Origin of the sequence: Cupriavidus sp. BIS7 (genome assembly GCF_000292345.1) — a bacterium.
Classification (GTDB): domain Bacteria; phylum Pseudomonadota; class Gammaproteobacteria; order Burkholderiales; family Burkholderiaceae; genus Cupriavidus.
Map to the genome: position 1 here is coordinate 1 of NZ_ALOU01000009.1, position 115,343 is coordinate 115,343.

Consider the following 115,343-nt stretch of genomic DNA (forward strand, 5'->3'; position numbering starts at 1 on the left):
TCCTGCCCGCCAGCACATCGCGCAACGCCGTCTCGCCGTACATGGCGGCGATGGCGCCGTCGAGCTTCGGATTGCTGCGCAGTTCGTTGCCGCCGTCCACGGCAAAGCTCTGCCCGGTCACCCAGCCTGACTCCGGTCCGGCCAGATAACGTACGGCAGCGGCAATATCGTCGGGCTCGCCAGCGCGGCCCAACGGCATTTGCGCCACGAACAGGTCAAGCACGGCAGGGTTGTCGAACATCGGGTCCGTGGCGCCCGAACGCGTGAGCCCCGGGCGCACCGCGTTGACGCGGATATTGGCTTCGGCCAGTTCCTCGGCAGCGCCGCGCACGAAAGCCTCCAGCCCGGCCTTGGCAGCGCAGTAGGCCGCCAGCCAGCGGAAATTCACGCGCGCCGCGGCAGACGAGATGCAGACAATGCTGCCGCCATGCGGCGCCATCAGCGGTGCGGCGTGACGTACCGCCAGAAATGCGCTGGCGATGTTCAGTTCGATTTCCGCCATGAACGACGCAGCGTCGTGCATCAGCATTGGCCGGAAGCCGCCGCCGCCCACCGTCGGTACAACGATATCGAGCCGTTCGCGCAGGCCCCATGCCTGCTGCAGCGCAGCCCGCACGTCTTCGTCGCGGCACGCGTCACCAACGCAGATTTCGATCGTGGCGCCCGGCACAGCTTCTCGCAGCGATTTCCGTGCTGCTTCCAGCGCATCGCGCCGGCGGCCCATCAATGCCACCGCCGCGCCGTCGCGTGCGAGCGCCAGCGCGCTGGCCGCGCCAATGCCGCCGGCGCCGCCGGTCACCAGCGCGGTCTTGCCTTCCAGTGCTTTCGTCATGTCGTGTCTCATCCTTTCAGTGGGAGATCCTGGGTCCAGTCCACCACCAGCGTGCGCGCTGCGATGCGCCACTGGCCGTCGTGGCGCACGTAGCGGTCCTGGTAGCGCACGCCCCAGTCCAGCTTGCGCGGCACACCGGCCTCGTCCGCGTAGACGTGGTTGGCAATGCAGTACGTCTCGCCGCTCGCGCTGTCGCCATCAACGTCGACGAGCTGGTGATGCACGTGGTGTTGCGTGGCGCTGTAGCGGCCTAGCGCGGACATGCCCTCTGCAATGGCCGCTGCGCCGTCCAGGCTGAAGCCGGGGCCGGTCAGTAGCGCGTCGGGCGTGAACAATGACAACAGGCGCGCAAACTCGCGCCGGTCTACCGCCTGCGCGTAACGGCAGGCGAGTGCATGGATAGCGTCCTTCGCTTCGATGTCCGTCATGGACTGTCTCCTTTGTGTTTATGAAAGCGTGGCGCGTCTATCGTGGCCGTCCGCGGGGCCGTGGCCATCGTCCGGCTGGAGTAGCCCGCCGGCGCAGCGGATAGTCCGAACGAGTGATGTCACGCCCCGGCCCACGCCGCAACCTAGGGAGTGCCTTGTCCTATCCAACATCCAAAGGAGGAAACATGGAAACATCGCAACACGCGCGCGTCGCGGTAGTCACCGGCGCGTCGCGCGGCGCCGGCAGGGGAATTGCGCTGGCGCTCGGCGCAACCGGCGCCACGGTGTATGTCACCGGACGGACCGAGCGGGAAGGCAGCGCGGCACTGCCCGGCACGATCCACGCCACGGCGCGCGAGATCGACGCGCTCGGCGGGCGCGGCATCGCCGTGGCCTGCGATCATGCCGATGATGCGCAAGTCGCGGCCTTGTTCCAGCGCGTGCAAGCGGAAGCGGGACGGCTCGACATCCTGGTCAACAACGCCACCCATCTGCATGACGAACTGATCGTGCCGGGGCCGTTCTGGAAAAAGCCGCTGGAGATGACCGGCATCCTCGACGTGGGCCTGCGCTCTGGCTACGTGGCAAGCTGGCATGCCGCGCCCATCATGGCCGCGCAAGGCAACGGGCTGATCGTGTTCACGTCGTCGTTTGGCGCCAACTGCTATATGCACGGCCCGGCCTACGGCGCGCAGAAGGCGGGCGTCGACAAGTTCGCGCATGACATGGCGGTGGACCTGCGCTCGTTTGGCGTAGCGGCGGCCTCGCTGTGGATGGGCCCGCTTCGCACTGCACGCACGATGCGTGTATGGGAGAAACACCCCGACAAATACGCCTCGTTCGCACCGGTGGCCGAGACCCCGGAGTTCACCGGGCGCATCATCGACGCGCTGTATCGCGATCCGGCGTTGCTGGAAAAGTCCGGCCAGGTGCTGGTCTGCGCGGAAGCGGCGCTGGAATATGGCATCGTCGATGCCGAAGGTGTGCAGCCGCCGTCTTACCGCGAAGCGCTTGGCGGACCGCCGGCGTTTCATCCGGCGATTGTGGAATAACAGCGTGTATTGAACGGCGTGTATTGACTGCGGGGCCGTGCCGATAAGGCCACGGCCCTGCCAGGCCTTACGTCCCCGTAGAAAGCAGCCCGGTTGTAAACACCGTGGCGCGAATCAGCCACGCGCCATCGATCTGCACATACTCGTCGGCGTACCGCCCGGTCAGGAACGTGCGCGCGCCGCTCGCATCGTCCAGCGCCAGATAGGCCAGATCCCAGCCTCCGCGCGCGGTGCCGTCATCGCCAACTTCGATATCGCCCTGCCCAGCGAAATGCATCTCGCGCAGCGTTGGGCGGCACGCGAGTTCCGAATAGCACTGCACCAGCGCATCACGCCCGGCAAAGCTGCCAATGCGGTCGTAGTGGATATGCGCGCCTTCCGCCACAAAGCACGCACGCATTGCCTCGGGGTTCTTGTCATCGCAGGCGCGCAGGTAGCGCTGCTTGAGCGCGCGGATGGCATCGGCCGCTTCCAGCCGCTCCAGTCGCCGCGCAAGCGCGGCGATCTCGTTGGTCTCACTCATTGGTTCTCTCCGGGGTCACGATGCCCGCAACTGGTACTTCAATACCTTGCCGGCCGCGCTGACAGGCAGCGTCGGCACGAACACAACTTCGCGCGGCACCTTGTAGTTGGCCATCTGCCGGCGTGCCCAGCCGATCAGTGCGTCGGCATCCAGTCGCGCGCCATGGCGCAGCACCACGTAGGCGCGGCCAACCTCGCCCAGGCGGTCATGCGGCATGCCCACCACCGCCACCTGCGCAACGGCTGGATGGGCCACCAGCAACTTCTCCACCTCGGCCGGATAGCAGTTGAAGCCGCCGACGATAAACATGTCCTTGATGCGGTCGGTGATACGCAGGTAGCCGCGCGCATCGAGCGTGCCCACGTCACCGGTGTGCAGCCAGCCATCGGCGTCAATCGTTTCGGCGGTCGCCTCGGGCAAGTCGAAATAGCCTTGCATCACGTTGTAGCCGCGCACCAGCACCTCGCCGGGCTCACCGGTTGGCACCGGCTGCCCCTGCGCGTCAACGCAGCGGATCTCGATGCCAGGCATCGCCCGGCCCGAGGTACCGGCAACGGTGTCGGCATCGTCCTCGGCACGCGTCAGCGTGGCAAAGCCGCACGATTCGGTCAGGCCGTAGCCGGTGATGACCGTATCGAAGCCCAGTTCGTCACGCATGCGCTCGATCAGCGTGGGCGCAATGGCAGAGGCACCGGTCACGGCAATGCGCAGCGATGACAGATCGAACTCGCGCAGGCGCGGTGCGTTCAGCAGCGTCTGGTAGAGCGTGGGCGGCCCGGGCAGCACGGATATGCGCTCGTTCTCGACGCGGGTCATGACGGCCTCGGCATCGAACACCAGGTGCGGCAGCACCGTGGCCCCGCGCGAAAGCGCCGCCAGCCAGCCGGCCTTGTAGCCAAACGTATGGAAGAACGGATTGACGATCAGGTAGCGGTCACCCGCGCGCACGCCGGTGATCGCGGCCCAGCCGTCGATGGCGCGCAGGTTCTGCGCGTGCGCGGTCATCACGCCCTTGGGCCGGCCGGTGGTGCCGGAGGTGAACATGATGTCCATCGGCATATCGCCGTGCACGCCAGCCTCGCGCTGCGCGAACGCGCCCATCTCCGTGCGCGGCGCCAGCGCCAGGAAGGACTCCCAGCTCAGTTCGTCCGTGTCCATTGCACGGCCGTGCCCCGCGCGCAGGATCACCAGCCGTTCGAGCGTGGCGGGACGGTGTGGCGCCAGCATGCGCGGATAGCTCTCGCCGAGGAAGTCGTCGACGCAGAACAGCAGGCGTGCGCCGCTATCGGCCAGCACCGCGCCCGCCTCTGCGCCCTTCATGCGCGTATTGAGCGGCACCAGTGCCGCGCCCACGCTATGCGTGGCCAGCGCCGCGAGAATCCACTCGGAGAAATTGGGTGCCCACACGGCAATGCGGTCGCCAGGCTGCACGCCAAGCGCCATCAGTGCGCGTGCGGCCTCGATCCGGGCGGCGTCCAGCGCGGCGTAGGACAGGCGCAGGCCGTCCTCCTGGATCGCAACACGCTCGCCGTGGCGCTGCGCCGCGCGCCGCACAAGCTCGGGAATCGTGGCGGCGATGTCCTCGCACGCTGCCGGCAAGGCGCCGATCGTATCGATGGCGTCGACGTCGTCGATGGTGTCAGATGGAGTCATGTCAGTCCGGAAACTTCAGGTGAATGTCGCCGCTTGCCGGACGCGCCTGGCAAGCCAGGGTCCAGCCGTCTTCCAGGTCAGCCTGGTCAAGCACATGGTTCTCGCCGAGCGTCACTTCGCCCTGCGTCACCTGGCACATGCAGGCGCCGCACAGGCCGCCACGGCACGAGTTGGGCGCCGCCACGCCTGCGCGCAGCAACGCGTCGAGCACGGTTTCGTCAGGCGCCACGCCAAGCTGGTGGGTCTGGCCGTCGAGTGCCACCGTCAGCGATGCACCGTGGACGGTGGCGGCCGGTGAGGCGGTTGACGCCGCTACGGTCTGCGCGGGCGCGGCATCGGGCAGCGACACAAAGCGCTCCACATGCAGCTTCCCGCGTGGCACGCCCAGTGCCTGCAGTGCGGCCTGCGCGCTGTCCATAAACGGGCCCGGCCCGCAGATAAAGCATTCGGACAGGCTCCAGGGCCGGACCAGTTCCTCGATCTGGCGCTGGCCCGGTGGGCCCTGCACGCTGTCCAGCCAGTGAATCACGCGCAGCCGGCCCGGATGGCGCTGTGCCAGATCGGCAAGCGCCTCGCGGAATATCACGGAGCGCTCGTCGCGGTTGGCATAGACCAGCGTCACCGCGCCGCGCCCGTGGCGCAGCGCGGCCTTGGCAATCGACAGCACCGGCGTGATGCCGCTGCCGCCAGCCAGCAGCAGGAAATCGCCATGCAGCGTCGGCGGCGTGAACACGCCCGCCGGCGGCATGACCTCCACGGTGTCGCCCGCGCCAAGGTGATCGCAGACCCAGTTGGACACCCGGCCGCCCTGCACGCGCTTGATCGTCACGCGCAGCGCGCTGTCCACGTCCGGCGCGCTGGAAAGCGAATAGCAGCGCTGCTGCGGCACGCCGTTGACGGGCACGCGCAACGTCAGGAACTGGCCCGGCCGATAGGCAAAGGTATCGCGCAGGCTGTCCGGCAGCGTGAACACCAGCGAATGCGCCTGGTCCGTTTCCGCCACGACCTCGGCGATCTGCAGCCGATGAAATTGCGCTTGTACCATGATCGATTGCGTCAGGCGACGCCCATGATGGTCTGCGCGTTGTCGACGCGCAGTTCCGCGCCATTGATAAAGCGCGATTCGTCGGATGCGAGGAACAGGACCAGGTTGGCCACGTCACGCGGATGGCACATGCGCTGCATCGGGTCCATGCCCTCGACATCGGGCATGGCCGTGACGCCGCCCGGCAGGAAGGCCGCCGTCATCGGCGTCAGGATGCCGTCCGGATGGATCGAGTTGCAGCGGACCTTGTAGCCGCTCTGCTTGCAGTGCACCGCCACGCTGCGCGTGAGCGCCGCCACGGCACCCTTGCTGGCGCTGTAGGCACAGAACGCGCCCATGCCGCCAAGCGCCGCCACCGACGACATGTTGACGATGCTGCCGCCGCCGGCCCGCATCGCCGCCACGCCGTACTTGCAGCCAAGGAAGTAGCCCTCCGCGTTGATGCGCATCACGCGCTGCCATTGCTCCAGCGACGTATCCTCGATCGTGCCGAGCAGCAGGATGGCGGCATTGTTGACGAGCACGTTCGGCGCGCCAAAGCGCTGTTCGGTACGTGCGATCACCTGCTGCCAGCCCACTTCACTGGCGATGTCGTGCTGCACGAACAGCGCGGCGTCGCCAATCTCGCGCGCCAGCGCGTGGCCGGCTTCCTCGTTCAGATCGGTCAGCACCACGCGCGCGCCTTCGCGCGCCAGCAGCAGTGCATCCTCCTTGCCGACTCCGCTTGCGGCGCCGGTGACGATGGCGATCTTTCCTTCAGTACGTCGGCTCATGACTAGTCTCCTGATTGGTATCCGCCTGCCGTTGCTCGGCAAGCTGGTGAACAAGATGGTGGCCCGCATTGCGGCCCGACCAGATGCAATCGGCCAGCGACAGGCCGCTGATGTAGTGGTTGGAGGGAATGCCCACGGCGGTCCGGCCCACCGCATACAGGCCCGCGATGGACGTGGTGCCGCTGGCCGTCAGCACGCGCGCGCTGGACTCTTCCACGCGCAGGCCGCCGAGGGTGATGGCCGGACACGGGAAGAGGCGGCTATCCGCCGAGATATCGATGGCAACCCACGGTCCGGTTTCCAGCGAGGCGCACATCGCCGCCGACTTGCCCGCAGGATCGGGGGCATCGCCGCGACCGGCCGCGTTGTAGGCATCGAGCGTCGCCTGCAGCGTCGCGGGCGGCATGCCGAGCCGGTTGGCCAGCGCCTCGACACTGCGCGCCCGCCGGGAGCCGGCCAGCATCAGCATCGCGGCCGGCAGGGCCTGAAACGACCAGAGTCGGCCCGAGAACGCTTCGCGCATTGCCGCGCGCGCCAGTTGGCGGTTCAGTATCAGCCACGCACGGCCACCGTGCCGCTCGCAGATAGCGTGGCCCAGCGTGGCACCGTAGGTTTCCTCGTTGCCGATGCGCTTGCCCTGCGCGTCAACCACGCAGCCGCGTGCCCAATCAAACGGCGGATTGATAAAGCGCCATGCGGACACACGCTCCAGGTGCCGCGTGGCCCCGCCAGCCGATTCGCCGAGCCGGATGCCGCTGCCGTCGCAACCGGTGGCACCAAGCCGCCAGTTCGGCAGGTATCGGGGCGCGTGACGCGACACCATCGCATGATTGAAGATGAAGCCGCCGGTGGCCAGCACCACGGCCCCGGTGCGCACCGGCACTGGCCGTGCATAACGCAACTCAAGCTCCAGCACCTTCGCGCGCAGCGAATCGGCGACCCCCGGCATGGCGTTGTGCACCCGCTCAGCCAGCCGTGCCAGGCGCGCATGGCGCTTCTGATGGCTGGCTGGCACCTGCCAAAGCTCCACGCCGATGACCGCCCCCGAGCGGTCGACGATCAGCCTGCGCGCGGCGGTCTGGCGCATCACCGTCACCTCGGGCCGCGCCTGTACCGCGCCACGCAGGGCGCTATAGAGCGTACGGCCGGACTGGCCCTGGCCCTTGACGCGATGCCCGCGCGGCGCCGGCTCGGCATGGCGCGCGTAGGCCGGCACCGATTCATTGCCCGAGTAGTACAGGAAGTAAGGCTGCGCGGGATAGGAAGTCTTGCGCGGCGGCATCGCACCATTGAACTGCACGCCAATCTCTTCGAGCCAGTCGATCATCTCCCGGCTGCGCTCGCAGAAGCGCTGCAGCGTCGGCTCGCTGATGACGTCGCCGGTTTCCTGGCGCAGGTAGCCAGCCATCTCGCGCGGTGTGTCGGCATAGCCCGCCGCCTGCTGGTACGGCGTACCGCCCCCGGCATAGACCACCCCGCCGCTCTTGATGCTGGCACCGCCGCCCTCGAAGCGCTCGGCAACGATCACGCTGGCGCCGCCGCGCGCGGCTTCCAGCGCGGCGCAGGCACCTGCGGCGCCGAAGCCGACCACCACGGCGTCGCAGGTGGCCTGCCAGGGATAGGCCTCGGGGTCATCGAGCCGCAGTGGAGCGTAGACCGGCGTGGCGCTGTCGGGTGGAGCTTTCATGGTGAACCTTGCTGGCAGTTATCAGGTGTTGGCAGGTGTTGGCGGGTAGTCAGGCGGCGCAAAGTGCGGTCAGCGGCGCCGAGGTGGTATAGGCCCCATCGACATAGACCAGCGGCGACACTTCCCCCGCCAGCCGTACTTCGCGCAGGCGGCCGATAAAGACCGCATGCGTGCCGTAATCGAAGCGGCCGTCCTGCTGGCAGATCAGGTTGGCCTGGGCATTGCGCAGGCACGGCACGCCGAGCAGATCGTCGTCCCACTGCCCGCTGGTAAAGCGTTCCTCGCCCTTGAGGCGCCCGCTGCAATCGACCGCGATGTCGCGATGGTCGGCGGCCAGCAGGTTGATGCAGAAATCGACGCCCGCGTCGAGCGGCGGATAGAGCGACGAACTGCGGTTAATGCAGATCAGCAGCGAAGGCGGATCGGCGGACAGCGAATCAACCGCCGTCACCGACATCGAATAGCGCCGCTCGCCGTGGCGGCAGCTGATAACGGCCACCGAGCGCGCCATGCGGCGCATCGCCTGCAGCATGTCGTCGCGCAGCGTGGCGCTGGATTCGGGATTGGCGCTCATAGGGCCTCCTTGACGATTTCAGTGGTTTGGTCGGGGTGGGCGGGTTGACTGGATGGCGCCCCGGCCGCGTGCCGGGCTTGCTGCGCCAGCAGGTCGGCGGCGATAAAGCCGAACGTCATGGCCGGACCCAGCGTCGATCCCGCGCCGGGGTAGCTCGTGCCCATCACCGCGGCGCTGGTATTGCCGATGGCGAACAGGCCGTCGATGACCGAACCGTCCTCACGCAGCACGCGCGCACTGGCATCGGTCGCCAGCCCGCCCTTGGTGCCGATGTCGCCCGCGTCGACGCGCACGGCGTAGAACGGCGCACGGCCAATCGGCGCAAGGCACGGGTTCGGCTGCACGGACGGGTCGCTGTAGTAGGTATCGAACAGGTTGTCGCCCTTGCCGAACTCCTCGTCCACACCGGTTTGCGCGTAGCGGTTCATGCGCGCCACGCTGTCGGCAAGGCCAGCTGCGTCGACGCCGATCTGCCGCGCCAGTGCGTCCAGCGAGTCGGCCTTGACCAGAATGCCTTGCAGCGCTGCCGGAATGCTGCGGTCCGGCATGACGGAACCGGGCAGGATCGGCCCGCACGGGTACTTGTGGCGGAACGTGGCATCGAACACCATCCACGCCGGCACGCTGCAGCCGGTCTTCTCGTGGTCGCGATACATCGCAGGCACGAACTCGGAGTACGGCGCCGCCTCGTTGACAAAGCGCCGGCCCAGACCATTCACGATCAGGCAGCCGGGCATCGCACGCTCGATAAACAGCGCGCGCTGCTTTTCCTCGCCCTGCACGCACACGGTGGGAGCGCCCCAGACATGGGACATCAGCGCCACCGCGGCGCCCGCGTCCTGGCCCGCGCGGATGGCGTCGCCAGTGTTGTGCGGCGGTGTTGCGCTCCACTTCGCCTGAGTTGGCCGTGGCAGGTACTGCTCGCGCATCGCCTGGTTGCGTTCGAAACCGCCCGCAGCCAGGATCACGCCGCGCCTGGCGCGGATCTCCAGCCGGCGTCCGTCCTGCACCGCGCGTACGCCGCGCACAACGCCGTCTTCGACGATCAGTCCGTGCAGCGCGGTATCGAGCCACAGCGGGATTGCGCGGTCCATCATCGCGCGGCGCAGGCCGCCGATCAGGCTGGCGCCAAGTGTCAGCCGACGATCGCGCCGGGTCTTGCGGCGCCAGCCCAGGTCCAGCCAGTAGCGGGCGAACTGGCCCATCGCCAGGCGCAGCCAGCCGGGTGACCGGCACAGCAGCGTATGGGCTTCCGCCGAGGTCACCGCGATGCGGCCCGCCACCAGCGTGCCCGGCGACGACGGACGCAGCCGCTCGAATTCCTCGCCGAGCCGCGCACCATCGAACGGCATCGGGTCGAGTGAGCGATAGCCCGGCATCGCGCCCGGCTGCTTCTGGAAATAGTCGGCATAGCGCGGCAGCGCGTAGTAGTGCACGCCAGTGCGCTGTTCCAGGTACTGCAGCATGCGCGGCGCGTGGTCCAGGTACGCGCGCAGCCGCTGCGGATCGCCATGCTCTCCGGTGCAGGCAAGCAGGTACTCCAGCGCGGTGGCGTAGTCGTCCTTCCCGCCCGCTGGCGCGATATGGTGGTTGAGCGGAATCCATATGCCGCCGCCGGACACCGCCGACGTGCCGCCGTACATCCCGCTCTTTTCCAGCACCACCACGGACAGGCCATGGTCGGCCGCGCGGCACGCGGCCAGCATGGCGCCGGCGCCGGACCCGACCACGATCACGTCGAACTCGTCTGGCTGCGCGCGCGTTGTGCTCTGGCTCATGATGACTCCCATTGCAGGCACGCTGCTCAGATGAAGAAGTCCGTATTGGCGCGGCCCATCGTCACGCCGCCAAGGTTCTGGCCGAAGCGGTCCAGGTTGTTGGCGTAGTGGGCACGTGCCGAATGAAGGTCGAGAAAGCGGCGCACCATCGGGTTGCTGCGATAGATGCCATTGCCGCCCGCGTAGCGCAGCAGCGAATTGGCAAGCTGCGCGCAGCGTTCTGCCACCTGCGAGGACTGGTAGCGGAAATGCAGGCGGCGTTGCGTGTCCAGCTGCTTGCCCGCGCGTGCGAGCGCCAGCATCTCTTCGAAATTGCGTTCGAGCACCGTGCGCATCTCGTCGATCGCGACCTGCGCGTTGGCAACAGCCATCTGGGCGCCGCCATCCTCTGCGGTCTTGCTGCCGCCGTTGCTGCTGACGCGGCCATCGGCATAGGCGACGAAGTCGTCCAGCGTGCCTTCCAGCGCGCCAATGCAGGCGGTGCAGACGGCGCGCACGAAGATCTGCGCGAACGGCAGGCGGTACAGCGGTACGTCGTTGACGGCCAGGCCGGGGCTGGTGCCCAGCGAACCGTCCACGGCGCGGTGCGTGCGGTAGTCGGGGACGAAGACGTCGTCCACAACGATATCGTGGCTGCCGGTAGCGCGCAGGCCCAGCACGTCCCAGTTGCGCACAATCCGGTAATCCGAACGCGGCAGCAGGAATGTGCGGTAGTCATAGGCACCACCGGGCTCGGCCGGGGGCACCAGGCCGCCGAGGAAGATCCAGTCGCAAACCTCGCTGCCGCTGGAGAACTTCCAGTGGCCGGAGAAGCGGTAGCCGCCCTCCACCGGCGTGACCTTGCCAACCGGCATGTAGGTCGATGCGATCAGCGTGCTGGCGTCGTTACCCCAGACTTCCTGCTGCGCGCGCTCGTCGAACAGCGCCAGTTGCCAGTTGTGCACGCCAACCACGCCATACACCCACGCGGTGGACATGCAGCCCTTCGCCAGCGCCATCTGGATGCGGAAGAACGTCTGCGGGTCCAGTTCATAGCCGCCATAACGCCGTGGCTGCAGCACCTTGAAGAAACCGGCGGCCTGCATATCGGCAACCGTCTCGGCGGGGATGCGTCCGTCTGCCTCGGCCTGCGCGGCACGCTGGGCCAGCACGGGAATCATCTGCTCGGCGCGCTCGATCAGGCGGGCGGCCAGTTCCTGGGGATTATTGTCGCGATGCACCGCTGTCTCCTTGTTGCTTTATGTCTTGTCGCTGCGGGAGGTTTGCCTCGTAAGCGGCAAACCCCCGGAAGCGCGGGCGTGGCGTTCAGGCCAGCGCGCGCAGCTTGCGGCCCTGCTTGCGGAAATGCGGGATCACGTACTCGCCGATATTGCGGATGGTCTCCATCTGCGCCCATTGCGGCACCGTGCCCATCTGGCAGATGAACAGGATTTCATCGGCGCCGGCATCGATCAGACGCTGCACGTAGCCGATGCAGTCCTCCACCGTGCCGTAGGCATGGTTCGGGTTGAGCATCATCATCGTGGGGTCGCTGAAGTCCACCGAGACCTTTTCCGAGGCAAACTTCGTGTTGACCACGGCCTTGCCCTGTGCGTCGGTGGCGGTGATGTGCTCGTCGTCCCACTTCGACGGATCGGGGCGCTCGCCGCCCGCGTACCAGTACGACAGCGATTCCATGAAGTAGCGCTGGCCCTTGATGCCGATCTTGCGGGCGGCCATGCCGTCCTTCAGCACGATGGTCGGGCACAGTGCGGCCAGGTGCTGGTTCGGACGGAAGCCCACCTGGTCCTCGGGCTTGCGGGTTTCCCACGCCGTGCGGTAGATGTCGTTCTTCTTGGCCACGTCCTCGGGGCCACCGAAGCCAAGCACCAGCGCGCCCATGCCGCGCGCACCGGCGCGCTGCAGCGTATCGGCGTTGGTGCAGGCCAGGTACATCAGCGGGTGCGGGTCCTGGCGCGGCTTCGGGTGGATCGGGCGGCGCGGGATCTTGATGAACTCGCCGTCGTGCTCGATCTCGTCCTGCGTGAGGATCTTCGGAATCAGGTACATCGATTCGTCGATCATCGGGTGCAGCGTGTTGAGGTCATAGCCGAAGGTGCCGGCCTCCTGCTGCGTGCCGCCCTTGCCCACGCCGAAGTGGACGCGCCCGCCCGAGAGAATGTCCAGCGTGGCGATACGCTCCGCCACCTTGACCGGATGGTTCATTGCCGGCGGCAGGCACACCACGCCGTGGCCAATGCCAATGCGCTGCGTGCGGCCGGCCACGAAGGCCAGGAACGTCTCGGGCGCGCTCATGTGCGCATAGTTGGTCAGCGCGGTGTGCTCCACGGCCCAGACCACGTCAAAGCCCATTTCCTCGGCCAGCACCACCTGTTCCATGATTTCGTCGAAGACCTTGTGGTCGCCGGCGCGCGAGGCATCGACGGTCTGGGCTTCATAGATCAGCGAAAAACGCATTGCAGTCCCCTATCGGTTTGTCGATCCAGGAATCGCATCCGGGGCACTGCAAGGTGCTGCGCCAATGGCCGGAAGCGGCCTGTGTGAAACGCAGTGTGGTCGGCGCAAGGCGTTGCAACATCGTCTGATTGGATTATGAACAGCACATTGCCTCTCCCTATCATTGGCTGCGTGGCATCCCGGGCATCCCGCCCGTCATTTTTTTCATCGAAAGGATCAGGACACCATGCAAACCAGGCTGCTGCTTTACCCGGTTGCGGACATCGACACCGCGCTGCCGTTCTTCACGGAAGGACTGGGACTGCCGATCAAGTTTCGCGACGGCAACCGCTACTGCGCGCTCGATGCGGGCGCGTTGACGCTGGCGCTGGTGGCCGGCGAGGAAAGACTGGTGGACCAGCCTGCGCTGGCGTTCCGGGTGGACGACGGGGACGACATTGCCGCGGCAATTGCGCGGCTGGTGGACGCGGGCGCCACCGTGGCGCTGCCCGCGGAACAGGGCCCGCACGAGACACGTGCGGTATTGCGTACGCCAGAGGGCTTTGCGCTGACGGTCAGCGCAAAGCCCTCCCCGGCCAACTAGCCGAGCGAGATCACGCTGGATAGCAGCATGCGCACCAGCGTGGCCTGCCGGGTCACGCCGGTCTTCGAGAAGATTGCGCGCAGGTGCGCGCGGGCGGTGTTCTTGCTGATGCCCAGCTCGTCGGCCGCTTCGTCCAGCGTGAGGCCGTTGGCAAGCTGCAGCGCTAGCTGTGTCTCCGCCGGTGTCAGATCGAACAGCTGGCGCACGACATCGTGCGAGGCCTGCGAGCGGCGTTCCGGGTCGCGGATAAACACCACGCAGGCCGGGCGCTTGCGGTTGTCCTCGGACCATTCGCTGAGCGGGATCGTGCGCACCAGCACGCCGAGCCTGGCGCTGCCGGAAGGCCGCGTGATCGACATTGCCTCCGTGACCGGCGGCGCGGTGCCCACGTGGCCCATCATCGCCTGGCGCAGCACGCGCTGGAACTTGCGGTTCTCCTGGCCGTACTCGACATCGAGCCCACCCTTGGAAATGCGGATGCCATCCCTGGCGCCGAGTATCTCGTCGGCGGCGGCGTTGGTCTTGATGATGGTGCCGGACTCGTCAAGAATCACCATGCCCACCAGCATGCGGTCGATCGCGCTGGCATAGACGGTACGCTCCGACTCCACCACGTCGATACGCGAATGCAGGTCCACCGCGCGCTTCAGGTGCGGCAGCAGCGCCGTGCACAACGCCTTGTCCGCTGCCGTGAAGTCGGGGCTGTCATGGTTGCGGCACACGCGGAAGCGGCATTCCACGCCGTCCTCGGTGCGCAGGTCCGCGCCCAGGATATAGCGGATGCCGATGTCCTTGAGGAACTGCTGGTACAACTCGCTCATGCACCAGACGCCCGCCCCAAGGTGCTCGTCGATGGTGACCACGCGGTCGGACGGCAGTCCAATGAATGGATCGAGCGAATAGTAGTAGCTGTTGTAGGACACCTCGCCCGGCAGCGTGGAGCCATGCTCGGACGCGTTCACCATCAGCCCGGGCCGGTCGGTGGCCGGCGAGCGCAGGATCAGGGTGGCGTAGTTGGCATCAAGCTGCCGGCGAATCTGTTCCAGCGCGCGGCCCCATGGCACCTGCTCCATCGGCCCCTGGTAGATGTTGCCCAGCAGCGTGCTGAAAGCAGACAACGACACCGTCTGCTCGACAAACAGGTGTGGGGCGGCCTGGTTCTGACTTACCTCCATCAGCATTTTCCTTGTCTCCGTATTGGCGTGAGCGCAGCGCGCCGGTCTTGCCTTGCGCGCTGCCTCCTGAGCTTTGCTTCCCGGGCTCTGCGTCCCTTTGTGATGTCCTGGATTCTTGCTGCCCCGAAGTCTTCAGGGTTTCCCCCAAGGCAGGGTCCGGCGGCGGAACGCGCCGGACTAGTCCCGCAGGACAAGGCAATGCTCACGCGCCCGGCACCGCGCCACATACCCCATTTGGACTAAGGTCAGACCCGTGCCGCTCCACTACCCAAACAGACGATGCCGCCCCGCCGCGTGGCCGTTAAAAAGCAGCCATGCGCGGCGATTCCCGCCGCCTCCCCTTCTACGGAGAACGACCACCATGGCGGCAGACTCGCAGCACAAGACCGCAGTGATTACCGGCGCGGCCGGCGGCATCGGCCTGGCACTCGCACGGCTGCTGGCCGCGCAGGGCCATGCGCTGGTACTGGCCGATATCGATGCTGGCGCGCTGGAAGCGGCGCGCGCGTCGCTGGCCGCGCTTGCCACACATGGGGCGCCGGTCATCGCAATCCCCACCGACGTGTCGGATGCGGCGCAAATCGAGCGACTGTGCGAAGAGAGCTTTGCGCGGCTCGGGCGTGTGGACCTGCTGGTGAACAACGCCGGCATCCTGGCCACGGGCCGCTGCTGGGAACTGGCGCCGGACGTGTTCGACCGCGTGCTGCGCGTCAACCTGTGGAGCGTGATTCACGCGCTGCGCTGCTTCGTGCCGCGCATGGCCGCGCAGGGCGCGGGGCATATCGTCAACGTGGCATCGATGGCGGGGCTTGCGGTGGGGCCGTGGCTGGCGCCGTACACGCTGTCCAAGCAAAGCGTGGTGGCGCTGACCGAAGGACTGGCGCTGGAGTTGCAGGCGGCCGGCATGCCGATTGGCGTATCGGTAGTCTGCCCCGGGCCGGTGGCTACCGGCATTGCCACGGACCTGGATGGCACGGCGCCGCAGGACGTGACACGGATGAACGAGGCGCTGCGCACCGGCATTGCCGCCGGCATGACGCCGGAGGCGGTGGCACGCCGCATTCTCGACGGCGTGGCGGCGCGGGAATTCTGGATCCTGCCGCACGAACTGGCAGCGCAGGCAGCGGTTGCGCGCGCGCAAGGCATCGCCGCTGGCACTGCGCCGGCGTTCGCGCTCTGAATCCCAAGCCAATCCCCACGCCAATCCCCACCACAAAGCAGGAGACACCATGCCGCTCGATCCCCAGGCACGCGCGATGCTCGATGCCATGGCCGCCATGCCGGCCCCCGACTACACCACGCTGGTTGCCGCCGACCGACGCGCCGCGCTGGCCGCCATGCCCGGTTTCGCACCCGGCGATGCGGTTGCCGAGCAACGCGACCTGACCATCGACGGTGCCGCAGGCCCGCTGCAGGCCCGCCTGTACCGCCCCGACGACAGCACCGGCCTGCCGCTGGTGGTCTATTTCCACGGCGGCGGCTTTGTGCTCTGCGGCCTCGATTCGCATGACAACATCTGCCGCAGCCTGGCGCGCCGCGCCGGTGCGGTGGTCCTGTCGGTCGATTACCGGCTGGCGCCGGAAGCGCGCTTCCCCGCCGCAGCGGACGATGCGGTAGCGGCCGTACGCTGGGCCGCCGCGCACGCGGCGCAACTGGGCGCCGATCCGCATCGGCTTGCCGTGGCCGGTGACAGCGCCGGCGGCAACCTGGCCGCCGTGGTCTGCCAGCAGTTGCGTGGCAGCGGCATCGCACTGCGGCACCAACTGCTGCTCTACCCATATCTCGACTGCACGGACGCCGCCACGGGCAGCACCAGCTATCAGGAATGCGCCGAAGGCTACTTCCTCAGCGCGCAGGAACTGGACTGGTATCGCGCGCAGTACCTGGCTAGCCCCGCCGACGCCGCCGACGTGCGCGCCAGCCCGCTGCGCCAGCGCACGCTGCATGACCTGCCGCCGGCCACCATCGTCACCGCCGAGTTCGATCCGCTGCGCGATCAGGGCGAAGCCTACGGCGAGGCGCTGCAGCGCGCGGGGAACCTCGCCACGGTACGGCGCTGGCCCGGCCAGTTCCACGGCTTTATCAGCATGCAGGGCGTGATCGACGCCGCCGGTCATGCGCTCGATGCCGCAGCGGCGGCGCTGCGCCTGGCCTTCGCCAACAACGGCGCCAACGTCACCAACGTCACCAACGCCACCAACGCCACGCAGGGGGCAGCATGAGCCCCGCCACTGTACTCCCGCCGATTGCACAGGCAATTGCGGCGCTGGGAATCGGGCAGCGTGTGGTGGTGATTGACGACGAGACTGACGAAGCCACGGGCTGCGTGCTGGTTGCCGCCGAGCGCGTCAGCGAGGCCGACGTCAACTTCATGGCCGCCGAGGCGCGCGGGCTCGTGTGCGTGGCCATCACCGAAACGCGCCGCGAGCGGCTGCAACTGCCGCCGATGGCCGCCAGTCACCGCGATCGCGAGCGCTACACGGTCTCGATCGAGGCTGCCAGCGGCGTAAGCACGGGCATTTCCGCCGCCGACCGCGCGCTGACGCTGCGGGTGGCCGCCGCCCCGCGCGCGCAGGCGGCGGATCTGGTCCAGCCCGGCCACATCTTCCCCGTGGTGGCGCAACCCGACGGCGTGCTGCGCCGCGCGGGCTTTGCCGAGGCCTGCTCCGACCTGCCGGCGCTGGCCGGGCGCGTTGCGGCCGGTGCGTACGCCATGCTGCTGGACGACGACGGCGAACTGATGCGCGGCAGTGCCCTGCTCGCTTTCGCGCAGCGCCATGGCCTGCCGGTGGTATCGATCAGCGGTCTTATCCACCACCGGCTGCTGACCGAAGGCGCGTTGCGCCGCACCCACACCAGCGAACTGGACACGCCGTACGGCCGCTTCACCGTACACGCCTACCACGACGCCCCCGTCGACGCACTGCATCTGGCGCTGGTGCTGGGGAAACCCGACCCGGCGGTGCCGGTGCTCACGCGCGTGCAGGCCGTGGAGATGCAGCGCGACGTGCTGCGCTTTGGCACGGCAGCGGCGGGCGACGCCAGCGCCGCCAGCCCTGGCTGGAACCTGGAACGCTCGCTGGCGCGCATCGGCGCAGAAGGCAGTGGCGTGCTGGTGCTGCTGGACGAGCGCGAAACTCCACGGCAGCGGCTGGAGCGCCTGGCCACGCCGGGGCACGCCTTGCCCGCCACCCCGGCGTTCGAACAACGGACACTGGGCGTGGGGGCGCAGATCCTGCGTGACGTGGGTGCCCGCAAATTGCGCCTGCTAAGTCATCCGGTGCCCTATCGCACGATCACCGGTTTCGAACTGGAAGTGACCGAATTCGTGCCGCCGAACGAGGCATTGCTGCACTGCACGCAGAAATAGTCATCGCAGTAGTGCTACCGTAGACGCGGGCTGCGCGCGTGCAGCCTCCGCCGCAGCGCCGCAACGGCTGCCTGCGGCGGCCACCGCTCCACCGTTCCACGTTGCCGGAGGACACGCATGACACTCGCCAGACGTCTTTCCGCGCCGATCGCCGGCGCGCTGCTTCTGCTAGGCCACGCTCCCGCCAACGCCGCGGGCATGCAGGTTTCGTCCACGGCGTTTGCCGACGCAGGGACCATCCCCGCCCTGTACGGGCATGACGGCACCGGCGGCGATGGTTCAAGCTGCGGCGGCAAGGGCGTTTCACCCCAGATATCCTGGTCCAGCCTGCCGGCCGGCACCAAGTCGCTGGCCATCATGATGTGGGACCCGGACGCCGCGGGCGGCATGGGCGTCTCGCATTGGGTGGTTTACAACGTGGCGCCGGAACGCGGGCAACTGAAGGAAGGCGAAGGGAAAGTCGACGGCCATGGCGTCACGCTAGGCAAGAACGTGGGCGGCGAAGCCACGTATCACGGCCCGTGTCCGACCGTCGGGGACGTACCCCATCACTACACCATCACCGTGTACGCGACCAAGCTTGAACCGGGCACGCTGAAGCCCGGGTTGACCCGGGACGAACTGTTCGCGGCGCTCAAGGGCAACACGCTCGGCGCAATGAGCATCGTGGGCCGGTACGGGCGTTAAGCCGACGCCCGGGCGTGTTCACGGGCCTGTTGCGCGCACTATTGCGTGCACTTTTCCTGATAAACCTTCTGCAACTGCTTGCGCGTCCGGTCGCGCTCGACCGTGGCAACCGTGTTGCCCTGGCTGTTCTCGACCGGCATATCCGAAGGCTGGTAGATGCGCTGCGGCGTCTGGCCGATCTGCCTGGCCAACTGGTCGCACTGCTCATCGCGCGAAGGCGGTTGCGACGGGATCGGCTGGAACCGCTGCGTGCCTTCCCGCACCGCGTCAGAGATCGCGTCGTTGATCGCGGCGTCGCCCGGGGACGGCTGCGGGGTCTGCGCGTGTCCGTGAAACAGCGGCGTCAGACTGGCAAGCAATGCGAGTTGGCACACACGGCGGCGCAGCAGCATGAATGTCTCCGGGGATGGTCGGCGTTGTCATGGTAGCCCTGATGCCGCGTGGTCGTCCACGTGGCATTCGCACGACGCGCACGTCGCCATTGCACGCCAACGTGGCTATCATTCGTGTCAGCACAAAGCGGTGGCGACATAAACAAATGGGGGCCATGCGATGGAAAAAGCCGAACCCGTTGGTCAGGTGGGCGTGGAGGCAGGCGCAGCGGTAGGCGCAAAACCGAATAACCATACAAGGCGCGGCTGGCATCGTTGCGCGATGGCCATGCTCCTCGCGATGGCAGCCGGTCCGATACACGCGGCAACGCCCGATCCGGATGCCTGGCAGTTTGCCATCGCCCCCTATCTCTGGTTTCCGAACGTCAGCGGCGCGTTTCGTTTCTCCGGAGACTCGTCGACCGGAGGGGGCAACCTGGACATCGGCACAGGCCCGGACAGCTATCTCCAGAACCTGAAGTTCCTCTTCATGCTGCAAGCCGAGGCCAGCAAGGGCAAATGGACGATCTTCGCGGACGCGATCTACCTGGACTTCAGCCAGCAGCAAACCAACCTCAAGTCCGTTGGCAGCGGAAGCGGCGGCAAGGTATTCGTGCCGCGCGACCTGACCACCGATTCAAGCAGCGGCATGAGCGGGGCAATGTTCCAGCTCGCGGCGGCCTACAAGGCGGTCAATGCGCCCCGGGGCACAGTTGAGCCATTCGGCGGACTCCGATACCTGAACATCAGTGCCCATGCCAACTGGACGCTGTCCGCCACGTTCACGGACCAGGGTGCGACGCTGGCAAGGCAAGGCAGCATCTCGCAGACGGCGAATATCGTGGACGCCATCATCGGTGTGCGCGGGCGCATCAACGTCGGCAACAGTGACAAGTGGTACCTGCCCTATTACGCCGATATCGGCACCGGCGCTTCGAAGTACACGGCACAAGCCTCCGGGGGCGTGGCGTACGCGGCCAAGTGGGGAGACGTCCAGTTGTCCTATCGATACCTGACTTACGAGATGGATGGCGGCAACCTGTTACAACGGCTCACATTCAAGGGGCCGATGGTCAGCGCCGTGTTCCGCTTCTGAATTGAGGCGGGCGCCGACACCATGAAAAGGCCGGTCGCGTAGTCCGTGCAGACCGGCCTTTTTGTCCCGCACATACCCCTTAGCAGTTGCCCTTCTTGGCTTGGCCCGGCGGACAGAATCCATTTCCCGGACCACCCTGCGGCGCCGCGGCCGGCCCGGGCGGGGGCGCGTAGTAGGCGCAGCCGCCAAGCAACGAGGTGCCAAGCGAGATGCCAATCGAGAGGATGACGATTATTTTTTTCATGGCATTGACGGTGGCCCCTTGGGCCCCTCTTCCCTTTCCGTAGTTAGAAGCTGAAGTTGACACCGGCTTGGTTACCCGCCGCAACATTGACCGGACTACTCTGCGTGACGCCGGCTGCCGAGGTTGCCTGTACCGAGTACTGTCCCGCCGCGGCAGGAACGCCCGTCAGGATGATCGGCAGCGTGGTGCTGAAGGTGCCCACCTGCGGGGCCGCCGCAGGCAGTGCCAGCGAGTAGGCGCCGGTGTCCAGGTTCGCGTTTGCCGACGTGATCTCATAGGACGCAGAGTTGACCGTCTGCAGCGCGCGCAGCGAGGCCTGGGCGGATGCGGTGACCGTGCCCGATGCAGTGTTGGTGGCAGAAGCCGGCAGCGTAAATGGTGCTCCCGTCGTGGAGATCGTCGTGGTCTGCGTGGCCGTCACAGGTACCGAGCGAATGATGCCGGTAGCATGGCCATTCGGCTGCGTGTTATCGACGATGACGATGTCATAGGTGCCGTTGGTCGAGCTCTGAATCAGCGGCGACAGCACGAACTGGCCGTTGGCATCGGCAACCGTGCCGCGAATGACCTGGCCGTTCTGCTCGGCAAAGACCTGGGAGCCGGCTTGTGCCGCAGGCACGCTCCCCGCAATTGCACCGCTGACGATCAGGGGAATGGCGGTGACCACCGGCTTCAGGCTGAACGACCCATTGCCGCGCTGCACGATCGATTTGCACGCGTTGAAGTCAAGAATCAGGTCCACTAGCGTGTTCGGCTGCACGGTGAATGGCTGGATGATCTTGAAACCGCTTTGCGTCGCGCTCGGCGTGTCCAGCGGCTGCTCCGCATTCGTTCCCGTTTTGACTACGGAATTGGCCAGCGTATTGCCTTGGTTGGCGTTCAGGACCAGGCGCACCTGTTGATATTGCCCAGCGGGCAGCGGCGCGCGGCCCAGGTCGAACAGCACGCCATTGGTCAGCGAGAGCAGGTCAATCTTCTGCGGCGTGGCCAGCGCGATGTCGGTCCAGCCCCCGTCGGTGTCTGCGGCGGTGCTGCTGGCGTTGACGCGCACCTTGTTGACCGTGATAAACACATGATCGAAGCCACAGGACGGTGCATCGGTCATCGCCACATGGAGCGTACCGGTGGCGGCTGGTGAAGAAGTATTGTTGCCACTGTCGCCGCCGCCCCCGCAAGCGGCAACGAAGACAGATATCGGCAGCACAAGCAAAATCGAGCGCAGGTTGAAGTGGCTCCCGGTTTTCATCACGTCCCTCCAGAATGGCTGTGACCTGACCGAAGCATAATTTCTGCGCTCTCAACAATGCATGTGAGATTGCAACCATTCGTAACGAAGATGAAACCATTCGCGCGAATGGCGGGTGTCGAGATTCTCTTAAGTCTGAACTTTGATCGCTCAACGCTGAACTTGGCCAGTCAGCGATCCGGAGGATGGGCCACTCGCCGTCAGAGGGAGGACGCCAATGCTGAAGCTCGTGTGGTTGTCGAGCGGCTCAGATCGGCCAGGAACGGCCCTTCGCAGTCGCATGAGAGAACGTCTGTTGATGAGCGACGACTCGCCATTCGCCGAAGGGACTCAACAAATGACAATTCCTCGGAAAAGCCAGTTTCATCTTCAAGCGCTGTGTGTGCGGCCGAGATTCCAATGGCCATTCCGGCTGACGACGCCGTCCGCTCGAACAGTCCATTTCTGTGCTTCTCGCCATGCCATTGCTTCCGCAACGACGAAACCGCTTCCCAAGGTGGGTTCGCCGTACCCCGGGGAGCCTCAAAGGACCCTCCGAGGCCCAGAAATCTCAGCCGTAAATTTATCTGCACACACCGACGACGTCGCACAACGGTGTAACGATTAGGCAAATCGTTGCGCTGGGTATCGGCGGCCTGCTCCACGAGGAAATCGCGCAGTTTCAACTCGTCGTCATCAGATAGTTTCAGGGCCAGCAGTTCGTACACCCCGAAAAATGCTTCGTCGGACGCATGCTGGCGTTGTCGCTCCGCATGATCGTCAAGTCAAGGAAAGCCGGAAGCAGGCAAAACTCCATAAATTTGTCATGGCGAAACCACCAGCGACTTTCGTCCCTGATTGCGTCCGGACTGCGTACCGCCACGGTTCGCGCAATCATGAGCTTGTGCTCGACCAGCATGGTCACTTCGGCATCAAAGCCCTCTGGATCAAAGTACGGCTTGCCTGACACTCTCCATGTGTAGACCTGCTCTGCGAACCTCGAGTACGGAAACGGCCGGCTTTCACGTTCGCAAAACTCCTTCTCCATCGTCACGAAGCGTTGCTCGACCAAGCGTAGCAAATCGGGGCGCTCGCCACGAGACAGCAGCTCGGCAACCAGGCTTGCTTCCATCGGGTTGCTGAGCACCTTGAGCCAGGACTCAGCTTCGTCCTCTCCAGCGATCTCCACCACATACGCCTTCACGACCTGGCCGTACGTTACTTCGTCCATTCGAGCATCCCCTCGTACTGCTGGCCACTGCCTGACGAGGAAGTCCTCGATCTGATCGGGCCGCAATGCCTGTAGCCTGAGAACGCGGGCGGTGCGCGGACGAACCCAGTCCATAGGTTGTGTGGTAAGAATGAAGTTGCCGCGGAAGGATTCTTCCACGAATTGCACGATGCGCGACCGTGTGTCGGGTGTCGCTTCGTTCAAGCCATCTATTAGCACATCGATGGCCCCTACATGGATGAGCGAGCGCAGGTACTGCTCGTCCCCGACTGGATCAACCAGTCGGCCGGCTGGCCAAGTTCCTGGGCGCGCGCCATCAACTCGGCAATATCACCCTCGCGGTCCGTGACATACACCAGCCGTGTCTGGGGCAGCAGCGCAGCTTGCTCCGCAACCCGTTCGTACCCCTCGATCCAGCGTACGCTTTCCTTGATCCCGCTGCGGTTACCGTCGGCGTCCTTTGGCTCCCGAGCCCACATCCAGGCATCGATCACCCCCAGCGGTTCACGGTCAGGCGTCACCGCGTAGGTCGGATGCAGAAACATGCCCCGCTGGGCTTCATAGCTCAGCGGACCCAGCCCGTCCACTTCCTGCCCATTGAAGTTCAACTCGGTCGTGTCAGCGATGCACAGCACCACCGGAAACTGCGCGACTCTGTCCGCCGTGCGATCCCAATGCGGCTGCATCACATCCCGCCAATCGATCTGCTCATTGCCTAGAAACCGATAGGCCGCAATGGTTTGCGACCAGTCATCGCATGCGCCGGGAATACTCGCCGTAGGCAGCGCCGCAAACCGCTTGAGCAATTCCTTGGCCCGCCGATCCCGCCGCGGATCACCAAGATCCAGACTCTCAAATTCCTCGTCCACCCATGCCCCCGACTCGTTGCACATTGCTGCCCGAAAATCCGAGAGTAAATGCAAGTTTGTCGATGTTTACAACCCCTTGCTTCGGAATTTACGCAGCCTCAGGCATCAGGCCTCGCCAAGAAGATGGTTGTAGTTCTGTATAACGAGATGCCTTGAAGCAGCGGTTATGAAGGTGATGTCTGATCCGTCTATCGCGCCTGCGCTTATTGAAAAGGGCTACGTTACAAAGCCAGGCAGTGCTGCCGAACTCGCAAAGCTCACCGCTGAGGAATACCGTAGGTGGGGCGCTGCCATCACCTCTGCCAAGATTGAGGTTAACTGACGGATAGCGTATTCGCCTGAGATTTTAGAAAATGGGTGAGCAAGCTCGTCCATTTTCTACAAGGGCACGTTCATTCCAGTTTTAATGCGGTCCATCACCACCAGCGTTTTGAAATATTTGACATTGTTATTGGCGTGAAATAGTTCGCGCGTCAATTCCACGTATTGATCCATATCCTGCACGAGAAAAATCAGTACGAAGTCGCATTCGCCAGTCACGTAATAGCACTGCTGGATCTGGCGGCAGGCATTGAAGCCTTGCCGCATTTCGCCAAGAAGGTCTGCTCGCTCACTTTCCGCCTTGACCTCAACAACGATGGTCAACCCGTAGCCGACGGCTTTGGGATTGATGCTGGCCGTGTACCGCTCGATGACCCCGTCGGCGGAGAGTTGCTTAAGTCTACGGTTCACTGCGGCCGTAGACAGGTTGGTGCGCTCCCCCAGTTCGCTCTGGGGTACCCGTGCATCGTCTTGGACCGCTGCCAGCAGCAGGCGGTCGTAGCTGTCAAGTTTCGAGGTCATCTGAAATGTCGGTACAAAACCGCCCCTAAATAGAGAAAAAATTCCATTTTGACAGTGAAGTTTAATACAACCCCGCATGAGATAGAAATATTATTTCATAACTTGGCGACGAACCCATTGGAGACTACATGCCTACTTCTGCTATCGAACCTCGCGTCCCGAACGGCAACGCCGCCACAGGGACGCACAGCCCCTCGCTGTTCGCTAACCCGCAGGCCACCCGCGCGTCATATCCCGCGGAATTGCGCGCCATCATGTGCATTGAGCGCGCGGAAGAAAGTCGGCGCTGGCTTGCGGCCTGGTCGGGCATCGCCCGTCAAGCCACGCCTTTGTATGACCTGCCAGGTCTTGCGCAAAAGCTGAGGGTGGCACGCTTCAGCGTCAAGGACGAATCGGTGCGCTCGCCGCTCGGCAGCTTCAAGGCACTGGGTGCCCCTATCGCCCTGGTGCGCCAAATCCTGCGCTTGCATCCCGAGTTCGAGCCTGCATCCATTCTGACGGGCAGCTATGCCAAGCAGCTGAAGGACTACACGGTCATCAGCGCAACAGATGGCAACCACGGCCGGGGCCTGGCTGCCGCCGCGCGCGATGCGGGCTGCCGTTGCGTCATCGTGTTGCATGCCAATGTGAGTGTGGAGCGCGAAGAGGCGATTGCCGAGTTTGGTGCCGAGATCGTACGCATCAAGGGCAACTACGACGAGTCGGTCGAGGAGGCTGCACGCCTGTCTGCAGCGCATGGCTGGCAGGTGGTATCCGATACCTCATATGAAGGCTATGAGGACATTCCGCGCGACGTGATGCAGGGCTACGGCACCATCGCAGCCGAGATCGTGGAACAGACCGACGCGCGTGCGAACGAGGCCGGCGCTTTCACTCATGTCTTCCTACAAGGCGGCGTCGGCGGCATGGCTGCCGGCTTGTTCAGCTACCTGTGGGAATTCCAAGGCGAGCACCGCCCCCATTTCATCGTGGTTGAACCGGATCAGGCGGACTGCCTGCTTCAGAGCGCGATCCAGGGCCGTGCTGCAAAAGCCACGGGTTCAATTGATTCAGTGATGGCCGGCCTGGCTTGCGGTGAAACCTCGCCTTTGGCTTGGAAGTTTCTGCAAACCAGTGCCGACCACTTCATGACCATCGAAGACGGTCTGGCCGTAGAGGCAATGAAGACCCTAGCGAATGGCAGCGAGAAGGATATTCCTATCGTGGCGGGTGAATCGGGTACCGCTGGCCTCGCGGCGCTTGAAGTGCTGCGTGCGAATGACGCGCTCTCGGCACAGGTGAAGCTCGATGCCAACTCTCGTGTGCTGATCATCAATACCGAGGGAGCTACTGCGCCGCTGGTTTACAAGCAACTCGTCGGCTGCTCTGCAGAAGAAATTGCAGCCAAGCAGGCTGCATGGCGTACTGCTTAGAAGGCACTTTTATTCGGACAGGTTGTCCTTCCATTTTGAAACTAATAGCTCAGCCGTGATGCCAGCGGCAGAGCCTATTAAAACTGAAATCCTCTTTTCCTTTTGATTTCTATAAATCCGCCGCCCAGCGTAGGCAGCGGATAGGCATCACGCCAAACGTTGATCAATTAACAATTTCCTTGGAGACATACCATGCAGCGCCCGACGTTCAGAATATTGCTGGTCAGAGGTATACCCTATTTTTACCAGACTCCCCGGGGTAATGCCCATGATTCAATTTCTATTGATTGCGGGGGAGCGAAATGAAAGCCAATACAGTAGCTGTCAATATTTCCCCGAGCAGCCTGCGCTGGAGCCGACATGACACTATGTGGGTTCTTGGAATATACGGCACATCCGTGAGTGGCGGGAGTCTTTTTCTCCCCGTAAGTCTCGGCCTCTCTGGCTTTTGGCCGATGGTCATTTTGTCCTTATTGGCATTCCCTATTACCTTCATTCCATACCTTGGCTTGGCTCGATATGTGTTGGCCGGTTCGACGGAAGGTGGCAGGGATGGAAATATTCTGGACACCACGAATGAGCATTTGGGCTCAAAGTGGGGAAAGGTTCTGATTGCGTTGTATTTTGCAACAGTCTTTCCATCGATGACCATATACACGATCACTCTGACCAACACAATCCTTGATTTTGTGCGAACCCAATTGGGGATGGGTGATCTTTCTCGATGGATTGTCGCTCCGGCGGCGGTGCTCGCATTAATGATGCTGGTGAGACACGGAACTACTACGATCGTCAAGATCATGGGGGGCATTGTTTTTCCGTTCATTGTCTCGATTGTGATTTTCGGCATTGCGGCCATACCTCATTGGAATCCGTCAATGCTGGAAACGGCGGTGAACTTTGGCGGTGCAGAAAAACTGGTGATCGATGTTTGGAAGGGAATACCAATGTTGGTGTTTGCCTTTAGTTTCACGTCAATCACTTCAAGCTTTGTTGTCGCTCAAAAGCGTCACTACGGCGTTGAAGCCACCCGCAAGGTCACTCAGGTCATGGGGATCGCAGTCATGCTGATCGCGACGACCGTCCTGTTCTTCTCGTGGAGTAGTATTTTTGCGCTATCACCTGAAGAATTGGCCCAGGCTAAGGCGAGCAATTTGACTATCGTGTCGTTCCTTGCTCGGAAGTTTGATACACCCGCTATGGCGATTGCCTCTCAAGCCATCGTGTTCGCGGCAGTGATCAAGTCCTTTCTTGCTCACTATCTTGCGACAGAGGAAAGTGCGAAAAGCTTTGGTCGAATTGTTCTCGGCTTGCCCGAGCAGTATCTGACTAGCAAAGCATTCTCTAGGGTACTGGCTATTTTTATTTTCGCTGTCACGACGGCCTTCGCAATTGCCAACTTCGACGTGCTGAATTTGATCAAGGTTGCACTTGTTCCGGTGAGCGTGTTCGTCGTCTATTTCCTGCCCTTGTACGCATTCCGTAAGGTGCCGCTGTTGCAAAAATACAAGGGGCGGCTGACGAATGTGTTGGTTGCTCTGATCGGTGTGATTTGTTTGATCAGCGGCGTTCTCGCGATCATCGCTAAATTCAGCCTCTAATGTGAGAAGGGGAAGTTGCCATGCGCAAATTTGAATTTCCGGGCCGTCCCGTATCCGTCGGCTCCAAGGGAATGGTCGCTACCTCGAACCCTGCAGCAGCGCTGGCGGGTCTCGATGTGCTCCATTCGGGAGGCAATGCCGTCGACGCGGCTGTAGCTGTGGCAGCCATGCTGGCGGTGGTCGAGCCCACACAGACGGGCATTGGTGGCGACTGCTTCGTGCTGCTCAAAAAGCGTGGCCAGCCGCCTGTTGCCCTCAATGGTGCTGGCTGGGCTCCGCGGTGCACCAGCGCAGCTCAGCTGCGCCAATCGGGCTTGACGGCGATCTCGGCCGATAACGTCCACGCGGTGACAGTTCCCGGCTCAGTGCGCGCTTGGGAACTGCTGCTGAAGGATCATGGGACAAAGTCTTTCGAGGAATTGTTCGGGCCTGCCATCAACGCAGCGGAGCAAGGCTACCTCGTCACCGAACGGCTCGCTCGCGACTGGGCGCGTAGCGCAGAGAAGGTATCGGCCACACCAGAAGCCAAAGAGATCTTCATGCCGGCGGGACAGTCCCCGGCAGTGGGTGACAGGCGCTTCAATGCAAAGCTCGGGAGCGCATTGCGCTCCATTGCGCGCGACGGTGCAGACGCCTTTTACGAAGGCTGGATTGCTGAAGACATCGTGGCCTCGCTGAAGCACCGCGGGGGTGTGATGGAACTGGAGGACTTGGCGGAATACCGGCCTGAGTATGTCCAGCCCATCTCTGCGGAATATCGCGGCTATCGGCTTTGGGAGTGCCCACCAAGCGGTCAGGGCATTGTGGCGCTGCAGATCGCTTCCATGCTCAACAGCTTCGATCTGTCCAAGTACAGCGCCTTGGGTACGGAGCGTTTTCACTTGCAGGGTGAGATTTCGCGGATCGCCTATGCGGAGCGAGATGCCTTCTTGTGCGATCCGACGCATCATCCACTCGATGTAGAGCAATGGCTGTCAGCGCAACGCATTGCCCAGTTGGTGGCGCGCATCAACTGGGACAGGCGGATTGAAGACTTCAGACCTGCTGCTGGGCCGGAGCACAAGGACACGGTGTTTATTTCAGTGGCTGACGCTGATGGTACCGTCGTCGCGTTCATCAATTCGCTGTTCGACGATTTCGGCAGTGGTCTCGTAGCAAGCGATTCCGGCATCCTTTTGCACAACCGCGGTTGCGGTTTCAGCCTGGAGGCAGGGCATCCCAATGAGATCGCTGGCCGCAAGCGCCCCATGCATACGATCATTCCTGCGTTGCTCACCAAGGGCGGCGAAGCGGTGATGTCATTCGGCGTCACTGGCGGCCACTACCAGCCAGCGGGCCAATTACAGGTACTGTCCAACATCGTTGACTACGGCATGTCCATTCAGCAGGCCATCGAGCATCCGCGAATGCTGGCGCGTGGCGACTCATTCGAACTGGAGAGCACAGTCCCCGAGTCGATATGGGACGGACTGCGCGCAAAGGGTCACTTGCCAATCGCTGCCGTCAATCCTCTTGGAACCTGTCATGCGATCTGGGTCGATCAGGCCCGTGGCGTTTTCCTAGGCGGCTCCGATGGCCGGCGTGATGGCATGGCCATCGGTTTCTGAGCACAGCCTAAAAATCTCGAAACAATGGACGCGTTATGCTGGATATTTCACCCGTGCTATTGCTTGAACTTGCGCTTCTTGGCATAGGAAGCGGATTCTTGGCGGGGCTGCTGGGTATTGGTGGCGGGATGGTGATGGTCCCCGTCCTGACCTTCATTCTGTCGGGACTTGGTACCGCACCCGAACTGGCAGTGAAGATGGCGATCGCTACCTCGATGTCGGCCATTCTTTTCACATCCATCTCAAGTGTGATCGCACACCAGAAGCGTGGTGCCGTGCGTTGGGACATCGTCAAGCATCTTGCACCTGGCATCGTGTTTGGTAGTTTGGTTAGTAGTGCGGGTGCCTTTGCGCTGCTCAAGGGAAGTTGGCTCGCGCTCTTTTTCTCGTTGTTCGTCACGTTCTCGGCGACACAGATGTTTCTGGACAAGAAGCCCGCAGCATCTCGAACTATGCCCGGCGCCGTCGGCAAGTTCTCTGCGGGGAGCGTGATTGGATTTCTGTCCGGGCTGGTGGGCGCTGGTGGGGGCTTCATCAGCGTGCCCTTCATGACCTGGTGCAATATCGCCATCCACGACGCAGTGGCGACTTCTGCGGCGCTGGGTTTTCCCATTGCCCTCGCGAATGTGGCTGGCTACGTCTTCAGTGGTCAGGGCATCGCAGAGCGGCCTCCCAACTCCGTCGGCTATGTCTGGATTCTCGGATTGGTTGTCGTCGCTGCTTTCAGCGTCATGACTGCCCCTCTCGGAGCAAAGGCTGCCCACGCACTGCCCGTCAAGAAGCTCAAGCGTACCTTTGCGTGCATCTTGTATCTGGTGGCGGCGTATATGTTTTACACAGGTGTCAAAAGCCTCTTGGGATAGGCGTTCGAGCACCGTACTTCAACAGCCGCATTTTCGAGAATGCGTCGGCGTTTTGAACGAGGGCCGACGCGAGCACCTTTCATCCTGTGACTCACAGACGATCGGTGCCGCGCAGTTTTTGACAAAACGCCATGATGTCGGCGAAACAAACAACACACGCCTAGAGGTGCTGATGGACCCGCACTGCGATGTCCACAACGGCATCATATTTCGTGAACATGGACGGGAAGGACCGTTGATCGGCTCCAGCCGAGGCCGCCCCGCGTTGAGCGAGCCGGAACGGCCGCTTTTCAACGGCGTAGAGACGTTTGCAAAAACTCGCCGAACGGCCGAAACGGGTCGATCAGTGACCCTCACGGACCCCCGTGCCGGCGGCCCAGACCGAGGCGAGTAGGCCGCACCGCAAAGCCGCAAGGTTCAAAGCTAAGTGAACCGAGCACCGGATAATTCAAGCTTAGATGAACCGCGGGTTCAACGTCCGTTGAACGGGCTGGTGGCAGACTCAGATTGTTCGTGTCCGCAGTGCAGCGTTATGTGAACAGCGACAGCGGGACCAGCCCGGCCGGCAGTTCACCAGCCGTGCGCCAAAAATGGACGCACGGCGCCCCGCTCACTTGTGATGCGCTGCGCCAAGTGTGTCGCGCTTGATCTTCTTGGCCAGCGACCATTTGTGGACTTCGGTCGGACCGTCGTAGATGCGGAATCCGCGAATCTCGCGGAAGATCTGTTCGACAACGGTGTCGCGTGACACGCCCATTCCGCCAAGGATCTGCACGCAGCGGTCTGCCACCCGGAACAAGGCCTCGGACACGGCCACCTTGGCCATCGAGCTTTCCGCCGTGCCCAGGGAGCCCTCATCCAGCACGCCGGCGCACCAGTCGATCATCAACGCAGCCTGCTGCAGATCGATCAGGTTCTCGGCCAGCATGAACCCCACGCCCTCGTGGTCGATGAGCAGCTTGCCGAACGCCTTGCGCGTGGTGGCGTAGCCGCGTGCAATCTCGTCGGCCCGCGTGGCGCAGCCAAACCAGCGCATGCAGTGGGAGAGCCGGGCCGGCGACAGCCGCACCTGCGCATAGCGGAAGCCTTCGTTCACTTCGCCAAGCACCTGGGCCTGCGGCACGCGCAGGTTGTCGATCACGACCAGTGCATGGCCGCCCGGCATGGAACTGTCGATGGTGTCGATCAGGCGTTCGATGCGGATGGCAGGGTGCGGCAGGTCGACCAGGAACATCGTGGCCTGTACACGATCGCCATCGCCGGTGCGCGCCATGACAATGCCCACGCTAGCACCCTCGGCGCCAGTGATGAACTTCTTGCGCCCGTTTATTACCCAATCGTCGCCGCCCCTGACCGCCGTTGTCTGCAGCATGGACGGATCGGAACCTGCGCCGCCGTCCTCCGCGGGTTCCGTCATGAAGAACGCCGAGCGGGCCTTGCCGGCCACAAGCGGCGCCAGGAAGCGGGCCTTCTGCGCGGCCGTGGCCACCGCACCGAGCAGGAACATGTTGCCTTCGTCCGGCGCCATGGTATTGACAGCTACCGGCCCCAGCGGCGACAAGCCGCTGCGCTTGAGCACCGCCGCAGTCTCACGCTGGTTCAGGTGAGAGCCGTCAGGCAGGATATGGGGGGTCATCAGGCCGGCGGCACGCGCCTTGTCGCGCAATTCGGCAACAAGATCCTCGGACGGACCGTGACTTTCGCAGCGCGGATCGCGCTCGTAGGGAATGACGACGTCACGCACGAATCGCTCGACGCGGTCGGCGATCAGTCGGCTTCTCTCGGTTGGGCATTCGGTGAACATGCTGACAAGCTTCCTTAGCAGTTGTTGATGGATGACCGCGGATGGCTACTCGCGGTGCAGGCCGGCCTGTTTGACCAGGACGGGCCATTTTTTCTGCTCCGCCTGTATCAGGTCGGCAAATTCTTGCGGTGTACTGCTGACTGGATCGAAGCCACGGCTGGCCAGGCGCTGCTGGACTTCGGGGCTCCGGACGGCCTTGGTAATCTCATTGCCGAGTCTGGCCACGATGGCGTCTGGCGTGCCGATCGGCGTCACCACACCATACCACTCCACGGATTCAATGCCGGGCACGCCTGCTTCGGCCAGGGTCGGGACATTGGGCAAGCCCGCCAGCCGGTGCTTGCCCACCACGGCAAGCGCCTTGAGCTGCCCGGACTTCACCAGCGGCTCCACCACGGGGTATCCGGGGAACATCATCGAGATGTGCCCCCCGATCATGTCCGCCAGCGCCGGCGGCGCACCCTTGTACGGCACGTGGACAATGTCGACCCCCGCCTGCTTCCTGAATGCTTCGCCAATCAGATGGAGTTGCGTACCCGGACCCGACGACGCATAGGTGATCTGACCCGGTTGCAGCTTGGCCTTATGCACCAGCTCCTGTACCGAGCTGGCCACGGACGGATTTGCCACCAGCACGTAGTTCAGCGTGACGAGCTCACCGACCGGCCTGAAGTCGCGGGACAGGTCATACGGCAGCTTGTCGTCGAGACTGCGGTTGATGATCATCGGCGTGGTCGCCACCAGCAGCGTGTACCCGTCCGGCGCGGACTTTGCCGCCGCCAGCGCGCCGATATTTCCGGCGGCACCCGGTTTGTTCTCCACGATGACGGGTTGCCCCAGGTCGATGGATAGCCGTTCCGTGACGATGCGCGTGGCGATATCCACGCTGCCCCCCGCAGGCCATGGAACGATCATACGTATCGGCCGATTCGGGTACACCCCCTCAGCCATCGCGCTGGCCGCACTGGCCGCCAGCGCCATCGCGCCAATCACACAACCGATGTGTTTTCGTATCGAATGCATTGTTGTTCCGTGGTCTTATCCGAGCCGCTTCCCCAACGTCTCCGGCACCATGCGCAGGCCCAGCAGCGAAATCAGCCCGCATCCGATCAGGTACAGCGCCGGCGCGTTGGGGCTCGACGTCAGGTGGATGAGCAGCGTCGAGAAGAGCTGCGCAAAGCCGCCGAAGACGGCAATGGCAAGGTAGTACGTCACCGACATGCCGGTGGCGCGCAGCCGTTGCGGCAGGACCTCGCTTACCAGCACCAGCGTGGACGGCGAGGTCATCGCCATCGGCACCGCCAGCACAGCAACCACCACCAGCAGGCAAGTCAGCGACGGGGCGGCGTTGAGGATCATGAACGCCGGATACGGCAGCACCAGCAGCGCAATGCGCGTCCACCACACCATCGTGCGGCGGCCCAGCCGGTCGCTCATCCAGCCGGCAATCGGGCCGAACACGACCATCATGGCGGCGGCGACAAACCCTGCCCAGACGGCATCACCACGTTTGATGCCAAGCTGGAACGCAGCGTAGTTCGGCAGGTAGTACGCGATCAGGTGCACGGCGGCGGCCAGCCCGATCATCAGCAGGATGCTGGCGACAAGTTCACGCCAGTGCTGGCGCATCATCGTCAGGCTGCCTTCGACCTTCGCACCCTTCTTGCGCGGCACGGGGGTCAGCGTTTCCTCCAGCCGGCGGCGGATGATCTGACCGATGGGGATCACCAGGATGCCGATCAGGAACGCCACGCGCCAGCCCCACGACTCCAGCGATGCCGGCGAGAGCGAGTTGCTCAGCGCCAGCGCCACCAGCGCGGCGAACACGGCGGCAACGCCCTGGCTGGCGGTCTGCCAGCTCGTGTAGAAGCCCCGTGAGCGCTCGTCGGCATACTCCATCAGCATCGCCGTGGCCGATCCCATCTCGCCGCCGATGGCAAAGCCCTGCACCAGGCGGGCCACGATCATCAGCACCGGCGCCATCACCCCCATCTGCGCATAGGGCGGCGTGACAACCAGGATCAGCGCACTGAGCGCCATCAGCCACATCGACATCAGCACGGCCGGCTTGCGGCCGCGGCGGTCCGCGTAGGCGCCGATGACAAGGCCGCCGAGCGGCCGCATCAGGTAACCCGCGCCAAACGTGCCGAACGACAGCAGAAGCTGGCCCAGCGGATTGCCAACCGGGAAGTACAGCGGAATGATCAGCGTGGCAAAGAAGTTGTAGACCCCCGAGTCGTACAGTTCCAGCGCGCCGCCAATGGTGATGGCCGTGATCGCCGAAGCCTTCGACATGGTTTTCCGCGCTGGCGCCGCCTGCGCGCCTTGCGGCGCGTGGGCGGGAGGCACCGTGGTGGTTGGATCGATGGGCATGCTTGTCTCCAGGTGCGGCAGTGTCAATCGTGTGCCTGCCGCTGATATTGATGTGTTACTTGTTTTGCGTCGTCTTCCGTCGCCGTGTCCAGGCGACGGAACCGGTGCCTCAGGCCGCCACGTGCGCCGGCGCCTGCTTCGCACCCTGCCCGCCGTCACGCCACTGCGCCATCAGCCGCGCCCACTTCTGGCGCGTGGCGGCGAGGTTGCGCGCCTTGACGTGACCGAAGCCACGGATCTCCTGCGGCAGGCGGGCGATCTCCAGCGCCAGTTCCAGGTTGTCGCGGTTCACCGAGCGCAGGACGGCCTCGATGCTTTCGCGATACTCGGCGATCAGCGCGCGCTCCTCGCGGCGCTCGGCGGTGTAGCCGAACGGGTCAAGCGCCGTGCCACGCAGGCCCTTGAACTTCGCCAGCACCTGGAACGCGCCGCGCATCCACGGACCGTACGCCGTCTTCACGGGCTCGCCCTGCGCGTTCTTCTTTGCGAACAGCGGCGGCGCCAGGTGGTGCACGATGCGCACGTCGCCTTCGAACATCCCCTCGATCTGCTTGCGGAACGATTCGTCGGTATGCAGGCGCGCCACTTCGTACTCGTCCTTGTAGGCCATCAGCTTGAACAGCGAACGCGCCACGGCTTCGGCCAGCCGGCTGCCGCCAACCGCGCCTTCCGCCGACTGCACCTTGCCGACGAACGTCTCGTACTGCGTAGCGTAGGCCGCGTTCTGGTAGGCCGTAAGGAACGCCTTATGCTTGCCGATCAGTTCCGGCACCGATGCCTTGCGGGTGAACTGGATCACCTGCGCTGCCGGCGTGCGCAGCGGCACCTTCGACATGTCGTGTGCGCACAGGCGGCCCCATTCGAAGGCAGCCTTGTTGCTTTCCACCTGCACGCCGTTCAGTTCGATGGCGCGCATCAGTGCCTCCAGCGACACCGGCACGCGGCCCTTCTGCCAGGCGTAGCCGAGCATCAGCAGGTTGGCGTAGATCGTCTGGCCGAGCAGTTGCGTGGCCACCTGCTCGGCGTCGAGCGTGGCAACGCGATCGGCACCCACCGCCTGCGTGATGCGGGCCATGGCGTCGTCGCCCGGCGGGGCCCAGTCGGGGTTCTGCACGAATGCTGCCGTGGGCGTCACATGGCTGTTCAGCACGACGAACGAGCGCTCGGGCGACAGCGTGGCGACGGTCGCCTTGCTGGCGCCGACCACGGCGTCGCAGGCAATGACGAGGTCGGCCATGGCCAGGTCGACCCGGCTGGCGTGCAGTGCCTCGGGCGAGGCGGCGATCTGGATATGGCTCCACGTGGCGCCACCCATCTGCGCCATGCCGGTGGCATCCTGCGTGATCACGCCCTTGCCTTCGAGGTGCGCGGCCATGCCCAGCACCGCGCCGATCGTGACGATACCCGTGCCGCCGATGCCGGCAACCAGGATGCGTTGCGGACGGCTGGCGTCCGGCAGCGCGGGGTACGGCAGCGCGCCGAACTGGGCGGGCTGGGTCTTGCCGGCTGCGGGCTTGCGCAGTTTGCCGCCCTCCACCGTGACGAAGCTCGGGCAGAAGCCCTTCACGCACGAGAAGTCCTTGTTGCAGGTGTCCTGGTTGACCTTGCGCTTGCGGCCGAAGTCCGTTTCCACCGGTTGCACGGCAAGGCAGTTGCTCTGCACCGAGCAGTCGCCGCAGCCTTCGCACACCAGTTCGTTGATGACCACGCGCTTGTCCGGATCGGGCATCGTGCCGCGCTTGCGCTCGCGGCGCTTCTTGGTGGCGCAGGCCTGGTCGTAGATGATGGTGGTCACGCCCGCCACTTCGCGCAGCTCGCGCTGCACGGCGTCAAGGTCATCGCGGTGGCGGATGGTCACGCCCGGCGCGAGGTTGGTCACGCCCGTGTACTTCGCCGGCTCGTCAGTCACCACCACGATCTGGCGGATGCCTTCGGCATGCAGTTCGCGCGACATCGCGGGCACGTCCAGCTGGCCGGCGTCGACCGGCTGGCCGCCGGTCATGGCCACGGCGCTGTTGAAGAGGATCTTGTAGGTCAGGTTGACGCCGGCATTGATCGACTGGCGCACCGCGAGCAGGCCGGAGTGGTTGTACGTACCATCACCCAGGTTGGCAAACATGTGCTTGCGCGTGGTGAAGTCCGACTGTCCCATCCAGTGCACGCCTTCGCCGCCCATCTGCGACCACGACGTGGTGGAGCGGTCCATCCACGTCACCATGCCATGACAGCCGATGCCGGCCATGGCGGTGGAGCCCTCCGGCACCTTGGTGCTGGTGTTGTGCGGGCAGCCCGGGCAGAACCACGGCAGGCGGTCGCTGGCGCGGTTGTCGCCCTGCGCGGTGGCGCGTTCCTTGGCCTCGATCTCGCGCAGGCGAATATCCATGCGTGCCTGCACATCGGCCGGCACGCCGAGCGCGGCCAGCCGCTGCGCGATGGCCTTCGCCACCTGCGCGGGCGACAGGTCGGCCTTGGCGCGCAGCAGCCAGTCCTCGGCCGGCTTGCGGTGGCTCCACTCGCCGCCATCGCCATGGGCGAACTTGCCGAACACGGCGGGACGGCGCTCCGGGCTCTGGTGATACAGCTCGTCCTTCAGTTGCTGCTCGATGATCGGGCGCTTCTCCTCGACCACCAGGATCTCGCGCAGGCCCTGCGCGAAGTCGCGCACGCTCTCCGGCTCCAGCGGCCACACCACGCTGACCTTGTGCACGCGGATGCCCAGCGTGCGGCATGCGTTATCGTCCAGGCCCAGGTCCAGCAGCGCCTGGCGCGTATCGCTGTACGCCTTGCCGCTGGCAATGATGCCGAGGCGGTCTTGCGGGCCTTCGACCACGTTGTGGTTAAGGCGGTTGGCGCGGATGTAGGCCAGCGCCGCCGGCCACTTGTACTCCATCATGCGCGCCTCTGCGCCAAGCGGATCGTCCGGCCAGCGGATATGCAGGCCGCCCTGCGGCGGCAGGAAGTCTTCCGGCAGCACGATCTTGACGCGGTCGGCGTCGGTCACCACCGAGGCGCCCGATTCCACGACCTCCTGCACCACCTTCATGCCAGACCACAAACTGCTGAAGCGGCTCATGGCGAAGGCATGCACGCCAAGGTCAAGGATGTCCTGGACACTGGAGGGAGAAAACACCGGCAGCCCGCACGCCATGAACGTATGGTCGCTCTGGTGCGCCAGCGTGCTGCTCTTGGAAACATGGTCATCGCCCGCCAGCGCGATCACGCCGCCCAGCGGCGCGGTGCCGGCCAGGTTGGCGTGCTTGAGCGCGTCGCCCGAACGGTCCACCCCCGGACCCTTGCCGTACCAGATGCCGAAGACGCCGTCGTACTTCTTGCTGGCGGCATCGAATTCGAGCTGCTGCGAGCCCCACACGGCGGTCACGCCCAGTTCCTCGTTCACGCCCGGCTTGAAGACCACGTGGTTCTCGGCCATCAGCTTCTTCGCCTGCCACAACGCCTGGTCGTAGGTGCCGAGCGGCGATCCCCGGTAGCCGGAGATGAACGCGGCGGTGTTCTTGCCAGCCATGGCGTCACGGCTGCGTTGCAGCAGCGGCAGGCGGACCAGCGCCTGCACACCGGTCATGAAGGCACGGCCCGAGGCAAGCGTGTACTTGTCGTCGATGGTGACGGCTTCCATGGCCTTGCGGGCGGCTTCGGGTGGGATCGGGGCGTTCATCGTTATCAGCCTGTTCAGGGTTCGTGGGTGTGGGTATGGGTGTAGGTCGAGGCGGCCGGCATCCTCCGGCGGCTCCGGATATCTGGTTTTCGGTTCGTCAAAAATGCCGCTATACGGCGATCAGGCGATCAGGCGATCAGGCGATCAATCCGGGAACGGAATGTCCACATGGCGGCCAAGGGCGCGCAACTCCTGCGCAATCGACTCGGGCAGTGCAATGCCCTGCTCTTGTCCTTCCCGCTCCATGGCATCGCCACGCGCGCCCGGCAGCCGTGCCTCCTCGCCGCCGGCAGCGCGGTACGTATCCGTCCATTGCGTCATGTAGTCGGCGAACAGTGCCTGGCCGACGAAGGCGTCCGGCTTCACCAGCCAGACGAAACCGCCCTGCCGGCCCACGGCGCCACTGCTCTTGAGGTCGTTACGCGCCGGGTCCAGCGACCCCGCCGTGGCCGCCATCGCGCCGGCCAGGCATTCCACCATCATGGCGATGCCGATACCCTTGTGGCCGCCCATCGGCAACAGCGCGCCGCCCAGCGCCGCCTCGGCGTTGGTGGTGGGCACACCTTCGGCATCGACCGCCCAGCCCTCGGGAATCGGGCGGCCTTCGCGGGCGGCCAGCAGGATGTGGCCACGTGCCGCCACGCTGCACGCCACGTCGAACACCAGCGGTGCTGCGCCGGGAACCGGGCAGCCAAAAGCAATCGGGTTGTGGCCGATGCCAGCCCGGGTAAAGCCTTCCAGCGCCAGCAGCGGCGGCGTGCGCTGGCCCACCATGCAGAACGCGCCCGCCTCGGCTGCCAGCAGTGCGTGGATGCCCAGCGCGCCAAGGTGGCCGCACGACTGCACCGCGATCAACACCGACGCGCTAGTCTCCAGCGCTTCCAGGCCAAGCCGCACGGCCAGCGGCCCGGCCACCTGCCCCATCGCGCCGTCGGCGTCCAGCACGATGCCGCCCGGAAACGCCCGGTGCGACATGGCCGGACGCGGGTTGAAGTCGCCCGCACGCAGGCGGTCGACATATGACGGCACGCGGGTCATGCCGTGCGTCTTGTAGCCGCGCAGTTCGGTGCGGACCAGCATGCCGGCCGCTTCGGCGGCGTGTTCCGCGGGCATGCCGGCGGTCTCGAATACGGCGGCCGTCCAGCGCTCCAGCGCGGCGGGGCTCCAACGGGTCGTCATGATTTCTCTCGCACGATCATCAGCCGCTCCGCGAACGGACCCGCGTAGAGCGACTGGTAATAGAGGGGCTGGTCGCGCAGCGTGTAGCCGCGCAGTTCCATGATGAAGGCCGGTGCTTCGGGCTCCAGGCCCAGCTCGCGCGCCACGGTGGCGGGCGGCTGGCCGAAGCGGATCCACTGGTCAACGCGCAGCGTCGGCAGCGACAGCCGCTGGCCGATCAGCTCGCGCAGGTTCTTTTCCAGCGCCTCGCGGTCCAGCCCGCCCAGTTGCGCGAAGTCCTCCTCGCGCAGCCAGAACTCGCTGTACAGGTCGAACCGGCCGCCCACGTTGATCACGCGTTCAATGCGCACGTAGCCATCGCCTTCCAGGAAGTCGGCCCAGGGGCCCTTCTTCTTGATGCGCTTGACCGAACGCGCGTGAACGTAGGACGCCAGTTCGTTGCCCGCCTCGTCCCGGAAGCGCAGGTAGCGCACGTCCGCCGGCGCCACGCGCGCCCCCGAAACGAAGGTACCGCGTCCCTGTTCGCGAGTGATCAGTCCCGAGTGCGTCAGCCGCGTGAGCGCCTTTTGAATGGTGCCCACGCTCACGCCGTGCAGCGTCGCCAGCTCGCCCTCGGACGGCAGGCGGTCGCCTTCGCGGAGTGCGCCGGATTCGATGGAACGGATGATCGCGTCGGAGACGCTGTTCAGCTTGGTCATGTTCGTCAGAGGCTCAATGCAAAGCGACTGATCGCGGTTTCGCGGATGTCGAGCACCTCGCTGGTCAGTTGCGTGCCGGATGCGATGTCCATCGCATAGGCAAACAACTCGTCGCCCAGGTCGGAGATCTTTGCCCCGCTCTGCAGAACCGCGCTCACGTCGAAATCGATGTTGTCAGCCATGGTGTCGAGCGTATTGACGTTGCCGCACACCTTGACCGTGGGTGCCACCATGCTGCCGATCGGATTGCCCACGCCCGTCCCGAAGAAGGTGAGCTGGCAGCCGCCGGCGGCAAGTGCAGTGAGATTCTCCACTGCCGCGGCCGGCGCGTCCATAAAGTGCAACCCCTTCTTCTGCGGCGCCTCGCCGTAGCGCAGCACGCCCACGAGCTGGCTCTTGCCGGCCTTGGCCATGGCGCCGAGCGCCTTTTCCTCGACCGTGGTCAGGCCGCCCTTCTTGTTGTCGGGCGACGGCTGGTCCTCGCGCATGTCCACACCGCGCGAGATGGCCAGGTTCTCCATATTGCGCACCGCGGTAACGAACTGCTCACGCACGCGGCTGTCGGCGGCCCGCTCGGCGAAGAGATGGTCGGCGCCAATGAATTCCGAGGTCTCGGAGATGATCACCGTGCCGCCCTCGGCGATCACGGCATCGGCCAGCTTGCCGATGACGGGGTTGCAGCTCAGGCCGGAAGTCGTGTCCGAGCCGCCGCACTCCACGCCGATCACCAGCGACGAGACCGGGCACGGCACGCGGCGGGCGCGCGACGCGTCCAGCGACAGCTTCGCGGCCTTGCGGGTGCCGTCGGCGATGCACTGCACGGTGCCATTCGGCTGCAGATGGACCGTCTCCACCGGCTTGCCCGTGGCACGGATGCGGCGGGCCACTTCGGCGGTGGACGTTTCCTCCAGGCCCACCAGCAGCACCGCCGCGATATTCGGGTTACGGCCCAGGCCGGCAAGCGACTCGAAAGCGAAGTCGAGATCGGCGCCGAACTGGCCGCGCACGAACAGCGTGGTAACGGGGATGCAGCCGCCCACGGTGCGGGCAATGGTGCGCGTGACGGGGTTGCAGTTGTCCATCACGGAAATCACGGCCACCCAGTTGCGCACGCCAACCGCGCCGTTCTCGCGCGGGTATCCAAGAAAGGTCGTTGCCATGCCTATTACCTCTTTTCCAGGTCGCCACGGGCACGCGACGACTCGATGTTGTGGACATGCATGTGTTCGCCGGCCTGCACGGCGCGGCTGGCCATACCGATGACCTGGCCGTACTTCAGGATCTGGCTGCCTGCCGACGTATCGGCCACGCAGATCTTGTGACCGAACGGCACGTCCTGCAGCAGCACCAGTTCTCCGGTCTTTTCCCCTTCCAGCTGGCACTTGTCGCCGGCGCGTCCGGCATCCAGCAGGGTGGCCACGTTATCGGCCCGATTTAACACGATGGCTCTTGGCATCTCGTTGACTCCTTTAACTCCTGTATAGGTGTTGGAATGCAATGTAGGTAACCGCGGTGGGTAGTGTCAAGCTTTTACTAGGCTCACTAAGCGAAAACCACTACTCCTAATCGTAAGTCCTATATAGAAGTTGTTGACACCAGCGAAAGTGGTGTCTATCTTCATGTCAACGGGGGACGACGAACCATCCCGCCGAAGAGGAGACAGAGAATGAAAGTGGCGTCCCATAAGGAGAAGATCGACAAGCTGATGGCCCTGCGCCAGCGGCTCGATCCGCTCGAGGACTTTGAAATCTGGTTCTGGGCAGGCATGACGGCCGGCACGCATGCCGTGAACGCCGCCCTGCACCAGGCCGGCGTGACCCGCGACGACGACAAGTTCCCGACGCAGCCGCATGTCTACCTGTCGCGCCAGCCGGACGGCAGCCTGAAGACGGCATTCGGTCCGCTGGGCGACGTGCTGCATGTGGGCCGCCCGAAAGTGGAGGCGCCGGTACCTGAGGACGTGGCGACGATGATGGAACAGATGGAAATCATCGAGCACTACCGCGACCCGTGCCTGCGCGACGGCCTGGCGCCTACCGCCGCAATCGCCGACGAATGCGATGCCGCGCTGCGCCGCTGCATGGCACTGCTGGCCGCACGCCTTGCCGAGCCTGTCACCGCGACGGAAGGAGCCTGACATGCAGATTGATGCACATATCGCACTGGCGCGACGCATCGAGACCACGCTGCGCAAGCTGGGTCATGCCGACTACGAAATGCAGATCGAGGGAGCCATGCTCGCCGGCACGCACTGGCTGAACGTGCTGCTGCATCGCGTTGGCACCAATCCCCCGGCGCAGGACGTGTTCCACACGTACCTGCTCACCATCAACGAGTTCCGTCGGCTGGCCGTGGCAGCAGACCAGCCAATCCATGCGCTCGCCGAAATCGAGGACATCCGCCCGCCGTTCGTGCGCGGCAACGTGCCCGGCGGCGAACAGGCGGCGGCGCGCGCGCTGGAGCTGCTGGCGCGGCTGCGCACGGCGGCACTTGAAGCCGCCGTGACCGCCTGAAGCACCTTCAGACAGTTCTACCGATACAGATAGGGAGTCAGCTTTGAAAGCAATTCGCGTAATTCCGGGCGCCGAAGGCGGCACCGTTGCAGTCCAGGACATCCCCGCGCCGGAAGCCGGCCCGGGACAGGTGCTGGTCAGGGTCCGCGCGGCGGGCCTGAACCGGGGCGAGATCAACCAGGCGCGCGAACTGCGCACGGGCAACACGATCACGGCCGGCGTGGAGTTCGCCGGCGAAGTCGCCGCCGTGGGTGAAGGCGTGGCGGGCTGGCGCCGGGGCGACCGGGTCATGGGGCATGGCAAAGGCTGCCAGGCCGAGTTCGTGTTGGCGGACCCGATGGCACTGATGCCGGTCCCCGATAACCTGTCGTGGATCGACGCCGCTGCCTTCCCCAACGTCTTCATCACCGCCCATGACGCGCTGGTCGTCAACGGCGGGCTGAAGGCCGGCGAATCGGTGCTGGTAAACGGCGCCTCGGGCGGCGTGGCGATGGCGGCGATCCAGATCGCCTCGCTGATGGGCGCGCACCCGGTGATCGCGCAGTCGCGCTCGGCCGCCAAGCTGGACAAGCTCATGCAGTACGGCGTGGACGTGGGCATCGACTCGTCGAAGGACAACCAGGTCGAGGCAGTGATGGCCGCGACCGACAACAAGGGCGTCGACATCATCATCGACACCGTGGGCGGCCCGGTCTTCGAGGACAACATCAAGAGCCTCGCCGTCAAGGGCCGGCTGGTCAACATCGCCCGCCTCGGCTCGCCCACCGCGCAGATCGACCTGACGCCGGTCTGGCTCAAGCGCCTGCACATCATCGGCGTGACCTTCCGCACGCGCACCGAGCAGGAGCGCCTGGAATGCATCCAGGCCTGCGCGCGCGACATGCTGCCGTTCCTGCGTGCCGGCCGCGTGCGCCTGCCGATCGACCGCACTTTTGCGCTTACCGACATCCACGCGGCGCACACCTACATGAAGCTGGATCAGCACGTCGGCAAGATCGTGCTGACGCTCGACTGACCCCCGCACTACTACAAGACCATACTGATACATCACCAAGGATATTGAGGAGACTTCCATGTCCATCGTCATCAAGCCGCTCACCGGCTCCGTCGGCGCCGCCGTCACCGGGGTGAACCTGAACGACCCGATCAACGACGCCACCTTCAAGGTCCTGCACCAGGCCTTCCTTGAACACGGCATGCTGATCTTCCGCGGCCAGTTCCTGAAGCCCGAGGCGCAGGTGGCCTTCGCTCGCCTGTGGGGCACCCCGGTGCAGGGCAATCCACTGCTCAAGGGCCTGGCGGAGTTCCCGGAACTGTTCCAGGTCACGAACATCCCGAAGGAGACCGCCTCGACCGAAGCCTGGCATTCGGACTCGATCTACACGCGGGTGCCGCCGAAGATTTCCATCCTGTCGGGCATCGTCATCCCGACTGGCGGCGACACGATGTGGTGCAACCAGTACAACTCGTACGAGCGCCTGTCACCGACCATGCAGCGCATGATCGAGGGCCTGCGCTGCACGTTCAGCGGTGCCCGCCTGGCGAAGATGACCGGCTCCGACAAGGTGCCGACGGCCACTCACCCGATCGTGCGCACGCATCCGGAAACCGGCCGCAAGGCGCTGTATGTTGGCCACCCGGACACCGCCCTGTGCATCGAGGGCATGACGGTAGCCGAGAGCCGCCCGCTGCTCGACTTCCTGTACGAGCACTCGACCACGCCGGACAACGTCTACCGCCATATGTGGCAGGAAGGCGATGCGCTGATGTGGGACAACCGCTGCACCATGCACTACGCCGTACACGACTACGGCACCGCCCAACGCGTGCTCAACCGCGTGACGCTGGAAGGGGAAATCCCGGCGTAAGCCGCCCCGCTTGACCCCGTGCCGGGCACATCGCCCGGCACGCGCCCCCTGACCCGTGGCGCCATTCGCTGCCAGAACGCATGACTGGCGAATGGCGCGCGGGGACATATGGAGATTCACCATGCAGATCGGGATCCCGACTGAGATCCGGCCGGGAGAGGCACGTGTTGCCGCAACGCCGGAGACCGTCAAGAAATACATCACACAGGGCCATCAGGTCGTGGTGCAAAGCGGCGCCGGCACGCGAGCGAGCCTGCCCGACGCGGCCTATGAGGCCGTCGGCGCCCGCATTGGCACCGCTGCCGAAGCGCTCGGCGCGGCGCTGGTACTGAAAGTTCGCGCGCCGGAGGCCGCGGAACTGGCTGGCATGAAGCCCGGCACCGCGCTGGTCGGCATGCTCAATCCGTTCGACACCGAGAACAAGGCGCGCATGCAGGCCGCCGGCATCACGGCCTTCGCGCTGGAGGCCGCGCCGCGCACCACGCGTGCACAGAGCATGGACGTGCTGTCGTCGCAGGCCAATATCGCCGGCTACAAGGCCGTGCTGGTGGCCGCGCACCACTACCAGCGCTTCATGCCGATGCTGATGACGGCCGCGGGCACGGTCAAGGCCGCCCGCGTGCTGATTCTCGGCGCAGGTGTGGCGGGCCTGCAGGCGATTGCCACGGCCAAGCGACTGGGCGCCGTGATCGAGGCGTCCGACGTGCGCCCCGCGGTGAAGGAACAAATCGAATCGCTCGGCGCGAAGTTCCTCGACGTGCCGTTCATCACCGATGAAGAGCGCGAGATCGCGCAGGGCGTGGGCGGCTATGCGCGCCCGATGCCGGCGGACTGGATGAAACGCCAGGCCGAACTGGTGCACCAGCGCGCCACGCAGGCCGACATCGTCATCACCACCGCGCTGATCCCGGGCCGCAAGGCGCCCGTGCTGCTGCAGGAGGACACGGTCAAGCAGATGAAGCCGGGCTCGGTCATCGTCGACCTGGCCGCAGCGCAGGGCGGCAACTGCCCGCTGACCGTGGCCGACGAAGTGGTCGAACGCCACGGCGTCACGCTGGTCGGCCACACGAACCTGGCCAGCATGGTTGCAGCGGACGCATCCGCGCTCTATGCCCGCAACGTGCTCGACTTCCTCAAGCTGATTCTGGACAAGGAAGGCAAGCTCGTCATCGACCGGCAGGACGACATCGTCGCCGCCTGCCTGATCACGGGACAGGAAGAAGCGGCGCTGGCCGGCTGACCGGCTAACCGGAGACCAAGGAGACTCAAATGGAAATGATCAATCACACGGTGATCAACCTGATCATCTTCGTGCTGGCGATCTACGTGGGCTACCACGTGGTCTGGACAGTCACGCCGGCCCTGCACACCCCGCTGATGGCCGTGACCAACGCCATCTCGGCCATCATCATTGTCGGCGCCATGCTGGCCGCCGGCCTGACCGAAGGCCCGACCGGGCGCGTGATGGGCACGCTGGCCGTGGCGCTGGCCGCCGTCAATGTGTTCGGCGGCTTCCTGGTCACGCAGCGCATGCTGGAAATGTTCAGGAAGAAGGCACCCAAGGCGGTGCCCGCCACCAAAGAAGCGGCTCGCGCTGAAGGCGTTCTTGTTGGGGAAGCGCGATGAACGGACTTTCAATGAATTCGGTGACCCTGCTCTACCTGGGCGCCTCTGTCTGCTTTATCCAGGCACTGAAGGGACTTTCCCACCCGACGTCCGCCCGCAAGGGCAATGCCTTCGGCATGATCGGCATGGCGATTGCCGTGCTGACCACGGTGGCACTGATCGTCAAGCTGAAGAGCGAGTTTCTTGCTGCCGGCACGGCACAGTCCACGCTCGGCTCGGGGCTGACGCTGATTCTTGGCGCACTGGTGGTTGGCGGCGGCATCGGCGCCTACCTGGCGAAGAAGGTCGAGATGACCAAGATGCCCGAGTTGGTGGCGGCCATGCACTCGCTGATCGGTCTGGCGGCCGTGTGCATCGCGGTAGCTGCCGTGGCGGAGCCCGCCGCGTTCGGCATCACGGCTGCGGGTTCGCATGACATCCCGATGGGCAACCGCATCGAACTGTTCATCGGCTGCTTCGTCGGTGCCATCACGTTTTCGGGTTCGGTGATCGCGTTCGGCAAGCTGGCCGGCCGCTACAAGTTCCGCCTGTTCCAGGGTGCGCCGGTGGTGTTCGCGGGCCAGCACTGGCTGAACCTGCTGCTGGCAGTCGCCATGATCGGCTTCGGCATCGTGTTCTTCATGACGCAGCAGTGGACACCGTTCCTGGTGATGCTGGCCATCGCGTTCGTGCTCGGCGTGATGATCATCATCCCGATCGGCGGCGCGGACATGCCGGTGGTGGTGTCGATGCTGAACTCGTACTCGGGCTGGGCAGCGGCAGGCATCGGCTTCTCGCTGAACAACCCGATGCTGATCATCGCCGGTTCGCTGGTGGGTTCTTCCGGTGCGATCCTCTCGTACATCATGTGCCGCGCGATGAACCGCTCGTTCTTCAACGTGATCCTGGGCGGCTTCGGTGGCGACGCCGCAGCGGCGACCAGTTCCGCTGGCGGCGCGCAGCGTCCGGTCAAGTCTGGCTCGGCGGATGATGCATCGTTCCTGATGGGCAACGCCGAGACGGTCATCATCGTCCCCGGCTACGGCCTGGCCGTGGCCCGTGCGCAGCACGCGCTCAAGGAACTGACGGAACTGCTCACCGAAAAGGGCGTGACCGTGAAGTACGCGATCCACCCGGTGGCGGGCCGCATGCCGGGCCACATGAACGTGCTGCTGGCCGAAGCCGAAGTGCCGTACGACCAGGTCTTCGAAATGGAGGACATCAACAGCGAGTTCGGCCAGGCCGACGTGGTGCTGGTGCTCGGCGCGAACGACGTGGTGAACCCGTCTGCCAAGACCGATCCGAAGTCACCGATCGCCGGCATGCCGATCCTGGAGGCGTACAAGGCCAAGACCATCATCGTCAACAAGCGTTCGATGGCGGCCGGCTACGCGGGCCTGGACAACGAACTGTTCTACATGGACAAGACGATGATGGTGTTCGGCGACGCCAAGAAGGTGGTCGAGGACATGGTCAAGGCGATCTGACGTCCAGCACTACACGAGAGACAACACCATGAGCCAACCCCAATCCATGCCCAACCCGTTCGCCGACCTGCAGGGCCGCGTCGCCCTTGTCACCGGCGCCTTCGGCGGGCTTGGCCTGCACTTCGCGAAGACGCTGGCGCGCGCCGGCTGCAAGGTCGCGCTGGCCGGCCGCCGCGTGGCCGAAGGCGAAGCGGTGCTGGCGGCGCTGCGCGAACAGGGCGCCACCGGCTGCGTGGTCGCGCTGGACGTGCGCGACCCGGCATCGGTCGAAGCCGCATTCGAGGCCGCGCGCCGCGAACTCGGGCCCATCGACATCGTCGTCAACAGCGCTGGCATCGCCACCACCGGCCCGGCGCTGGCCGTGACCGAAGACGACTGGCAGCGCGTGATCGACACCAACCTGAACGGCGCGTGGCGCGTGGCGCAGTGTGCCGCGCGGATGATGCGCGACACCGGCAACGGCGGCAGCATCATCAATATCGCGTCCATCCTGGGCATGCGCGTACTGCAGCAGGTGCCGGCCTACACCGCCGCCAAGGCGGGGCTGATTCACCTGACGCAGGCGCTGGCACTGGAGTGGGCACGCCACGGCATTCGCGTCAACGCCATCGCGCCGGGCTACTTCGAGACCGACATCAACCGCGACTTCTTCGAGACGGAAAGCGGCCAGGCACTGGTGCGCCGCATCCCGCAACGCCGCCTTGGCCAGCCCGCGCAACTGGACGGCGCGTTGCTGCTGCTCGCGTCCGACGCTTCGTCCTACATGACCGGCACGGTGCTGCCGGTCGACGGCGGCCATATGGTCAGCACGCTCTGACCACGGGAGATCACCATGCCAGCCACCATGTCAGCCACTGCTCATCCGCCGCCCGTGGCCAAGCCGGGCACCGGCGGCGCACCGTTCGACACCGGCCCCCTCGCCCGCCTGCTGCTTGCGCGCGGGCTGATCGACTACCCGGTACTGACCGTCGACCGCCTCGCCGGCGGGCAGTCGAACCCGACCTACCGCATTGCCTGCGGACCGCGCCAGTACGTGCTGCGCACCAAGCCGCCGGGGCAGTTGCTGTCATCGGCGCACGCCGTGGACCGCGAGTACCGCGTGATGCAGGCGCTGCAGGACAGCGAAGTGCCCGTGCCGCGCACGTATCTTTATAGCGAAGACACGTCGATCGTCGGCAGCCCCTTCTACGTGATGGAGTTCCTGCAGGGCCGCGTGCTGGTCGACCAGTCGCTGCCGGGCATACCGCAGGCGCAACGCACCGCCATGTACCGGGAGATGAACCGCGTCATCGGCGCGCTGCACCGGGTGGACTTCAGCGCCGTTGGCCTGGACGACTACGGCAAGCACGGCGGCTACATCGCCCGTCAAGTGCGCCGCTGGGCCACGCAGTGCCGGGAAGCCGGCATGGACGACAACCCGGCACTGGCCGCCCTTGTGGATTGGCTGCCCGCACACGTGCCCGATGGCGACAGCACCTGCATCGTCCACGGCGATTTCCGCCTGGACAACCTGGTCTTCCACCCGACCGAGGCGCGCGTCATTGGCGTGCTCGACTGGGAGTTGTCGACGCTGGGCGACCCGATGGCCGACCTTGCCTATCACTGCATGAGCTGGCACATCCCGGCCCACCTGTGGCGCGGCATTGGCGGCCTGGACCTGCAGGCGCTTGGCATCCCCGACGAGGCCACCTACCTGCAGTGGTACGGCAGCACCAATGGCACGCGGTCGATGGAGCACTGGGACTTCTATCTTGCGTACAACCTGTTCCGCCTTGCCGCGATCATGCATGGCATTGCGCAGCGCGCAAAACAGGGCAACGCATCGAGCCAGGACGCCGTGGAGACGGGCCGCAAGGCCATCCCGCTGGCCGAACTCGGCTGGAAATACGCGCAGCGGTATGCGCAGCGGCAGCGCCAGACAGACTGACCGCAACCTGACCGAAACCTGAGCGCCGCGACCCGGCACCGTGGATTCGCGGCCCCCCTTCTTGCAGGACCGGCGCTCTGTGCGCCCGTCTCCATTCCGCCCGGACGGCTCCAGCCGCTCCGGGCGGCTTTCTATGCACGCCACGATGTGGCGCCTGGCGCGGGTGTTCTGATTTTCAGAACACGATTGCGGATCGCGTGTCATTGAACGCGCCGTAGCCGCCAACGATACTGGCCCACACGAACACAACTGACCCTGACCAACTGGAGCATGCAAATGGATCAATCGAAAGCGGAATTCCTGGTAGCGGCCTTCGCCGAGTTCTTTCCTGGCGCCACGGAAATTGGCTCGTATGTAGGAGGCAGGCTGATTCCGGGCAGTGGCGACGAAATCCAGTTGTTCGACCCTGCAACCGGCGAAAAGAGCGTCAGCTATCGCGACGCTGGCGCCCAGGTTGCCGAGCTTGCCTGCGCTGCCGCCTACGAGGCGCAGAAGACCTGGTGGGGTATGACCCACGCCGCGCGCGGACGCATGCTGTTCGCGGTGGCCGCGAAGATTCGCGAGCACGGCGAAGCGCTCGCGCGCCTTGAGTCGATCTCGACCGGCAAGCCCATCCGCGACAGCCGCCGCGAGGCCGAAATGGTGGCCGAGATGTTCGAGTTCTACGCAGGCTGGACCGACAAGTTCCATGGCGACGTGATCGCCGTGCCCACCACGCACCTCAACTACACGCGCCGCGAGCCGTACGGCACCATCCTCCATGTCACGCCGTGGAATATCCCGATTCTGTCGTTCGGCTGGCAGGTCGCGCCGACCATCGCAGTGGGCAATGGCGTGCTGCTCAAGCCGTCGGAGCTGACGCCGTTCACGTCGCTGGCGGTGGCCTCGCTGGCCGAGAAGGCCGGCCTGCCCGCCGGGCTCGTCAACGTGCTGGCCGGCTACGGTCACACAACCGCCCAGGCGGCAATCGCTAACGGCATCGTGCGCAAGGTCGTCTTCGTGGGTTCGCCCGCGACGGGCGCCAAGATCGCCGAATCCGCCGCGCGCCACCTGATCCCGTGCATCCTCGAACTCGGCGGCAAATCGGCCAATATCGTCTTCGACGACGCCAACCTGGACATGGCTGCCATCGGCGCCCAGGCGGCTGTCTTTTCGGGTACGGGCCAGAGCTGCACGGCCGGATCGCGCCTGCTTGTGCAGCGCAGCGTCTACGACGAAATGATCGAGCGCGTGGCCAAGGGCGCGCGCAGCCTGCGCGTCGGGCATCCGCTCGAAGCGTCGACCGAGATCGGGCCGGTCAGCAACCGTGGCCAGTACGAGCACATCAAGCGGATGATCGTTGCCGGCGTCGCGGAAGGCGCGCAGCTCGCGGCCGGCACCACCAACTTCGAGCCAGGCGGCTACTACGTCCAGCCGACGCTGTTCGCCGGCGTCTCCAACGAGATGCAGGTCGCCCGCACCGAGATCTTCGGTCCGGTGATCGCCGCGATTCCGTTCGACACCGAGGAAGAGGCCATCGCGATCGCCAACGACAACGAGTTCGGCCTGGCCGGCGCAGTGTGGACCGGCGACGTGGGCCGCGCCCACCGCGTGGCGGGTCAGGTGGACGCAGGCACGTTCTGGATCAACGGCTACCGCTCCGTGCACGTTGCCTCGCCGTTCGGCGGCTACAAGAACAGCGGCTACGGGCGCACGAGCGGCGTGGAGGCGCTCTACGAATACACCCAGACGAAGAGCGTCTGGGTGCAGACCTCCGCCACGCCGACCAACCGCGTCGGTCGTACGTGAGATCGCAGGAGCCGTTCGGAACATGGAACATAGCGAAACTTTCGACTACGTGGTGATCGGCGCCGGCTCGTCGGGCGCCACGCTCGCCACGCGCCTGGCCGAGCGCAACGCGGGCTCCGTGCTGCTGCTCGAGGCGGGCGCCCCGCGCGACCGCGATTTCTGGGTCAAGGTGCCGATCGGCGTGGCCAAGCTGCTGCAGGACGACCGGTACGTGTGGAAGTTCAACACCGAGCCGCAGCGTGGGCTTGCCGACCAGACAATCTACTGGCCGCGCGGCCGCATGCCCGGCGGTTCGAGTTCCGTCAACGGCATGATCTACGTACGGGGGGAACCTGCCGAGTTCGATCACTGGGCCGAGCTTGGCAATCGGGGCTGGGACTACGTTTCGCTGCTGCCCTACTTCCGTCGGCTGGAGACAGCCGCCGTCGGCGACGACGCCTACCGCGGCCGCGGCGGCCCGATCCAGGTCTCGTCGCTCGCCGACCAGCATCCGAACCCGCTGAGCAACGCGTTCATCGCAGCATGCGAGAGCGCCGGCATCCCGGCCACCGCCGACTACAACGGCGCCGCCTACGAGGGCGTGAGCTACCTGCAACTGTCAACGGGCGGCGGCGAGCGCTGCAGCACCGCGGCGGGCTACCTGCGCGGCCGGCGCCAGCGCAACCTGCACCTGGCTACCGAAGCGCTTGCCACGCGCCTGCTGTTCAACGGCAAGCGCGTGAGCGGCGTCGAATACGTCCAGGGCGGCAGAACGCGGCGTGTGATTGCGGCGCGCGAGGTCATCGTCAGTGCCGGCCCGATCAAGTCGCCCCAACTGCTGGAACTGTCCGGCATCGGTGACGCAACACGGCTCCAGGACCTTGGCATTGCCGTGCGCCAGCATCTGCCGGGCGTCGGCGAGAACCTGATCGACCACGTGCAGTCGCGCATCACGTTCGCGTGCTCGCAGGCCATCACACTCAACGAGGTCATGCACAGCCCGTTGCGCCAGGCGCTGATGGGCGCACGGTACCTGCTGACGCGGCGCGGCATCATGTCGACGTCCACCGTCACGGCGCACGCGCTCGCGCGCTCGGGCCCGCAGCATGCGCGGCCCAGCGTCAAGATCCAGATCGGCCATATCAGCGGCGCCGACCGCTACGCCGGCAAGGGCTTCGGACTCGACAAGTTCCCGGGCTTCAACGTTGGCTTCTTCCAGCTTCGTCCAGAGTCGCGCGGCCACCTGCACATTCGCGGCACGGACCCGCGTGAGGCGCCGATGATCGAGCCACGCTACATGAGCGCGGAAGCCGACCAGCAGGTCATGCTCGAAGCCATCCGCCTGTCGCGCGAGATCGTCAGGCAGCCGGCCATGGCGGCGTTCGTCGCGCGCGAGACACGGCCAGGCATCGACGTGCAGGACGACGCGGGACTGATGGCGTACATCCGCAAGTCGGGCCAGACAAGCTGGCATCCGATTGGCACCTGCAAGATGGGCGTCGATGCCATGTCGGTGGTCGATCCCGAACTGAGGGTGCACGGCTTCGATGGATTGCGCGTGGTCGACTCCTCGATCATGCCGACGATGTGCTCGCCAAACACCAACGCGGCATCGATCATGATCGGCGAGAAGGCTGCCGACCTGATCCTGTCCGCGCACGCGTCGGGGAGGTCCTGACCGAACTACGAGATCCCAGCCGGACGCGCGACTCACGCGCCGCAGTATCAACATCAAACGTCCGCGACAGCTTCCAACATAGGAAGCGGCGAGGCAACGAGGAGACAAAATGACGCAACAAAAATCGCTGCCGGCCGTGGGCCGGTGGACCTATATCGCCCTGGTGTTCGGCGCCGCACTCGGCATGTTTGCGGGCCTCACGTCTTACCACGCGGCCGGCGGCCTGTTCGCCAGGCCCGTGGGCGCGGAGTTCGGATGGGGGCGCTCGCTGGCATCGATGTCGTACTCGGCTTCGATGATGGGGCTTGCACTGGGCGGCCCGCTGATCGGCATGCTGATGGACCGTTTCGGCATCCGGCGCGTGATCCTCGTGCTCGGCGTCACCTACGGGCTGGCCGTGATGGCGATGTCGCAGCAGAACGGCAGCATCGCGATGTGGATCGGACTCTCCGCAATCGTGGGCGTCTCTGGCACATCGGTATCCGTGGTCGGCTACCTGACCGTGCTGCCGCAATGGTTTGACCGGCGCCTAGGCCTGTCGCTCGCGCTGGCGATGTGCGGGCTGGGCGTGGGCACCATGGTGGTGCCGCAGTTCGTCCAGTACATCATCAGCCATTACGGCTGGCGCGCCGCCTACGCAACGCTCGGTGCGGGATCGATTCCGCTGACGCTGATAGCCTGCGCACTGATCCGCGAGCGCATCAAGGTTGCACCGCGCAACAGCCGCAACAGCCGCGGCGGCGCAGCTGCCGTCGACGGCATGACGCTCGGCGAAGCACTGCGCAACTATCGCCTGTGGGCCATCTGGCTGATCTTCCTGATCGGTTCGACGTGCACGCTGGCGCTCGTTCCGCAACTGGCTGCAATGTTCGCCGACCACGGATTCACGGCGTCCGACGCTGCACGTGGCGCCTCAACGCTCGGCATTGGCCTGCTCGCCGGCCGCCTGCTGACCGGCCTGCTGCTTGACCGCATCCACGCGGCTATCGTGACAATCATCTTCTTCGTCGCGGGTGTCGCCGGTCTGCTGCTGCTGCGTGGCACGCATGACCTGAACGGCCTGCTGCTGGCCGCCGCGCTGGTCGGTCTGACGATCGGCGCCGAGGGCGACCTCATTTCCTATCTCGTTCGCTCGTACTTCGGTCTGCGTGCATTCGGCACCCTCTACGGCCTCGCGTTCTCGGGCTACGGCCTTGGCGCCGTGATCGGCCCCGTGACGACCGGCGCCTGGTTTGACCACTACGGCAGCTACGACACGCCGCTGCTTATCATGTCCGGCATGCTGCTGGGAGCCTGCGCGCTCACGCTGACGCTTGGCCGCTATCGCCGTGCCGCTCCGGCGCCCACCGGCGTGGAGTCTTCGCTTCATGGCGCCTGATGGCGCAGAACTGGCGGTCGCCCTGGGCGACCGCCAGGCGTCTCTCGACCATCCGCTGCGCGCCGAGCTGGCGAACGAACTGCACGCGCGGCCGTTCCTTCGCATAGCCGGCCCGGCCGCGGTGGCGCACTACGCGATCTACGCCGATGGCGACACCGCCGTGCATGGCGAACTGCTTGGCGCGTTGTGCCGGCTCACCGGCCTCCCCGCGCCCGCAAGCGATGCCACGCACTACACGGCCCGCTGGAACGGCGACCGCCAGTTCAAATGGGAACGCCACACGGAGTTTTCGACGTTCACGTTCGTTGCAAGCCGTGGCGGCAATGACTGCTTCTCCGAACACGCCACGGCGCATGTGCCGTCAGCCTGGTTTGATGCGCTGGAAAACAAGCGGTTTGTCGCCATCCGCATCGAACTCGTCCCCGGCGACGCTGCGGAGCCGGCGCGGCAGCATCCCGGCGCCTGGATCGACCGGGCGTCGATGGTCGGCAGCCGGGTGCTCGGCGGCGCGCAAGTGTTCAGCGACTGGACCATCCAGCCCGACGGCTTCCTGCGCTTTCTCGTGATCGACAACGGCCTTCGGCAGGTGCAAAGCGGCAGGCTCCTGCAGCGCCTGTGCGAGATCGAGACCTACCGGATGATGGCCCTGCTGGCGCTGCCCGCCGCGCGCGAACTCGGCATGGAACTCGATGCGCTGCAACGCTCGCTCTCCCCGCTTGTACGCAGCATGGACGAGCCCCACGGCCGGGATCACGACGCCGCGCTGCTGGCCCGGCTCACCCACCTTGCAGCGCGCATCGAATCGCTCGCGGACGCCGGCTCGCGCTTCAGCGCGGCGCGTGCCTACGAGGGTCTGGTGCTTGCGCGCATCCAGGAACTGCGCGAGGAGCGGCTCGAAGGCATGCCGACGATTGCCGAGTTCCTCGAACGCCGTTTCGGCCCGGCCATGGCGATGTGCAGGACGGCGTGGCTGCGGCATGAACAGGTGGCCGCCCGCGTGGCGCGCGCGGTCGACCTGCTGCGAACGCGCGTCAGCGTGGCGCAGGAGGAAGACACCACGCGCCTGCTCGCTGGCATGAACCGTACCGCGCGCAGCCAGTTGCGGCTTCAGCACGCGGTGGAGGGCCTGTCGGTGGCGGCAATCTCGTATTACGTGCTTTCCCTGTCCGGCGCGGCGCTGCGCTCGCTTCATGCAGCGCATTACGTTGCCGACGCCGATATCGTCGAAGGCCTGCTGATCGTGCCGGTCATCCTGGCCGTGCTGTTTGTCATGCGTCGCAGGCGGCAGGCCGGGGAGACAGCCACTGGCCAGACCGTGCCAGAATAGGCGGCTACAGCGTCACGTCCGGGAGGACCGCATGCCCAACCCCTATAACGAGAGCCGAATCGCCTACCTGTACGAAGCCGTGCGCTGCGGCACGGTACGCGCAGCGGCCGACTTCCTGAGCATCGCGCCCTCGGCCGTGAGCCGGCAGATCGCGCTGCTGGAGGAGGAACTGGCCACGCCGCTCATCGAACGCAACAAGCGCGGTGTCAAACCGACCGAGGCCGGCGCGCTATTGCTCGAGTATTTTTCCCAGCAACGCGCCCACCAGGCCGATCTCGTCTCCAAGATCCAGGAATTGCGCGGACTGCGCCGCGGCAAGGTCACCGTTGTCATGGGCGAAGGCTTTGCGTCGACGATGATCGGCGGCCCGATTCGCCAGTTCCGGGAAAGCCACCCGGAAATCACACTTACCGTGGACGTGTGCAGCACCAACGAAGTGGTGCGCCGTGTGGCCGAGGACGAGGCCGACATCGGGCTCGCATTCAATCCGTCACCAGACCCGAAGGTTGTCAGCCGCGCGGGGTCGCGCCAGCCAATGCACGCGATCGTGTCGCGCGATTTTCCGCTCGCCGGCAAGGTCGGATCTGTCACGCTGCAGGACTTGCTGCCCTATCCGCTGGCACTCACGCATCCGGAGCATGGCACACGGCGCCTGGTGGACGCCGCGATGCAACTCGACCGGGTCAGGCTGACGCCAGCGCTGACCACCAACTCGGCCACCATACTCAAGCTGTTCATCATCAACAGCCTCGGCTTCACGTTCCTGACACGGATTGCGGTCGCTCCCGAACTGGCGGCCGGCGAACTGGCCGCGATCCCCGTTGAGAACCAGATGCTGCAAAGTCCCGAAGCCCACCTGATCACGCGCGTGGGCCGCCAGCTTTCCCCGGCGGCAAACCGGCTGCTGCAGCGGCTTGCCGCGCAGATCCATCAGTACGACGCGGCGCTCTGAACTGCGTCCGCCGGCGCTGAGCGACAAATAAAAGAGTTCATCGCCGATTTGCGGGGTCACTGAGAAATGACGTCAGTCACTCGGCCCCGGATCTTCAATGACCACGGGGACATCTGCCGCGCCGGTATTGCGCTTACGCCCGTTTGATAAGCCGGATGACAAATAGAAGAATGACTGCGCCGACCAATGCCGTGATGATCGAAACAATCCACCCTCCCCCTGTCGAAATGCCAAGTACGCCCGCAAGCCAACCGCCAATGAACGCGCCCGCAATACCTACGATGATGTCAACAATCAAGCCGAAGCCGCCGCCTTTCACCACGACTCCCGCCAACCACCCTGCAATCGCGCCTATCACAATCCAGGCAATCAAACCGTGTTCCATGATTTCTCGCTCCCGGTTTATTGGTCTCCAACGAGATTCACGACGAGACGTCGTTCCGGTCGATCTCCATTGCCCTCCGGCACTTCACTAAAATCGAAGTGCGTCTTGCATGAAGTTCAAAAAGAAGCCGCGCCCCAGAGAAAGTGCGGCCCTTTGAATTCTGTCGGATTGGTCGACATCTGGTGACTTCTCCGAGAATACGCATTACCGGCGCTTGTGCCATGGGACGTTAGGCTTAGATGGCTGCCTCGCGGTCGCTGCGGTCGACGATCCGAACTGCCCGCCACTAGGCCACCGATGTCTCTGAACGACCCACAAGAGACCTACAGCATTGCGAAAGATCCGTCCGCTTTCAGATCCCTTTCCGCCGTCGGCAAGTTTCAGGGGGGGGCGGCTAGCTGCAGCCGGGCGGGTGCGCGGATGCGAAATGGTGTCGGGCTCGCATTCGGGTGAAGCCAGTGGCAAGGTGACCTATCCTGATATGTAACAGCGAGCGGAGGGCATGGTCATGCGGACAAGTCGTTACCTGAATATCCTGCTTGTACCGCTGGCCCTGCTTGCGGCTGGATGCCATGGCGGTGGCGGCAACGGCCCCACATCGACGGCGCCTGCCGGCCTGCACGAACGCGAGTCATCGGTGGTGTACGCGGAGGGTACCGAAATCATCCCCGATACAGTGAGCAGCAGTGGCGGTCCCATCACCCAATGCAGCGTGTCGCCGCCGCTGCCTGCGGGCCTGGTCCTGGATCCTCAGACTTGCGCGATCACCGGCACTCCCACCACCACCGCCAAGGCCACGCTCTACACGATCACCGCCTGCAATGCGACGGGCTGCGCCAGTACCGGGTTGGAGCTTGAGGTCAAGGCGACCGCCATTGCGCCGGATACCCTGAGCTACCTGGACAGCTCGGTCATCTACGTGGCCAACGCGCCGATCACGCCCAACACGCCGATCACCACGGGCGGCGAGATCACGCAGTACAGCGTGTCGCCTGCGCTACCGGCGGGCCTCACCCTGGACCCTCAGACCGGGATCATTACCGGCACGCCGACGGCCGTGACTGCGCCAGCGGTCTACACGGTCACCGGCAGCAACAGCGTGGACAGCCTCCAGACGCAACTCACTCTCGAGGTGCAGGCACAAGTCGTGCCGCCAACCGGTCTCACCTATTCGGACGTAGTGCCGGTGTATATCATTGGCCGTCCCGTTGTGATTGATGAACCTCAGTACACTGGCGGCGAAATTACCCAGTTCACCGTGTCGCCAGCGCTGCCGGCCGGGTTGAGCATCGATGCGCTGACCGGGGAGATCAGCGGCACACCAACCACACCACAGGCTCCGACAGTCTTTACCATCACTGGCAGTAATGCCGCGGGAAGCGTGGCAACGCAGATAACGATTGATGTAGACACCGCTGCGATAGGCGAATCGGATCCTGCGGATGCCATGAACCAGGGACGCTTCCTGCATACCACTACCCTGCTAAATGACGGCACGGTACTTGCCGTTGGAGGATTCAATCGGGGCTCCCTGTCTTCCGTTGAATCCTATAATCCGGCGACGGATACCTGGACATCAGTTGCCAGCCTCAGCCAGGTACGTGATAGCCACACAGCTACCTTGCTACCTGATGGCACAGTGCTGGTCGCTGGAGGTGAATCCAGGGCTACTTCTGCGTTGAGCTCAGATGAGATCTATGATCCTTCAACGAAAACCTGGTCGGCAACAGGCAACTTGAATCAGGCGCGTGATATTCATACTGCTACCTTGCTACCTGATGGTACGGTACTGGTGGCTGGTGGTCAGAATGCCGGTGCGGCTCCCTTGGCGTCCGCTGAGATATACGATCCGGCAACACGAGCATGGACCCTCACTGGCAGCCTGAGTCAGGCACGTTACTCCCATTGCGCTGTCCTGTTGAATACGGGCAAGGTGCTTGTAGTTGGAGGAACGGCCACGAGTGCCACAACCCGTCTTGCTTCAGCCGAGCTATATGATCCTGCAACAAAAACATGGACCGCAACGGGCAGCCTGAATCAGGCACGTAGCATCTTTTCCCTTTCCTTGTTACCCGATGGCAGGGTGCTGGCATCAGGCGGATCTGATGGAACCAATACGCTTGCGTCTGCTGAAATATATGATCCAGTTACAGGGGTATGGACCCCGACTGGCAGCATGAAGACGGCACGTAAATTCCATACCTCTACCTTTCTAGCTGATGGCAGGGTTCTTGTTGCCGGTGGGAGCGGCCCAAGTGACCTGGCTTCAAGTGAACTGTTTGATGAGGCTTCTGGTACATGGTCTTTGACTGGTAGCCTACTTCTGGCTCGCAGCAAGCATACCGCCGTATTGCTTCCGAATAGTCACGTGCTTCTGGTAGGTGGACAGTTTGGCCTGGCATCATCTGAACTCCATTGATGCCGAGAGACCGGCGAGCTGAGTCACCGCATCGCGCGTCGAGGTCGGCCAGCGCGGCTTCCTTTGTCGCTGGCCGTCGGATCGCGGCTGTCCGCTTGCGAAAGCTCTTCGGTCCTATGGCACGACACGCCGAACGACCCTTCCTGGCCGAACCCAGCCGCCGACCCAGCAGCCTTCCCTGCAAATCGGCGATAAACCAAAAAAAAACCGGCCTTGCGGCCGGCTCAAGCTCAACGCCATTGGAGATTGGAGATTCAGTTGCCCGCGCCGCGCAGTGCGTCAGGGGCGAAATACGCCTCCACGTACTTCGGATCGCTGTTCAGGCGCGGCGGCTGGCCTTCGTTGGTCAGGCGGTCTGCCAGGTACGCGCCCGAGATCAGGTCGTGGTAGAACACCGTGGTCGGGTAGAAGCGGCGTGCGTCATAGGCGTACACATTGGCCTGGATATTGGTGCGCCACAGCTGGCCGCGGCTGTCGTAGTTGTCGGCCAGCACGCCATACCAGGAATCCTCGTCGATGTAGATCACGCGCTTCGCATACTGGTGGCGGAAGCCCTTCTTGAGCGTGGCCTCGAGTACCCACACGCGGTGCAGCTCGTAGCGCATGTGCGTCGGATCGGCGTGCCCCTTTGTCAGCAGATCCTGGTACTTGATCGACGGCGAGCTCATTGCGTAGTTGTCGTACGGCACATAGACCTCGCGCTTGTCGACGATCTTCCAGTCGTAGCGCTCGGGCGAGCCGTTGAAGAAGTGATCGTCATCGACGGTACGGAAGCCGCCCGGACCGAACGGCTGGTCATAGCCATACTCCGGCGCCTGGCGCACGCGCCGCGTGCCCGGGTTGTAGGACCATGCGCGGTTAGTGTCCGGCTCGGCGCTGTCGTACAGCGAGAAGCCGGTGATGATCGAACCGCGATCGCGCAGCGGCAACTCGGTGTACATGCGGTAGAACGTGCGCGTGTTCAGCGGTGCCTTGGGATCGAACTGAGCGGTATCCTTGGGCGACCAGATCTCGTACTTGACCTTGCCCCAGGCAATCTTGCCGTCCGCGTAGACCACGGCCTGGTCATAGACCGCGCGCTCGCTTTCGATGGAAGAGGCGAAACGCAGGTTCCACAGCAGTTCCAGCCCCGTCTTGGGGATCGGGTACGGCAGCGTCGGCGCGCTGTTCTTCACGCCGTTACCTTCGCCCAGCATCTCGATCTGCGGCGCGTAGGTGCGGATGGCCTTGTAGGTGCCGTCGTCATAGCGGAAGTCCCGATGCGTGGCGTAGACCGGCATCTTGAACGTGTCCGGATACTTCTTGAACAGCGCCTTCATCCCCTCGCTCAGCTGCTTCTCGTACTGCGCCATGTTCTGCGCCGTAATCGTGAACAGCGGCTTCTCGTCGGCGTACGGGTCGGGATAGCGCTCGCCAGACTTGTAGCTCAGGCCGCCCGGCGTACCGAGCCACTTGCCGCTCCATGCGGGAATCATGCCGTCTTTGCTTGCTGCGCGCTCCGCGCCCATGGGCGTGAGGTTGCCGTCAAGCTGCTTCAGGTCGTCTGGGGTGATCCTGGCCGTGGCCATCGTCGCGGCCAGCGCACCGGCCGCCAGCACGCCGGCGTGCAGCAGCATCTTCAGTGGTCGGGCTTGCATCTTTGTCTCCTGGAAAGTTGTCGTGCGGCGGCCGTCGGACTCTGTAGTTCCGCAGCGCAACTTCAATTTGCACTGCCCGGGCCCGGCTCGCGTCGTCCACTCCGACTCGTCCGTTTGGAGTATGTGAGGCCGGTGGGTGCAGCCGTGCATCGGGCAGCCGGAGACGGCGCACACGGCTGGGCGTTGCGGCGAAAATGCTGTGGAAATGCGATGGAGATGCAGCGGGGATGATGACGGCAGTCGTGCCGGTACGCGCTTACTGGACGTGTCTGGGCGTGTCCTACGTATCGGACAAGCAGGACGGATTGGGGAAGGAAGATGCCTCAGTGCCCGTCAGTGACCGTCAGTGCCCCATGTTGAGCACGATCAGCGCCGCCACGCCGCGATTGCGGATGCACGACGCATCGCAGACATCGATGGGACTGTCGGCCTGCCCGTAGGCAGCCGTGTCGGTTCCGGCCTCGGCCGCCTTCGCCGCATCCCGGTCATCACTGGCGCCGCCAATCATGGCGAGGCCTGTGGCGGCCCCAGCCGCCAACCCCACGGCAGCCAGCACAGCCGCCCGAAACCATCGAATCCGAATCATCGCCGTCTCCTCAGCGCGCCTGTATCGTCAGGCTAGTGATTCGATCGTAGTCACTGGGGCCGCTGCCCTCCTCGTCCGAGCAGACTAGGGGGTATCCCGCAACGGCACTGGGTCGGCGATGGCGGCTACGGCACTTTCCGGGCCGTACAGGCGAGCCAGCGAAGCAGCGCACGCGTCAAGCCCGGATGCCGGCACCAGTTGCAGCGCCTGGACGCTGAGCACCCCCCACAGGTGCGCCATCAGCAGCGTGGCATGACGAGCATCTGGCAGCCGCATTGCCAGTCTCCGCCGCAGGCGCACGGCCCGCCGCAGGATGCGCGCCCGCAACGGGCATAGTTCGCAGTCATCGGTGCATTTGTGCTGCAGCAACGCCCACAGCAGGCTTGCATGGCAGGCCAGCCCGCCGTCGTGCAGCAGCGCGCCGAACACCGGTTCGAGGTGCGTCCAGGGATGCGCCTCCTGGCTGCCCGGCGACCTCGGCGGCGCCGTCTGGTCAAGCCGCGCCAGCCGCGCCTCGAGATCGGCTTCGGCCCCGGTCAGCAGTGCTGCCATCAGTTCCGCGCGCGAGCGGAAATGCACGTAGACCGCGCCGCGCGTCATGCCGATGGCGCGCGCCACGTGTTCCAGCGTAACGGCGTGCACGCCGCGCGCCTGGATCAGTTGGCGCGCACTGGCCAGCACGCGTTCACGCGTGGCAGCCGCCGCTTCGCGACTGCGCCTTCCCGGGGATATTGCTGACAATGGGCAACTCTGGGCAATGTGGATGCGGACCAGCCGTCAGCGCGCCGTGTAGCCGCCGTCGATCACCAGCTCGGTGCCGGTGACATAGCGCGCCGCGTCAGACACCAGGTACAGGATGCCCGCGGCGATATCGCGCGGCTGCCCCACCTTGCCGATCGGCGTCAGTCCGGCCAGGTAGTCGAAGAAGCCCTCGCCCTGCCCCATCGTCTGCGCCACATGCTCGACCATCGGCGTGCGGATATAGCCCGGATGCACGGAGTTGGCGCGGATGCCCTTGGTGGCATAGAGCATCGCATCGGTCTTGGCCATCATCCGCACCGCCGCCTTGGCCGCGTGGTACGGCGGCACGTCCGGCCCGGCGGCAATGCCGTACATCGACGACACGTTGACAATGGCCCCGCCGCCGGCGCGCTCCATATGCGCAATCGCGTGCTTCGTGCACAGGAAGGTGCCGGTGACGTTGACCGCCATCACGCGCTCCCACTGCGCCAGCGTGATCTGGTGCGTGGGATCGTTGGGGCCTTCGATACCGGCGTTGTTCACCAGGATGCCCAGGCCGCCAAAGCGTGCGGCGATCTGATCGAAGACGCGGCTGACGTCGTCCTCGCTGGTGACATCGAGCTTCCAGAACGCCGCCTGGCCGCCCTGCGCGCAGATGGCCTCGGCGGTGGCGTGTCCGTCGGCCTCCAGCACGTCGAGCACCGCCACCTTTGCACCGGCCGCTGCCAGCACGCGTGCCGTTTCCGCGCCGATGCCGCGCGCCGAGCCGGTAATTGCGGCCACCTTGCCACGCAGGTCGAACAGGTCGTACGGGTATTCCATGATGTCTCCTTGATTTGTCGTCTGGGTTGTTATTGCCGAATAGCGCCGCTTATGCCGCCGCTTGTGCCGCCGCGCCGTGCACGGTGTCGGCAAGGAAGCCCAGGCACTCGCGATTGAAATAGTCGACGTGCTCGACCATCACCCAGTGTCCGCAGCGGTTGATCATCACGAAGCGTGCATCGGCGCAGCCGCCCAGGAACTTCAGCGCGCCGCTGGCCGGGTTGAACTTGTCTTCGGTGCCCCAGAACCCAAGCACCGGGCAGGCGATCTCGCCAAGCCGTGCGGTCAGGTTGGGCACCCGCATGGTGGCCAGTACCTCGCGCGGCTGCTCGCGGCAGACAGCCATCCGTTCGTCGACCAGCGCCTCGGTGACAAGGCCCTTGTCGTGCACCAGCAACTGCAACAGTTGCTTCATGGTGTCCGCGTTCATGTGGCCGCCCGTGAACAGCGACACCATACGCTTGATGCCCTCCATCTCGAAGTAGGTCTCGCGATCCTCCACGCCGCCCGGCGCCATCATCACGAGCCGGCTCACGTGCTCCGGGTAATCAAGCGCGTACTGCAGCGCGATGGCGCCGCCCAGCGAGTTCCCGATCAGCACGCAACGCGGCAGGTCCAGCGCCAGCAGTTGCTCACGAAGTGCCGCGACGAAGAAATCCAGCGTGTACTCGACGTCATCGGGCTTGGACGACAGGCCATAGCCGGGCAGGTCCACCACCACGGCCCGGAAGCCCGCTTCGACGAATGCCGGCACGTTATGACGGAAGTTGCTGTGGCCGCTGGCGCCCGGGCCGCTGCCGTGAATGAAAACCACCGGTTCGCCGCTGCCAATGTCCTGGCAGTGCAGCCGCAGTCCCGCGGCAGTGGTCATGAAGCGCCCCACCGGCAGCGCCGGGTGCAGCGAGGATGGCTTGGCGGCCAGATCGGCCGGCGCGTGCGTAGCGGACATGGTGGGGTCTCCCTTGATTGTCGCGACGATGGTGCGCTGGCGGCATCGCGCGGACATCGTTCATTCGGACTACGAGCGGCGCGCACGCTTCTCCTACGATGGGCGCTCCGAAACACGAGCGACAACGAGAGACGAAAGGGAGCATCCATGACGGGATTCGACTACACGGGCCAGACCGTGCTGGTAACCGGCGGCATGCGCGGCATCGGCCGCGCCATCAGCGAGGCCTTCCTGCGCGCCGGCGCGCGGGTGTTTGTTTGCGGCCGCACACCGCCCGCGCACGACGGCGAACTGCCCGCCGCGGACGGCCGCCGCGCGGAGTTCGTGGCGGCGGACATCCGCGATCTGGAACAGGTCGACGCGATGCTGGCACGGATTGCCGAGGATGGCGGCGCGCTGGACGTGGTGGTGCACAACGCCGGCGGATCGCCATTCGCGATGGTGGCCGATGCGTCGCCACGGCTGCTGGAATCGGTGATCCGGCTCAACCTGGTGGCCCCGCTGCAACTGGCCCAACGCGCCAACGCGTGCATGCAGCGGCAGCCCGGCGGCGGCACGCAGCTATTCGTGGGCAGCGTCAGCGCCCTGCGCCCTTCGCCTGGCACGGCGGCCTACGGTGCCGCCAAGGCCGGCATTCTCAACGCCGTGCGCACGCTTGCGGTGGAGTGGGCACCCAAGGTCCGCGTGACCGCCGTCAGCCCCGGGCTGGTGCTGACCGAGACTTCGCAGCAGCAGCACTTCGGCGACCCTGCGGCGCTGCGCGAGGTGGCCGCAACGGTGCCGCTGGGCCGGCTGGCCGTCCCGGACGACATCGCCAGCGCCTGCCTGTACCTCGCTTCGCCACACGCGGCCTATGTCACGGGCGCCAATCTCGTGATCGACGGCGGCGGCGAGCGTCCGGCGTTCCTGGACGCGGCGTCAGTCAACCGCCACTGAGCTCCTGCCCCCCTGAACCCTGTGTCTGGAGACCACCAAGGGATTCCAACTAGTCCGTTCTGCCGATTTGCGACGCGCCGCCCCTCACTACGCTTGCCGCCAGGCGAGCGCCACACGACATGCCCGGCATTGCATCGCCACTGACACCACAAAAAGGGGGAGCCCATCATGCAGATTGCAACATCCGGCACGTCCGCGCGCCGCAACCGGCTGCGGCCGACCGCCGCAGCCGCGGCGCTGGCAGTACTGTCCGCGCTGGCCGCGCCTGACGCGCTGGCGTTCGACACCGTCGACCTTGGCCACGACACCACGCTGGACTACAGCGTGACCGCGTCCTACGGCGCCGCCGTGCGCACCGGGCACCAGAGCAATACACTGCTGAGCCCGGCCAACATCAACGGCGACGACGGCGACCGCAACTTCAAGCGCGGCGACATGATTGCCAACCGTGTCTCGCTGCTGGGCGAAGCACAGGTGAAGCACGACGCGTTTGGCGTGCTGGTGCGCGGCAGCGTGTTCCAGGACTGGGCCTACAGCGGCACCAACTCGAACAACGCGCCGTTCACGGTCAACCACAGCGGCCCGTTCAACGAGTTCACCGACTCCGCGAAGGACTACCACGAAAGCCGTGCCCAACTGCTCGATGCCTATGTCTACGGGTCCGTGCCAGTGAGCAGCACGGAACTGAGCTTCAAGCTGGGCAACCAGGTGGTGGCGTGGGGCGAGAGCCTGTTCTTCGCCAACATCGCAGGCGCGCAAGGCCCTGCGGACGCGACCAAGGCCTTCGTGCCGGGCGCGGAGGTCAAGGACATCCTGCTGCCGGTACCGCAGGCCTCGCTGCAATGGCAGGTCACGCCGTCGTTCAGCCTGATGACCTATTACCAGTTCACGTTCAAGCCGAACCAGCTTTCCGCGCCTGGCAGCTATTTCAGCACCAGCGACGTGGTTGGTCCCGGCGCCGAGTTCATCATCGGACCGGGCTTCAATATCCCGCGCGGCCCCGATGATCGTCCTTCGGACTGGGGCCAATGGGGCGTGGGCGCGCGTTTCCGCGTGTTTGGCGACACCGAGATCGGGCTCTATCAGCTTCGCTACCACGACAAGAACCCGAGCGTGGTGACCTCGCTGTTCCCCACGCTGCAGTACCAGCAGAAATACTTCAGCGGCATCAACCTGACCGGCGCCAGCTTCTCCACGCAGGTGGCGGGCGCCAACGTCGCCGGCGAAGTCAGCTACAAGGACGGCGTGCCGATGCTGGTCAACGTGGCCGGTTCCCCCACCGCATCGCGCGGCAGGGCGCTGCAGGGCAACATCTCGGCGATCTACTCGATTGGCCCGACGTTCCTCGCCAACTCGCAGTCGCTGCTTGGTGAAATCACCTATCTGCACGTGATCGGCGTGGATTCGGTGATGGGTTACAGCGGGCTGACGAACACGCGCGACGCGGCCGCATTCCAGGTTGGCTGGTCGCTGACCTACAACAACATCTTCGACGGCTGGGACCTGACGGTACCGCTCACGTACGCGCAGCAATTCAGCGGCAACTCGTCCGTGGCCGGCGCGATGGGCACGCTGATGGGCTACGGCGACAAGCGCGCCAGCATCGGGCTGACCTTCAAGTACCTGAACAACCTGGAGCTGAACCTGACCTACGCCGCGTTCATCGGCGGACCGAGCATCACCAACCGTCCGCTGGCCGATCGCGACTACGTGGCCTTCAACGCCAAGTATTCGTTCTGAGTCCATCTGACGTGAGCACCGACATGACCAACGACCTGATCACCACGCTGAGCCAGGAACTCCAGCAGGCACTTGTCACGCGCGTGCCGGTGCCGCCACTGTCCGGCCGTGGGCTGGGGCTTGATATCAGCCAGGCCTATCGCATTCAGCAGGGCTTTGTCGCGCACCGTCTGGCGGCCGGGGACACCATCACCGGCAAGAAGATCGGCGTGACGAGCCTGGCCGTGCAGCAGATGCTGGACGTACACCAGCCCGATTTCGGCATCCTGCTGCAAAGCATGCACTACGCCGATGGCGAGCCCATCCCCACTGCAAGGCTGATCCAGCCGCGCGCCGAGGGTGAGATCGCCTTCTTCCTGAAGCGCACGCTGCGCGGCCCGGGCGTCACGCGTGAGGAGGTGCTCGAGGCCACGGAGTCGGTTGCCGCGTGCTTCGAGATCGTCGACTCGCGCATCCGGGACTGGCGCATCCGCATCGAGGACACCGTTGCCGACAATGCGTCCTGCGGCGTCTATGTGCTTGGCAGCGAGCGCGTGAGTCCGCATGCGCTGGATCTGGCCGCGTGCGAGATGACGCTGGAGAAGAACGGCGAACGCGTGGCGACGGGTCTTGGCAGCGCGGCGCTCGGCCACCCGGCCGATGCGGTGGCATGGCTCGCGAACACGCTCGGCGGCTTCGGCATTTCGCTGCTGCCTGGCGAGACGATCCTGTCCGGCTCGCTGGCGGCGCTGATCCCCGTGCAGGCGGGCGACGCGCTGTCGATGCATATCACCGGCATCGGCGGATGCAGCGCCCGCTTCTGCTGATGTCCCGATCTTCCGATCTCCTCAATACAACCTGAGAAACGCTCATGAACAAGATCCGATGCGCCCTGATCGGCCCCGGCAATATCGGCACCGACCTGCTCTACAAGCTGCGCCGCAGCGAGATCCTGGAGCCGGTCTGGATGGTCGGCGTGGAGCCTGGCTCCGAAGGCCTGGCACGCGCGCGCGAGCTTGGGCTGAAGACCACCAGTGACGGTATCGACGGCCTGCTGCCCCACATCGAAGCCGACGATATCCGCATTGCCTTCGATGCCACCTCGGCCTATGTCCACGCCGAGCACTCGGCAAAGCTGACCGCACTCGGCGTTCGCGTGATCGACCTGACGCCGGCGGCGATCGGGCCGTTCTGCGTGCCGCCGGTCAACCTGGAAGCGCATATCGGCAGCAACGAGATGAACGTCAACATGGTCACCTGCGGCGGGCAGGCCACCATCCCGATGGTGTACGCGGTGTCACGCGTGCAGCCGGTGGCCTATGGCGAGATCGTGGCGACGGTATCGTCACGATCGGTCGGGCCGGGCACGCGCCGCAACATCGACGAATTCACGCGCACCACCGCGGGCGCGATCGAGGCCGTTGGCGGCGCGCGCCAGGGCAAAGCCATCATCGTCATCAACCCGGCCGAGCCGCCGCTGATCATGCGCGACACGATCCACTGCCTGACCGATGACGCGCCCGATGTCGCCGCCATTACGGCATCGGTCCACGACATGATCGCCGAGGTGCGCAAGTACGTGCCCGGCTATACGCTGAAGAACGGCCCCGTGTTTGACGGCAATCGCGTATCGATCTTCCTTGAGGTGGAAGGGCTGGGCGACTATCTGCCGAAGTACGCCGGCAACCTGGACATCATGACGGCCTCGGCCGCGCGCACCGCCGAATGCATCGCTGCCGCCATGCGCGCCGGCAACCCCACCGAAACCGCCACCGCCTGAGGAGCAAGCCATGGGACAACACATCACCCTGCATGACATGACCCTGCGGGACGGCATGCACCCGAAGCGCCACCAGATCTCGCTGGACCAAATGAAGGGCATCGCGCGCGGACTGGACGCCGCCGGCGTGCCGCTGATCGAAGTCACCCACGGCGATGGCCTTGGCGGTGCATCGGTCAACTACGGCTTTCCCGCGCATAGCGACGAGGAATACCTGCGCGCCGTGCTGGGCGAACTGAAGCAGGCGCGCGTGTCCGCATTGCTGCTGCCCGGCATCGGCACCGTCGACCACCTGCGCATGGCGCACGATATCGGCGTGCACACGATCCGCGTGGCCACGCACTGCACGGAGGCCGATGTCTCCGAGCAGCATATCGGCATGGCGCGCAAGCTCGGCATGGATACCGTGGGCTTCCTGATGATGGCGCACATGGCACCGGTGGAGACGCTGGTGAAGCAGGCGCTGCTGATGGAAAGCTACGGCGCCAACTGCCTGTACATCACGGATTCGGCCGGACACATGCTGCCGCACGACGTCACCGAGAAGCTGACGGCGGTGCGGCAGGCACTGCGCCCCGAGACCGAACTTGGCTTCCATGGCCACCATAACCTTGCAATGGGCGTGGCCAATTCGCTGGCGGCAATCGCCTGCGGCGCCAACCGCATTGACGCCGCCGCCGCAGGCCTGGGTGCCGGTGCCGGCAATACGCCCATGGAGGTTCTGGTGGCCGTGTGCGAGCGCATGGGTATCGAGACCGGCGTGGACGTGTACGGGATTGCCGACGTGGCCGAGGACCTGGTGGTGCCGATCATGGACCATCCGATCCGCATCGACCGCGACGCGCTCACGCTCGGCTATGCCGGTGTGTATTCGTCCTTCCTGCTGTTTGCCAAGCGTGCCGAGGCCAAGTACCGCATCCCGGCGCGCGAAATCCTGGTCGAACTCGGCCGCCAGCGGCTGGTGGGCGGGCAGGAAGACATGATCGAGGATACGGCGATCACGCTGGCACGCGCACGCGGCCTGCTGGAGGCATAGCCCATACGGGAAGCACAATCAACGTGCGCCGCGTATCGCGCACGTTGATTGCGTGGATGGAATCAGCGCCCGGAGTGCGCTGCCCGCCGCACCGCGCAGCGTCGATGGTGACCCGCGCATTCAGCCCGATATTTCCGTGCGGCACGCACTACACTTAGGTACCGCTCGGCAATCGGGCTGCACCAGCCAGAGTCGGGCGCGACCGGTTTCCACCCCCCTCCCCCCAAACAAGGAGACGCGTCATGGCTACATCGCCCAATCCGTTCACCGATTTCACCAAGTTGCTGGAGCAGTACAAGCTCCCCGGCGTTGACATGGCGTCGGTGATTGAAGCGCGGCGCAAGGATATCGAAGCCATCACGGAGGCCAACAAGGTGGCCTACGAAGGCATGCAGGCACTCGTGCAGAAGCAGACGGAGATCCTGAGCAAGAGCATGCAGGAGATCCAGGCCGTGACCCAGAAGCTGACCACAGGCGGCAATCCCGCCGAGGTGATGGCCAAGCAGGGCGAACTCGTGCAGCAAGGCCTGCAGACGGCGTTCAACAACATGCGCGAACTGGCCGAAATGGCCCAGAAATCGCAAGCGGAGGCGCTGGCCGTGATTACCAAGCGTGCCGAACAGAGTATCGAAGAGGCAAAGAGCCTGATGAAGCAAACGGGCAAGTAGGCACCAACACCGCCGAACCCGCTGACCGCCGCGGCGAAGCCCGGCCATCCCAACGGTCGGGAAATGGCGTGGCGCTTCGCTGCGTCGCCGCGGCGCACCCAGTCCAATCAGCCCGCACGGACGATCGGCCGATCAGCCGATCAGCCGATCAGCCGATACACCAGCCGTGCGGCAACCCTGGCACTCTGGCCGTCACGGTCGAACTGCGGATTGAACTCGGCAAGGTCCGCCGCACGCAGCTTGCCGGACGCACGTACATGCGTGACGACTGCCTCGACCACACTGATCGGCACGCCATACGCGGCAGGCGCGGAAACGCCGGGCATGACTGCGGCGGGAAGAACGTCAAAGTCGATCGTCAGGTAGACGTGCGCAACCTGTGCGATCAGCGCGTCGATCTCGGCAAGCCGCTGGTCCAGATGCCGCTCCTGCATGTCGATGTCCTCGACATGGTGAACGCCAAGCGCCTGTGCGTGCGCGAACAGCGATGCGGTGTTGCCAAGCCGGCTGACACCAAGGCACGCATAGTCGAATGGCTTCCCGGCAACGCGGCACGCCTGTGCGATCTGGTCGAACGGTGTACCCGAGCTTCCGGGCCGCGCCGTCCGCAGGTCAAAATGCGCGTCGAGGTTGAGGATCAGCACGCGGCCGGTGTCGCCCGCCGCGTCCAGATGCGCGCTCAGGCCCTGCCAGGTGCCCCAGGCCACTTCGTGGCCGCCGCCAAGCACGATCGGCAGCGCGCCACGGCCCAGTTGCGCGCCAACGACCTGCCCCAGCGCCTGCTGCGCATCCTCCAGCGCATCGCCTTCGCAGCGCACGTCGCCCGCATCGTAGAGCGCAGACACGTCGTGCACGGGCAGACTGGCCAGCGCGCGCCGAATCGCGCGCGGGCCATCGGCGGCGCCAACGCGGCCCTGGTTGCGCCTGACGCCGGCATCGCACGCGAAGCCGATCAGGACCGCGGCACCAGCCAGGTCGCCGGCCAGATCGCCGGACGCTTCGGGGGACAGCGGCTGGACGATATTGAACAGCCGCCGCGTGTCCCCACGCTCGCCAGTGTCGGAGCGCCCGTGCCAGACCACGTCGGAGTCCGCCGCGTGCGTGAGCGCCGTCATGGGTGGCGAATCCACGTTACGAGGCACTGGTTTCCCGGGCCAGAATCCCGTCCGCCCTGGGCTTGGCGCCAAGGTACCAAGCCAGCGACAGCAGCACGACCCAACCGGCACCAACATACAGCGCGATGCGCGTGTCCTCGACATAACCAAGCACGCCAATCACGAACAGCATGAACGCGATCGCCAGTGCCGGCCCAACCGGCCACAGCGGCACCTTGAACTTCAGGGCGCGCACTTCCTCGGCAGACAGGCGGCGCCGCATGGCAACCTGGGACAGCAGGATCATCAGCCAGACCCACACGGTGGCAAACGTTGCGATCGAAGCGATGATCACGAACACCTGTTCGGGGATCAGGTAGTTCAGCACCACGCCACCGAGCAATGCGCCGGCCATCGCCAGCACCGTCACCCAGGGCACACCATGACGCGAGGTGGTGGCAAACAGGCGCGGCGCCTGGCCCTGCTCCGCCATGCCGTACATCATGCGGCCTGCGCCGAAGATGTTGCTGTTGATGGCCGAGATGGCCGCGGAAATGACGATCAGGTTAAGCACGGCGGCTGCCGACTTGATACCCAGTCCGGAGAAAATCTGCACGAACGGGCTGCCCTGGCTGCCGATGCCGGTCCACGGGAAGATGGCCATCAGCACGGTCATCGTCAGCACGTAGAACAGCAGGATGCGCGCCGGCACGGCGTTGATTGCGCGCGGAATCACCTTTTCGGGATTCTGGGCCTCACCGCCGGTAATACCGATGATCTCGATGCCGCCATACGCAAACATCACCACGGCCAGTGATGCAATCAGCCCGCCCACGCCGTGCGGCAGGAAGCCGCCATGCGCCCACAGGTTGGTGAAGCCCGGCGAGTGTTCGCCATTCATCTGGACGCCAAGGAACAGGATCACGGTGCCGCCGATGATCATCGCGGCGATGGCCAGGATCTTCACCAGCGCAAGCCAGAATTCCAGTTCCCCGAACACCTTCACGTTGCACAGGTTCAGCCCGCAGATCAGCATGACAATGCCGAGCACCCATATCCATTGGGGCACTTCGGGAAACCAGAAGCCCATGTAGATGCCGAACGCGGTCACGTCCGCCAGGCAGACGATGATCATTTCGAGGATGTAGGTCCATCCGGTAAGAAAGCCCGCGAGCGGCCCGAGGTACTCGCTGGCGTAGCGGCCAAACGAGCCGGTCACCGGCTCTCGCACCGCCATCTCGCCAAGCGCGCGCATGACCATGTACACAGCCGCGCCGCCGATGATGTACGCCAGGATCACGGCCGGGCCAGCCAGCTGGATCGCCGATGCCGAGCCGTAGAACAGGCCCGTGCCAATGGCCGAGCCAAGCGCGAGGAAGCGGATATGCCGCGCGCTCAGATTGCGTTGCAGGTTTTTCAAGCTGTCTCCAGAAGGATGTCTAGATTGGGACCATGGCTTTTGACCGATGGCCCATGGCGCGCGGATCTTCGCCCGCTTCGCGCCGGCACGAACGTCGATCAGACGCTCGGCAGGATGCCTGCGGGTAGCAGGGCCGTCAGGTGACGCTGGTCAATCAGCGTGCTGGCGTCCTCGATATCCGGAGCGAAGTAGCGATCCTTGTCGTAGAACGGCACCGACTGACGCAGCAGGCCGCGCGCGTGCTCGAGCGACTCGGTTGTCTTGCCGCCTTCGCGGAAGTCCAGGCCCTGGCACGCCGCCAGCCATTCGATCGCGATGATGCCGCGCACGTTGCTGGCCATCTCCCAGAGACGCTTGCCGGCGTTGGGCGCCATCGACACGTGGTCTTCCTGGTTCGCCGATGTCGGCAGGCTGTCAACGCTGGCCGGATGCGCCAGCGCCTTGTTGTCCGACGCCAGCGCGGCGGCCGTGACCTGCGCGATCATGAAGCCGGAGTTGACACCGCCGTTGGATACCAGAAACGGCGGCAACTGCGACAGGTGCTTGTCCATCATCAACGAAACGCGCCGCTCGGAGAGCGAGCCGATCTCGGCCAGCGCCAGCGCGAGGTTGTCAGCGGCCATCGCCACCGGTTCCGCGTGGAAATTGCCGCCCGAGATGATATCGCCTTCCTGCGCAAATACCAGCGGATTGTCGGAAACCGAGTTCGCTTCGACGCCAAGAACGTCCGCCGCATTGCGGATTTGCGTCAGGCAGGCACCCATCACCTGCGGCTGGCAGCGCAGCGAGTACGGGTCCTGCACCTTCTCGCAGTTCTCATGCGATTGACCGATCTGGCTGGTCGCTCCCAGCAGGTGACGATAGACCACCGCCGCATCGATCTGGCCGCGCTGACCGCGTGCTGCGTGAATGCGCGGATCGAACGGTGCACGCGAACCGAGCGTAGCCTCGACGGTCAGCGCGCCGCAGACGCTGGCTGCTGCATACAGGTCTTCTGCCTGGAACAAACCCTGCAGCGCGTAGGCAGTGGACACCTGCGTGCCGTTGAGCAGTGCCAGACCTTCCTTGGCTGCGAGCGTCAGCGGCTGCAGATCGGCCACGGCCAGCGCTTCACGCGCAGGCAGCCATTCGCCGCGATAACGGGCCCGGCCTTCGCCAAGCAGCAGCAGCGACATATGGGCCAGCGGCGCCAGGTCGCCCGAGGCACCGACCGATCCCTTCAGCGGAATGCACGGGTACACCTCGGCGTTGACCAGCGTGATCAAGGCATCGATCACCTTGCGGCGGATGCCGGACAGGCCCCGTGCCAGGCTGTTGATCTTGAGCACCATGATCAGGCGCACCAGCGCGTCGTCGATCGGCTCGCCCACGCCGGCCGCATGCGACAGCACCAGCGAGCGCTGCAGGCTCTCCAGGTCCTCGCGGGCAATGCGCGTCTGGGCCAGCAGGCCGAAACCGGTGTTGATGCCGTAGGCCGTGCGGCCCTCGGCGATAACGCTTTCGACGCACGCCACGCTGCGGTCGATGGCCGCGAACGCGCGCTCGTCGAGCGTGATCTTCACGGGATGCTGATGAACGGCGCGCAGTTGCGCGAGCGTGAGTTCGCCCGGTTGCAGATGCAGGGCGATGGCTGAGTGATTAGCTTGATACGACATGTTCAATTCCGGAATTACTTGGAGGTGCCGAGCATCGGCAGGTTCAGACCGTTTTCGCGGGCGCAATCGACGGCGATCTCGTAGCCCGCATCGGCGTGGCGCATCACGCCGGTTGCCGGGTCATTGTTCAGCACGCGTGCAATGCGGGCAGCCGCTGCATCGGTGCCATCGCACACGATCACCACGCCCGAATGCTGGGAGAAGCCCATACCCACGCCGCCGCCGTGGTGCAGCGACACCCACGTGGCGCCGCTTGCGGTGTTCAGCAGCGCGTTGAGCAGCGGCCAGTCGGACACGGCGTCCGAGCCGTCCTTCATCGACTCGGTCTCGCGGTTGGGGCTGGACACCGAGCCCGAATCCAGGTGGTCGCGGCCGATCACCACCGGCGCGGACAGTTCGCCCGAACGCACCATCTCGTTGAACGCCAGGCCCAGCTTGGCGCGCAGGCCCAGTCCAACCCAGCAGATACGTGCCGGCAGGCCCTGGAAGCTGATGCGCTCCCTTGCCATGTCCAGCCAGCGGTGCAGGTGTTCATCGTCAGGGATCAGTTCCTTGACCTTGGCGTCGGTCTTGTAGATGTCCTGCGGATCGCCGGACAGCGCAGCCCAGCGGAACGGGCCAATGCCACGGCAGAACAGCGGACGGATATAGGCCGGCACGAAGCCCGGGAAGTCAAACGCGTTCGCCACGCCCTCTTCCTTGGCCATCTGGCGGATGTTGTTGCCGTAGTCGAAGGTGGGCACGCCCATCTTCTGGAAGGCCAGCATGGCTTCGACGTGCCTGGCCATCGACTGCTTGGCGGCCTTCACCACCTCGGCCGGCTTCGTCTTTGCGAGGTCGCGGTACTTGTCCCAGGTCCAGCCGATCGGCAGGTAACCGTTGAGCGGATCATGGGCGCTGGTCTGGTCTGTCACCATGTCCGGGCGCACGCCACGGCGCACGAGTTCCGGCAGGATCTCGGCGGCATTGCCGCACAGCGCGATCGAAATAGCCTTGCCTTCCTTCGTGTATTGCTCGATGCGGGCCAGCGCGTCGTCAAGGTCCTTGGCCTGTTCATCGACATAGCGCGTGCGCAGGCGGAAGTCGATGCTGCTTTGCTGGCATTCGATGTTCAGCGAGCACGCACCGGCCAGCGTTGCGGCCAGCGGCTGCGCGCCGCCCATGCCGCCCAGGCCGGCGGTCAGTACCCAGCGGCCAGTCAGGTTGCCGTCATAGTGCTGGCGGCCAGCCTCGACAAACGTCTCATAGGTGCCCTGCACGATGCCCTGGCTGCCGATATAGATCCAGGAGCCGGCCGTCATCTGGCCGTACATGGCCAGGCCCTTGGCATCCAGCTCGTTGAAGTGCTCCCAGTTGGCCCAGTGCGGAACCAGGTTGGAGTTGGCGATCAGAACGCGCGGCGCGTCCGCGTGCGTCTTGAACACGCCAACCGGCTTGCCCGATTGCACGAGCAGCGTCTCGTCGTCGCCGAGCTTCTCCAGCGTTTCGACGATCTTGTCGTAGCACTCCCAATTGCGTGCGGCGCGGCCAATGCCGCCATAGACCACCAGTTCCTTGGGGTTCTCCGCCACTTCGGGGTCGAGGTTGTTCATCAGCATGCGCAGCGGCGCCTCGGTCAGCCAGCTCCTGGCCTGCAACTGATTGCCGCGCCGCGCGCGGATCTCTACGTCACGGTAACGATTGGGGGTGCTCACGGTCATTCCTCATCCACGGTTTGTTCACAACGACGACAGCGCCGCAGCGCCATCCGATGGGTTGTACAGTATTGTATATACAAGTGCATTTGTACTGGGGTTTACCCCCTTTTGGGGCAAGCAGCGGCTTGCATACGTGACGTGGAGGGAACGGAAGTGGGCCTTGCCGCACAGTCAATGCGCGGCAAGGTCAGTGAATCGGCGATTCAGCGGGAAAAGGACTGGAAACGGGCTGGAAGCGGGGTGGAGACGGCGTGGAAAGGTCAGGCGGTGGGGCCGAATCGCCCTTCCAGGCGGTGACGCGACCCCGGATGCAGCAGGCGGGCAAACGTGACCACGCGCTTGCCTGACCACGTGCGGCGCCGGATCAGCAGGCACGGCTCGGCGCGCGGAATCTGCAGCAGTTTCGCTTCATCGGCGGTGGCGATAACGGCCTCGACAATGTGCTCGCCCGCTGTCAGCGGGGCCAGGCCCTGCAGATAGGCATTTGGGGTGTCGGCGACAAAATCCTGTTTCAGGTAGTCAGGCGCCAGGCCGGGATTGACGTAGCGGTCCTCGATCTGCACCGGGACGTTGTCCTGGTAGTGGACGATAACGGAATGGAAGATCTTCTCGCCTTCGCGCAGGTCCATCGCCACGGCGCGCTCAGGCCCGGCGGGCTCCTCGCGCAGCAATATCACTTCGGAGCGATGCCGATGCCCACGCTCCGCGATTTCGTCCGCGATGTTGTTAACCTCCAGCAGCGATGACTGCATCTTCGGTTCGGCCACGAACGTGCCAACGCCCTGCATGCGCACGAGCCGGCCTTCGGCAGTCAGTTCGCGCAACGCGCGATTGATCGTCATCCGGCTGGCGCCGAACTGCTCGACCAGTTCGTTCTCCGACGGCACGCGATGATGCGCGGGCCAGGCGCCTGTATCGATCTGCCGCGTAATCATCTGCTTCAGACGCAGATACAACGGCATCGGCGCGTCCTCGGCACCGCTCTCCATCGTCAGCTCAGGCGTTTGCCGCGGCATTCTGGGGGCTCTCCAACTTCGGTCTGGGAAAGTCGCGAAGCGTTCACCGGATCGCGTACCTATACATGATTAGACAATCGGCGGCATTATCGCAAATGAATACGGTATGCACACCCGGTACGTGTGGGGGTATTTGTGTGGGGGTATGGGCGGCGCACCCCGCCCCCGATCGGGAATAAAGGGATCAGATCAGCCGCGCGGCGCAATATTGGCCGGCAGGCTGTCCAGCATCGACAGCAATTCCCGGTGCGTGCGCACGCCAAGCTTGGCAAAAGCGCGATAGCGGTACGTGAGCACCGTGGTGGAAGACAACCCCAGCTTCCCCGCGATCTCTCGCGTGGTGTGCCCCGCCAGCACATGGGTCATGACCTGCCGCTCGCGCTTGCCTAGCAGGGACAGCACCTTTTGATGCAGGGAGTCCCCGGCCAGCCCGCGCGGGGCCTTGCGGATGTGGGCGATGACGGCTTCGTGCAGCACCGGCGCGCATTGCCCGATGGCCTCAAAATCGCCCGCATCGAACGGTGCAAACGCCAGGTTGCGGTAGAAGCTGATGGCAATGCGGCGGCCATCGGCATTGAGCAGCAGGACAGACGTACGCTCGCGAATGCCGGGCTGGCCGTAGCACACATCCCGGTAGTGCGAATTGCTCACCTCCTCGGCGCGCTGATGGCTCATCCAGGTCTGGGAACGCACGGGCGTCTTCTTGCGGGCGAGCCAGACCATGTTGGCATCGAGCTGGTCAAAGCCATAGCGGAAATACTCGACGGCGGTCACCGACGCAATGGCGCCATGCGCGCTGGCCGTGGAGACGGCGGAAACGCGGCCGTCCCCCTCCAGCGCGAACACCGTGCAATGGCTGGCCGGCAGCACGCATTGCATGGCCTCCAGGAAGCACTGCGCCAGCTCGGCCGATCCGATCCCCGCCATCACACCGGTGACGAAGTCGAGCGGCACACTGCCGTGGCTCGGATTCAGCTTCCAGGTCTTCATTGGGGCGATGTGCGGTATGCGGTGGGCGACGGGTAACGATGGGGGCGGGCTGCCGCCATCGTATCAGCGCGCCGCAATACGCACACGCTGGTCTATCGCACCGAACACGGAAGCACCGTTTGCGTCCAGCACCTCGATGCGCACGCGGTCGCCATTTGCCAGGTAAGGATGCAGCGCGTGCTCCGGCACTCCGTCCAGCATCTGCCGCACACGCGCCTCGGTGATGCAGGCGTTGCCCGCGGCGGGATCGGCGTTGCTGATGGTGCCTGCGCCAACGATGCTGCCCGCCCCCAGCGCCCGCGTACGGGCCAGGTGCGCGAGGATATGTCCAAAGTGGAACACGGTCTCCTCGCCGGCGTCGGGATGACCGAACCATTGATCGTTCAGCCGGATGCGTACCGGCAGGTGCAGCATTGCATCGCGCCAGGCATCGCCCAACGCCGCCGGCGTGACCGCGACCGGCGCGAAGCTGGTAGCCGGCTTGCTCTGGTAGAAGCCAAACCCGCGCGCCAGTTCCGCAGGGATCAGGCCGCGCAGCGATACATCGTTGAGCAGCACCGCCAGCGCGATGTGCCCGACGGCGTCCTCCGCACTCACGCCCATCGGAACGTCCGTGGTGATGACGGCGATCTCGGCTTCCAGGTCGATGCCATGCGCGGCATCCACGGCGTCGATCGGATCGCTTCCGCCCAGCATCACGTCGGAGCCGCCCTGATAGACCAGCGGCTCATCCTCGTAGCGCGGCGGAATCGGCTCCTGGCGCCATTTGTAGATCAGTCGCGCATGGTTGCGGTACACGGAGGCATCAGCCCACTGGTAGGCGCGCGGCAACGGCGCCATGCAGGCCGACTGGTCGAAGCGCTCGGCATCGCGCCACCCGGCGGCGTCCAGACTGCGATGCAAGGCATCGAGCCGTGGCGCGGCGCTGCCCCAGTTATCGAGCGCGGCCTGCAGCGTGCGCGCGATGTCCGGTACCGGCACGCAATGCCGCAGGTCCTGGCTGACCAGTACCAGCTGGCCGTCGCGCGAGCCGTCGCGCCGCGTGGCCAGGCGAAGATCGAAATGTTGCTGGCTCATGCCCTGCCCTCCCCGCGCCTGGCCTGTTTCTCCAGCGTCCACGCAGCCAGCGCGCCATGCGCTTCGCGCGCATAGCCGGTCACCACCTCGGGCGGTGCCACTTCGGTCGTCAGCTCCAGCCGTATCCCATTCGGATCGAAGAAGTAGATCGATTCGATATAGCCGTCGTGATCGGTCACGCCGATCACCTCCACACCGCAGGCGAGCAGGCGCTCGCGCATCGCATACAGGCTCTCGCGGTCCGCTACGCGCAGCGCAATATGGTTGACCCACGCCGGCGTATTGGGGCTTGGCTCGGCGGCTACGTCGTCACCAAGGTCGAAGAACGCGATATGCGAGCCATCGCACATGCGGAAGAAGATATGCACGTAGGGGCAATACTCGCCGGTGCTTGGCACATTGTCCTTGCGGATCACGTGCACCAGCGGCAGCCCCAGGATGTCCTCGTAGAAGTGGCGCGTGGCCTCGGCGTCCCGGCAGCGCCACGCGAAATGATGCAGGCCGTGCACCGGGCGAGGCGCATCGGCTGAAGAGTTCGATCGATGCATGCTGTCCCTAGTCAAGCGAGATATGGTTGTCCTTGATGATCGGCCCCCACTTGCGCGATTCCTCGCGGGCCAGCGCGTGGAACTGTTCGGGGGTTCCCGGCAGCGGCTCCAGGCCGAAATCGGTGAAGCGTTTCATGACCGCGGGATTCTTCAGAGCCTTGTTCAATTCCTGATTCAGACGCTGCACGGTGCCTGGCTGCATCGATGCCGGGCCCAGCACGCCTTGCAGCGCGAACACGTCGATATTGGCCACGCCCAGTTCGGTCAGTGTCGGCACGTCCGGCAGCACCGGCGTGCGCGTGCGTGAACCAATGGCCAGCGCCCTGACCTTGCCGCTCTGGATGATGGACAACCCCGAAGCCAGATCCAGGAACATGACCGGCACCTGCCCCGCCATGACATCCTGCATTGCGGGCGCCGCGCCGCGATACGGCACGTGAACGAGCGATGTGCCGGTGCGGGTCTTGAACATTTCCATCGCCAGATGGTGCGGCGACCCGTTGCCCACCGACGCATAGTTGACCTTGCCGGGATTGGCACGCACGTATGCGAGGAATTCCTTGAAGGTCTTCGCCGGGAACGATGGGTGCACCACCAGCGCAAGCGGAAATTTTCCGATTGCGCCGATATAGGTGAAGTCCTTGTCCGGATCGAACGGCAGCTTCGTGAACAGGTAGGCGTTGAACGCCATCAGCGCATTGTCGGCGGACATGACGGTGTAGCCGTCTGGCTTGGCACGCGCCACAGCGTCGGCGCCGACATTGGTGGCCGCGCCGGGCCGGTTCTCGATCACCAGTTGCTGCCCCAGCCCCGCGCGCATGCTCTCGGCCAGCGTGCGCGCCAGGTTGTCCGTGCCGCCACCGGGCGGATACGGCACGATCCACTTGATGTACTGCGACGGATAGGCGGCCTCGGCGAAGGCCAGCGGCGCGGCGGCAAAAGCCCCGGCCGCGAGGGCAAACTGGCGGCGATTCATCGGTTGTCTCCCTGATTATTGTGGTGAAAGTCCGGCACATGGCCGGCTAAATGCGACCGTGGCCGGATCACGGCACGGCGATATGCACTGCGGAAAGCGATGGCGTCGGCAGGTCCCGCAGCGCCTGTTCGATCGCCAGGCTGCAACGGGATTCGTCACCCACCTGCTCGAACAGCAGCAGCGCCAGCCGGGCCAGAAGCAGCGCCTCGCGCTCCTGACCGGCCGCGCTGATAGCACGGGCGCATTGGGTGTACACGCGGTCGCGTGCGTCGGCGTGAAGCGTGGTCACTGGGGCAACTCCATGTGGATGTGGTTCCGGGTGGAGCCTTGCGCCGAAATTTGCGCGGCTCTTTGCAGGGCTCTTTGCACGGCTCTTTGCACCGATTCGGCACGGCAGGTCAGCCACCGTCCCGCAATATGCCCGTCTGGCCGGACCAGATAGGCGGAGCCAGCCTGAGCGCCATAGCTCTGGCGGACCTTGCGGCCCGGATCGGCCAGCACGGCGATATCGTCATCGGTGGCGCCCGCAGCGGTACCGCACCCCGCTCCGCCCACACGCAGCAGCCGCACCGGGCTGCCCGACTGCTGCAGTTGCTCATGCATCAGGCGGGACGGCATGCCATCCTCATCGAACAGGATCAGCGTGAAATCGCCGTTGCCTGCCGCATGCACGGCGGTGCTCAAATGCGGCAGGCCCTCGCCGGGCAGCGCATCCTGAAGCGGCGCGCCGGGCGCGGGGCCACATGCAAATGCGTCGCTCGGGCTGCTGAGTGGCGAATCGCCGTAGCAAATCGCATGGGTCTGGCGCGGGTTGATCAGCGTGGCGATGGCCGCATGCTCACCGGACAGCGAAAGGCAGGCTTCACGCATCAGGTCGAATCCGCGCGAGGGTGGTGACATGAATTCGGTACTGCGCATGGCGCTGGCGGCGTTGATATGGAAGGCCTGAATGCGCTCGCTGCTGTAGGTGTCCAGCAATGCGTCGCCTGCCCTCCCCTGCGCTACATAGGCAAGCTTCCATGCCAGGTTGTCCGCGTCATCGAAACCGGAGTTCAGGCCGCGAACGCCGAAGATCGGCATCGCGTGGGCAGCATTGCCGGCAAAAAGCACGCGCCCGTGGCGATAGCTGTCCAGCGTCATCGCGCCGGCCCGATAGACCGACGTCCAGACCGGCTGCCATGGCAGGTGGCCTTCGCCAATGGCATCGAGGTGCCGCTGCACGAACGACCGGACCTGTGCCGGCGCCAGTGCGTCCTCAGCGCTTTCGCCAGGCCGGAGCTGGTAGTCGATGCGCCAGATGTTGTCCGGCTGGCGGTGCATCAGTATGGTGGAACCCTTCCACCACGGGGGATCGAACCAGGCACGGCGCTCTGTTGGCGAGGTGCTGGCCAGCTCGATGTCGATGATCACGTAGCGCCCTTCGTACCCCGTACCAGCCAGTTCGAGCCCCAGCGCCCTGCGCACGAAGCTCTGGCCGCCGTCGCAAGCTACCAGCCAATCGGCATCGACGTGGTAGTTGCCGAGCGCGTTCTCCACCCGGACCCGCACACCTTCCGCGTGAGAATCGATCTGCGTCACCTGCGATGCCCAGCGGATGTCGATCATGCCCGGGCGAAGCGCGTTGCAACGCTCGACCGCATCAAGCAGATATTGCTCGATGTAGTACTGCTGCAGGTTGATCATGGGCGGGTACTTCTGCCCGGCTTCGGCGGGCATGTCGAACACCAGCACTTGCTGGTCGCCGTAGTAGCTGCGTCCGCGCGTCCACGGCAAACCCGTGGCCAGAAAGTCGTCCACCGCGCCGAGCCGCTCGACGATCTCAAGGCTGCGGCGCGAGATGCATGCCGCCCGGCTTCCCTCGCATACCGAGTCATCGGCTTCGATCACCACGCTGGGAACGCCGTGCCGCGCCAGTCCGAGTGCCATGGCAAGGCCCACCGGCCCGCCGCCGGCAATCAGCACGGCGTGACGGGTCATCTCGACCGGAGGTTGGCAAGCGGCAAAACGGCGGTATTGAAACGGGCCGATCCGATCGATGGCAGAGGGCATGACTTGTCAGTGTCGGCCGCACATCGCGGTGGCGGCCTCAGAGATTCGATGCCCGTATTCTTGGATAAATGCCCCGATAAATTGTCCTAATTAGTTACCACATGGTTTCCCTGAGGTAGTGGGGTGGAAGTTGGGGGGCATCGTGGCCGACTTCTGCCTGCCCGGGAGCGAGCCACAGTCGCCCCCGCAGGGACTCAGGGAGCGAGCCGCCATGCGCGTCGTGTGCCCGATAGGAGAGTTTCCCGGCCGCAACCGAGGACTGGAGGCAAAAGTGTCTCGCTTTCTCCGGTCCCGACCAATTCGTGCCGCACGGAAGTGCCTATATTGCTTCCAGAAGAATGATTTCCCTTGTTGCCGCGCGTCGCGGCGACAAGCGTCGTGTGCCTTCAATGGAGGTCCATATGAGCTATCACCTGGAAGGTCGTCTGCTCGAGGTTTGCAACTGCAAAGTCCTGTGCCCGTGCTGGATTGGCGAGGATCCAGACAACGGCACCTGCGACACCATTGTCGCGTGGCACATGGACAAAGGAACGATCGACGGCGTTGACGTGAGCGGCAATACCATCGCGGCCGTAGCGCATGTGCCGGGCAATATCCTGGAAGGCAACTGGACTGCCGCGATCTACATCGACGACAAGGCCTCCAAGGAGCAGGAGGAGGCACTTCTCAAGGTCTATACCGGCAAAGCCGGCGGCCCGATCGCGGATCTCGTCAAGCTGATCGGTCAGGTTGTCTCGGTAGAGCGGGCGCCGATCCGGTTCACGGTGGTCCAGGGCAAAGGCGAGCTCGAGATCGGCAAGGACTACTACGCCAAACTCGACCCCTATTTAGGCGCGACTGGTAGTCAGACCACGCTCTCCGACACCGTTTTCTCGACAGTGCCTGGAGCTCCCGTCTTTGTCGGGAAGGCGCCGACCTATCGGTCGCGCAATGCCGCCCTCGGCATCGACCTCGACATCCAGAACCATAACGCGCTGCAAAGCATCTTCGTGTTCGACGCATGAGCAGGACGGCAGGCCTGGCGTCGCGCGGCGCCTCGCGCCACCACCAGGTGTTCTTTCCACTACTGGCCGCGCTGATTGCGTGCGCGTGGGTGGCGCTCTGGGTGTGGGCGCGCAGTCCCTACGGGCGCTATCTTGAGCACGGCGACTGGACTGCTTCCGGTCCGGCGGCGATATTGTGCCGAGCCATTCCTGCCGGCGACGTCGTCGTGCCGCTGGTGCTCTACGCCGCCGCGTGGATACTCATGACGGCAGCCATGATGCTGCCGACCACATTGCCGTTGGTCAGCGCCTTCAGCCGCCTGACGGCACAGCGCCCGGACCACGGGCGCTTGGTCACCTTGCTCCTGCTCGGCTACATGACCGCATGGGGAGCTTTCGGGTTGCTGGCGCACGCGCTTCACAGCGCGGTGTTGTCCCTGCTCGCAGGCATCCCCGCTCTGGCGTGGCACGGCTGGCTGATTGGCGTGGGGATCATTGCATTGGCCGGCGCGTTCCAGTTCAGCAGGCTCAAATACCAGTGCCTGGAAAAGTGCCGCACGCCGTTGAGTTTCATCATGGCACGCTGGCGTGGCCAGGCGGAGGGGTGGCACACCTTCGCGCTTGGCGCGCAGCACGGTCTGTTCTGCGTCGGGTGCTGCTGGGCGCTAATGCTGTTGATGTTTGGGCTGGGCGCGGGCAGCCTTGGCTGGATGCTCCTGCTGGCAGCGGCGATGGCAGTTGAAAAGAACGTTCGCTGGGGCCGCTTCCTGCGCATGCCGCTCGGCGTCGCGCTTCTCTCGTGGGCAGTCGTCCTGGTGGCGACCCATGCCTGAACCGCGCGCTGGCTTGCACCTCCTTCAGGCGATCATGCTCACCGCGGTGGCGATGATCGCGTTCGCGTGTAATTCGCTATTGTGCCGGATCGCCCTGCAGCAGGGCGGCATCGATCCGGCCAGTTTCGCCAGTGTCAGGCTCGTGTCCGGGGCTATCGCACTTGCCGTTATCGTGCGCCTCAGATCGGAGCGGCCGGCGCCCGGCAATGCCGACTGGCGCGCCGCGGCCATGCTGTTTGCCTACGTCGTCTTTTTCTCGTTCGCCTACCTCAGCCTGTCCGCAGGCACTGGCGCATTGATTCTGTTCGGCGCGGTGCAATTGACCATGTTCGGCGCAGGCCTGCGCGCGGGTGAGATGTTCGGCGCCGGTGCGTGGCTTGGTCTGGCCCTGGCAGTCGCCGGGCTGGTCTACCTGGTGTCGCCAGGCGTAACCGCGCCAGCTCCTTTCGGAGCGACGTTGATGGCGATCGCCGGCGTGGCATGGGGCTTGTACTCGCTGCGCGGGCGCGGCGTGTCCGATCCGCTGGCCGCCACTGCCGGCAATTTTGCGCGGGCGGCTCCACTGGCTCTAGTGCTGAGCCTGCTATTTGTGGGCAAAGCCAATGCAGACGCAGCCGGGGTAGTGCTGGCCGTCGTCTCCGGCGCAGTCACGTCTGGCATCGGCTATGTCATCTGGTATGCAGCGCTGCGCAATCTGTCTGCCATGCGTGCCGCCACCGTGCAGTTGTCGGTGCCGCCGATTGCCGCCGTTGGAGGCGTGATCTTCCTGTCCGAATCCATCACGCCCCGCCTCGCTGCTGCCTCTGCGGCAATTCTGGGCGGCATTGCGATGGTGCTGTTGAGCAGGTCTCGCTAGGCGCGACCAAGCGCTGCGGGCGCGCCAGCAAAAGGCAACCGAGCGAAGCGGGCGGCACGCATCGTCCGCGGGCTCGACGCGGCATGCCCTGACTCACCCCGGCTCACGGCGATGTAAACCGTGGCGCCCGTTTCTCGATGTTGGCCCGCACCGCTTCCGCCTGGTTTTGCGAGCCGATCAGCGCGTCCTGCTCGACCGACTCGGCCTGAAGGATCGCCATCGCGTCGCCGTCCTCCGTTACCTGCATCAGCCGCTTGGCGGCACGGATGGCGTGCGGACTCTTTGACGCGATCTCCCGCGCGGCTGCCAGAGCGGCTGCCCGGGGGTCATCGCAGACACGCGTGGCCAAACCCAGTTGCACGGCCTCGGCGCCACTGACAACCCGGCCCGTGTAGATCAGCTCGCGCAGCACGTCTGGCCGCACCAGCCCGCGCGTCAGCAGCATGCCGCCCATGTCCGGCACCAGGCCCCACTTGATTTCCATGAGCGAAAACTTCGCGTCCGCAGTGACATAGCGGAAGTCCGCACCCAACGCCACCTGCAGCCCGCCGCCGAAAGCCACACCATGCACCGCCGCAATGACCGGCACCGGCAACTCTCGCCAGACCGTGCAGGCGTACTGCGGATGATTCGACATGCCGTGCGTGCGCGGCGCCAGCCGGCCGCGCTTGAGCGTGGCGTCGGTGCCCGCGCCCATGCTGGCCATGCGATCCATGTCCAGCCCTGCGCAGAAGGCCCGCCCCTCGCCGGAGAGAACCACGGCGCGCAGATCCGGCGTCTCGGCCAATTGCCGGCCCGTCTCCACCAGCTCGTCGAACATCGCCTGGTCTAGCGCGTTCATCTTGTCAGGACGATTCAGGCGTACCTCGGCCACGCCCTCTTCGAGGGTTACAACAATGCGTTGGGCAATGTGTTGGGAGTTGTCAGCAGTCATACCAGGAGGCTCAGTTGGTGCAGCTTGTTGAACGGTCTGCCGCATCGTATCTCAATGCCTGTTTACGCTGCCGGGTGCCCCCTCAATCGCAGCAGCGGAATCCAACAAACAGGTCGCTGCGGTGCGGCAGGTAGAAGTTGCGGTACTGGGGATGCTGCATGCGGGCATCGGTGGCGAACGACCCGCCGCGAACCGAGCGATGCGTGTGGAACCAGGGTGCGGAGTACTCCTGGTATGGGTCGGGCGAGAACCCGGCATAAGGCACGAATGGATCGGCTGTCCATTCCCACACGGCCCCGCCCCAGCGGATCAGGTCATGCGATGCCGCGTATTCCCATTCGGCTTCGGTGGGCAAGCGCTTGCCGGCCCAGCGGCAATAGGCTTCCGCCTCGTAGGCGTTGACATGACATACCGGATGTTCGAGCGGCAGCGGCACCCATTGCCCGAACCAGCGCATCGCCCATTGCCCGGGGCCGGCGCCGGCAGTCTGGCGCCAGCGCGCCGGATGCGCCAGCCCGCTCTGCTGCAGCCATGCGCGTCCATCGTCGGACCACCATTGACTGTCGCCATAGCCACCGGCCACCACGAATTCCGCGAACTCGGCATTGCTGACGCAGGTGCGATCGATGTGGAATGGGGCAACGTGAACCGGATGTGCCCACTTCTCGTTGTCGAAGACAAACCCGTTGCCACCGGCAGGCGAGCCCATCTGGAACGTGTCGCCGCTCGCGCTTTCCGATCCGCCGTCCGGCGCAATAGCAGGCATGGCCAGCGGCACGTGCAGCGGATAGCCGAGTGTCTGGCGCATATAGGTCAGCGCCTCCGCATGCATGTCTTCGTGGAACAAGGCAAGCCGGAAGAAATAGAGCGCCGCGTCGGTATCGTCCGATGCAGCAAGCCTGGCGCGCACGCGCTGCAGCACGGCGGCGGCGTAGTCGCGAATCTCGGGGAGACCGGGCAGCGCAAGATGCCATCGATCCTTGTGGGCGACGCGCATGGAATCGAACAGGCGGTCTGCATCCGGCAGCATGGACGGGAGTCCGGCCACCCAGCGGCCGTCCTGGCCGGCAGACGGCTCCCGCAGCACCCAATGCTCCGTGAACCACGCGACATGGGCATACTCCCACAACGGCGGATTGATTCCCGCATCGTAAGGAACCTGCCATTGGGATGGCGTCAGTGGCTCAAGCACGGCCCAGGTGCGCCGGTGCGCATCGGCAAATGCCGCATCCAGCCCGAACTTGTCTATCCTTCTTGCTGCCGGTCCCTCTGTCCCTGCTGCCCCCACAGAACCTGTCGTCATGCGTCCTCCCAAGGCCACCGTCGCGATTATCAGTCCTGCGCTGCGCAAAGCCAATAATGGCAACTGGCAAACCGCCCACCGCTGGTTCCGGTTCCTGCACGCAGAACACGATGTCATGCTGGCTGCGGAATGGCCGACGGCCAGCCGGGGCGGCGCCCTGCCCGACTGCCTGATCGCCCTGCACGCCCGACGCTCGGCGGAGTCCATCGCCAGGTTCGCCGAGGCTTGCCCGGATCGTCCGCTGATCCTGGTGCTGACCGGCACCGATCTGTACCGCGACATCCGCACCGATGCATCGGCGCAGCACTCGCTCGAACTCGCCACCCACCTGGTGGTGCTGCAGGACGAAGGACTCACCGAACTTGCGCCCGAGCATCGCGCCAAGTGCCGGGTGATTTACCAGTCCGCCCCGGCATCCGCCCCGGCATCCGCATCGGCAAGCGCATCTGCGACGCGCATCCAGAATCACTTCGACGTCGTGCTGGTTGGCCACATGCGGGCGGAGAAAGACCCGCTGACGCCGATGCGCGCGCTCTCGCTGCTTCCCGACGATTCGCGCTTGCGCCTGATCCACATCGGCGGCGCGCTGGACGACACCTATCAGCAGGCGGCCCTGGCGCTGGAAGCTCAAGCCTGGCCTGGTGTGCAGCGTTATGTCTGGCTCAGGAACCTGCCTCATGACCAAACCCTGCAGCAGATCCGCCAGGCACAGGCCATGGTGATCTCCAGCGTCATGGAAGGCGGCGCCAACGTGATCATCGAGGCTGTCACCAGCGGCGTGCCGGTGCTGGCCAGCCGTATCCCGGGCAACGTCGGCATGCTGGGCCGCGACTACGATGGATATTTTCCGCCGGGTGACGCGGCACAACTGGCGCTGCTGCTGGATCGCACGAGCCGGGATGCGGTGTTCCTGAACCGCCTGCGGCAGCAATGCGCGCTCAGGGCACCGCTGTTTGCGCAGGCGCGGGAAGCGGCGGAAGTGAGTAAACTTGTCGCCGACGCCTTGAACCCAGAATAACCAGGAGCCCCGCAAGTGGACCAGCCAGACAACGCAAAGATCAAGCTCACCGCCTTCTCGCACGGCGGCGGGTGCGGGTGCAAGATCGCCCCCGGTGTGCTTTCTGAAATCCTCAGGAATTCGGCCGGCTTCCCTGTGCCGCCAGCACTGCTGGTCGGCAAGGAAACCAGCGACGACGCAGCGGTCTACAAGCTCAATGACAGCCAGGCCCTGATCGCCACCACGGACTTCTTCATGCCGGTGGTGGACGACCCATACGATTTCGGGCGGATCGCCGCCACCAACGCCATCTCCGACGTCTATGCCATGGGGGGAACCCCGATCATGGCGCTGGCGCTGGTTGGCATGCCCATCGAGAAGCTTCCGCCGGCAGTCATCGGCAAGATCCTGGAAGGCGGCGAATCGGTCTGCGCGCAGGCGGGCATCCCGGTCGCGGGCGGCCACACCATCGATTCGCTTGAGCCGATCTACGGGCTGGTGGTCCTTGGTCTGGTGCACCCGGATCGGGTCAAGAAGAACAGCGGCGCCATGGCGGGCGACAAGCTGATCCTCGGCAAGCCGTTGGGCGTGGGCGTGCTGTCCGCCGCGGTAAAGAAGGACAAGCTCGACGCGGCCGGCTATCAGGAACTGATTGCCTGCACCACCAAACTCAATACGCCGGGCCGACTGCTGGCCGAAGTGCCGGGTGTCCACGCGCTGACCGACGTGACCGGCTTCGGCCTGCTTGGCCACCTGCTGGAACTGTGCCGCGGCGCGGGCATCGGCGCCCGGCTGGACACGGCGCGGATTCCGCTGCTGCCGGGTGTCGATCGCATGGCCGCCGAAGGACTGGTGACCGGTGCATCGGGACGCAACTGGGTCAGCTATGGCGGCGAGGTGGACCTGTCCGCGTCGGTCACGCCCAGCCAGAAGGCGCTGCTGACCGATCCCCAGACCAGCGGCGGCCTGCTGGTATCGTGCGCGCCGGAAGCCGTGGACGAGATCCTGGAAATCTTCCGCCGGGAAGGCTTCGCGGATGCTGCCGTGATTGGTGAAATGTCGGAAGGAGCCGCCCGTGTTGCCGTTGCTTAAGCGTTTTGCCGCGCTGGCCCTGCTGGGCTTTGCGAGCCTGGCCAGTGCCCAGGCCGCCCAGGCCACCCAGGCCGCCCAGACCGTGCTGCGGGTATCGGCCATTCCCGACGAATCCCCGACGGAACTGCAGCGCAAGTTCGCGCCGCTCGGCCAGTACCTGGAGAAGGAAACCGGAATGAAGGTACAGTTCGTGCCCGTCACGGACTACGCTGCCGTGGTGGAATCGCTGGCCACCGGCAAGATCGACATGGCATGGCTGGGCGGCTTTACCTACGTGCAGAGCAAGATCCGGACGAAGGGGGCCACCATCCCCATCGTCCAGCGCCAGGAAGATGCCACGTTCACCAGCAAGTTCATCACCGCCAACAGCGCGATCAAGTCACTGGCCGACCTCAAGGGCCACACCTTCGTCTTCGGCGCCCCGTCCTCGACGTCCGGCCACCTGATGCCGCGGCACTTCCTGCTGCAGGCCGGCGTCGATCCGGACAAGGACTTCAAGACAGTTGCCTATTCGGGCGCCCACGATGCGACGGTGGCTTTCGTGCAGGCCGGCAGGGCCGACGCCGGCGTGCTCAATGCCTCGGTGTGGGACAAGCTGGTGGAGCAGCATAAGGTGGATACCAGCAAGGTCAGGGTATTTGCCGTCACCCCGCCCTTTTACGACTACAACTGGACCGTGCGCGGCGGGATGGATCCGGCCTTGCGCAAGAAGCTGACCGAAGCGTTCCTGCGGCTGGACCCGGCCAATCCCGAGCAGCGGGAAATCATGGCATTGCAGCGGACCACCAAGTTCATTCCCACGCGGCCGGAAAACTACGCCGGCATCGAAGCCGCAGCGCGTGCCGCGGGCCTGATCCAGTGATGCAGGTCCGATGAGCTTTCGCCTGGAAGCCGCCAGCATCAGCTACGCAAACGGGCAGCGTGCGCTCAGCCAGGTCACGCTGGCGGCCAGCCGTGGCGAGCGCATTGCCGTCATCGGTCCGTCCGGGGCGGGCAAGACCTCGCTGCTGCGCCTGCTGGCAACGTCGCTGCGGCCAGCCGAAGGCCGTGTGGAGGTGCTGGAGCAAAGCCCCTGGGCGCTATCGGCGGCACGCCTGCGGAAATTGCGTTGCCGCATCGGCATGGTGCACCAGGTGCCGCCGATGCCGCCGCGCCAGCGCGTGATCACCGCCATCCTTGCGGGCCGCCTCGGCGTCTGGCCCGGCTGGAAATCCTTGCTGTCGCTGGTCTATCCGGCGGATATCAATGGTGCCGCCGAACAGCTTGCCCGCCTTGAACTGGCCGACCGCCTGTTCGACCGGTGCGACCAGCTCTCGGGCGGCCAGCTGCAGCGCGTGGGTGTTGCCCGCGTGCTTTACCAGCGCCCGGAACTGATCCTGGCCGACGAACCGGTCTCGGCAATGGACCCGGTGCTGGCCAACCTCACACTGGGCGAGCTGCGCCGCGAAGCCGATACACGCGCGGTGCCCCTGGTCGCCAGCCTGCACGCCGTCGATCTGGCGCTGCGCTGGTTTCCCCGCATCGTCGGCCTGAAGGCGGGCGAGATCGCCTTCGACCTGCCTGCCGAACGCGTAACCGACGCACTGCTGCGTGAACTCTATGCGTCCGAAAGCACCACACCGCCGGTGCAAGGCAACCAGACCCCGATAAGCATCGCGACAGGTACGGACACCATCATCGCTGGCGGCACCCCGCCCAGGTCTGCGTGCCGATGACCGCCCACCCGCGCGACCCCCAGGCGCTGCGGCGCGCGAGCGGCCTGGTGCTTGCGCTGCTACTGCTGTGGCCGTTGTTGCAGCTGTCCCAGTTCCGCCCTTCAGCCTTGTTCGATACCGGGAACCTCAAGGTTGTGGGCACCTTCGTGCGCAACTTTCTTCCCCCCGAGGTTTCGGCCGAATTCCTTGGGCTTGTGGTCAAGGCCACGCTGGAAACCCTGGCGATTGCCACGGCGGGCATTGCGCTCGCCTTCGTGATTGCGGCACCCCTGGCCGTGGCCATGACCGGCAGCCTGTCGATTTCGCGCATCGGCCCCGGCCTGGGACGCAAGCCGCGCATGGCGATGCGCGCTGGCGTGCGCGCCGTGGTGCTGTTGCTGCGCGGCGTACCGGAACTGGTGTGGGCGCTGGTCTTCGTGCGTGCGCTCGGCCTGGGGCCGGCCGCTGGCGTGCTGGCCCTGGCCATCACCTATGGCGGCATGCTGGCAAAGGTCTACGCGGAGATCCTCGAATCCAGCGACAGACGCGCCGTGGATGCCCTGTTCGCCAGCGGAAGCAGGCGCCTGCCGGCACTGTTCTATGGGTTGATTCCCCATGCCGCGCAAGAACTGGTCTCGTACACCGTCTACCGCTGGGAATGTGCGGTCAGGGCTTCCGTGGTCATGGGTTTCGTCGGCGCGGGCGGGCTTGGGCAGTTGATGGACCAGGCCATGAAAATGCTGAACGGCGGGGAAGCCGCGACCATCCTGCTGGTGTTCCTGCTGCTGGTTCTGCTGGCCGATGCGCTCAGCGCGCGGCTGCGCAAGATGATCGACTAGCGCAAACGGGACTCCAGATCATGGCGCACAACCCACACAACCCATACAGCCTTAAGGCGGCCCAATTCTGCATGCGCTGCCTGCTCACGCTGATCGCGGTGGCTGCCGCGATTGCGGGCAGCTTCGCCTATCTTTCGCTCGATCTGGGCCAACTCTTTTCCATGGACGCCGCAGCCGGGATGCTGCGCTTCATGCTGACGTTCTTCCCGCCGGAGCTCTCATCCGCTTTCCTGGCAAAAACCGCTGTCGGCATGCTCGAAACGCTCGCGGTCTCCGCCGTGGGCACGCTGTGTGCGGCGGTGCTGGGCTTTGGCCTGGCATTGCCGGCTTCCGGGCTTTACGGCGATGCGCTGCGTGCGTTTGCGCGCCTGCTGCTGAACCTGTTGCGCTCGATTCCCGAGCTGGTATGGGCTGCCTTGACCGTGCTCGCCGTCGGCCTTGGACCGTTTGCCGGCACCCTGGCCCTGGCATTGCATACCGCCGGCGTGCTCGGCCGCCTGTTCGCCGAGGCGCTGGAGAATGCGCCGCGCGCACCTGCCCGCGCGCTGGCGGATGCGGGCACCCCTGCCGCGCTTGTCTTCGTGTATGGGACGCTGCCCTGCGTATGGCCCCAGTTCCTGGCCTACATCCTGTACCGCTGGGAGAACAATATCCGCGTGGCGGCAATCCTGGGCTTCGTCGGCGCCGGTGGTCTTGGGCAGATGCTGTATTTCGAGTTGTCGCTGTTCCACCTGTCGCAGGCTTGCACGGTGATCATCGCCATGCTTGCCCTGGCGGCCATGGTCGACGCAGCCAGCGCGATCCTGAGGGTCGACCGGCATTCGCAATAAGGCTACGGCGGTGCCGCTGCCGCGTCCGATGCCTTATGCCGTGCCGGCCCCTGAAGGTGCCTTCTGCCGGTGGGCGGCGCCACTTGCGGTGGAGGTCCGGCTTTCCTTGGGGCTGCAGCCGAACTGCGCGTGATACCAGCGCGAGAATCCGCTTGGCGCCGAAAAGCCGAGCAGCGTCGCCACCTCGGTCAATGGACGATCGCTCCCGGTGACATAGCGCGTCGCCAGTTCCATGCGGATCTCGTTGACGACCGACGAGAAGCTCTGTCCCTGATCCGCCAGCCGGCGCTGGACCGTGCGGCAGACCACGCCCAGCGTGTCGGCAACCTGTTCGACGCTGCAGCGCCCGCTGGGCAACAGCAGGAGGATCGTGCGCCGCACGTCCTCAAGCATGGTTGCCTGCTGCGGGACAACTGACTCGTCTACCAGCTGCTGTGCGTAGCGCGCCATGGCCGGATCGGCCCAGGGGTTGCGCGCATCGAGATCGGCCTTCCCGAAGACGATGCCGTTGAAATCACAATCGAATTCGACGTGGGGGCCAAAGAAGCGCTGGTGCGCGCTAAGGTCGCGCGGCGCCGGGTGCTCGAAGCATACGCGCTGCGGCTGCCAGTCCGGCCTGATGAGCTGGCGAATCAGCCGCACCATTACTCCGAGCGCCAGTTCAATCCTTTGGCGCATTGGCTGATTGGCATTACCGGCAATCAGCGCCTCGCGAATAATGACACGTCCACCACTTTCCTCGATGGCCAGCGACTGCGCGGCGTTCATCTTCGGCTGGTAGCGCATCAGCATGACAAGGGAATCGCGCAGCGTTTCCTGGTCGCGGATCAGCATGCCCACTGCCCCAAGATTGGACAACAACCGCGACTCGGCCATACTCAACCCGAAAGTCTCGTTGCCCGACCGCGTTGCAGAGTCCTGCAGCAGGCGCGCGTAGCGCTCGACGGGGATCATGAGATCCGGCTCGCGAAGCACGCTTGGACTGATCCCTGCGTCAAACATCATCCGCACCGGGTCCAGCCCGGCGGCACGAGCGACCTCGCTGTAGTTGGTGAGCGCTGCGGCACGGACAAGTAACGACGACATCGGGGCTGACCAGAAAGTGACAGCTAATGGTAAATAGCAGTCATCTAAAGTCAAGCGGGGGTAACCCGCGACGCCACATTCCGCGCCCTTTTTCGTGAGGCGCCTTCCGTACGTGGGTGATGCGGTACATCCCGCAGCAGCCGCCGTTGTCGCGATTCGCCAAGTTCAAGGCGCACTTGGCAAAGCGGAAAAGATCGCAAGGCAGCATGATGTGATACCGGAAGTCATTGCTACCCAAATCAAGAGCCGCACGCCGGCCGGTCCGCGGACTCCCCAGACAGCAGGAGACAAAGTCATGAAGATCAGGCAAATCACCCCCGCCATTGGGGCCGAGATATCTGGCGTCAACCTTGGCGACGCCGCGCGCGATCCGGCACTCTTCGCCGAGATCAAGGCGGCGCTGCTCAAGCACCGCGTGCTCTTCTTTCGCAAGCAGGAGATCACGCGCGCCGATCACGTCGCTTTCGCAAGCTGCTTTGGCAAGCTCGAAGATCACCCGGTGGCTGGCAGTGTTCCCGAGTACCCGGGCCTGGTGAAGGTTTATCGTAGCGACAACCCGCACAGCTACGAGAACAGCTATCACAGCGACGGCCTGTGGCGTCCGATTCCGCCCATGGGCGCAGTGCTGCGCTGTATCGAATGCCCCGAGATCGGCGGCGACACCATCTGGGTCAATATGGTGAAGGCGTACGAGGAGCTGCCTGACGACATCAAGGTGAAGATCGACGGCCTGCGTGCCAGGGCCAGCATCGAGCAGAGCTTCGGTGCGGTCATGACGCTGGAGAACCGCCTGAAGCTGGCCCAGGATCATCCGCCGGCAGAGCATCCGGTGGTACGTACCCATCCGGAGACCGGCGAGAAGATCCTGTTCGTCGGCGCATCGTTCACGACGCACTTCACGAACTACAGCACGCCGGCCAACGTGCGCTACGGCATCGACAAATCGCCCGGCGCCTCGCTGTTGCTCAACTACCTGACCAGCCGCGCCACCATTCCCGAGTACCAGGTGCGCTGGGCATGGCAGGAGGGCGACGTCGCGGTCTGGGACAACCGCAGCACGCAGCACTATGCCGTCAACGACTACTTTCCGGCACCGCGCAAGCTGGAGCGCGCCGGCATCATCGGCGATATCCCCTACTGATCCGCAAGCACAGCCTGTTGCGCAAAAGGAGACAGCATTGAAACGCTCCACCCATGTCGTTCGCCAGGCCATGGCGCTTGCGCTCGCCGCTGGCGCGCTGGTGCCGGCCATGAATGCGGCGCAGGCCGCTGAATGGCCGGCCAAGCCTGTGCGGATACTCGTGGGCGCGCCTCCGGGCGGCACTGCGGATATCCTGGCTCGCCTGATTGCCCGTGAGTTGCAGGCTCCGCTTGGCCAATCTGTCATCGTCGACTACAAGCCTGGCGCTGGCGGCACCATCGCCGTCCAGACCATGCTGTCTTCGCCGCGTGACGGCTACACGTTCCTGCTGATCCAGAAGGGAATTGCCGCGGAAGTACCTCACGCCATCAAGGTGTCGTTCGACCCGTTCAAGGACATCGTCCCGATTGCCCAGCTGACGCGGTATGGCCTCGTGCTTGTCGGCAACCCGAGCCTGCCCGCGAAGAACCTCGCGGAACTGGTCAAGTACGTCAAATCGAAGCCCGGCAAGATCGACTATGCCAACTTTGGTGTCGGCACACGCGGCCAGACAATGGGCGTGCAGTTCAACCGGCTTGCCGGGCTTGATGCCGGCACTGTGAGCTACAAGGGTTCACCGGCCGCGCTGCAGGATGTGATGGGCGGACAGGTGCCGCTCATGTTCGACGGCCCGGCCACCTCGATGCCGCTCATCAAGTCCGGGAAGCTCCGGGCCTTTGCCGTGGCTTCCCCGAAGCGGATGGCGGCACTGCCCAACGTTCCCACGTTCGCCGAGTCGGGATATCCCGACCTCCAGGACGTGAGCTGGATGGGGCTCTGGTCCGCGTCTGGCGTACCGCCAGCGGTGATCGCCAGGATGCGCGACGCCACGCTCAAGGTCACGCAGTCGCCCGCGCTGCGGCCACGGCTGGAGGAAATGGGCATGGAGCCCGGCACGCCAGCTACCACTGAAGAACTCCTGAAGGACGCGCACGAGTCGTACGAACGCCAGGGCGCACTGCTTCGGTCCATCAATTTCACACCGGACTGACGGCGACGGTGTTGGGGGATACATCAACATCTCCCGCCTGCCGAGGCCCGCGACATGCTTCAGCCAAAGGACCGGGATGCCATCGCATCCCGATCCAGCTTCTCATCTTTCATCGAAGGAAACTCTCATGTCCAATCCTGTTGTCCTGATTACCGGCGCGACCGCTGGCATCGGCCGCGCAACCGCGCTTGCATTCGCAGCCAAAGGCGCGCGGCTTGTTTGCACCGGGCGGAATGCCGCCGCCGGAGAAGCCCTCGTCGCGGAACTGCGCCAGATGGGTGCGGAAGCGGACTTCCTGGCGGCCGACGTCAGCCGTGAAGACGATGTCATCCGTCTTGTCTCGCATACGATCGAGCGCTTTGGAAGCCTGGATATCGCGGTGAACAGCGCCGGGACGGAAGGCACGCCTGGATCGATCGTCGAACAGACCGTTGAGTCATACACGACGACGTTCGACGCGAACGTCCTTGGCACGTTCCTCTGCATGAAGCACCAGCTGAAGGCGATGATCGCGCAGAAGCGCGGCGCGATTGTCAATCTTTCCTCCACCATGGGCAGCCGCGGCAATCCGCGCAATCCGATGTACGTGGCCAGCAAGCACGCCATCGAAGGTCTGACCAAGTCGGCTGCGCTCGATGTCATCAAGTCGAATGTGCGCGTCAACGCCGTGGCACCGGGCCCGATCGAAACGGCCATGCTCGGCCGCATTGCCGGCGGCACGGATCAGCTGGCGGCTGTCGCCGCGACAATCCCGGCCGGACGCGTCGGCACGCCGGAAGAAGTAGCCGATGCGATCGTCTTCATGGCGTCCGAGCAATCCAGCTACATCACGGGCCAGATCCTTCAGGTGAACGGCGGGAAGACCGCCGCGTAATCGGTATTACCCTCAGCAGTACCGCAATCGGCATTACCGTGGGGCGCTGACAGCGCCCCACGTCTCTTCTACCCCGCTGCCACCGCCTCTACCGCTCCGGTTGAAACATCAGCAGGTGCATGCCATCGTCTATCGGCAGCCAGTAGGGCTCGACCTTCATGCCGATGGAAATTTCATCCAGCGAACAATTGACCAGGTTGGCAATCACATTGACGCCGACATCAAGCGTCACCGACGCAACCACATAGGGCTCGTGTCCTCGAAAAGCCGCGGGGCCGCGCCGCACCACGGTCCATGAGAAGATTTCGCCGCGACCCGATACCTCGCGCCATTCGATATCGCTTTTGCGGCCGGTGAAGATGCTGGTTGGGCGCGGGTAATGCTGATACTTGCCGGTCGCCCGGCAATACTGGATGACCAACTTCTTCTCGCGCGTGGCCGCCCAGTATGGTTGCGTGAAGCTGGATGGCTTGATCGCGCGCTTGACATCAAAAGTGTCATTGAGAAGATCGGGAGTCGCTGTTTCCATTGTCGTCTCGCGTATTGATCAAGCGTTGGGAGCCAGGACCAGGGCGCTGCTCGTTCCCCAGTTGCGCGAGTAATTGATCCAGCCGATGCCACTTACCAGCGCATTGGCGGTATTCCGGACCTGACGCGCGCCGCCCTCGCCCATCAACTGCCTCACTGCCTCGATCAGGTTGTGCGAACAGCATGCCGCTTGCCCCGCCGAGATCTGGCCCCCGCCGGTATTCAAGGGAAGATCGCCATCGAAGGCAAAGTTCATTTCGCGAATGAACTGCACGCCCTGACCGCGCCCACAGAAGCCGAACGCCTCTAGCTGCAGCATGATCGCGATGATGAAGTCGTCGTAGGGATGAAACGATGCAACATCCTTGAGCGCGAGCCCTGCCTGGGCAAGGGCGCGCTTGCCGCAAGCCTCGTGGCCGCTGCGGGTGACATCGACGAAATTCTCGCCGCCCTGGAAGTTGGTCCGCTCCCCGTAGCCGATCGGCGTGACGAACTTGTCGATACCCTTTTCCCTCGCGCGTCGCTTGCTGGTCATCAGCAGGCCGGACGCGGCGTCGCAGCGCATGACGCAATCGAGCAGACGTATCGGGTCTGCAATCATGCGCGAGTTGAGGTAGTCATCGATCGTGATCGGCTTGCGCAGCTTCTCGCAGGCGTTCTCGTTCAACACGGCGTGGGCTCGCTGGGTGACCGCGAGCTTGCCCAGCATCTCGTAGTCAAGTCCGTACTGATGCTCGTAGCGCCGCGTCAGCAGGCCGAAGGCGTCGGGGGGGCCGAATACACCGTACGGATCGGTCCACTCGCGGCGGAAGCTTCGGTCACCCCGGTTGTTTTCCGCCACGCCGGTATCGGCGAACAGCAGCAAGACCGTGGTGCACAGGCCGGCATCGATCGCCGCCGCGGCACGTGCGACGCTGCCGGTGGCTGAACAGCCGCCGATATGCACCTGGTCGCAGTAGTCGAGTTCCAGGCCAAGCTGATCGGCCGTGACCTGTGCCCAGAAGCTCTCACCCGCCGCTGTCAGCCCGAACCCGGCCATGACCAGGCCGTCGATCTCCGCCTTCTCGATGCCGCTGCGCTCGAGCAAGGCGTCGAGGACCTCGGCATCAAGCTCCCAGACGTCGCGGTCGCTTTTCTCCATGGCCTTGGTTTCGGCAAAAGCGACAATCGCCGATTCGCGCAGGCTTTTCACGGCGCTTCCCCCCCTTCCGGCGCCTTGATGGGCGCCGCCTTCTTGTTCAGGAAGTCGCTCAGGCGCGCAGTCGTTTCGGCGCTGAGCGTATATTCGCTGACCAGCCGCTCGACGAAGATGCCATCGTCGTAAGACATATCCCGGATGCGCGGCAAGGCATTGGTGACGGCGAAATTGGTCAGCGGCGCGTTGGCGCAGATGCGCCGGGCCAATGCGAGCGCCTTGTCCAGCGCCTGCCCCTTGGGCACCACGTACTGCACGGCGTTGAAGCGCAGCGCCTCCTCGGCGCTCAGCACGCGTCCCGTCAGCATCAGATCCGTCATGAGGGCGGTCCCGATCAGACGGCTGATCCGCACCGAGCCCGCGCCGCCGACGAAGATGCCACGCTGGCCCTCAGGCAGGGCGAAGAACGCCGTTTCGTCGGCGACCCGAATATGGGTGCTGGCCGCGGCCTCGAAGCCGCCACCGATGGTGGCGCCATGCAAGGCAGAGACGAAGGGTATCCTGCCCCGAGCGATCAGCTCGGTGTCGTAATTGCGGGGATACGGAAGCTTGTGATCCTTTTCGCTTTCCCACATCGACGCGGCGTAGGCGAGATCCAGCCCGGCGCAGAAGCACTCCCCATGGCCAAACAGAACGCCGCATTTGGCCTCTTCACCCGCGCGCATCACTGCCGCATGCAACTGCTTATGCAATACATCGTTGAAGGCATTACGCTTTTCCGGGCGGTTGAGACCGATCATGGCAACGTCGCCATCGAGTTCATAACTCACTACTTCATTACTCATTTCCTTCTCCTTCGATGTTTCGTTCATTTCACGACGGCAACAGCCCGGTCATCCCTGTGCCACTGCATCGAGGTGGGCCAGCAAGTTTCGTTTGAGCAACTTGCCGGTGTCAGTCATCGGCATGGAGGGCAGCACGCGAAACAGTGCCGGTTGCTTGTAGGGCGCCAGTTGTTCCCGCAGGTAGCCGCGCAGTGCTTGCTCATCGAAGCCCATGCCTTCGCGAAGCTCGAGGAAAGCGATCACCTTCTCGTTGCCATCAGACTCTCGCTGCCCAACGACCGCCGAGCGCTGCACGCTGGGATGCTGATTGAGCACCGCTTCCACTTCTGCCGGATACACATTGAAGCCGGAGCGGATGATCATCTCCTTCAGTCGGCCAACGATGAACAGCGCGCCGTCCTCGCCCAGCCGCCCAAGGTCACCGCTGGCATACCAGCCGCCTGGACGGAACGCCTGCCGGGTAGCCTCGGGATCGCGAAAGTAACCCGGTGTCAGATACGGCCCGGCGAGCCAGATCTCCCCGGTCTCTCCCACCGCTACATCGCGATGGTCGGTGTCCACGATGCGAATGGACATGCCTTCCAGTAGGTAGCCTGCGGCGGTGTCCTGGCGCCGCACGTTGCTTGTGGTGGCGCAGCCGACCGGAGATTCCGAACTCGCATAACCGTGGTGCAGCGGAAGGCCGAAACACGCCTCCACGCGCTCCTTCAGCGCGATATCGAGCGGACTGCTTCCCGTGTAGATGTAGCGCAGATGCGGCGCTGATGGCCGGTCAATGCCATGCGTCTCGAGGTGGGCAAGAAGGCGCGAATACAGCGCCGGCGGACCTTGCAGCTGGCTGACCCGCTGATGGGCCAGTGCGTCGAGCACATCGGCGGCAGAGAAAGTCTTCTGCAAGACCAATGTTGCGCCCGAAATGAGCGACGAGGCCAGCACGGCGGCGAGGCCAAAGATATGGGTCATCGGCACGAACAGGCACAGGCGATCGTCGCGCCCGAGGCCGCGGGATTTGCAGGAAACGCGCGCGGCATGCAGCACGGCCGCGTGGGTCACCATGACGCCCTTTGGCCTTCCGGTGGTGCCGGAGGTGGAGATGATCGCCGCGACGCGCTCGGCTTCGCTGCCTTGTTCGGCGACCGACTCAAGGCGCACGTCGCCGTGCATGAGTCCGTCTAGCGTCGATGAGTGGGCCTGGTGGCGCCCGGCATGGGTCGTTGCCGCCGCCGAGACCCCCGTCGTGAAGTAGATCAGCCGCGCATCGACCAATTGCGCAAAGGCATCGACTTCGCCGGCGGCCATACGCGCATTGACTCCGCATGACCAGGCGCCGACGCGACTGCAAGCGAGCAGCAAGGCGATATGCTCGATGCAGTTCTCCGTCACGATCACCACCCGATCGCCGGGGCGCACGCCCAGAGCGAGCAATTCCGCCTCCAGGGCGCTGGCCATCGCGCCGACCTCGGCATAGGTCACAGTGCGATCGGGGAGATAGATGAATTCGCGGTCGGGCTCACTCGCGAGCCATGGATCGAGCAGTTCGTGGATGCGGCTTGGATTCATGGATTCTCCAGAAGGAAACAGATTCGGGCGCGATGAATTGCCTGGATCGGCAATGCGCCCTGGCGTACCAGTGCAATCAGCCGAACATATTCAAGGCATGCCGGGCGATGGCGATCTTGAGAACGTCGGTCGGCCCATCGGTGATCAGCATGCTGCGCTGATCACGCCAGAACTTCTCGATCGGCAGTTCGGTAGAGAGCCCGATACCGCCGTGGAGTTGCATGCATCGATCTGCAGCTTCAAAGGATTTGCTGTCACCGAAGTTCTTCACCATGTAGGCTTCCGTGCGAATGTCCTCGCCGCGATCGTGTTTCCACGCTGCGTGCCTGACCATCAGTTCGAGCTGATGCCACTCGAGGTAGGAATCGGCAATCGACCATTGCACGGCTTGCCGTTCAGCAAGCGGCTTGCCGAAAGTCACCCGCTCGTTCGCGTAGCCCGCGGCCAGCTCGAGACAGCGCTCCATCACCCCGCAGGCCTTGGCGCCGTGACGCACGCGAAGTACGGTGAGCACCTTCTGTGCGTGCTTGAAGCCTTCGCCTTCGGCGCCGATGCGATTTTCCACCGGCACTCTGACATCGTCGAAAGCGATTTCCCAAGGCGTGTCGTCGACCAGCATCTTCTGTGCGCGCAGCAGTTTGACCCCGGGAGATTTCATGTCGACGATGAAGGCAGAGATCCCGCCGTGCGAGCCCTTGGTGCGGTCGGTCGCGGCCATCAGTTGCGCATAATCGGCATCAGCCGCGCCGGTGATGAAGCGCTTGAAACCGTTGATCACGTAGTGATCGCCGTCGCGCACGGCGGTGGTCTTCATGCCTCCGGGGTCAGAACCGGCATCGGGCTCGGTCTGGGCAAAGCACCACTTCATTTCGCCGCGCAGTGTCGGCAAGAGGAAGCGCTCCTTTTGCGCGGCGTCGAGCTCATAGAGCACGGGGTACACCGTCGCGCCGAAAGGATTGATCGCCCGCACCGGCAAGGCCACCGTGCGGGCAAGTTCCGACCACACGACGGTCTTGGCGAGCAGGCCGAAGCCCAGTCCGCCGTACTCGACGGGCACATCGAACTTGTCGAGTCCCAGTTCTTTACCGAACGCGTCGACGCGGGCACGCAGTTCGGGAATCAGCTTGTCATCCTTGCGAGCGGTGAGTTCGACCGGAATGAGCTCCTCATTCACAAAGCGGCGCAGCGAATCCTTCAGCATGCGCAGTTCTTCCGGTAACGCAAAATTCATCGTATCGTCTCCGTCCATACCCATTTCCTTTCAGCGCCGCTGCGTGCGCGCACGGCTACCGCGTGCACGCAGCGGCGGTTGGCCGCGCTGGCAACGCTCAGTGCGATGCATTCGACTCGATGTACTGGTTGAAGAAGGTCTCCATCCCCGGCGGCGACGTCTTCAGTTCGCCAATGACGCGCTCGCCGTCGGCACCCAGGACGAAATGTGCCGGCGCCAGCGCCGCCTTTTCGTACTGCGCCATGAATTGCGGATCCTTCGACATCCTTTCCACGGCGCTGCGCAGTTCAGCAACGGCAGCATCGGGGGCATTGGGCGGCATGAAGATCACCCGCGCCATGCGCGAGATCCTGTTCAGGTACTGCAGCGCTTCCCACTTCGCGCCGCCAGGGTTCGCATTGGCGCCGTGGATTTCGCGATAAAGCTCCATGAAGGTGGGCACATCGGGCAGGTTGGGACTGCGGTTGCCATCGCCGCGCGCGAACTGGAAGAGCGGAATCGCGAGACCCCTGCCCACCAAACTGTTTTTGGCAAAGGAGTTATAGCCGGGCAAGGAATTGCTGACCAACTGGATGTCGCCCTGGAGCATCGCCACTTCGGCCTCACGCGTCCCCTTGTAGCCGGTGATGGTCCGGTACTTGGCGCCTAGCAGGTCAAGGGCCAGACTCTGGCGCAACGCAGACCAGTCCGAACCGTTCGAAAGTACGGCGGCGCGGAACGGATTGACTTTGGCAATGTCGGCAGGTTTGGCGATGCCCGGGGCGGTGTCACGCCGAACGTAAAGCAGGTTGGTCTGCTCCATGCCGGCAATGAACTTGAAGTCGTTGAACTGGACCCGCAGGTTCGGATGATGCAGGATCTGCTGCATCGGGTCCCAGGTAAAGAAACCGATGTTGAGCTTGTTCGTCTCGGAGACGTCGCCGAGTTGGTTCACGCCGATCAGGCCGCCGGCGCCGGTAACGTTGCGAACGACGACACTGCTGACGCCTTTCAGAAAGCGCGGCAGATTGTCCGCAAAAATGCGCCCCTCCAGGTCGGTGGGCCCGCCCACCGAGAAATTGATGATCACATTGACCACGCGGCCGGAAAACTCTTGCGCATGCGCAATGCCCATGCCAGCACAAAGCATCGCCATGCCGCAGGCAACGCGGCGAAGTTCAGTCATCAGACGCATCTTTCAAACCCCCTAGTAGCCGACATGAAGTGAATCGCTAACTTCCAAACTCCTATATAAGTGTTAGAAGCATAGAGCTTGTCTTGACGACTTTCTTCTAGGGATATCCATAACTCCTATATAGGATATGCAGCATCGGCTTAATAGAGCTCCGCGCTCGCCGCTCCGCCGGCCGTGGAAAAAAAAAAGGTTCTACAGGGAGCTGCCTGTAGAACCCATGAAGCCGGAAATGCCGAGGAAAGTGCCGCCCGGACGGGGAGGAAACGGCATTCCCAGTGGAGCCTGTACAAATTGATCTTCAGAGCCGCCGCAAGAATCGGCAGGGCTCATCGGGTAGCGCGCTCAACATCTGCGGTTCGCTACCCGCACCAGCATCAGAAGATGTGTCGGATACCTATGGCGGCGCCGAACATCGAGCTCTGGCCATTGGCCAGCGCGTAGTTGTTGACCGTAAGGCTGGTGGCATAGTTGCTCGCTGCCGATTCCATGGCCAGGCCAGCATTCTTTGCGTACGCCATCGTCAGGTAGACATCGGTACGCTTCGAGAACGAGTAGTCGGCAATCAGCGCAAGCTGCCACGGATTGGCAGCGTGGACATTGCCGCCGACGTTCTTCACGTTCTGGTAGTCATACTCGAGCGTGAAGTCCAGTGCGGAAGACAGCCGATACTGGCCGCCAACCCAGTAGAAATCGTCACGCAGGATCAGGTTGCCGTTCTGGTCCTTGTTCTGGCCCCAGCGATAGCCGCCCATGACCTTGGCCGTGCCATTGATGGCGTAGCTGCCCATAACGGCAGCCTTCTTGAAGGTGCCGCTACCCGTGCCGATCGTCGGATTCCACTGGTCGTAGCCAGCGCCTACCCCGAAAGGCCCGCTCAGGTAGCTCAAGCCTGCGCCATAGGCGGAGTCGCGGCGGAACTGCCCAGGCACTTCACCGGTGCTACCCGAAACCGGCATGCCGGGGGTAACCTGCGGCAGCGTCGTACCCACGCCGAACGACATGTTGGCCTGTGCCGTAAGGCCGCCGAACACGCCGGTGTACTTCACCGTATTGTCCTCGCGGAAGTTGGCACCGGCGATCACGCCGACCGGCTCATACTGGGTGGCATATCGCGCCGGGATAAAGTTGGCCAGCGTGGAGAACAACGAGTGGTATTGGCGACCAAATGTGACCTGGCCATACTGCGAGTCAAGGCCAACAAAAGCCTGACGACCAAAGATACGGCCACCTTGCTGCTGAGCGCCGGTATCGAGAGCGAAGCCGCTTTCCAGCACGAAGATCGACTTCAGCCCGCCGCCGAGGTCTTCCGTGCCACGAAGGCCCCAACGCGAACCGGAGTAGCCGCCGGAGTCCTCGCGGACGACGCCATGGCCAGCACCGGGATTGAAGCCGTTAGCGGCCGAAGGCACGGCGGCGCCGACCTTATTGACGTACTCGATGTTGACGTCGGCCACGCCGTACAGGGTCACGCTCGATTGCGCGCTCGCCACACCGCACGCACAAACCGCTGCCAAAGCAAAAATCGTTTGTTTCACCAAGATTCCTCCACCTCATTGTTTTAGTTTCATAACCCTGTGACGCCCGGCCACGAGGTCATAGCGTTGCCAGGGGACAAACTGACGTTCGATTCCCCCCTTTTTGCGCAAAACAGCCGCGCACATCCGTGAACGAACGCAGCCCCTCGCACCTCCAGCGAGGGTCTGCGTTCGTCCTGTCTATCGAGCTTGAATCTGCTGCAGGTCTGCAGGGGGACTAGTCGATCTGGATCCCCGCATCGGTGGCGATCTTCGACCAGACCTCCAGATCCCGGCTGACCGTCTCGCTAAACTGCGCCGGGGTCTTCACAGGTGGCGCGCCGAAGTTCATGGCCTTCATGGCGGCTGCGAGTTCGGGCGACGACTGGGCTTTGTTGATTTCGTCGGACAGCCTCTTCACGATCGCCGGGTTGGTTCCCGCCGGTGCGAAGATGCCAAACCAGCCCACTGCATCGAACTTGTAGCCCTGTTCACCCATCGTCTTGACATCAGGCAACTGCGGTGCGCGCGTATTGCCCGCAATGGCAATTGCGCGGACCTTTCCGGAGCGCAGGAAGGGGACTGGCGCGCTCGGATCGGTCCAGCCGATCTTCACCACGCCCGAGGAAAGGTCCGTCAGCAACTGGGTCGCAGTCCGGTAGGGCACGTGATCGGTCTTCGTGCCGGTCTTCTTCTTGAGCCATTCCATCATCAGCTGCCCCGAAGATCCCGTGGCCCACGTCGCGTAGCTGTACTTGTCCGGATTTTCCTTCAGCAACTGGATCAACTCCGGCAGGTTGTGCACCGGCAAATCGTTGCTCACCAGCAGTACCACGCCACCCTCGCAGGTCTCGGCAACGGGTACAAGGTTCTTCCTCGGATCGTAAGGAATGTTCTTCAGTACGGCCGGCGAGATAACCGCGGCCGATGCCGTGGTGTAAAGGAGCGTGTACCCGTCGGCCGGCGCCTTGACTACAGCGTTGACGCCAACGACTCCACTGCCGCCCGGCCGGTTGTCAACCACAACGGGTTGCTTCAAGGCTACCGACAGGCGCTGTGCCATCAGGCGCGCCAGCGCGTCGGTTCCCGATCCCGCCGACGAGGCCACGACCAACTGAATCGGGCGAGACGGCCATGCGTCTTCGGCCCGCACCGGCCCCGACGCGCACAACCCCAGAAGTGCTGCCGCGCCCAGCGCGACCGTCAACATCTTCTGCATTCTTGATGCCATTGTCTTCCCCAATCTAATTGTTTTGTTGACGGTCGCTCAGCCGTCAGCCTGGCGAGGCGCCAGGCTTCGCTGGCTAACTTCAGCCTCGCGTGATCTCGAACTTCTTCAGGAAGCCCTGGTGGCCACCGTTGCGATTCGGCGAGAAGCCATTGGCCTGCAGCGTCTCTTCCACGGTGTCATAGAACACGCCAAGCTTCAGGATCTCTCGCGTCTGCTGCGCCGTGGCGATCGGGCGGCCAAACTCGCCAGCAATGCGCACCAGTTGCTTGATCTGCTCGACGGTGCTCGCCTTTCCAGTGCGGGTCTGGTTCCAGAGCACATCCTCGATACCGCAGCGGACATGCAGGCCCAGGGCAATGCCGATCATGTTGATAGGCAGCACGTTCAGCACCGAACTTTCCACCGTGACCACGGCACCGTCAGGCACGGCACGCAGCATGTTTGCCAGGTTGAAGATGTTTGCCTGATCCATGCCGCCGCTGATGGCCACCCAGTTCATGACCAGCGGGCCCTTGTAGACGCCGCGGCGAATCATCCGCTCGATCGTCTCGAAGCTATTGATGTTGTAGCACTGGAACTCGCTCTGGATTCCGGCCGCCGTCAGTCGACGGACATGTTCCTCGTACCAGCTCGGATTCGAGGGGACAACCATGTCCTTGTAGGTCTTGTAGTACTCCGGGAAACCGCGCGAAACGCCGTTGAAGTCATCGGTACCAGCGTGCTCCGTCACGTTCATCTGCGAAGTGTTGACGGTCACCGTCACCTGGTCCGGCTTCGGATTGAGTTCGGCCAGCATGTGCCGCGTGTCATCGCTGAGCCATTTGGCGTCTTGCCCTTCTTCGGGCGCGAAGCTGATGGAGCCACCCACCTGGATGACCATCTCGGGGCAGGCTTCACGCACCCCGGCGATCAGTTCATTGAACATCGACAGGCGCTTGCTGCCCTTGCCGTTGGCTTCGCGCACATGCAGATGCAGCACTCGCGCACCGGCTTCGTAGCAATCCACGGCCTTCTGGATCTGATCTGCCATGGTGACGGGGATGTCCTCCGGGAAGTCCTCGGGAATCCAGCCCGGCGCATAAGGGGCGGCGGTGATGATCAGCGGCTGCTGGTTCTCGGGATACAGGTGGCCGTCAAGGAAATGCATGGTGTAGCTCCAGAAGAATCGTGAATGCGGGGTGTCAAATCGTGTGGTGAATCATCTGACCTGGCTCAAATCCCCGCTTTCCCGTGCGCGTCTGGCACTTTTCCTTTTCTGACAAGAAACCGTGGCGCGATGTCAGGTTGGGGTAAACACAGTCCGCAGGCTTGCAGCGGGGCCACGCGTACAGGTTCTCTTTTGACGAGGGATCGGGGGAATCGCGCATCACAGGGATTGGCCTCTCGCGGGTGGAGAACACCGCACCTCCAGATCGGGATCACCGGCGTGGCACGAGTCTTCCCGGCGGCGCAAATTGCTTTGCAATGCAGACCCTGACCTCCTACGCTTGGAGGTACTGCGCCAAGCCACGGGCAAGGCGCTCGCGGCACAAGCAGCAGGTGCTTTAGCGGGCGCTCCTCGCCCGACGCGCCCTCGTACATCTGGCTCCGACGCATCGCGATAAGGGGGATGGTCACATTCCAATGCGAAAGCGAATCTCGGTTCCTCTCCTGGCTTTGGTGCTGGCTTCCCTGCTTGTCTGGCCGCTGTGTGTGCTGGCGCAGTCGGAAGCCGTGCCGGCATTCAAGCAACTGGATTCGCTCGAGGCACGCGTGCAAGGCTGCGTGACCTGCCACGGCCAGAGCGGGCAAGGCACGAACAATGGCTACTATCCGCGCATCGCGGGTAAACCCGCCGGGTACCTGTACAACCAGTTGGTAGCTTTCCGCGACGGCACGCGCAGGTATCCGCCGATGAACTACCTGGTCGCCTACCTGCCAGACCCCTACCTGCGTGAAATCGCCGAATACTTCGCGAAACTGCAGCCGCCGTTTGCGGCCAGGGAGCCGGTAACCGCCGAACCCGCCGTGCTGGCACGCGGGCAGAAGCTGGTGAATAGCGGCGACACCGGCAAGGGGGTGCCAGCCTGCGTGGCCTGCCACGGCAATACGCTCACTGGCATGGAGCCCGGCATACCGGGACTGGCCGGCGTGCGATCGACCTATATCGTCGCGCAGCTGACACGGTGGCGGGTCGGGGAACGGCATGCGACCGAACCAGATTGCATGAAGCGCGTTGCCACGCGCCTGAGCGATTCGGATATCGCGGCAGTGGCCGCCTGGCTGGGCCAGCAGCCGCCACCGCAGAACCCGGCGCCGGAATCGTCCAACCTCGTGCGCATGCCATTCGCATGCGGTAGCCAGCGGTGACCCGAAATGCGAACCAGCGCACGCCTCGTGATCGGCCTGGCCCTGCTGGTGGCAATCGGCGCGGGCGCCCTGTACCTGCTGCGCCCCGGCACGTTGCCCGAACAGAAGAAAGAAGTCGCCACCAATCCGGCAACGCAGGTCATCAACCGGGGCGAGTACCTGGCCCGCGCCGGAGACTGCACGGCCTGCCATACCGAGCCCAACGGCCGCGCGTTCGCAGGGGGGCGCGCCATGCCCACGCCGTTCGGCAATCTCTATGTGCCCAACATCACGCCGGACGATGAAACCGGCATCGGCCAGTGGAGCGCCGACGATTTCTACCGGATGATGCATACGGGTGTCTCGCGCGACGGCACGCTTCTCTATCCGGCCATGCCATTCGCGTCCTATACCCGGGTCACGCGGGCGGACTCGGACGCCATCTATGCCTACCTGATGTCCGTGCCGCCGGTGCGGCAAGCCAACCGGCCACACGAACTGCGTTTCCCGTTCAACCAGCGGGACCTGCTGATTGGCTGGCGCACGCTTTACTTCAAGGAAGGCGAGTTCACGCCCGACCCGAACCAGTCGGCGCAATGGAACCGTGGCGCCTACCTGGTCCAGGGCCTTGGCCACTGCGCGATGTGCCACACGGCGATCAACGCACTGGGCGGTTCCAGCGAATCGAAGGCGTTCGAGGGCGGCATGATCCCGAACCAGAACTGGTACGCGCCGTCGCTGACATCCAACCGCGAGGCCGGCCTGGGGGACTGGGACATCAAGGACATCGCGGACCTGATGCAGGTGGGCATCTCGCACCGGGCCACGGTGTACGGGCCGATGGCGGAGGTGGTCTACAACAGCCTGCAGTACCTCAGCGACGAGGATGCCAAGGCGATGGCGGTGTATCTGAAGGCGCTGCCGCCGCGTGAATCCGAGCCGCCGCCAACAAGCCAGGCACGCCTGGTCAGCCCTTCGGTCATGGAAACGGGCCGCAGGGTGTATGCGGCGCAATGCGCGGTCTGCCATGGCGACGAGGGCAAGGGCAATCCGCCGTCGTATCCGCCGCTGGCCACTAACCGGTCCATCATCATGTCATCGCCGGTCAACTCGATTCGCATGGTGCTCAATGGCGGCTATGCGCCCGGCACGAAGAAGAACCCGCGGCCATATGGCATGCCGCCGTTCTCCCACGTCCTCGACGACGACGAGGTGGCCGCTGTCGTGACGTACATCCGCGTCGCATGGGGCAACAGCGGCACGCCGGTGACGCCGTCCCAGGCGAACGAGCTTCGCAAGCTGCTTCCCGAGTGAGAACAGACAATGGCCGATCCCGTCCATTCCGAACATCCAGAGGGCGCCCAGGACGAAGTTGAGCGTATCGTCAGCGGCGGCCCGTCCGGCGCGTTTGCTGTCGCGGGCATTGCCACCGCGATCGTGATCGCGATCTATCTCGGCTTCTACTTCGTGGTGTACCTGCCACGAGGCGCCGTTCAGTGAGGGACGACATGCCCCCGACCGCGCCCCACAGTGGTGACTTCGAGGCCGTGGCCGAAGCGGCGGAGCGCCGCTGGGCAATCATCGTCGCCGTCATCATTGCCGTGCTGGTGGCGATCATGATCTTTGTCGGGCTGCACTGGGCATCGATGCCGCCATCGCGCGTGGAAACGGTGGACGCGAAGACGCTGCACATCAAGGGCGAGTTCGTCGAGAGCAACCTGGGGACGGCGATGGGCGCCGATGGCAAGGTCACCGTGCGGGTCGTCGCCCAGCAGTATTCGTTCGTTCCGCAGTGCATCGTGGTTCCCGCCGGCATGCCGGTCACGTTCCGCGGCACGAGTTCGGACGTCATCCACGGCTTCATCGTTGGCACGACCAACGCCAACACGATGCTGATCCCCGGCTTCGTGTCGACATTCACCACCACGTTCCCCCACGCTGGCGAACAACTGATGCCCTGTCACGAGTACTGCGGCACCGGGCACGAAGCCATGTGGGCTCACGTACAGGTTCTGCCGGCTGACGAGTTCATCGCCAGGGCGCGTGCGGAAGAAAGGCTGAGCTGTGTTCCTCGCTAGAAGACTCGTGCTGGCCCACTTCTGGGTCGCCTTTGTTGCCTTCCTGGGCGCGATCGTGCTCGGGGAATGGCAGATGTACATGCGCAGCCCGCTGACGGCGTGGATCAACAACCCCGAGCACTATTACCGGTCCGTCACCGCGCATGGCACCGTGATGGCGTACGTGCTGCCAACGCTGGTGGCCATGGGCTTCGGCTACGCGATCACCGAGCTTGCGCTCAAGCGGCCGCTGATCGGCCTGCGCTGGGCATGGGCCGGCTTCTGGCTGGTGGTGATCGGCACCGCCATGGCCGCGGTCACGATGGCCCTGGGCAAGGCGTCGCTCCTGTACACGTTCTACCCGCCAATGATTGGCAGCCCGTTCTACTACCTCGGCGTGGTGATTGTCGTGGTTGGGTCGTGGATCTGGGTGGCGCTGATGGGTGTCAACCTGCTGGCATGGAAGCGGGACAACCCCGGCGCAACCGTGCCGCTGGCCATGTTCGGCAACGTCGCAGGCGCGTACCTGTGGGCGTGGACATCGCTGGGCGCGGCACTGGAACTGCTGATCCAGGTACTTCCTGCATCGCTGGGGCTGACCGACACCATCAACGCGGGACTGGCCAGGGTGTTCTTTTCATGGACCCTGCACGCCATCGTCTATTTCTGGCTGATCCCGGCCTACGTCGCCTTCTACACGATCGTGCCGCGCGCCATCGGCGGACGGCTGTACAGCGACACCATGGCGCGCGTGGCATTTGCGCTGTTCCTGGTCTTTTCGATGCCGATCGGCATTCATCACCTGTTCGCCGATCCGCAGGTCGGCGCCGGGTTCAAGTTCGTGCATGCCACGATGACCGCGATGGTATCGGTGCCAACGCTGCTGACGGTCTTCACCATCGTGGCGTCAGTCGAGATCGCAGGCAGGCTGCGCGGTGGCACGGGCCTCTTCGGATGGCTGCGCACGCTGCCGTGGGACAACCCCATCATGCTGGCCGTGACCTTCTCCTTCATCATGCTGGGCTTCGGCGGCGCTGGCGGCATCATCAACATGAGCTACCAGCTCAATGAATCGATACACAACACGCAGTGGATCACCGGCCATTTCCACCTGATCTTTGCCGGCGCCATCGTCATCATGTACATGGTGGTGGCGTACGACCTGTGGCCGCAGCTGACCCATTGCATGCCGCTGCCGCAGGGGCTCATGCGCCTGCAGCTCTGGCTGTGGTTCGTCGGCATGCTCGTGTTGTCGCTGCCGTGGCACCTGGTGGGCCTGCTTGGCATGCCGCGTCGCATGGCCTACTACGACTACACGCATCCGGCGCTGCATCCGCAGGCGTGGACCGTGGTGGCGTCGACGTTCGGCGGATTGGCGATGGTCATCTCTGCCATCATCTTCGTCTGGATCCTGGCGCGCGCGCAGCTGCGAGGCGGCGGCGCTGCGGTGCCCGCGCCCTATTCATTCAGCACGCCGGTCCACCCGGGCCTGCGAGCCCCGGTGGCACTGAACGGGCTTGGCCTGTGGGTGGCCATGATGATCGGGCTCACCGTCGTCAACTATGGCTATCCAATCGCGCAGCTTGCGCTGCTGAAGGATGCCTACGTGCCTGTGGTACCCGTCGGGAGCCGGTGATGGACGACGATGAAGGCGGAATGTACGCGTGGCGCAATCCATGGTTCCGGCGGAGCCTGGTATCGCTGGTTGCCCTGGCGGTGGTTTCGATCCTGGTGGGTTTCGTCTGGCTGCCGTCGGTCCATGCCGACTACACGGCGGGCGGCATCTGGGCTGCCATCTGCCGGGCCGCGGGCGTTCCGTCCTCCTGGGGCGACAAGTCGGCTCCGAAGGAAGGGCAACGCTCGACCGACGTCGTCCTTGATCGGTCGATGGCGCGGGCCGCTGCCCCGGATGCGGTGGGCCGTGGCGCCACGCTGGCACTGAACTGCACCATGTGTCATGGCGCGCAGGGCATGAGCATGTCCAACGCACCCAACCTTGCGGGGCAGTACCCCGAAGTGGTGATCAAGCAGCTTCACGACTACAAGACCGGAAAGAGGTCGAGCGCGATCATGGAAGCGCTGTCCGCCAGGCTTTCCGAGCAGGACATCAATGACCTGGCGGCCTACTTCGCCAGTCTCCCCAAGGCGAGAACCGCGCCGACAACCTATGACGAAACGCTTCCGGCACTGGTCCGCGTTGGCGCGCCGCTGCGCAACGTCGCACCGTGCATTGCGTGCCATGGCGGTGTCGATCAGAAGTTCGGAGCCCCGTGGCTGGAGGGCATGCCGAAGGACTACCTGACAAGCCAGTTGAAAGCGTTTGCCAAAGGGGAACGCCACAACGACCCCGAAGCGCAGATGCGCAATATGGCGCGCACGATGACGCCGAAGGAAATCGAGGAAGTCTCCACGTTCTACGCGCGCAAAGCGCCGCCGGCACAGTAGAAACCAGCCGGCCGCGTCATTTTCCGCTCCATCATGCAGCGGACTCTGCTTGTACGAAATCCGCTCATTCTGATGATCCTCGCCGCCAGCCGCGAGATGACGGCCACTTGCCCCCTTGCCGATCCTTCCAAGGCGTTGCCGCCGCCCTCGCGGCAACGGAAAAGTGCGGGTGACCACCATAGACCGTCCATGCGTCCCCTGGCTCGCTTGCGCGATTGGATTTATGAGCTATTGGTTGTTCTTATGTGCTTATTCTTACGCACTCTCCCGGAGACCGTCATGGATGCACGAAGCGAACTGCAAGCCACCGTGGATGCCCTGGTACAAGCTGGCAAAGGCCTGTTGGCCGCCGATGAAAGCGGGCCGACGATCGCCAAGCGGTTCCAGCGCATTGGCGTGGATTCGAACGAGGAGAACCGCCGGGCATGGCGTACGCTGCTCCTTTCTGCGCCAGGCCTTGGCGATTTCATCAGCGGTGTGATCCTTTATGAGGAAACGCTCGGTCAGCGCGCCGATGACGGCACGCCGCTGCCAGAACTGGCCGCGCGTCAGGGTATCGTGCCCGGCATCAAGGTGGACAAGGGCAAGCTCGCACTGGCCCTCGCCCCCGGAGACGAGATCACGGAAGGTCTTGACGGACTGGCCAAGCGGCTTGCCGGCTATCGCCAACAGGGCGCGCGCTTTGCCAAGTGGCGCGCGGTGTTCAACGTATCGGACAGCCTGCCCGGACGGCTTGCCATCAAGGCCAATGCGCAGGCGCTGGCCGCCTATGCCGCCATTTGCCAGGAGTCTGGCGTAGTGCCCATTGTGGAGCCCGAGGTCCTGATGGATGGCGCGCATTCGATGGAGCGATGCACCGAGGTGACCGAGGCCGTGCTGCACGAAGTCTTTCACGCGTTGCATCGGCATGCGGTGGTGCTCGAGCATATGCTGCTGAAGCCCAGCATGGTGCTGCCCGGCAAGGAGGCCGGGCGCGCAACGCCGGCTGAGGTTGCCGCGCAGACCGTGCAAGTGCTCAAGCGCACGGTGCCCGCGGCGGTGCCTGGCATCTTCTTCCTGTCGGGCGGGCAAACACCCACGGAGGCCACCGCCAATCTCGATGCCATGAACCGCATCGGCCCGTTCCCGTGGCGGCTCAGCTTTTCGTACGGGCGCGCCTTGCAGGAGCCGCCTCTGCTGGCCTGGCACGGCGACGCCGCGAACCTGGCGCAGGCGCAACGGGCACTGCTGCAGCGCTCAAGGCTGAATGCCATGGCGTGCCTGGGACAATATCAGGCCGCGCTGGAGGATGCGACGACCTGAACGTTCGACGAGCACAGTCAGAGGGGCCCCGTCAGCATGGCGACGGGCCTCACCTGACCCAGGACCACCATGGCTGCTTCCACTGCGTCCATCGAGGACTACGCACTGATCGGCGATTGCGAGACCGCCGCGCTCGTCAGCCGCGACGGCAGCATCGACTGGCTGTGCCTGCCCCGCTTCGATTCCGCCGCCTGCCTGGCCGCGCTGCTGGGCACGCGGGACAATGGCCGGTGGCAGATCGCCCCGGCAGTACCGGGCGGCAGAACCATGCGCCACTACCGGCCCGGAAGCCTGGTACTTGAAACCGTCTTTGTCCACCCCGAAGGAATGGCGACCGTGATCGACTTCATGCCGATCCGTCTTGGCGCGCCCAGTTCTGAAGATCGCACGGATGTGGTCCGGCTTGTGTGCGGCCGCAGCGGCAAAGTGCACATGAAAATGGATCTGACGCTGCGCTTCGACTATGGCGTGACGGTACCGTGGGTGACGCGCCTGGAGGACGGTAGTGGCATCCGTGCCGTGGCCGGCCCCGCCATGGCAGTGCTGCGCACGCCCGCGCCCCTGCGTGGCAAGGGACTGGCCACGATCTGCGAATTCTCGGTCGAGGCTGGCCAGGTAATACCGTTCGTGCTGACCTACTCGCCATCGCATCTTGCCGCGCCGGCACCGCTGGATGCGCTGCGTGAACTGGAGCGAACGGATCTCTGGTGGAAGGACTGGTCCGGCAAGTGCACGGCCGGCGGCCAATGGAAGGGGCCGGTCAGGCGGTCCCTGCTGACCCTGAAGGCCCTCACCTACTGGCCAACCGGTGGCATCGTCGCCGCTCCCACCACATCATTGCCCGAAGAACCGGGCGGCGTACGCAACTGGGACTATCGCTACTGCTGGCTGCGCGATGCCACGCGCATGCTGCTGGCGCTGATGGCTGCGGGCTACTTCGAGGAGGCACAGGCATGGAGAGCCTGGTTGTTGCGCGCGGTGGCCGGCAGTCCCGGGCAGGCCCAGATCATGTACGGCGTGGCGGGCGAGCGTCACCTGTGGGAATGGGAACTGGACTGGCTGTCAGGTTACAAGGGCGCGCGCCCCGTGCGCG

General features: G+C 64.7%; 107 protein-coding genes and 1 pseudogene (1 of these 108 running past the window's edge). 52 read left to right on the top strand and 56 right to left on the bottom strand.

Annotation, left to right across the window (positions count from 1 at the left end; all coding sequences use genetic code 11):
* Positions 1-832, bottom strand: an 832-nt coding sequence (locus B552_RS0102805; RefSeq protein ID WP_019447478.1) for an SDR family oxidoreductase, incomplete at its 3' end; no start/stop codon positions are given.
* A gap of 8 nt (positions 833-840) precedes the next feature.
* Complete coding sequence (locus B552_RS0102810; RefSeq protein ID WP_019447479.1) at positions 841-1,260, bottom strand: nuclear transport factor 2 family protein; 420 nt, start codon at positions 1,258-1,260, stop codon at positions 841-843.
* Positions 1,261-1,445: 185 nt separating this feature from the next.
* Between B552_RS0102810 and B552_RS0102815 the strand changes: the two genes are divergently transcribed.
* Positions 1,446-2,312, top strand: coding sequence for an SDR family NAD(P)-dependent oxidoreductase (locus tag B552_RS0102815; protein ID WP_019447480.1), 867 nt, complete (start codon positions 1,446-1,448; stop codon positions 2,310-2,312).
* A gap of 67 nt (positions 2,313-2,379) precedes the next feature.
* Here the strand turns inward: B552_RS0102815 and B552_RS0102820 are convergent, their stop codons facing one another.
* The 9 genes from B552_RS0102820 to B552_RS0102860 all read right to left on the bottom strand — a co-directional run bounded on the left by B552_RS0102820 (position 2,380) and on the right by B552_RS0102860 (position 12,802).
* Entirely contained in the window at positions 2,380-2,835 is a 456-nt protein-coding gene (locus B552_RS0102820; protein WP_019447481.1) for a nuclear transport factor 2 family protein, read from the bottom strand.
* A 15-nt stretch (positions 2,836-2,850) separates the two neighbouring features.
* On the bottom strand, positions 2,851-4,488 hold the full coding sequence (locus B552_RS0102825) for a FadD3 family acyl-CoA ligase (protein WP_019447482.1): 1,638 nt from the start codon (positions 4,486-4,488) through the stop codon (positions 2,851-2,853).
* 1 nt (position 4,489) lies between these two features.
* Positions 4,490-5,533, bottom strand: coding sequence for a ferredoxin--NADP reductase (locus B552_RS0102830; protein WP_019447483.1), 1,044 nt, complete (start codon positions 5,531-5,533; stop codon positions 4,490-4,492).
* An 11-nt stretch (positions 5,534-5,544) separates the two neighbouring features.
* Positions 5,545-6,306: an SDR family oxidoreductase gene (locus B552_RS0102835; RefSeq protein ID WP_019447484.1), complete on the bottom strand. Its 762-nt coding sequence runs from the start codon at positions 6,304-6,306 to the stop codon at positions 5,545-5,547.
* Complete coding sequence (locus tag B552_RS0102840; RefSeq protein ID WP_019447485.1) at positions 6,290-7,993, bottom strand: FAD-binding protein; 1,704 nt, start codon at positions 7,991-7,993, stop codon at positions 6,290-6,292. Before B552_RS0102840 ends, B552_RS0102835 begins: the two co-directional genes overlap by 17 nt.
* A 49-nt stretch (positions 7,994-8,042) precedes the next feature.
* Positions 8,043-8,567 (bottom strand): flavin reductase family protein, encoded by a 525-nt coding sequence (locus B552_RS0102845; protein ID WP_019447486.1) that lies wholly within the window; start codon positions 8,565-8,567, stop codon positions 8,043-8,045.
* Positions 8,564-10,345 carry an FAD-dependent oxidoreductase gene (locus tag B552_RS0102850; RefSeq protein WP_019447487.1) on the bottom strand — a complete coding sequence of 594 codons (1,782 nt, stop codon included), beginning with the start codon at positions 10,343-10,345 and terminating at the stop codon, positions 8,564-8,566. Before B552_RS0102850 ends, B552_RS0102845 begins: the two co-directional genes overlap by 4 nt.
* 26 nt (positions 10,346-10,371) lie before the next feature.
* Positions 10,372-11,565 (bottom strand): flavin-dependent monooxygenase, encoded by a 1,194-nt coding sequence (locus tag B552_RS0102855; RefSeq protein ID WP_019447488.1) that lies wholly within the window; start codon positions 11,563-11,565, stop codon positions 10,372-10,374.
* A gap of 85 nt (positions 11,566-11,650) precedes the next feature.
* On the bottom strand, positions 11,651-12,802 hold the full coding sequence (locus B552_RS0102860; protein WP_019447489.1) for an LLM class flavin-dependent oxidoreductase: 1,152 nt from the start codon (positions 12,800-12,802) through the stop codon (positions 11,651-11,653).
* Positions 12,803-13,028: 226 nt separating this feature from the next.
* Between B552_RS0102860 and B552_RS0102865 the strand changes: the two genes are divergently transcribed.
* On the top strand, positions 13,029-13,385 hold the full coding sequence (locus tag B552_RS0102865) for a VOC family protein (RefSeq protein ID WP_019447490.1): 357 nt from the start codon (positions 13,029-13,031) through the stop codon (positions 13,383-13,385).
* Here the strand turns inward: B552_RS0102865 and B552_RS0102870 are convergent.
* Positions 13,382-14,566 carry a helix-turn-helix transcriptional regulator gene (locus tag B552_RS0102870; protein ID WP_019447491.1) on the bottom strand — a complete coding sequence of 395 codons (1,185 nt, stop codon included), beginning with the start codon at positions 14,564-14,566 and terminating at the stop codon, positions 13,382-13,384. The genes B552_RS0102865 and B552_RS0102870 overlap by 4 nt on opposite strands.
* A 355-nt stretch (positions 14,567-14,921) precedes the next feature.
* Between B552_RS0102870 and B552_RS0102875 the strand changes: the two genes are divergently transcribed.
* The 4 genes from B552_RS0102875 (at position 14,922) to B552_RS0102890 (ending at position 18,617) form a co-directional block, all read left to right on the top strand.
* Entirely contained in the window at positions 14,922-15,740 is an 819-nt protein-coding gene (locus B552_RS0102875) for an SDR family NAD(P)-dependent oxidoreductase (RefSeq protein WP_019447492.1), read from the top strand.
* A 49-nt stretch (positions 15,741-15,789) separates the two neighbouring features.
* Positions 15,790-16,782: an alpha/beta hydrolase gene (locus B552_RS0102880; protein ID WP_019447493.1), complete on the top strand. Its 993-nt coding sequence runs from the start codon at positions 15,790-15,792 to the stop codon at positions 16,780-16,782.
* Positions 16,779-17,930 (top strand): 3,4-dihydroxy-2-butanone-4-phosphate synthase, encoded by a 1,152-nt coding sequence (locus B552_RS0102885; RefSeq protein ID WP_019447494.1) that lies wholly within the window; start codon positions 16,779-16,781, stop codon positions 17,928-17,930. Before B552_RS0102880 ends, B552_RS0102885 begins: the two co-directional genes overlap by 4 nt.
* Before the next feature lie 117 nt (positions 17,931-18,047).
* Positions 18,048-18,617, top strand: a complete 570-nt coding sequence (locus B552_RS0102890) for a YbhB/YbcL family Raf kinase inhibitor-like protein (protein ID WP_019447495.1) — start codon at positions 18,048-18,050, stop codon at positions 18,615-18,617.
* A 38-nt stretch (positions 18,618-18,655) separates the two neighbouring features.
* On the opposite strand, the gene B552_RS0102895 is transcribed toward B552_RS0102890, so the two are convergent.
* On the bottom strand, positions 18,656-19,009 hold the full coding sequence (locus B552_RS0102895; RefSeq protein ID WP_019447496.1) for a hypothetical protein: 354 nt from the start codon (positions 19,007-19,009) through the stop codon (positions 18,656-18,658).
* A 160-nt stretch (positions 19,010-19,169) separates the two neighbouring features.
* On the opposite strand from B552_RS0102895, the gene B552_RS0102900 reads away from it, so the two are divergent.
* Positions 19,170-20,084: a hypothetical protein gene (locus B552_RS0102900; RefSeq protein ID WP_193352167.1), complete on the top strand. Its 915-nt coding sequence runs from the start codon at positions 19,170-19,172 to the stop codon at positions 20,082-20,084.
* A 79-nt stretch (positions 20,085-20,163) separates the two neighbouring features.
* Here the strand turns inward: B552_RS0102900 and B552_RS29050 are convergent, their stop codons facing one another.
* The 6 genes and pseudogenes from B552_RS29050 to B552_RS0102925 form a co-directional block, all read right to left on the bottom strand.
* A complete protein-coding gene (locus B552_RS29050; RefSeq protein WP_019447498.1) occupies positions 20,164-20,328 on the bottom strand; it encodes a hypothetical protein in 165 nt (54 codons plus the stop codon).
* Positions 20,329-20,371: 43 nt separating this feature from the next.
* Positions 20,372-21,574: a DUF4382 domain-containing protein gene (locus B552_RS0102910; protein WP_019447499.1), complete on the bottom strand. Its 1,203-nt coding sequence runs from the start codon at positions 21,572-21,574 to the stop codon at positions 20,372-20,374.
* A 200-nt stretch (positions 21,575-21,774) separates the two neighbouring features.
* Entirely contained in the window at positions 21,775-22,281 is a 507-nt protein-coding gene (locus tag B552_RS28710) for a hypothetical protein (RefSeq protein WP_157160163.1), read from the bottom strand.
* The gene (locus tag B552_RS27055; protein WP_157160164.1) at positions 22,260-22,988 is read right to left on the bottom strand and encodes a hypothetical protein; all 729 of its coding nucleotides are present in this window, start codon (positions 22,986-22,988) and stop codon (positions 22,260-22,262) included. Before B552_RS27055 ends, B552_RS28710 begins: the two co-directional genes overlap by 22 nt.
* Before the next feature lie 62 nt (positions 22,989-23,050).
* Positions 23,051-23,632: pseudogene (locus tag B552_RS27060) on the bottom strand (transposase DNA-binding-containing protein); the annotation flags it as partial.
* Positions 23,633-24,031: 399 nt separating this feature from the next.
* Positions 24,032-24,496: an Lrp/AsnC family transcriptional regulator gene (locus B552_RS0102925; protein WP_019447502.1), complete on the bottom strand. Its 465-nt coding sequence runs from the start codon at positions 24,494-24,496 to the stop codon at positions 24,032-24,034.
* Between the two features lie 128 nt (positions 24,497-24,624).
* Between B552_RS0102925 and B552_RS0102930 the strand changes: the two genes are divergently transcribed.
* The 4 genes from B552_RS0102930 to B552_RS0102945 all read left to right on the top strand — a co-directional run bounded on the left by B552_RS0102930 (position 24,625) and on the right by B552_RS0102945 (position 29,979).
* A complete protein-coding gene (locus tag B552_RS0102930; RefSeq protein ID WP_083860209.1) occupies positions 24,625-25,908 on the top strand; it encodes a diaminopropionate ammonia-lyase in 1,284 nt (427 codons plus the stop codon).
* Positions 25,909-26,210: 302 nt separating this feature from the next.
* Positions 26,211-27,509, top strand: a complete 1,299-nt coding sequence (locus tag B552_RS0102935) for a hypothetical protein (RefSeq protein WP_026035255.1) — start codon at positions 26,211-26,213, stop codon at positions 27,507-27,509.
* 20 nt (positions 27,510-27,529) lie between these two features.
* Positions 27,530-29,116 (top strand): gamma-glutamyltransferase, encoded by a 1,587-nt coding sequence (ggt, locus tag B552_RS0102940; protein WP_019447505.1) that lies wholly within the window; start codon positions 27,530-27,532, stop codon positions 29,114-29,116.
* A gap of 35 nt (positions 29,117-29,151) precedes the next feature.
* Complete coding sequence (locus tag B552_RS0102945; protein WP_019447506.1) at positions 29,152-29,979, top strand: sulfite exporter TauE/SafE family protein; 828 nt, start codon at positions 29,152-29,154, stop codon at positions 29,977-29,979.
* A 610-nt stretch (positions 29,980-30,589) separates the two neighbouring features.
* Here the strand turns inward: B552_RS0102945 and B552_RS0102950 are convergent.
* The 8 genes from B552_RS0102950 to B552_RS0102985 all read right to left on the bottom strand — a co-directional run bounded on the left by B552_RS0102950 (position 30,590) and on the right by B552_RS0102985 (position 41,162).
* Complete coding sequence (locus B552_RS0102950) at positions 30,590-31,783, bottom strand: acyl-CoA dehydrogenase (protein ID WP_019447507.1); 1,194 nt, start codon at positions 31,781-31,783, stop codon at positions 30,590-30,592.
* 45 nt (positions 31,784-31,828) lie between these two features.
* Positions 31,829-32,806, bottom strand: a complete 978-nt coding sequence (locus B552_RS0102955; protein ID WP_026035257.1) for a tripartite tricarboxylate transporter substrate binding protein — start codon at positions 32,804-32,806, stop codon at positions 31,829-31,831.
* Between the two features lie 15 nt (positions 32,807-32,821).
* Positions 32,822-34,156, bottom strand: a complete 1,335-nt coding sequence (locus tag B552_RS0102960; protein WP_019447509.1) for an MFS transporter — start codon at positions 34,154-34,156, stop codon at positions 32,822-32,824.
* A gap of 109 nt (positions 34,157-34,265) precedes the next feature.
* Entirely contained in the window at positions 34,266-37,829 is a 3,564-nt protein-coding gene (locus tag B552_RS0102965) for an indolepyruvate ferredoxin oxidoreductase family protein (protein WP_019447510.1), read from the bottom strand.
* Positions 37,830-37,973: 144 nt separating this feature from the next.
* On the bottom strand, positions 37,974-39,008 hold the full coding sequence (locus B552_RS0102970) for an Ldh family oxidoreductase (protein ID WP_019447511.1): 1,035 nt from the start codon (positions 39,006-39,008) through the stop codon (positions 37,974-37,976).
* Positions 39,005-39,706 carry a GntR family transcriptional regulator gene (locus tag B552_RS0102975; RefSeq protein WP_019447512.1) on the bottom strand — a complete coding sequence of 234 codons (702 nt, stop codon included), beginning with the start codon at positions 39,704-39,706 and terminating at the stop codon, positions 39,005-39,007. Before B552_RS0102975 ends, B552_RS0102970 begins: the two co-directional genes overlap by 4 nt.
* Positions 39,707-39,711: 5 nt before the next feature.
* Complete coding sequence (locus B552_RS0102980; RefSeq protein WP_019447513.1) at positions 39,712-40,866, bottom strand: UxaA family hydrolase; 1,155 nt, start codon at positions 40,864-40,866, stop codon at positions 39,712-39,714.
* 5 nt (positions 40,867-40,871) lie between these two features.
* The gene (locus B552_RS0102985; protein WP_019447514.1) at positions 40,872-41,162 is read right to left on the bottom strand and encodes a UxaA family hydrolase; all 291 of its coding nucleotides are present in this window, start codon (positions 41,160-41,162) and stop codon (positions 40,872-40,874) included.
* A gap of 210 nt (positions 41,163-41,372) precedes the next feature.
* Here B552_RS0102985 and B552_RS0102990 point away from each other — a divergent pair, with 210 nt between their 5' ends.
* The 14 genes from B552_RS0102990 to B552_RS0103055 all read left to right on the top strand — a co-directional run bounded on the left by B552_RS0102990 (position 41,373) and on the right by B552_RS0103055 (position 56,208).
* Positions 41,373-41,843: a hypothetical protein gene (locus B552_RS0102990; protein ID WP_019447515.1), complete on the top strand. Its 471-nt coding sequence runs from the start codon at positions 41,373-41,375 to the stop codon at positions 41,841-41,843.
* Position 41,844: 1 nt separating this feature from the next.
* On the top strand, positions 41,845-42,219 hold the full coding sequence (locus tag B552_RS0102995; RefSeq protein WP_019447516.1) for a hypothetical protein: 375 nt from the start codon (positions 41,845-41,847) through the stop codon (positions 42,217-42,219).
* A 43-nt stretch (positions 42,220-42,262) separates the two neighbouring features.
* Positions 42,263-43,234: a zinc-binding dehydrogenase gene (locus tag B552_RS0103000; protein ID WP_019447517.1), complete on the top strand. Its 972-nt coding sequence runs from the start codon at positions 42,263-42,265 to the stop codon at positions 43,232-43,234.
* A 58-nt stretch (positions 43,235-43,292) separates the two neighbouring features.
* Positions 43,293-44,087 carry a TauD/TfdA family dioxygenase gene (locus tag B552_RS0103005; RefSeq protein ID WP_019447518.1) on the top strand — a complete coding sequence of 265 codons (795 nt, stop codon included), beginning with the start codon at positions 43,293-43,295 and terminating at the stop codon, positions 44,085-44,087.
* Between the two features lie 121 nt (positions 44,088-44,208).
* A complete protein-coding gene (locus B552_RS0103010; protein WP_019447519.1) occupies positions 44,209-45,327 on the top strand; it encodes a Re/Si-specific NAD(P)(+) transhydrogenase subunit alpha in 1,119 nt (372 codons plus the stop codon).
* A 29-nt stretch (positions 45,328-45,356) separates the two neighbouring features.
* The gene (locus B552_RS0103015; RefSeq protein WP_019447520.1) at positions 45,357-45,713 is read left to right on the top strand and encodes an NAD(P) transhydrogenase subunit alpha; all 357 of its coding nucleotides are present in this window, start codon (positions 45,357-45,359) and stop codon (positions 45,711-45,713) included.
* Positions 45,710-47,179, top strand: a complete 1,470-nt coding sequence (locus tag B552_RS0103020) for an NAD(P)(+) transhydrogenase (Re/Si-specific) subunit beta (RefSeq protein WP_019447521.1) — start codon at positions 45,710-45,712, stop codon at positions 47,177-47,179. Before B552_RS0103015 ends, B552_RS0103020 begins: the two co-directional genes overlap by 4 nt.
* Before the next feature lie 28 nt (positions 47,180-47,207).
* A complete protein-coding gene (locus B552_RS0103025; RefSeq protein WP_026035258.1) occupies positions 47,208-47,996 on the top strand; it encodes a glucose 1-dehydrogenase in 789 nt (262 codons plus the stop codon).
* 15 nt (positions 47,997-48,011) lie between these two features.
* Positions 48,012-49,106 carry a phosphotransferase gene (locus B552_RS0103030; RefSeq protein WP_019447523.1) on the top strand — a complete coding sequence of 365 codons (1,095 nt, stop codon included), beginning with the start codon at positions 48,012-48,014 and terminating at the stop codon, positions 49,104-49,106.
* 276 nt (positions 49,107-49,382) lie between these two features.
* A complete protein-coding gene (locus B552_RS0103035) occupies positions 49,383-50,894 on the top strand; it encodes an aldehyde dehydrogenase family protein (RefSeq protein WP_019447524.1) in 1,512 nt (503 codons plus the stop codon).
* Between the two features lie 22 nt (positions 50,895-50,916).
* Positions 50,917-52,551, top strand: coding sequence for a GMC family oxidoreductase N-terminal domain-containing protein (locus B552_RS0103040; RefSeq protein WP_019447525.1), 1,635 nt, complete (start codon positions 50,917-50,919; stop codon positions 52,549-52,551).
* Positions 52,552-52,660: 109 nt separating this feature from the next.
* On the top strand, positions 52,661-53,929 hold the full coding sequence (locus B552_RS0103045) for an MFS transporter (RefSeq protein ID WP_019447526.1): 1,269 nt from the start codon (positions 52,661-52,663) through the stop codon (positions 53,927-53,929).
* Positions 53,919-55,256 (top strand): DUF3422 domain-containing protein, encoded by a 1,338-nt coding sequence (locus B552_RS0103050; RefSeq protein WP_019447527.1) that lies wholly within the window; start codon positions 53,919-53,921, stop codon positions 55,254-55,256. The genes B552_RS0103045 and B552_RS0103050 overlap by 11 nt, the downstream gene beginning before the upstream one ends.
* Positions 55,257-55,287: 31 nt before the next feature.
* Positions 55,288-56,208, top strand: a complete 921-nt coding sequence (locus tag B552_RS0103055) for a LysR family transcriptional regulator (protein WP_019447528.1) — start codon at positions 55,288-55,290, stop codon at positions 56,206-56,208.
* Positions 56,209-56,341: 133 nt separating this feature from the next.
* Here B552_RS0103055 and B552_RS0103060 read toward each other — a convergent pair whose 3' ends face one another.
* Positions 56,342-56,593, bottom strand: a complete 252-nt coding sequence (locus tag B552_RS0103060; protein ID WP_019447529.1) for a GlsB/YeaQ/YmgE family stress response membrane protein — start codon at positions 56,591-56,593, stop codon at positions 56,342-56,344.
* 508 nt (positions 56,594-57,101) lie between these two features.
* On the opposite strand from B552_RS0103060, the gene B552_RS28175 reads away from it, so the two are divergent.
* Positions 57,102-59,012, top strand: a complete 1,911-nt coding sequence (locus B552_RS28175; protein WP_083860213.1) for a kelch repeat-containing protein — start codon at positions 57,102-57,104, stop codon at positions 59,010-59,012.
* Positions 59,013-59,266: 254 nt separating this feature from the next.
* On the opposite strand, the gene B552_RS0103075 is transcribed toward B552_RS28175, so the two are convergent.
* The 5 genes from B552_RS0103075 to B552_RS0103095 all read right to left on the bottom strand — a co-directional run bounded on the left by B552_RS0103075 (position 59,267) and on the right by B552_RS0103095 (position 63,747).
* Entirely contained in the window at positions 59,267-60,628 is a 1,362-nt protein-coding gene (locus B552_RS0103075; RefSeq protein WP_237718155.1) for a DUF1329 domain-containing protein, read from the bottom strand.
* A gap of 364 nt (positions 60,629-60,992) precedes the next feature.
* The gene (locus B552_RS0103080) at positions 60,993-61,235 is read right to left on the bottom strand and encodes a hypothetical protein (protein WP_019447533.1); all 243 of its coding nucleotides are present in this window, start codon (positions 61,233-61,235) and stop codon (positions 60,993-60,995) included.
* A gap of 84 nt (positions 61,236-61,319) precedes the next feature.
* Positions 61,320-61,976, bottom strand: a complete 657-nt coding sequence (locus B552_RS0103085) for a helix-turn-helix domain-containing protein (protein ID WP_026035260.1) — start codon at positions 61,974-61,976, stop codon at positions 61,320-61,322.
* Positions 61,977-62,012: 36 nt separating this feature from the next.
* Complete coding sequence (locus B552_RS0103090; protein ID WP_019447535.1) at positions 62,013-62,798, bottom strand: glucose 1-dehydrogenase; 786 nt, start codon at positions 62,796-62,798, stop codon at positions 62,013-62,015.
* 49 nt (positions 62,799-62,847) lie between these two features.
* Complete coding sequence (locus B552_RS0103095; protein WP_019447536.1) at positions 62,848-63,747, bottom strand: alpha/beta fold hydrolase; 900 nt, start codon at positions 63,745-63,747, stop codon at positions 62,848-62,850.
* Positions 63,748-63,894: 147 nt separating this feature from the next.
* On the opposite strand from B552_RS0103095, the gene B552_RS0103100 reads away from it, so the two are divergent.
* From B552_RS0103100 to B552_RS0103125, 6 genes are all read left to right on the top strand, one after another.
* Positions 63,895-64,683: an SDR family oxidoreductase gene (locus tag B552_RS0103100; RefSeq protein ID WP_019447537.1), complete on the top strand. Its 789-nt coding sequence runs from the start codon at positions 63,895-63,897 to the stop codon at positions 64,681-64,683.
* A gap of 168 nt (positions 64,684-64,851) precedes the next feature.
* On the top strand, positions 64,852-66,423 hold the full coding sequence (locus tag B552_RS0103105) for a DUF1302 family protein (protein WP_019447538.1): 1,572 nt from the start codon (positions 64,852-64,854) through the stop codon (positions 66,421-66,423).
* Between the two features lie 23 nt (positions 66,424-66,446).
* Positions 66,447-67,229 carry a 2-oxopent-4-enoate hydratase gene (dmpE, locus tag B552_RS0103110; RefSeq protein WP_019447539.1) on the top strand — a complete coding sequence of 261 codons (783 nt, stop codon included), beginning with the start codon at positions 66,447-66,449 and terminating at the stop codon, positions 67,227-67,229.
* A gap of 44 nt (positions 67,230-67,273) precedes the next feature.
* Positions 67,274-68,182 (top strand): acetaldehyde dehydrogenase (acetylating), encoded by a 909-nt coding sequence (locus B552_RS0103115; RefSeq protein ID WP_019447540.1) that lies wholly within the window; start codon positions 67,274-67,276, stop codon positions 68,180-68,182.
* Between the two features lie 10 nt (positions 68,183-68,192).
* Entirely contained in the window at positions 68,193-69,218 is a 1,026-nt protein-coding gene (gene dmpG / locus B552_RS0103120) for a 4-hydroxy-2-oxovalerate aldolase (RefSeq protein ID WP_019447541.1), read from the top strand.
* 242 nt (positions 69,219-69,460) lie between these two features.
* Positions 69,461-69,886 (top strand): phasin family protein, encoded by a 426-nt coding sequence (locus tag B552_RS0103125; RefSeq protein WP_019447542.1) that lies wholly within the window; start codon positions 69,461-69,463, stop codon positions 69,884-69,886.
* A gap of 140 nt (positions 69,887-70,026) precedes the next feature.
* Here B552_RS0103125 and hutG read toward each other — a convergent pair whose 3' ends face one another.
* The 11 genes from hutG to B552_RS27070 form a co-directional block, all read right to left on the bottom strand.
* Positions 70,027-71,001, bottom strand: a complete 975-nt coding sequence (gene hutG / locus B552_RS0103130) for a formimidoylglutamase (RefSeq protein ID WP_019447543.1) — start codon at positions 70,999-71,001, stop codon at positions 70,027-70,029.
* A gap of 16 nt (positions 71,002-71,017) precedes the next feature.
* Positions 71,018-72,400 (bottom strand): amino acid permease, encoded by a 1,383-nt coding sequence (locus B552_RS0103135; protein WP_019447544.1) that lies wholly within the window; start codon positions 72,398-72,400, stop codon positions 71,018-71,020.
* Between the two features lie 98 nt (positions 72,401-72,498).
* Positions 72,499-74,055 (bottom strand): histidine ammonia-lyase, encoded by a 1,557-nt coding sequence (gene hutH, locus B552_RS0103140; RefSeq protein WP_019447545.1) that lies wholly within the window; start codon positions 74,053-74,055, stop codon positions 72,499-72,501.
* Between the two features lie 14 nt (positions 74,056-74,069).
* Positions 74,070-75,755, bottom strand: a complete 1,686-nt coding sequence (gene hutU / locus B552_RS0103145; RefSeq protein ID WP_019447546.1) for a urocanate hydratase — start codon at positions 75,753-75,755, stop codon at positions 74,070-74,072.
* Positions 75,756-76,012: 257 nt separating this feature from the next.
* The gene (gene hutC / locus B552_RS0103150; RefSeq protein WP_019447547.1) at positions 76,013-76,768 is read right to left on the bottom strand and encodes a histidine utilization repressor; all 756 of its coding nucleotides are present in this window, start codon (positions 76,766-76,768) and stop codon (positions 76,013-76,015) included.
* A gap of 189 nt (positions 76,769-76,957) precedes the next feature.
* Complete coding sequence (locus B552_RS27065; protein ID WP_019447548.1) at positions 76,958-77,758, bottom strand: LuxR C-terminal-related transcriptional regulator; 801 nt, start codon at positions 77,756-77,758, stop codon at positions 76,958-76,960.
* 63 nt (positions 77,759-77,821) lie between these two features.
* On the bottom strand, positions 77,822-78,835 hold the full coding sequence (locus tag B552_RS0103160; protein WP_019447549.1) for a fumarylacetoacetate hydrolase family protein: 1,014 nt from the start codon (positions 78,833-78,835) through the stop codon (positions 77,822-77,824).
* A complete protein-coding gene (locus B552_RS0103165) occupies positions 78,832-79,383 on the bottom strand; it encodes a VOC family protein (RefSeq protein WP_035879345.1) in 552 nt (183 codons plus the stop codon). The genes B552_RS0103160 and B552_RS0103165 overlap by 4 nt, the downstream gene beginning before the upstream one ends.
* A 7-nt stretch (positions 79,384-79,390) precedes the next feature.
* On the bottom strand, positions 79,391-80,359 hold the full coding sequence (locus B552_RS0103170; RefSeq protein ID WP_019447551.1) for a tripartite tricarboxylate transporter substrate binding protein: 969 nt from the start codon (positions 80,357-80,359) through the stop codon (positions 79,391-79,393).
* Positions 80,360-80,426: 67 nt separating this feature from the next.
* Positions 80,427-80,648 (bottom strand): hypothetical protein, encoded by a 222-nt coding sequence (locus B552_RS0103175; RefSeq protein ID WP_019447552.1) that lies wholly within the window; start codon positions 80,646-80,648, stop codon positions 80,427-80,429.
* Positions 80,645-82,408, bottom strand: coding sequence for an FAD-dependent monooxygenase (locus tag B552_RS27070; RefSeq protein WP_051003519.1), 1,764 nt, complete (start codon positions 82,406-82,408; stop codon positions 80,645-80,647). The genes B552_RS0103175 and B552_RS27070 overlap by 4 nt, the downstream gene beginning before the upstream one ends.
* Positions 82,409-82,809: 401 nt before the next feature.
* On the opposite strand from B552_RS27070, the gene B552_RS0103185 reads away from it, so the two are divergent.
* The 3 genes from B552_RS0103185 to B552_RS0103195 are packed head-to-tail and all read left to right on the top strand — an operon-like array spanning position 82,810 to position 85,080.
* Positions 82,810-83,412 carry a DUF1326 domain-containing protein gene (locus B552_RS0103185; RefSeq protein WP_019447554.1) on the top strand — a complete coding sequence of 201 codons (603 nt, stop codon included), beginning with the start codon at positions 82,810-82,812 and terminating at the stop codon, positions 83,410-83,412.
* Positions 83,409-84,224, top strand: a complete 816-nt coding sequence (locus tag B552_RS0103190; RefSeq protein ID WP_019447555.1) for a DUF2182 domain-containing protein — start codon at positions 83,409-83,411, stop codon at positions 84,222-84,224. The genes B552_RS0103185 and B552_RS0103190 overlap by 4 nt, the downstream gene beginning before the upstream one ends.
* The gene (locus B552_RS0103195; protein WP_019447556.1) at positions 84,217-85,080 is read left to right on the top strand and encodes a DMT family transporter; all 864 of its coding nucleotides are present in this window, start codon (positions 84,217-84,219) and stop codon (positions 85,078-85,080) included. Before B552_RS0103190 ends, B552_RS0103195 begins: the two co-directional genes overlap by 8 nt.
* Positions 85,081-85,183: 103 nt before the next feature.
* On the opposite strand, the gene B552_RS0103200 is transcribed toward B552_RS0103195, so the two are convergent.
* Together B552_RS0103200 and senA are read right to left on the bottom strand one after the other, a co-directional pair.
* On the bottom strand, positions 85,184-86,014 hold the full coding sequence (locus B552_RS0103200) for a crotonase/enoyl-CoA hydratase family protein (RefSeq protein WP_019447557.1): 831 nt from the start codon (positions 86,012-86,014) through the stop codon (positions 85,184-85,186).
* A gap of 82 nt (positions 86,015-86,096) precedes the next feature.
* Positions 86,097-87,317, bottom strand: coding sequence for a selenoneine synthase SenA (senA, locus tag B552_RS0103205; protein WP_083860210.1), 1,221 nt, complete (start codon positions 87,315-87,317; stop codon positions 86,097-86,099).
* Between senA and senB the strand changes: the two genes are divergently transcribed.
* The 6 genes from senB to phnE are packed head-to-tail and all read left to right on the top strand — an operon-like array spanning position 87,316 to position 92,769.
* Positions 87,316-88,335 carry a selenoneine biosynthesis selenosugar synthase SenB gene (senB, locus tag B552_RS0103210; RefSeq protein WP_019447559.1) on the top strand — a complete coding sequence of 340 codons (1,020 nt, stop codon included), beginning with the start codon at positions 87,316-87,318 and terminating at the stop codon, positions 88,333-88,335. The two genes, senA and senB, sit on opposite strands and share 2 nt — an antisense overlap.
* Before the next feature lie 15 nt (positions 88,336-88,350).
* The gene (selD, locus tag B552_RS0103215) at positions 88,351-89,406 is read left to right on the top strand and encodes a selenide, water dikinase SelD (protein WP_019447560.1); all 1,056 of its coding nucleotides are present in this window, start codon (positions 88,351-88,353) and stop codon (positions 89,404-89,406) included.
* A complete protein-coding gene (locus B552_RS0103220) occupies positions 89,390-90,268 on the top strand; it encodes a putative selenate ABC transporter substrate-binding protein (RefSeq protein ID WP_019447561.1) in 879 nt (292 codons plus the stop codon). The genes selD and B552_RS0103220 overlap by 17 nt, the downstream gene beginning before the upstream one ends.
* Before the next feature lie 10 nt (positions 90,269-90,278).
* Positions 90,279-91,121 (top strand): ATP-binding cassette domain-containing protein, encoded by an 843-nt coding sequence (locus B552_RS0103225; protein ID WP_019447562.1) that lies wholly within the window; start codon positions 90,279-90,281, stop codon positions 91,119-91,121.
* On the top strand, positions 91,118-91,939 hold the full coding sequence (locus tag B552_RS0103230; RefSeq protein ID WP_019447563.1) for an ABC transporter permease subunit: 822 nt from the start codon (positions 91,118-91,120) through the stop codon (positions 91,937-91,939). The genes B552_RS0103225 and B552_RS0103230 overlap by 4 nt, the downstream gene beginning before the upstream one ends.
* A 20-nt stretch (positions 91,940-91,959) precedes the next feature.
* Entirely contained in the window at positions 91,960-92,769 is an 810-nt protein-coding gene (gene phnE, locus B552_RS0103235; protein ID WP_019447564.1) for a phosphonate ABC transporter, permease protein PhnE, read from the top strand.
* Positions 92,770-92,802: 33 nt separating this feature from the next.
* Here phnE and B552_RS0103240 read toward each other — a convergent pair whose 3' ends face one another.
* Entirely contained in the window at positions 92,803-93,855 is a 1,053-nt protein-coding gene (locus B552_RS0103240) for an AraC family transcriptional regulator (RefSeq protein WP_019447565.1), read from the bottom strand.
* 295 nt (positions 93,856-94,150) lie between these two features.
* On the opposite strand from B552_RS0103240, the gene B552_RS0103245 reads away from it, so the two are divergent.
* From B552_RS0103245 to B552_RS0103255, 3 genes are all read left to right on the top strand, one after another.
* Entirely contained in the window at positions 94,151-94,996 is an 846-nt protein-coding gene (locus B552_RS0103245; protein WP_019447566.1) for a TauD/TfdA family dioxygenase, read from the top strand.
* A 70-nt stretch (positions 94,997-95,066) separates the two neighbouring features.
* Entirely contained in the window at positions 95,067-96,026 is a 960-nt protein-coding gene (locus tag B552_RS0103250; protein ID WP_019447567.1) for a tripartite tricarboxylate transporter substrate binding protein, read from the top strand.
* 127 nt (positions 96,027-96,153) lie between these two features.
* Complete coding sequence (locus B552_RS0103255) at positions 96,154-96,900, top strand: SDR family oxidoreductase (RefSeq protein WP_019447568.1); 747 nt, start codon at positions 96,154-96,156, stop codon at positions 96,898-96,900.
* An 88-nt stretch (positions 96,901-96,988) separates the two neighbouring features.
* Here B552_RS0103255 and B552_RS0103260 read toward each other — a convergent pair whose 3' ends face one another.
* The 9 genes from B552_RS0103260 to B552_RS0103300 form a co-directional block, all read right to left on the bottom strand.
* The gene (locus B552_RS0103260; RefSeq protein WP_019447569.1) at positions 96,989-97,429 is read right to left on the bottom strand and encodes a Zn-ribbon domain-containing OB-fold protein; all 441 of its coding nucleotides are present in this window, start codon (positions 97,427-97,429) and stop codon (positions 96,989-96,991) included.
* A gap of 18 nt (positions 97,430-97,447) precedes the next feature.
* Entirely contained in the window at positions 97,448-98,620 is a 1,173-nt protein-coding gene (locus tag B552_RS0103265; RefSeq protein WP_019447570.1) for a thiolase family protein, read from the bottom strand.
* On the bottom strand, positions 98,617-99,408 hold the full coding sequence (locus B552_RS0103270; RefSeq protein WP_026035264.1) for a crotonase/enoyl-CoA hydratase family protein: 792 nt from the start codon (positions 99,406-99,408) through the stop codon (positions 98,617-98,619). The genes B552_RS0103265 and B552_RS0103270 overlap by 4 nt, the downstream gene beginning before the upstream one ends.
* 48 nt (positions 99,409-99,456) lie before the next feature.
* Complete coding sequence (locus B552_RS0103275; RefSeq protein ID WP_019447572.1) at positions 99,457-100,968, bottom strand: class I adenylate-forming enzyme family protein; 1,512 nt, start codon at positions 100,966-100,968, stop codon at positions 99,457-99,459.
* 76 nt (positions 100,969-101,044) lie between these two features.
* The gene (locus B552_RS0103280) at positions 101,045-102,217 is read right to left on the bottom strand and encodes an acyl-CoA dehydrogenase family protein (protein ID WP_019447573.1); all 1,173 of its coding nucleotides are present in this window, start codon (positions 102,215-102,217) and stop codon (positions 101,045-101,047) included.
* 79 nt (positions 102,218-102,296) lie between these two features.
* The gene (locus B552_RS0103285) at positions 102,297-103,364 is read right to left on the bottom strand and encodes a hypothetical protein (RefSeq protein WP_237718153.1); all 1,068 of its coding nucleotides are present in this window, start codon (positions 103,362-103,364) and stop codon (positions 102,297-102,299) included.
* Positions 103,365-103,747: 383 nt separating this feature from the next.
* The gene (locus B552_RS0103290; protein ID WP_026035265.1) at positions 103,748-104,908 is read right to left on the bottom strand and encodes a porin; all 1,161 of its coding nucleotides are present in this window, start codon (positions 104,906-104,908) and stop codon (positions 103,748-103,750) included.
* 217 nt (positions 104,909-105,125) lie between these two features.
* Complete coding sequence (locus tag B552_RS0103295; protein WP_026035266.1) at positions 105,126-106,118, bottom strand: tripartite tricarboxylate transporter substrate binding protein; 993 nt, start codon at positions 106,116-106,118, stop codon at positions 105,126-105,128.
* A 79-nt stretch (positions 106,119-106,197) separates the two neighbouring features.
* On the bottom strand, positions 106,198-107,265 hold the full coding sequence (locus B552_RS0103300; RefSeq protein WP_019447577.1) for a 3-keto-5-aminohexanoate cleavage protein: 1,068 nt from the start codon (positions 107,263-107,265) through the stop codon (positions 106,198-106,200).
* Positions 107,266-107,741: 476 nt separating this feature from the next.
* On the opposite strand from B552_RS0103300, the gene B552_RS0103305 reads away from it, so the two are divergent.
* The 8 genes from B552_RS0103305 to B552_RS0103340 form a co-directional block, all read left to right on the top strand.
* A complete protein-coding gene (locus B552_RS0103305) occupies positions 107,742-108,467 on the top strand; it encodes a c-type cytochrome (protein ID WP_157160165.1) in 726 nt (241 codons plus the stop codon).
* Between the two features lie 6 nt (positions 108,468-108,473).
* Complete coding sequence (locus tag B552_RS0103310) at positions 108,474-109,760, top strand: cytochrome c (RefSeq protein ID WP_019447579.1); 1,287 nt, start codon at positions 108,474-108,476, stop codon at positions 109,758-109,760.
* Positions 109,761-109,769: 9 nt separating this feature from the next.
* Positions 109,770-109,946 (top strand): hypothetical protein, encoded by a 177-nt coding sequence (locus B552_RS29055; RefSeq protein WP_019447580.1) that lies wholly within the window; start codon positions 109,770-109,772, stop codon positions 109,944-109,946.
* 8 nt (positions 109,947-109,954) lie between these two features.
* Positions 109,955-110,524, top strand: coding sequence for a hypothetical protein (locus tag B552_RS0103320; protein WP_019447581.1), 570 nt, complete (start codon positions 109,955-109,957; stop codon positions 110,522-110,524).
* Positions 110,511-112,139 (top strand): b(o/a)3-type cytochrome-c oxidase subunit 1, encoded by a 1,629-nt coding sequence (locus tag B552_RS0103325; protein ID WP_026035269.1) that lies wholly within the window; start codon positions 110,511-110,513, stop codon positions 112,137-112,139. The genes B552_RS0103320 and B552_RS0103325 overlap by 14 nt, the downstream gene beginning before the upstream one ends.
* Complete coding sequence (locus tag B552_RS0103330) at positions 112,139-112,948, top strand: c-type cytochrome (protein WP_019447583.1); 810 nt, start codon at positions 112,139-112,141, stop codon at positions 112,946-112,948. The genes B552_RS0103325 and B552_RS0103330 overlap by 1 nt, the downstream gene beginning before the upstream one ends.
* A 279-nt stretch (positions 112,949-113,227) precedes the next feature.
* Positions 113,228-114,250 (top strand): class I fructose-bisphosphate aldolase, encoded by a 1,023-nt coding sequence (locus B552_RS0103335; RefSeq protein WP_019447584.1) that lies wholly within the window; start codon positions 113,228-113,230, stop codon positions 114,248-114,250.
* A gap of 69 nt (positions 114,251-114,319) precedes the next feature.
* Positions 114,320-115,343, top strand: partial view of a glycoside hydrolase family 15 protein gene (locus B552_RS0103340; RefSeq protein ID WP_019447585.1) — the 5' portion only. The gene runs 785 nt beyond the window's last position; the window shows 1,024 of its 1,809 coding nt (coding positions 1-1,024); its start codon is at positions 114,320-114,322; its stop codon lies off the right edge, out of view.

Coding starts and splice junctions, on each gene's coding strand:
- B552_RS0103020 (WP_019447521.1), top strand. CDS start 45,710: ATGAACGGACTTTCAATGAATTCGGTGACCCTGCTCTACCTGGGCGCC.
- B552_RS0102955 (WP_026035257.1), bottom strand. CDS start 32,806: ATGCATTCGATACGAAAACACATCGGTTGTGTGATTGGCGCGATGGCG.
- B552_RS0103195 (WP_019447556.1), top strand. CDS start 84,217: ATGCCTGAACCGCGCGCTGGCTTGCACCTCCTTCAGGCGATCATGCTC.
- B552_RS0103260 (WP_019447569.1), bottom strand. CDS start 97,429: ATGGAAACAGCGACTCCCGATCTTCTCAATGACACTTTTGATGTCAAG.
- B552_RS0103075 (WP_237718155.1), bottom strand. CDS start 60,628: ATGCTGCTGCACGCCGGCGTGCTGGCGGCCGGTGCGCTGGCCGCGACG.
- B552_RS0103025 (WP_026035258.1), top strand. CDS start 47,208: ATGAGCCAACCCCAATCCATGCCCAACCCGTTCGCCGACCTGCAGGGC.
- B552_RS0102840 (WP_019447485.1), bottom strand. CDS start 7,993: ATGAAAGCTCCACCCGACAGCGCCACGCCGGTCTACGCTCCACTGCGG.
- B552_RS0102930 (WP_083860209.1), top strand. CDS start 24,625: ATGCCTACTTCTGCTATCGAACCTCGCGTCCCGAACGGCAACGCCGCC.
- B552_RS0102995 (WP_019447516.1), top strand. CDS start 41,845: ATGCAGATTGATGCACATATCGCACTGGCGCGACGCATCGAGACCACG.
- B552_RS0103185 (WP_019447554.1), top strand. CDS start 82,810: ATGAGCTATCACCTGGAAGGTCGTCTGCTCGAGGTTTGCAACTGCAAA.
- B552_RS0103250 (WP_019447567.1), top strand. CDS start 95,067: ATGGCGCTTGCGCTCGCCGCTGGCGCGCTGGTGCCGGCCATGAATGCG.
- B552_RS0103005 (WP_019447518.1), top strand. CDS start 43,293: ATGTCCATCGTCATCAAGCCGCTCACCGGCTCCGTCGGCGCCGCCGTC.
- B552_RS0102825 (WP_019447482.1), bottom strand. CDS start 4,488: ATGACTCCATCTGACACCATCGACGACGTCGACGCCATCGATACGATC.
- phnE (WP_019447564.1), top strand. CDS start 91,960: ATGGCGCACAACCCACACAACCCATACAGCCTTAAGGCGGCCCAATTC.
- B552_RS28175 (WP_083860213.1), top strand. CDS start 57,102: ATGCGGACAAGTCGTTACCTGAATATCCTGCTTGTACCGCTGGCCCTG.
- B552_RS0103320 (WP_019447581.1), top strand. CDS start 109,955: ATGCCCCCGACCGCGCCCCACAGTGGTGACTTCGAGGCCGTGGCCGAA.
- B552_RS29050 (WP_019447498.1), bottom strand. CDS start 20,328: ATGAAAAAAATAATCGTCATCCTCTCGATTGGCATCTCGCTTGGCACC.
- dmpG (WP_019447541.1), top strand. CDS start 68,193: ATGGGACAACACATCACCCTGCATGACATGACCCTGCGGGACGGCATG.
- B552_RS0102970 (WP_019447511.1), bottom strand. CDS start 39,008: ATGACGACCCGTTGGAGCCCCGCCGCGCTGGAGCGCTGGACGGCCGCC.
- B552_RS0102925 (WP_019447502.1), bottom strand. CDS start 24,496: ATGACCTCGAAACTTGACAGCTACGACCGCCTGCTGCTGGCAGCGGTC.
- hutC (WP_019447547.1), bottom strand. CDS start 76,768: ATGCCGCGGCAAACGCCTGAGCTGACGATGGAGAGCGGTGCCGAGGAC.
- B552_RS0103280 (WP_019447573.1), bottom strand. CDS start 102,217: ATGGACGGAGACGATACGATGAATTTTGCGTTACCGGAAGAACTGCGC.
- B552_RS0103165 (WP_035879345.1), bottom strand. CDS start 79,383: ATGCATCGATCGAACTCTTCAGCCGATGCGCCTCGCCCGGTGCACGGC.
- B552_RS0102820 (WP_019447481.1), bottom strand. CDS start 2,835: ATGAGTGAGACCAACGAGATCGCCGCGCTTGCGCGGCGACTGGAGCGG.
- B552_RS0102910 (WP_019447499.1), bottom strand. CDS start 21,574: ATGAAAACCGGGAGCCACTTCAACCTGCGCTCGATTTTGCTTGTGCTG.
- B552_RS0102860 (WP_019447489.1), bottom strand. CDS start 12,802: ATGCGTTTTTCGCTGATCTATGAAGCCCAGACCGTCGATGCCTCGCGC.
- B552_RS0103035 (WP_019447524.1), top strand. CDS start 49,383: ATGGATCAATCGAAAGCGGAATTCCTGGTAGCGGCCTTCGCCGAGTTC.
- B552_RS0102830 (WP_019447483.1), bottom strand. CDS start 5,533: ATGGTACAAGCGCAATTTCATCGGCTGCAGATCGCCGAGGTCGTGGCG.
- B552_RS0103335 (WP_019447584.1), top strand. CDS start 113,228: ATGGATGCACGAAGCGAACTGCAAGCCACCGTGGATGCCCTGGTACAA.
- B552_RS0103285 (WP_237718153.1), bottom strand. CDS start 103,364: ATGACTGAACTTCGCCGCGTTGCCTGCGGCATGGCGATGCTTTGTGCT.
- B552_RS0102880 (WP_019447493.1), top strand. CDS start 15,790: ATGCCGCTCGATCCCCAGGCACGCGCGATGCTCGATGCCATGGCCGCC.
- B552_RS0102815 (WP_019447480.1), top strand. CDS start 1,446: ATGGAAACATCGCAACACGCGCGCGTCGCGGTAGTCACCGGCGCGTCG.
- B552_RS0103015 (WP_019447520.1), top strand. CDS start 45,357: ATGGAAATGATCAATCACACGGTGATCAACCTGATCATCTTCGTGCTG.
- B552_RS0102810 (WP_019447479.1), bottom strand. CDS start 1,260: ATGACGGACATCGAAGCGAAGGACGCTATCCATGCACTCGCCTGCCGT.
- B552_RS0103105 (WP_019447538.1), top strand. CDS start 64,852: ATGCAGATTGCAACATCCGGCACGTCCGCGCGCCGCAACCGGCTGCGG.
- B552_RS27065 (WP_019447548.1), bottom strand. CDS start 77,758: ATGAAGACCTGGAAGCTGAATCCGAGCCACGGCAGTGTGCCGCTCGAC.
- B552_RS0102965 (WP_019447510.1), bottom strand. CDS start 37,829: ATGAACGCCCCGATCCCACCCGAAGCCGCCCGCAAGGCCATGGAAGCC.
- B552_RS0103295 (WP_026035266.1), bottom strand. CDS start 106,118: ATGGCATCAAGAATGCAGAAGATGTTGACGGTCGCGCTGGGCGCGGCA.
- B552_RS0102890 (WP_019447495.1), top strand. CDS start 18,048: ATGACACTCGCCAGACGTCTTTCCGCGCCGATCGCCGGCGCGCTGCTT.
- B552_RS0102885 (WP_019447494.1), top strand. CDS start 16,779: ATGAGCCCCGCCACTGTACTCCCGCCGATTGCACAGGCAATTGCGGCG.
- B552_RS0102945 (WP_019447506.1), top strand. CDS start 29,152: ATGCTGGATATTTCACCCGTGCTATTGCTTGAACTTGCGCTTCTTGGC.
- B552_RS29055 (WP_019447580.1), top strand. CDS start 109,770: ATGGCCGATCCCGTCCATTCCGAACATCCAGAGGGCGCCCAGGACGAA.
- B552_RS0103115 (WP_019447540.1), top strand. CDS start 67,274: ATGAACAAGATCCGATGCGCCCTGATCGGCCCCGGCAATATCGGCACC.
- B552_RS0102990 (WP_019447515.1), top strand. CDS start 41,373: ATGAAAGTGGCGTCCCATAAGGAGAAGATCGACAAGCTGATGGCCCTG.
- B552_RS0102975 (WP_019447512.1), bottom strand. CDS start 39,706: ATGACCAAGCTGAACAGCGTCTCCGACGCGATCATCCGTTCCATCGAA.
- B552_RS0102900 (WP_193352167.1), top strand. CDS start 19,170: ATGGAAAAAGCCGAACCCGTTGGTCAGGTGGGCGTGGAGGCAGGCGCA.
- B552_RS0102980 (WP_019447513.1), bottom strand. CDS start 40,866: ATGGCAACGACCTTTCTTGGATACCCGCGCGAGAACGGCGCGGTTGGC.
- B552_RS0103300 (WP_019447577.1), bottom strand. CDS start 107,265: ATGCATTTCCTTGACGGCCACCTGTATCCCGAGAACCAGCAGCCGCTG.
- B552_RS0103160 (WP_019447549.1), bottom strand. CDS start 78,835: ATGAGCCAGCAACATTTCGATCTTCGCCTGGCCACGCGGCGCGACGGC.
- B552_RS0102985 (WP_019447514.1), bottom strand. CDS start 41,162: ATGCCAAGAGCCATCGTGTTAAATCGGGCCGATAACGTGGCCACCCTG.
- ggt (WP_019447505.1), top strand. CDS start 27,530: ATGCGCAAATTTGAATTTCCGGGCCGTCCCGTATCCGTCGGCTCCAAG.
- B552_RS0103030 (WP_019447523.1), top strand. CDS start 48,012: ATGCCAGCCACCATGTCAGCCACTGCTCATCCGCCGCCCGTGGCCAAG.
- B552_RS0103240 (WP_019447565.1), bottom strand. CDS start 93,855: ATGTCGTCGTTACTTGTCCGTGCCGCAGCGCTCACCAACTACAGCGAG.
- B552_RS0103310 (WP_019447579.1), top strand. CDS start 108,474: ATGCGAACCAGCGCACGCCTCGTGATCGGCCTGGCCCTGCTGGTGGCA.
- B552_RS0103100 (WP_019447537.1), top strand. CDS start 63,895: ATGACGGGATTCGACTACACGGGCCAGACCGTGCTGGTAACCGGCGGC.
- hutH (WP_019447545.1), bottom strand. CDS start 74,055: ATGTCGTATCAAGCTAATCACTCAGCCATCGCCCTGCATCTGCAACCG.
- B552_RS0103010 (WP_019447519.1), top strand. CDS start 44,209: ATGCAGATCGGGATCCCGACTGAGATCCGGCCGGGAGAGGCACGTGTT.
- B552_RS0102850 (WP_019447487.1), bottom strand. CDS start 10,345: ATGAGCCAGAGCACAACGCGCGCGCAGCCAGACGAGTTCGACGTGATC.
- hutG (WP_019447543.1), bottom strand. CDS start 71,001: ATGACGGCGCTCACGCACGCGGCGGACTCCGACGTGGTCTGGCACGGG.
- B552_RS0102960 (WP_019447509.1), bottom strand. CDS start 34,156: ATGCCCATCGATCCAACCACCACGGTGCCTCCCGCCCACGCGCCGCAA.
- B552_RS0103305 (WP_157160165.1), top strand. CDS start 107,742: ATGCGAAAGCGAATCTCGGTTCCTCTCCTGGCTTTGGTGCTGGCTTCC.
- B552_RS0103190 (WP_019447555.1), top strand. CDS start 83,409: ATGAGCAGGACGGCAGGCCTGGCGTCGCGCGGCGCCTCGCGCCACCAC.
- B552_RS0102895 (WP_019447496.1), bottom strand. CDS start 19,009: ATGCTGCTGCGCCGCCGTGTGTGCCAACTCGCATTGCTTGCCAGTCTG.
- B552_RS0103050 (WP_019447527.1), top strand. CDS start 53,919: ATGGCGCCTGATGGCGCAGAACTGGCGGTCGCCCTGGGCGACCGCCAG.
- B552_RS0102870 (WP_019447491.1), bottom strand. CDS start 14,566: ATGCTGATGGAGGTAAGTCAGAACCAGGCCGCCCCACACCTGTTTGTC.
- B552_RS0102845 (WP_019447486.1), bottom strand. CDS start 8,567: ATGAGCGCCAATCCCGAATCCAGCGCCACGCTGCGCGACGACATGCTG.
- B552_RS0103095 (WP_019447536.1), bottom strand. CDS start 63,747: ATGTCCGCTACGCACGCGCCGGCCGATCTGGCCGCCAAGCCATCCTCG.
- B552_RS0103090 (WP_019447535.1), bottom strand. CDS start 62,798: ATGGAATACCCGTACGACCTGTTCGACCTGCGTGGCAAGGTGGCCGCA.
- B552_RS0102950 (WP_019447507.1), bottom strand. CDS start 31,783: ATGTTCACCGAATGCCCAACCGAGAGAAGCCGACTGATCGCCGACCGC.
- B552_RS0103230 (WP_019447563.1), top strand. CDS start 91,118: ATGACCGCCCACCCGCGCGACCCCCAGGCGCTGCGGCGCGCGAGCGGC.
- B552_RS0102935 (WP_026035255.1), top strand. CDS start 26,211: ATGAAAGCCAATACAGTAGCTGTCAATATTTCCCCGAGCAGCCTGCGC.
- hutU (WP_019447546.1), bottom strand. CDS start 75,755: ATGACCGTGAGCACCCCCAATCGTTACCGTGACGTAGAGATCCGCGCG.
- B552_RS0103170 (WP_019447551.1), bottom strand. CDS start 80,359: ATGAATCGCCGCCAGTTTGCCCTCGCGGCCGGGGCTTTTGCCGCCGCG.
- dmpE (WP_019447539.1), top strand. CDS start 66,447: ATGACCAACGACCTGATCACCACGCTGAGCCAGGAACTCCAGCAGGCA.
- B552_RS0103045 (WP_019447526.1), top strand. CDS start 52,661: ATGACGCAACAAAAATCGCTGCCGGCCGTGGGCCGGTGGACCTATATC.
- B552_RS0103060 (WP_019447529.1), bottom strand. CDS start 56,593: ATGGAACACGGTTTGATTGCCTGGATTGTGATAGGCGCGATTGCAGGG.
- B552_RS0103040 (WP_019447525.1), top strand. CDS start 50,917: ATGGAACATAGCGAAACTTTCGACTACGTGGTGATCGGCGCCGGCTCG.
- B552_RS0103200 (WP_019447557.1), bottom strand. CDS start 86,014: ATGACTGCTGACAACTCCCAACACATTGCCCAACGCATTGTTGTAACC.
- B552_RS0103225 (WP_019447562.1), top strand. CDS start 90,279: ATGAGCTTTCGCCTGGAAGCCGCCAGCATCAGCTACGCAAACGGGCAG.
- senA (WP_083860210.1), bottom strand. CDS start 87,317: ATGACGACAGGTTCTGTGGGGGCAGCAGGGACAGAGGGACCGGCAGCA.
- B552_RS0102875 (WP_019447492.1), top strand. CDS start 14,922: ATGGCGGCAGACTCGCAGCACAAGACCGCAGTGATTACCGGCGCGGCC.
- B552_RS0103245 (WP_019447566.1), top strand. CDS start 94,151: ATGAAGATCAGGCAAATCACCCCCGCCATTGGGGCCGAGATATCTGGC.
- B552_RS0103275 (WP_019447572.1), bottom strand. CDS start 100,968: ATGAATCCAAGCCGCATCCACGAACTGCTCGATCCATGGCTCGCGAGT.
- B552_RS0102835 (WP_019447484.1), bottom strand. CDS start 6,306: ATGAGCCGACGTACTGAAGGAAAGATCGCCATCGTCACCGGCGCCGCA.
- B552_RS0103330 (WP_019447583.1), top strand. CDS start 112,139: ATGGACGACGATGAAGGCGGAATGTACGCGTGGCGCAATCCATGGTTC.
- B552_RS27070 (WP_051003519.1), bottom strand. CDS start 82,408: ATGCCCTCTGCCATCGATCGGATCGGCCCGTTTCAATACCGCCGTTTT.
- senB (WP_019447559.1), top strand. CDS start 87,316: ATGCGTCCTCCCAAGGCCACCGTCGCGATTATCAGTCCTGCGCTGCGC.
- B552_RS0103270 (WP_026035264.1), bottom strand. CDS start 99,408: ATGAGTAATGAAGTAGTGAGTTATGAACTCGATGGCGACGTTGCCATG.
- B552_RS0103125 (WP_019447542.1), top strand. CDS start 69,461: ATGGCTACATCGCCCAATCCGTTCACCGATTTCACCAAGTTGCTGGAG.
- B552_RS0103255 (WP_019447568.1), top strand. CDS start 96,154: ATGTCCAATCCTGTTGTCCTGATTACCGGCGCGACCGCTGGCATCGGC.
- B552_RS0102865 (WP_019447490.1), top strand. CDS start 13,029: ATGCAAACCAGGCTGCTGCTTTACCCGGTTGCGGACATCGACACCGCG.
- B552_RS0103080 (WP_019447533.1), bottom strand. CDS start 61,235: ATGATTCGGATTCGATGGTTTCGGGCGGCTGTGCTGGCTGCCGTGGGG.
- B552_RS0103055 (WP_019447528.1), top strand. CDS start 55,288: ATGCCCAACCCCTATAACGAGAGCCGAATCGCCTACCTGTACGAAGCC.